Below are 115,343 nucleotides of genomic sequence, written 5' to 3'. Positions count from 1 at the left end.
TCCAGCAGGCCGGCGGTGCCGTCGGCTTCGTGATCTCGAGCCTGCTGCTCGACCTGCTCCGCACGGCGTACGTCGTGGTGCCGGTGCTCGCGCTGCTCGCCCTGTTCGGCGTCCTCATCATCACCGCCACGCCGGTCTACCAGATCCCGACCAAGCTGGCCGCGACCCGCGACCAGCTGCTCGGTCGCACGTCCGCGGTCGAGAAGCCCGCCGAGGACGCGACCACGCCGATGCGCACCCGTCGTCGCAGCATGCTCGACGACGAGGTCGACCCGGAGATGGGCGACCCCGCCTACGACAGCCCGGTGCTCAGCGACCGCGAGCTGAAGAGGCGGCGCAAGAAGAAGGACGTCGACGCGACCGACGACAGCGTCGACCTCGGCATCGACCTCTTCGCCGACGCCCCGACCGAGGTCACCCCGGTCGTCGAGCCGGACGCCCCGGGCGCCCCCGGCACCTCCGCCGAGCTGGTGCCCCCGCCCCACACCCCGCTTCCCCAGCGCGTCGAGCAGCTCGCGCTGTCCGGCGACATCACCTACTCACTGCCGGCCAACGAGGTGCTCAAGCCCGGGTCGGTCCACAAGGCCCGGTCCAAGGCCAGCGACGCCGTCGTCGAGCGGCTGATGCAGGTGATGGACGAGTTCAACATCGACGCCACGGTCACCGGCTACACCCGCGGGCCCACGGTCACCCGCTACGAGGTCGAGCTCGGCCCCGCGGTGAAGGTCGAGAAGGTCACGGCGTTGTCGAAGAACATCGCCTACGCCGTCGCCTCGGCCGACGTGCGGATCCTCAGCCCGATCCCCGGCAAGTCCGCGATCGGCGTCGAGATCCCCAACACGGACAAGGAGATCGTCTCCCTCGGCGACGTGCTCCGCTCCAACACCGCGCGCTCCGACCACCACCCGATGGTGGCCGGTCTCGGGAAGGACGTGGAGGGCGGCTTCGTCGTCGCCAACATGGCGAAGATGCCGCACCTGCTCGTCGCCGGCGCCACGGGCTCGGGCAAGTCGTCGTTCATCAACTCGCTCATCACCTCGATCCTGATGCGCTCCACGCCCGACGAGGTGCGGATGATCATGGTCGACCCGAAGCGGGTGGAGCTGAACGCCTACGAGGGCGTGCCGCACCTGATCACGCCGATCATCACCAACCCGAAGAAGGCTGCCGAGGCCCTCGCCTGGGTCGTGCGCGAGATGGACATGCGCTACGACGACCTGGCCAACTTCGGCTTCCGCCACATCGACGACTTCAACAAGGCGGTGCGCGCCGGCAAGGTCGAGGTGCCCCCGGGCAGCGAACGCACGCTGTCGCCGTACCCCTACCTCCTGGTGATCGTCGACGAGCTCGCCGACCTGATGATGGTCGCCCCGCGCGACGTCGAGGACTCGGTCGTGCGCATCACCCAGCTCGCCCGCGCGGCCGGCATCCACCTGGTCCTCGCGACGCAGCGACCCTCGGTCGACGTGGTCACCGGCCTGATCAAGGCCAACGTGCCCTCGCGGCTCGCCTTCGCGACCAGCTCGCTGGGCGACAGCCGCGTCATCCTCGACCAGCCCGGCGCCGAGAAGCTGGTCGGCCAGGGTGACGGGCTGTTCCTGCCCATGGGAGCCAGCAAGCCCGTGCGTGTGCAGGGGTCGTGGGTGACCGAGGCCGAGATCCACCAGGTCGTCGCGCACTGCAAGACGCAGCTCGAGCCGACGTACGTCGACGACGTCACCGCGCCGCAGGCGGCCAAGCGGGAGATCGACGACGACATCGGCGACGACATGGAGCTGGTGGTGCAGGCGATCGAGCTGGTCGTCTCCACACAGTTCGGGTCGACCTCGATGCTGCAGCGCAAGCTCCGGGTCGGCTTCGCCAAGGCCGGCCGACTGATGGACATCATGGAGAGCCGTGGCGTGGTGGGGCCCAGCGAGGGTTCCAAGGCGCGCGACGTGCTGGTGAAGCCGGACGAGATCGACGCAGTGATCGCCACTCTGGAGGGGGACGCGTGATGGGTGCAGCCGAACAGCTCGACGTCGAGGTCGAGGAGTCGCAGTCGGGGGAGTCTCTCTCGCTCGCCCCGGACGCGATCGAGGTCCGCCGCAACGCCGGCCTGGCCGCCGGCGTCGGCGTGGTCGCCTCGGCGGTCGCCATCGCCTACCTCGCCCGCGCGGTCGGCGACGGGGGCGCACTGGACTGGATGCTGGCGACGGTCATGGGGCTGCTCGGCGGCTACTGGTTGCTCACCTTCCTCGACGCGCGCACCCCGCTGCTCGTCGCCGACGCGCAGGGCGTGCGGATCCGCCTCGGTCGCACCTGGCGGGGGCTGCCGTGGACCGCGGTCGAGCACGTCGAGCACACGCCGCGGCGCGGGGTCCTGCGCGACGGCCGCCTGGTGATCAGCGCGCACAACGAGGAGAAGCTGCTCGCCGAGCTCGACGCCTCCGGTCGGCGCCAGGCCGCGCTCGCGACCAGGTTGTACGGCGCACCCTTCGCCGTACCCCTCGGGCTGGCGACGCACGTGGTCGGCGCCGGCGACGACCTGCCCGCCGCGCTCGAGCGGGTCGCCGGGCTGGCCGGCGACGTCGTCGTGATCGACCCGACCGAGGCCGCCGACGACGAGGCTCCCCTCGACGCCGACGACTCGTCCGTCGAGGACGCCGTCGACGACCCGCACGACGAGGCCGACGACGCGCCCCACGCCCGTCCCTCGCTGCGCGACCCGCGCCCACTGCTCGCCGTCGGGATCGCCAAGCTCGCCGCACTGGCACCCCAGCGCCGGGTCGAGGACGAGGCCGACTCCTCCGACGACCTGGACGAGCTCGACCCGGACGAGGCCGACCCCTACGACGACCTCGACGAGACCGGGGCCATGGACCCGGTCGACCTGCCGCTGCCGCCCGTCACGGCGAGTGCGACCCCGGCGCCACTGCGCGAGTCGAGCGCCGGTCGTCGCAGCGAGGCCCGTATCGACCTCCCGGTCGACGACGCCGAGCTGGAGGGTCGCGAGCTGCGCCGTCCGGGCAGTGTCAGCCTGGTCGAGGACACCCAGCTGTGGGGCGACCGCGTGCGCCCGATCGCACGAGCCGGCGAGGCGGTCGACCCGATCGTCCTCGACGACTTCGAGGTCGAGCCCGCAGCGGACCCGGTCGTCGGGCCGGAGCTCGCGGCTGCGCGCACGCGCCTGGGCCTGAGCGTCGACAAGCTGGCCGACCGCACTCGCATCCGTCCGCACGTGATCGAGTCGATCGAGGTCGACGACTTCGCGCCGTGCGGCGGCGACTTCTACGCCCGCGGCCACCTGCGCACGCTCGCGCGGGTGCTCGGCGTCGACATCGCCCCGCTGCTCGCGTCCTACGACGAGCGCTACGCCCACGCCGACATCAACCCGCGACGCGTCTTCGAGGCGGAGCTCGCGACCGGCGCCAACGGCTCGATCCGCAGCACCCGCGGCGGACCGAACTGGTCGCTGCTGGTCGCCGTGGTGATGGCCGTGGTGCTGTGCTGGTCGATCGCCCGCCTGGTGATGGACGCCCCGCCCGAGCTGCGCGGGTCCACCCCGGTCCTGAACGGGTCGGGCGGTCCCGGCGGCGCCGGCTCCGCGTCGCTCGGCGACCCGGTGCCGGTGGTGCTCACCGCCACCACGGGCGGCGCGCACCTCGTCGTGCGCGACGGCTCCGGCGAGATCGTCTTCAAGGGCAACCTCGCGGTCGGCGACGTCAAGGAGCTCGACGCCGCGCCCCCGGTCCGCGTGCAGACCACCGACGGCGCGGTCACGGTCGCGCTCGACGGCCAGGACGCGAAGCCGATCGGCGAGTCGGGCGTCGCGGGGCAGGGCACGTACGTCGCTCGCTGACCCATCGCCGTACCCACACCCCTGGCGGCCCCGACTCCCACGGAGTCGGGGCCGTCGGCGTGTGTGGTGACGCCCACGCGCGTCGCAAAGGGGCCCCGGTCGTCGTGACGCGGCATACTCGGAGGGCGATGACGACTACTACTGCTGAACCTGCCCCGACGGCACCGATGAGCGTGGCCGTGGTGACCCTCGGCTGCGCCCGCAACGAGGTCGACTCCGAGGAGCTCGCCGGGCGGCTCGAGGCGGGGGGCTTCGTCCTCGTCGCGGAGCCGGAGGACGCCGACACCGTGCTCGTCAACACGTGCGGCTTCGTCGAGGCCGCCAAGAAGGACTCCGTCGACACGCTGCTCGAGGCGGCCGACCTCAAGGAGACCGGCAAGGCGCAGGCGGTCGTGGCCGTGGGCTGCCTGGCCGAGCGCTACGGGAAGGACCTCGCCGAGACGCTGCCCGAGGCGGACGCGGTCCTCGGCTTCGACGACTACCCCGACATCGCGGCCAAGCTCCGCTCGATCGTCGCGGGGGAGGCCCACCACCCGCACACCCCCTCCGACCGCCGTCGCCTGCTGCCGATCTCCCCGGTCGAGCGCGACGCCTCCGCGATCTCGGTGCCCGGTCACGCCGACACCTCCGAGATCGGCCGGGGCGCCCCGGCCACCGGTCCCCGCGTCGTACGCCGCCGGCTCGACGCCGGACCGATGGCCCCGCTCAAGCTCGCGAGCGGCTGTGACCGCCGCTGCTCCTTCTGCGCCATCCCGAGCTTCCGCGGCTCGTTCGTGAGCCGCCGCCCCAGCGACGTGCTGCAGGAGGCGCAGTGGCTCGCGACCCAGGACATCAAGGAGCTCTTCCTCGTCAGCGAGAACTCCACGTCCTACGGCAAGGACCTCGGTGACCTGCGGCTGCTCGAGACGATGCTGCCCGAGCTGGCCGCCATCGACGGGATCGCCCGCGTGCGGGTGTCCTACCTCCAGCCGGCCGAGACCCGACCGGGGCTGATCGAGGCGATCGCCGACACCCCGGGCGTCGTGCCCTACTTCGACCTCTCCTTCCAGCACGCCAGCGCGACCGTGCTGCGCCGGATGCGCCGCTTCGGCGACCCCGAGAGCTTCCTCGACCTGCTGGAGCGCATCCGCGCCCTGAGCCCGCTGGCCGGCGTGCGGTCCAACGTGATCGTCGGGTTCCCGGGCGAGACCGAGGACGACCTGCAGACGCTGTGCGACTTCCTCGAGGCCGCGCGGATGGACGTCACCGGCGTCTTCGGCTACTCCGACGAGGACGGCACCGAGGCGGCGTCGTACGACGGCAAGCTCGACGACGACGAGGTGCGGGCACGCACCGAGCACGTCACCGCCCTGGTGGAGGAGCTCAACGCGCAGCGCGCCGAGGAGCGCATCGGCGAGACCGTCACCGTGCTCGTGGAGTCCGTGGAGAACGGCGTGGTCGAGGGCCGAGCCGAGCACCAGGGGCCGGAGGTCGACGGGACGACGACGCTCGAGGACGTCGAGCCCCGTGTGGGCGACCTCGTCGAGGCCGAGGTCGTCGCCACGGACGGTGTCGACCTCGTCGCCCGCGCGGTCCGGTCGGGAGCCCTCGCATGAGCGCGGAGCAGGCGCAGGTCTCCAACTTCAACATCGCCAACGTCCTGACGACCCTGCGCATCGTGCTCGTGCCCGTGTTCGCGTGGGCGCTCCTGCACGACGACGGCGCGTCGACCATGTGGCGCTGGATCGCCTTCGGGATCTTCGTGGTCGCGATGATCACCGACAAGATCGACGGCGACCTCGCGCGCAAGCACAACCTGGTCACCGACTTCGGCAAGATCGCCGATCCGATCGCCGACAAGGCGATCACCGGGATGGCGTTCATCGGGCTCTCGCTGGTCGGTGACATCTGGTGGTGGGTCACGATCATCGTGCTGCTGCGCGAGTGGAGCGTGACCCTGCTCCGGCTTTCCGTCCTCAAGCAGGTCGTCATCCCCGCGGCCCAGAGCGGCAAGATCAAGACCACCCTGCAGGCGGTCGCGCTGTCGGGCCTGGTCATGCCGCTGCCGCACGGCGACGCGCACGGGGGCGCCTTCGACGGCTGGGGCGTGTTCGGCGAGGTGCTCTTCTACCTCAGCCAGGTCTTCCTCGCCGGGGCCGTGGTGATGACCATGTGGTCGGGCTACGAGTTCTTCCGCGCCGTCTGGCAGCAGCGGCGCACGACGACGGGCTGAGCGCCGGATCGGTCGTCCGGGCACTGGTCTGGACCGGGTTAGGGTGACTCGCATCACCCACCCGTCCGAAAGGCTCTCCGTGTCAGCATCACGTCTCAGCCGTCGCCTCGTCGCCGGCGCCACCGCAGCAGGGCTCATGGTCGCCCCGCTCGCGGTCGTCGCGGTCACCGCCGCTCCTGCCAACGCCGCCGTCGTCCCGGTGCGCATCCTCGACTTCAACGACTTCCACGGGCGCATCGACGCCAACACCACCAAGTGGGCCACCACGATCGAGCAGAACCGCGACGCCAACACGTTGCTCGTCTCGGCGGGTGACAACATCGGCGCCTCGCTGTTCGCCTCGGCGTTCAACGACGACAAGCCCACCATCGACGTGCTCAACGCGCTCGGGGTCAACGCCTCGTCCGTGGGCAACCACGAGTTCGACAAGGGCTTCCCGTGGTTCAAGAGCCACGTCGTCGACGGCGGCGCCACCGCTCCCGACGGCACGGCCTACCCGCAGGCGGCCTTCCCCTACCTCGCGGCCAACGTCGTGGACGCCAACGGCAACCCGGTGCTCCCGGCCTCCACGCAGGTCACCGTCAACGGCGCCAACGTCTGCATCATCGGCGCGGTGACCCAGGAGACCCCGACGCTGGTGAGCCCCGGTGGTGTGGCCGGCCTGACGTTCACCGACCCGGTGGCGGCGGTCAACAAGGAGGTGGCGCGCCTCGAGGGCGCTGCCGTCGACTGCGACGCCACCATCGCGACGTACCACGAAGGGGCGCCCAAGCCAGCCTCTGCTGCTTCGCAGGCGCAGCAGGAGGCGGAGACCCCGGTCTTCAAGCACATCACGCAGGACACCGTCGCCGCGGTGGACGTGATCTACAACGGTCACACCCACCAGAAGTACGCCTACAACAACGGACGTCCGGTCATCCAGGCCGGCAACTACGGCGAGTCCCTCGGTCGTCTCGACATGACCATCGACACCGACGCCAACACGGTCAGCGTCGTCAGTGCCGCGGTCCTCGACCGGGTCGCGACCGCCGACAACACGCTGCCGCGCGTGGCGGCGGTCAAGACGGTCGTGGACGCGGCCATCGCTGCCGCCAACGTGATCGGAGACAAGAAGGTCGGCACGATCTCGGCCGACTTCTCGCGCGCCGACGCCGACCTCGCGACCCCCGGGGTGCAGGAGGACCGTGGCAACGAGTCGACGATCGGCAACCTGGTCGCCGACGCGCTGCGCGAGGTCAAGATCCCGGCCGCCGCGAAGACCCCGGTCATCGGCGTCACCAACCCGGGCGGCCTGCGGGCCGACCTGCTCTACGCCGGCGACCTGTCGACGAGCCCGGAGAACGCCGACGGCGTCGTGACGTTCGAGGAGGCCAACGCGGTCCTGCCGTTCGTCAACAACGTCAGCTACGTCGACGTCACCGGCGCGACCCTGAAGAAGATCCTCGAGCAGCAGTGGCAGCCCGCCTCGGCGTCGCGTCCCTTCCTCGCGCTGGGCGTGTCGAAGAACGTGCAGACGATCCTCGACCCGACGCGACCCGTCGGCGACCGGGTCGTGTCGGTGACCATCGACGGAGCCGCGCTCGACCCGGCCAAGACCTACACCGTGTCGACGTTCAGCTTCCTGGCCCAGGGCGGCGACAACTTCACCGCCTTCCTCGAGGGCAAGGCCGTCGACACCGGCGCCATCGACCGCGACCTGTGGATCGACGGCTTCTTCAAGGACGGCACCACCAAGTCGCCGTCCGCGGTGAAGCGGCAGGTCACCGCCGCCGGCCTCAAGGCGGCCTACAGGTCGGGGGAGAAGGCGACGGTCGTCTTCTCCAATCTCGACATCAACTCGCTCGGCATCGCCCCCAACACCAAGCTCGACCTCGTCAAGACCAACCGGGACAACTCGACGCTGACCTTCGGGTCGGTGCCGGTGGCCAACGGTGGGGCGCGGGCGGTCTTCACGGTCCGCGGCGGCAAGCAGCTCAGCTTCGTCGCTCAGGGCTCCAAGACGACGGTGGCCCGCGCGGTGACGCAGGGCAAGCCGACGCTCAAGACCAAGCTCTTCCCGAAGGCGAAGAAGATCAAGCCCCGGAAGACCCGGGCCCGGATCAAGGTCAAGTTCGGCTCCGACGTGGCGCTGAAGGTCAAGGGCCGAGTCATGGTGCGCGTGGCCGGTCACAAGTACAACGCGAAGGTGAAGGACGGCGTCGCGAAGATCAAGCTGCGTCCGTTCAAGCGTCCCGGCAACTACCGCGTCGTGGTCAAGTACAAGGCCAGCGACAACTTCCAGGGAGTGCGCAGCACGTTCAAGGTGCGGGTCAAGCGCTGACCGAGCGGACCTGACGCACGCGAGGGACCCGGGCCCGGCCCGGGTCCCTCGTGGCATTTGCGGGGCCGGACGGCCCTCGCCGGGGAATCGTCGGAAACGCCCGACGGCAGCGGTATGCCTTCCGGTCATTTGGGGTTACCCTGCGGGACGCACATACGTGATCGGGTTCACGCACGTGCGATTCCAGGGTCCGGGTCCCTGACTTGTCTCGCCACGCCACGCCGTCCTTCCGAAGGGTCCTTGCCTGTGTCCTCCCTGCTCAATTCTCGGCCGGACGGGGGGTCTCGCCGCAGGCGTGGCCTCGTCGCGGCCGCTGCCGCCGCACTCGTGGTGTCGCCGCTCGCGGCCATCACCCCCGCATCCGCCGTCAGCCCCAACGTCGTCATCAGCGAGGTGTACGGCGGCAACGGAGCCACCGCCGCCTACGGCAACGACTTCATCGAGCTGTACAACCCGACCGCGAACGACGTGGTCATGAACAACTGGTCCGTCCAGTACAAGGCGGCCGCCGGCAACGGGGCCTTCCAGGTCACGACGCTCAACGGCACCGTCAAGGCCGGCAAGCACTTCCTGGTCCAGCAGGGCAACGCGACGACCGGGACGGCCCTGCCGACGCCGGACGCCACGGGATCCATCGCGATGGCGGCCGGTGCGGGCGTCGTGGCCCTGGTGTCCAACAACACCACCTACCCGACGTTCGGAACCAGCACCACCAACGTCGACCTCGCGGGGGTGACCGCGAACGGCCTGGTCGACACGGTGGGCTACGGCACGACCGCAACGACGTACGAGACCAGCAACACGGCGTCCAACCTGACCGCCACCACGTCGGCGCAGCGCACCGCGGCGGTCGACTCCGATCGCAACGCCGCCGACTTCAGCTCCGCGACGCCCACCCCCGAGAACTCGGGACCCGTTGCGCCCACCGCGCTCGAGGCGACCTCGCCCGGCAACAAGACCGGCCAGGTCGGCTCGCCCATCACCGGCTTCACCCTCGCGGCGACCGGCGGCACCGCGCCGTACACCTGGAGCGCCACCGGCCTCCCGGGCGGCGTCAGCGTCGCGCCCAACGGCGCCGTGTCCGGCACCCCCGACGCGACCGGCACCTTCACCGTGACCGCGACCGCCACCGACTCGGCGGCGACCCCGGCGAGCGACGACGTGAGCTTCACGTTCACGATCAACGCCGCTGCCTCGCTGATCCCGATCGCCGAGATCCAGGGCACCGGCGCGACCACGCCGCTGAACGGCCAGCAGGTCAAGACCCAAGGCGTCGTCACGGCGGCCTACCCGACCGGTGGTCTCAACGGCTTCTACATCCAGACCCCCGGCGCCGACACCGCCAACGCCTCCGACGCCGTCTTCGTGTATGGCGGCACGAGCGGCTTCGCGACCTACCCGGCGGTCGGCGACTCCGTGCAGGTGGTCGGCGAGGCGGCCGAGTTCTCCGGCGCCACGCAGATCATCGCCTCCAACGCCGGCGTCACGGCGGTCACGCCCTCCCTGGGCGAGGTGACCCCCAAGACCCAGATCCCGGGCGCCGACTGCGCGCTGCCCGGCGCGGCGTGCCTGGACGGCGCGGCGCTCGACGAGGCTCGTGAGGTCGTCGAGGGCGAGCTCTTCAAGCCGACGGCTCCGTGGACCGCGACCGACGTCTACGACGGCGGCCCCTACTACAGCAACGGCAGCAACGGCTCGGCGTTCCGCGGCGAGATCGGCGTCGTCTCCAACAGCACCAAGCCGCTGGTCGCCCCCACCGAGATCATCGACGCGCAGGCCACGGCCGCCGTCGCCGAGCGCAAGAAGTACAACGACGCGCACCGGATCATCCTCGACGACGCATCCAGCTGGACGTACTCCACGACCGAGAACAGCGACAAGCCGTTCCCGTGGTTCACCGCGAACCACAGCGTGCGCGTCGGCTCCGCCATCACGTTCCCCAAGCCGGTGATCTTCACCTTCGGCTTCAACGCGTGGCGGATCCTGCCGCAGGCCCAGGTCGTCGGCGACCCGACCGGCACGATCAACTTCACCCAGACCCGGCCTGCCGCTCCCCAGAACGTGGGCGGCGACCTGAAGCTGGCGACCTTCAACGTGCTCAATTTCTTCCCGACGACCGGCGAGGAGTTCGACGCCGGCCCCGGCTCCTGCACGTTCTACACCGACCGCGCGGGCAACCGGATCTCCAACAACAGCTGCACCCCCAACGGTCCCCGTGGTGCGGCCAACGAGGCCAACCTGGCTCGTCAGCGGGACAAGATCGTCGCGGCCATCAACACCGCCGACGCCGACATCGTGTCGCTGGAGGAGCTCGAGAACTCCGTCCAGTTCGGCAAGGACCGTGACTTCGCGATCAACGCGCTCGTCACCGCCCTCAACGCGGACGCCGGCGCTGGCACCTGGGCCGCCGTCCCCTCGGCGCCGGTGCTCCCGACGCTGGCCGAGCAGGACGTGATCCGCAACGGCTTCATCTACCAGCCGGCCAACGTCGCGCTCGTCGGTGAGTCCGTCGTCCTGAGCGACGAGTCCACCGGGACCGAGGCCTTCGCCGATGCCCGCGAGCCCCTTGCCCAAGCCTTCAAGAAGGTGGGCGACGCCGACGCCGACGCGTTCGCCGTCATCGTCAACCACTTCAAGTCGAAGGGCTCGGGCAACCCCGACCCCAACGGTCAGGGCAACGCCAACGACCGGCGCGTGCTGCAGGCCAACTCGCTGGTCGCCTTCGCCGACTCGTTCAAGTCGCAGCGCGGCATCACGCGGGTGTTCCTGGCCGGCGACTTCAACGCCTACTCCGAGGAGGACCCGATCCAGGTCCTCAAGGCAGCCGGCTACGACAACCTCGAGTCGACCAGCAACGCGGACGAGGAGACCTACAACTTCGACGGTCAGGTCGGCTCGCTCGACCACGTGCTCGCCAATGCGGCGGCCAAGGCCGACGTCAACGCGGTCGACATCTGGGACATCAACGGCTACGAGTCGGTCTACTACGAGTACGCCCGGTTCAACACCAACGTGACGAACCTGTACGCGCCCAACCCGTTCCGCTCCTCCGACCACAGCCCGGAGATCGTCGGGATCAACACCGAGCCCGCCGTGCCCGCGGAGGAGGAGATCCAGATCCTCGGGATCAACGACTTCCACGGTCGCATCCTCAACGAGGACGGCACCAACGGGACGACGGCCGGCATCACCGCCGGTGCGGCTGTGTTGTCTGGTGCGGTCAAGCAGCTGCGCTCGGAGAACCCCAACACGGTGTTCGCGGCCGCGGGTGACCTGATCGGTGCCTCGACGTTCGAGTCCTTCATCCAGAAGGACAAGCCGACGATCGACGCCCTCAACGAAGCGGGCCTCGAGGTCTCGGCCGTGGGCAACCACGAGCTCGACGCCGGCTACAACGACCTGGTCAACCGGGTCATGGCGCCGTACGACGCCGTCACCAACCCGCTGGGTGGCGCGCGCTGGAAGTACATCGCCGCCAACCTCCGCAAGAAGAGCGACGACTCGCACGCCGTCGACGACGCCTGGATCAAGGACTTCGGCGACGTGCAGGTCGGCTTCGTCGGAGCGGTGACCGAGGACCTCCCGGCCCTCGTCTCGCCGGACGGCATCGCCGACATCAAGGTCACCGACATCGTCGACGAGGTCAACGCCAGCGCCGACCAGCTCGAGGCCGACGGTGCCGACGTGATCGTGCTCCTCATCCACGAGGGTGCGGCCAACACCACGCTCGCGGCGGCCACCGACCCGAACTCGGCGTTCGGTCAGGTCGTCAACGGCGTCGACGCCAACATCGACGCCATCGTGTCGGGTCACACCCACCTGGCCTACAACCACGCCGTCCCCGTCCCCGCCTGGGTGGCGCAGGGCCGCGCGGTCACGACCCGTCCGGTCGTCTCGGCAGGCCAGTACGGCACCTACCTCAACCAGCTGAAGCTGACGGTCGACACGGCCACCGGTGACGTGCTCGCACAGACCCAGAACGTGCTCAACCTGAAGCAGCAGACCGCTCCGTTCACGGCCAACTACCCGGCCGACCCGAACGTCACGCCGATCGTCAACGACGCGATTGCGAAGTCCAACGTGCTGGGTGCGGTGGAGCTCGGCAAGATCGCCGCTCCGTTCAACCGGGCCAAGCTCTCGAACGGCACCACCGAGAACCGCGGTGGCGAGTCGACCCTGGGCAACCTGGTCGCCGAGGTCCAGCGCTGGGCGACGCAGACCCCCGAGGCCGGCGGCGCACAGATCGCCTTCATGAACCCCGGCGGTCTCCGCCAGGACATGGTCGGCAACGCGGGCGGCTACCCGACGACGCTGACCTACAAGCAGGCGGCGGTCGTCCAGCCGTTCGCCAACACGCTGGTCAACATGAAGATGACGGGGGCTCAGATCAAGACCGCCCTCGAGCAGCAGTGGCAGCGTGACGGCGCGGGCAACATCCCGACGCGCCCGTTCCTGCGCCTCGGCACGTCGAAGGGCTTCAGGTACACCTACGACCCGTCCCGCACCGAAGGCGACCGCATCACCGCCATGTGGCTCAACGGCACGCCGATCGCGGCTGGCACGTCCTACTCCGTCACCGTCAACTCGTTCCTGGGTTCGGGCGGCGACAACTTCCGGGTGTTCGCACAGGGCACCCAGAAGCGGGACACCGGCAAGATCGACCTGCAGGGCATGGTCGACTACATGGACGAGTTCGCCAACACGGCCGAGGGCGACGCTCCGCTCGCCCCCGACTTCACCCAGCACTCCGTGGGTGTGGCGTTCCCGGCCGGCGCTCCTGCGTCGTACAAGCAGGGTGACGACGTGACGTTCACGCTGTCGTCCCTGGCCTTCTCCACGGCGCCGGACATCAAGGACACGTCGGTCGAGGTCCGCTTCGGCGGTGCTCTCCTCGGTGAGGCGCCGGTGGACAACACCATCGGCACCGCGGTGTTCGACGAGTACGGCACGTCGACCGTGACCGTGAAGGTGCCCAACGGCGCACCCGACGGCCGCGTCGTCCTCAAGGTGACGGGCAACAACACCGGCACCACCGTCGACGTCCCGATCACCATCACCGACAACCGTGCACCCAGCACGGTCACGGTGCCGGACGTCTCGCTCGCCTACGGCCAAGCAGGTCAGCTGGACATCACGGTCGCGCCGGCCGCAACCGGTTCCGTCGAGGTCTTCGAGGGCACCACCAGCCTGGGCACGGCACCGCTCACCAACAGCGCAGCCACCTTCGCGCTGGCGGCCAAGTCGCTCCCGGTCGGCGTCCACACGCTGCGCGTGGCCTACCCGGGCGATAGCAACGTCAAGGCGTCGAGCATCAGCGCGACCGTGACGGTGACCAAGGCGACGTCGAGCACGGCGGCCACCGTCGCGCCGACCGAGCTGAAGGCGGGCGTCGACACCGGCACCATCTCGGTGACCGTCAACGGCGAGTCCCCCACGGGCCTCGTGGGCGCGGTCCTCGACGGACAGGTGATCGGCGGAGCCGAACTGGTCGACGGCAAGGCGAGCATCGCCATCGGTCCGTTCGCCGCAGCCGGCACGAAGGCGATCACGGTGCGCTACTACGGCGACGCCAACAACGCCGCCAGCTCGGCCGACGTGTCCGTGACCGTGGTCGCCAACCCGGTGCCCGAGAAGGCGACGCCGACCATCACGGCGACCGTCGACCCGGTCACGCTCAAGGTGAAGAAGGACTCGGCGACCGTGTCCGTCACCGTCACCCGCCCGGGCGGTACGGCGACGGGCAGTGTCCTGGCCCTGATCGACAACAAGGTGGTCGGTGCCGGTGAGCTCGCGGCCGGCAAGACCAGCATCGTCGTCGGCCCGTTCGACACCGTCGGTGCCAAGGCGATCACCCTGAAGTACCTGGGTGACGACGCCACCAAGGCCGGTGAGGGCAGCACCTCGGTGACGGTCCAGAAGGCCACGCCGAAGCTGACGGTCAAGGCTCCGAAGAAGCTCAAGGAGGACGAGGTGCTCGAGGTGTCGGTCGCCGCGGCCGCCGACGGGTTCGAGGTCACCGGCCAGGTCACCGCGAAGGTCAAGGGCACCTCGAAGACCAAGACGCTCTCGGGCGGCGAGGTCGACTTCAGGCTGGGCAAGCTGACCAAGCCCGGCACCTACGAGGTGACGATCACCTTCCTCGGCAGCAACCTGGCCGAGCCGGTGACCAAGACCGTCGAGGTGAAGGTCAAGAAGGACAAGAAGGGCAAGAACAAGAAGCGCTGACGTCGCACGGCGTCGCCCTGTTCGATGGCCCGGTCACCCCACGCGGGGTGGCCGGGCCATCGGCATGCTCAGGGTCGTGCGCGATCAGGCTCGATCGAGCGCGGCTCGGGCCAGGGACAGCGCGGCCTGCACGAGCGTCAGGTGGCTGAACGCCTGCGGGAAGTTGCCGGCCATCCGGTCGTTGCCCACGTCGTACTCCTCGGACAGCAGACCGACGTCGTTGGCGAGGTCGCACAGCCGCTCGAAGAGGTCGTGGGCGTCGTCGAGGCGCCCGGCGCGGGCGTAGGCCGAGACCAGCCAGAAGGAGCAGGCGAGGAACGGGTGCTCGTCGCCGTCGAGGCCGTCGACCCCGCTCTGGGTGCGGTAGCGGCGCAGGAACCCGTCGCGCATCAGGTCCTCCTCGATCGCCCGGATGGTGCCGAGGACGCGTTCGTCGTCGCCCGGCAGGAACCCGACCAGCGGGATGTTGAGCAGGCTCGCGTCGAGCTCGCGGGTGTCGTAGTGCTGGGTGAAGGTGCCCCGTTCGGCGTCGTACCCCTTCTCCAGGACCTCGGCCCGCACCTGCTCGCGCAGGTCGCGCCAGCGCTCGACGGGGCCGTCGAGCCCGTGCTCCTCGACCGCGCGGATCGCCCGGTCGAAGGCCACCCAGACCATCACCCGGGAGTGGGTGAAGTGCTGTGGGTCGCCGCGGATCTCCCAGAGCCCGTTGTCGGGCTCGTCCCAGTGTCCGGCGAGCTCCTCGACCAGGGAGCGCTGGAGCGCCCAGCTCTGGGTGGTCTCCTCGAGACCGGCGGCGCGGGCGTCCTCCAGCGCGATCATCACCTCGCCGAGCACGTCGGTCTGCCGCTGCCCGACGGCGGCGTTGCCGATGCGCACGGGCCTGGAGCCCTCGTAGCCCGCGAGGTGCTCGAGCTCGCGCTCGGGCAGCTGGCGCCCGCCGTCGACGGTGTACATGATCTGGAGGTCCTCCGGGTCGCCGGCCACGGCCCGCAGCAGCCACCGCCGCCAGTCGCGGGCCTCCTCGGTGTAGCCGGCCGCGAGCAGCGACTCCAGCGTCAGCGCCGCGTCGCGCAGCCAGCAGTAGCGGTAGTCCCAGTTGCGCTCGCCGCCGAAGCACTCCGGCAGGCTGGTCGTCGGCGCCGCCACGATGCCGCCGGTCTCCTCGTGGGTGAGCAGGCGCAGCGTCAGCAGGCTGCGTCGCACCAGGTCGGCGCGGGGGACGTCCTCGCGACAGTGACCCGCCCACCTCTCGTGCTCGGCGCGCGTCGCCTCGATCCGGTCGTCGAAGGGGAGCGGCTCGGGCAGGTCGCGCCAGGACCGCACCCACGTGGTGGAGAAGGTCATCTCGTCGCCGGCGGCAAGGTCGAAGTCGTCGACGTGGTGCCCGTCGTCGGCGTGCGGGAGGCGCGGACCGCGCAGCATCAGCTTGTCCGGACCTGCTGTCGCGACGATCACCTCCTGCCCGGCCACCTGCTGGCGCGTCACCCACGGGCGCACCCGGCCGTAGTCGAAGCGCACCACCCACTCGTGACGGACGGCGACCGTGCCCTCCGTGCACCGGACGGTCCGCACGAGGTCGGCGCGCTCGTCGCTGAGGGGCATCACGTCCCGCAGCACCAGCACCCCCGTCGGGGTGGTGAAGGTGGTCTCCAGGACGGCGCTGTCGCCGACGTAGGTGCGCGTCGCGGTCACGCCGTCGGTCTCCGCCGGTGCCAGCAGCCAGCGCCCGTTGTCGGGATCACCGAGGAGCGCGGCGAAGCACGCGGGGGAGTCGAAGCGGGGCAGGCACAGCCAGTCGATCGAGCCGTCCCGGCCGATGAGGGCGGCGGTGCCGCGGTCGCCGACGATGGCGTAGTCCTCGATGCGCAGAGCCATGTCCTCAACGTAGCTAGGGTCTCCCCATGACGTGGGACGCACGCGACCTCGTGGCGCGGATGAGCTCGCTCGGGATCACGCTCGCCACCGCCGAGTCGTTGACCGGCGGGCAGCTCGCCGCTGCCGTCACCGCGGTCCCAGGCGCCTCGGCGTGCTTCCGCGGCGGAGTGGTCGCCTACGCGACCCCCGTGAAGGTGTCGGTGCTCGGCGTCCCGGCCGAGGTCGTCGAGGCGTACGGCGCGGTGTCGGCCGAGTGCGCCGCCGCGATGGCCACCGGGGCGCGCGAGCTGCTAGGTGCGACGTACGGCCTCGCGACGACCGGCGTGGCCGGACCCGATCCGCAGGAAGGTCACCCGGCCGGGCACGTGTGGATCGCGTGCGCCGGGCCGCGCGCCGTGGAGACGCACCTGCTGGCCCTCGACGGCGATCGCGCGGCGATCCAGGCCGGGAGCTGTCGCGACGCGTTGTCGGTGCTCGGTGCCATGCTCCGGAGGGAAGATTCGGGCCTCGGGTAGCGTTGGCCACCACGAGGTCACACCCATCCTCCGGAAGGACAAGCGCATGGTGCTCTTTCGTCGGCTTCTCGGCGACGTGCTCCGCAGCGAGCGGATGCAGCGCGGCATGACCCTGCGCGAGGTGTCCGCCGAGGCGCGGGTGAGCCTGGGCTACATCTCGGAGATCGAGCGCGGCCAGAAGGAAGCGTCGTCCGAGCTCCTCGCCTCGCTGTGCATGGCCATGGACCTCCCGCTCTCCGACGTGCTCCGCGAGGTCTCCGACGCGGTGGCGCTCGAGGAGCGTGCGCTGGCCCTCCACATCGAGGCGACGCCCATCGCGTCCGCCCGGCCCGCCGCCGACGACGTGGTGGCCTCCGCCGCCTGACCCGGGGAGCTCTCCCGTCCCTGCCGGTTCACGATGGGATGTCGGTGATTCCGCGCCTGCCATGTCAGCCGGGACGTCCGACGAGGTGGCTGCCCGGGCGACCAGGGCGTCGGACGTACCGCTCGACGTCCGACGATGTGGCTGCCCGGGCGACCAGGGCGTCGGACGCTCCGCTCGACGTCCGACGAGGTGGTCGCGTCAGCACTGCGTACGGCGCCGAGCGCCCGCCGGAGCGGGTCAGGCCTCGGCGGCCGGCTGGCAGCTCGGGCACCAGTAGGCCGCGCGCTCGCGGCCGGGCTCGCCGCGCATCGCGACCCGGATCGGGGTGCCGCAGCGACGACAGGGTGACTTGTCGCGCCGGTAGACCCACATCCGCTCGCGCGGTCGCAGGTTGCCGGTGGTGGACTGGACGGCCCGCTCCGAGTTGGTCTCGAGCATGAGCTTCGCGCGGCGGACCAGGCGGGGGAGGTCGTCGACGTCGCGCACCGGACGACTGGGGTGGATCCCGCTGGTGAAGCAGAGCTCGGCGGCGTACATGTTGCCGATGCCGGCGAGGTTGCGCTGGTCGAGCAGGGCCGCGATGAGCTCGCGGTCGGGGTCCTCGCCGAGGCGGCGCAGCGCCTCCGTCTCGTCCCAGTCGGGACCGAGCAGGTCAGGTCCGAGGTGGCCGACGACCGTGTCCTCGTCCACGGTCTCGATCAGCTCGACGATCCCGAGGCTGAACCCGACGGCGGTCACGTCGCCCGCCTCGAGGAGCAGCCGCACCTGGCTGACGGGTCGCTGCCACTTCTCGCCCGGGCGGTAGACCCGCCAGGCTCCCTCCATCTTCAGGTGGGTGTGGACCGTGAAGCCGGTGTCGGTCCGGGTCAGGATGTGCTTGCCGCGGGACAGGCTGCGGGTGACCGTGGCGCCGCTGAGGTCGGCGGTCGCGTGCTGCGGCACCCGGAAGTCGCTGCGGGTCAGGACCCGACCCGAGAGGGAGCGGTCGAGCAGGCGGGCGGCCCGGAAGACGGTGTCGCCCTCAGGCACGCATCCTCAGCCCCTTCGGCGTGGAGACGAAGCCCGCGGCGTTCAGGGCCTGACGCAGCGGGGTCTCGCCGCCGCCGAGCAGCGCGGCGCCGTCGGCCTTCTCCACGGTCAGCTTCCCGAGCGCACCGCGCCGGGTGGCCTCGGCCAGCGAGGCGGCGGCCGGCGTGAGCCGCTCGACGTCCTCCGACCAGGTCAGCAGCGTGCGGCCCCCGCGTTCGACGTAGAGCGTGAGGGCGCCGTCGACCAGCACGACGAGGGCGCCGGCCTTGCGACCGGGCCGGTGTCCGGACTCGCCGGTGCTGGCGGGCCACGGCAGCGCGGCGCCGTAGGGGTTGGCGGGATCGGTCGCGGCCAGGGCGATGGCGACGGGCTTGGCCTCCTCGGGCTCGGAGAAGGTGCGCAACCGGTCGATCGCCCCGGCCGTGCCGAACTGGGCGGCGCCGAGGCCCTCGATGAAGTAGCCGCGGCGGCAGCGGCCGGTGTCCTCGAACGCGGAGAGCACCTTGTAGACGCCGGCGAATCCGCCGACGATGCGCTCCTGCATCACCGCCCCGCGGGTGACCACCCCGTGGCGCTCGAGCAGGTGCTCCGCGGTGGCGTGGGCGCGGCGCGTGGCGTCGGCGTCGCGGGCCGGGAGCACGCTCCAGCGGCCCGCGGTCTCGGGCGGACCCGACCGGACGGGCATCCGGCCGCCTCTCATCTTCACGCGGGGCGGGGGGCGGCGCGTGCGGTGGCTCGAGCTGCCGGACCGGATCAGCGCGCGCATCGGCGTGAGGGTGTCGTTGGTGACCAGCCCCTCCCAGACCAGTCCCCACAGCGCGGTGGACAGCGCGGCGTCGGTCTGCGAGCCGAGGCGGTCGGCGAGCTGGCGGAAGAACCACGCGCCGCCGGGCGCCAGCGCCTCCAGCACGGACTGCTGCAGCTCGTCGAGCTCACCCCACTGCGGGTCGGGGAGGGTGAGGTGGGCCTGGTCGGCGAGGTGCAGGCTGACCCAGCCGTCGCTGCCCGGGAGGGGTGCGTGCCCGGCCCAGATCACCTCGCCGGCGCTGGTCAGCTCGTCGAGGAAGCTCGGCTCGTAGTCGCGGACGCGGCTCGCGAGGACCAGCCCCTCGAGGGCGCTGGCCGGCACCGGGCACCCGGCCAGCTGGTCGATGGCCGCCACCACGCCGTCGACGCCGCGCAGCTTGCCTCCGACGCGCTGCCAGGCCGGCAGGAACCGGGCGAGGGTGTCGGGCGTGACCGGCTCGACCTCCTTGCGCAGCCGGGCCAGCGAGCGTCGGCGCAGCTTGCGCAGCACCTCGGCGTCGCACCACTCCGAGCCGCTGCCCGACGGGCGGAACTCACCCTCGAGCAGCCGCCCGCGCGCCACCAGGCGTTGCAGGGCGTGCCGGGCGACCGCCTCGCCGAGGCCGAGCCGGCCCGCCACGTCGGCGGTCGTGAACGGTCCGTGGGTGCGGGCGTAGCGGGAGATCAGGTCGCCGATCGGGTCCTCGGTCGGCTCGGTGAAGACGTCGGGCGTCCCGACGGGGACCGGCACACCGAGGCCGTCGCGCAGGCGGGCGACGTCCTCGATCGTGGTCCAGCGCTCCTCCCCGGCGATGCGTACGGCGACGACCCGCCGCGCGTCGGCCAGGTCGGTGAGCCACGTCGACACCTCGGACACGGACTCGTCCTTCACGCGCGCGGCGACCTCGTCGATGGTCAGCGGTCCGAGCACGCGCAGCAGGTCGGCGACCGCCTCGGCGCTGCGGGCGCGCCGGTCGGGCGCGAGCCACTGCAGCTCGGCCTCGACCTCGGCGAGGACGTCGGGGTCGAGCAGCTCGCGCAGCTCGGCCCGCCCGAGCAGCTCCGCGAGCAGCCCCTGGTCGAGGCTCAGGGCGGCGGCACGGCGCTCGGCGATCGGCGAGTCACCCTCGTAGACGAACTGGGCGACGTACCCGAAGAGCATGCTCCGGGCGAACGGGCTCGGCGTCTGGGTCGAGACGTCGACCACGGTGACCTCGCGCCGGTCGATGCGCTTCAGCAGGGCGGTCAGGGCGGGCAGGTCGTAGACGTCCTGGAGGCACTCGCGGATCGCCTCGAGGACGATCGGGAAGGCGGGATACTTCGAGGCGACCTCCAGCAGCTGGGCGCTGCGCTGGCGCTGCTGCCACAGGGGGCTGCGCCGGCCGGGATCGCGACGGGGGAGGAGGAGGGCGCGGGCAGCGCACTCACGGAAGCGGCTCGCGAAGAGGGCGGAGCCGCCGACCTCCTGGGTGACGAGCTGCTCGATCTCATCGGGCTCGAAGACGATGAGCTCGCCGAGCGGCGGATCCTGGTCGGTGTCGGGGATCCGGATGACGATGCCGTCGTCGGAGGCCATCGCCTGGCCGTCGATGTCGTAGCGCTCGCGCAGCCGGGCGTTGATCGCCAGCGCCCACGGCGCGTGCAGGGGCGTGCCGTAGGGGGAGTGGACGACGAGTCGCCAGTCGCCGAGCTCGTCGCGGAAGCGCTCCACCACGATCTGCGTGTCGCTGGGCACCACGTTGGTGGCCTCGCGCTGCTCGGTGACGTAGGTGACGAGGTTGGCCGCGGCGTAGTCGTCCAGACCGGCCTCGGACACAGCGGCGCGTGCCTTGGCCTCGCTCTGGCCCAGGAGGCCGCGGGTGAAGACGCCGATGGCCTCGCCGAGCTCGGCCGGGCGACCGAGGCTGTCGCCCTTCCAGAAGGGCAGCCGTCCCGGGATGCCGGGCGCGGGGGTGACCAGCACCCGGTCGTGGGTGATGTCCTCGATCCGCCAGCTGGTCGCGCCCAGGGCGAAGATGTCGCCGACGCGGGACTCGTAGACCATCTCCTCGTCGAGCTCGCCGACGCGGCTCGACTTCTCGCCGACCAGGAAGACCCCGAAGAGGCCGCGGTCGGGGATGGTGCCGCCGCTCGTCACGGCCAGCCGCTGCGCACCGGGACGCCCGGAGATCGTGTCGTTGACGCGGTCCCACACGATCCGCGGACGGAGCTCGGCGAACTCCTCGCTCGGGTAGCGCCCGCTCAGCAGGTCGAGCGTGGCGTCGAAGGCGCTGCGGGGGAGCTGGGAGTAGGACGCGGCGCGGCGGGTCAGGGCGAAGAACTCGTCGACCGACCAGTCCTCCATGGCCGTCGCCGCCACGACCTGTTGGGCCAGCACGTCGAGGGGGTTGCTGGGCATCGACAGCTTCTCGATGGCTCCGGACCGCATGCGCTGCACCGACACCGCGGTCTGGGCCAGGTCGCCGCGGTGCTTGGGGAACAGCACGCCCCGGCTCACCTCGCCCACCTGGTGTCCCGCGCGGCCCACGCGCTGGAGGGCACTGGCGACGCTGGGCGGCGACTCGATCTGGATGACGAGGTCGACCGCGCCCATGTCGATGCCGAGCTCGAGGCTGCTCGTCGCGACGACGGCGGGCAGGCGGCCGCGCTTGAGGTCGTCCTCGATGATCGCCCGCTGCTCCTTCGACACCGAGCCGTGGTGGGCCTTGGCGATGACCGTCTCGGCGCCCGTGCTGGCTCCGGACTGCGCCATCACCTGGGCGGGAGGCCCGCCGTCGGCCGCGGATGCCTCGGCATCGTCCGGCGCGGCACGGTCCGTTGCGATCTCGTTGAGCCGGGCCGTCAACCGCTCGGCGAGACGCCGGGAGTTGGCGAAGACGATCGTCGAGCGGTGCTGCTCGATCAGGTCGACGACGTGTTCCTCGACGTGCGGCCAGATGCTGGTGGAGCGTCCGGGGTCGTGCGACTCCTCGTCGTACTCCTCGGGCATGGTCATGTCCTCGACCGGCACGACGACCTTGAGGTCCCACTCCTTGGTGGAGGGCGGCGCGACGATCTCGACCGGCGCGGAGCCGCCGAGGAAGCGGGCGACCTCCTCGAGCGGGCGGACGGTCGCGGAGAGGCCGATGCGCTGGGCCGGCTGCTCCAGCAGCGCGTCGAGGCGCTCGAGCGTCAGGGCGAGGTGGGCGCCGCGCTTGGTGCCGGCGACGGCGTGCACCTCGTCGAGGATCACGGTGTCGATCCCGCGCAGGGTCTCGCGCGCCTGGCTGGTCAGCATCAGGAACAGTGACTCGGGGGTCGTGATCAGGATGTCGGGTGGTCGGGTGCTCAGCTTGCGCCGGTCGGCGGGGCTGGTGTCCCCGGACCGGAGCCCCACGGTGACCTCGGGCAGCGGGGTCTGCAGCCGGTCGGCGGTGTGGCGGATGCCGGTCAGCGGCGCGCGCAGGTTGCGCTCGACGTCGACGGCCAGCGCCTTGAGCGGGCTGACGTAGAGCACGCGGGTGCGCTTCGTCTTCTCCTCCGGCGGGCCCTCGGTGAGCAGCTTGTCGACGGCGAACAGGAACGCGCTCAACGTCTTGCCGCTGCCGGTCGGCGCGACGACCAGCGCGTGCTTGCGGTGCGCGATCGCGTCCCACGCGCCCTCCTGGGCCGGCGTCGGCGCGGCGAAGGCGGCTTCGAACCAGGCGCGCGTCGGGGCGCTGAAGTGGTCGAGTGCGGACATGGTGCCAAGTCTTGCCTACGCCACCGACAACGGGGCCGGCTCGACCCCCCTAGGGGGTGGTCCGTGCGTCGACGACCGCGTCGAGCTCGACCTCGCACACCCAGCGCGGGTCGAGGAGGCCCGCCACGACCACCATCGTGCTCGCTGGTCGCACGTCTCCGAAGACCTCGCCGTGGACCGCGCCGACTGCGTCGGCGTGCGCGGCGTCGACGACGTACTGCCGCGTCCTCACGACGTCCTCGCGACGCCCCCCGAGCTCCTCCAGCGCGGCCAGCGCGATCTCCCAGCAGCGACGCGCCTGCGCGCTCGGGTCGGCATCGACGGTCCCGTCGCGCCGGACCGGAGCGGTGCCCGACACCGCCACGACGTCGCCGACGCGGACCGCGCGGCTGAAGCCGATGCTCTGCTCGTACGGCGATCCGCTGGCGGCGTGCGTCCTCGTCATGCACAGAGTGTGACCGAGGACTCGGCGAGCGTCGGTGCGGTGTCCTAGGGTCGACGTTCGTGAGCGAATCGATGATCCGGGCTCGAGGACTGCGCAAGTCGTTCGGCGAGTTCGAGGCGGTCAAGGGGATCGACGTCGACGTCCGGCGTGGCGAGGCGTTCGGCTTCCTCGGCCCCAACGGCGCGGGCAAGTCCAGCACGATGCGGATGATCGCCAGCGTCAGCCCGATCAGCGGCGGCAGCCTCGAGATCCTCGGCATGGACCCCGCCACCGACGGCCCCGCGATCCGCGGCCGGCTCGGCGTGTGCCCGCAGGAGGACACCCTCGACAACGAGCTCAACGTCCGCGACAACCTCTACATCTACGGTCGCTACTTCGGCATCCCCAAGGGCGAGGTCAACAGCCGCGTCGACGAGCTGCTCGAGTTCGTCTCGCTGACGGAGAAGTCGAGGTCGAAGGTCGAGGACCTCTCCGGCGGGATGAAGCGGCGGCTGACGATCGCCCGCAGCCTGGTCAACAACCCCGACCTGCTGTTGCTCGACGAGCCGACCACCGGCCTCGACCCGCAGGCGCGCCACGTGCTGTGGGACCAGCTGTTCCGGCTCAAGCAGGCCGGCGTCACGCTGGTGATCACCACGCACTACATGGACGAGGCCGAGCAGCTGTGCGACCGGCTGGTGGTCATGGACAAGGGCCTGATCGCGGCCGAGGGCTCGCCGCGACAGCTGATCGAGGAGCACTCGACGCGCGAGGTCGCCGAGCTGCGCTTCGCCATCACCGACGAGACCAACCCGCACGAGGCGATCGCCGGCAAGATCGAGGACCTCGGGCGCCTCGAGGTGTTGCCCGACCGGATCCTCGTCTACAGCCCGGACGGCGAGGAGGTCATCGCCAAGGTCCACGAGCGCGGCCTCGACCCGATCGCCGTGCTCGTGCGCCGCAGCACCCTCGAGGACGTCTTCCTCAAGCTCACCGGCCGGACGCTGGTCGACTGATGAGCCTCACGCTGGCCGCGGGTGCGCTGCGGCAGACCGACTACTGGTGGACCGTCTTCAAGCGCACGTGGAAGGGCGGGGTGATCAGCTCCTTCGTCTCCCCGCTGTTCTACGTCGTGGCGATGGGCGTCCTCCTCGGTGGCTTCATCGAGGGTGACCCGGCGAAGCTCGAGGGCGCGACGTCCTACCTCGCCTTCATCGTCCCGGGACTCGTCGCCGCGCACGCCATGCAGATCGCGGTGGGGGAGACGACCTACCCCGTCATGGGCGCGCTCAAGTGGCACAAGACCTACTACTCGATGATCGCCACGCCACTCGAGCCGCGCCACCTGGTCGCCGCCAACCTGATGTTCGTGCTCTTCCGCCTCGCGACCGCGTGCGGGGTGTTCATGCTCGTACTCGCGCCGTTCGGGGTCTTCGAGTCGTGGTGGGGGCCGTTCCTCGCCTTCGGCTCGCAGCTGCTGGTCGGGATGGCCTTCGCGACCCTGGTCTACGGGTTCTCCACCCGCCTCTACAGCGAGCAGGGCTTCGGGGTGCTGTTCCGTCTCGGCGTGCTGCCGTTGACGCTGTTCTCGGGCGCGTTCTTCCCGATCACCAACCTCGGCCCGGTGCTCGAGTGGGTCGCCCGCCTCACGCCGCTGTGGCACGGGGTCAACCTGAGCCGGATGTTCTGCCTCGACACCGTCGACTGGTCCACGGCTGCGATCAACGTCGCGGTCCTCGTCGTCGTCATCGTGGTCGGCTGGTTCTGGTCGGTGTCCGGACTCGAGAAGAGGCTGGACGACCGATGAGCGCCGTGACCCATCCGCCGCTCGGACGCGCGGGCGCCGCCTGGCTGCTCGTCACCCGCAGCTTCATCGTCTACAAGAAGAACTGGAAGCTCTTCCTCACCGGCTTCTTCGAGCCCGTCTTCTTCCTGTTCTCGATCGGCATCGGCGTCGGCCAGCTGATCGAGTCCTTCGAGGTCGGCGGCGAGCCCATCCCGTACGCCGAGTTCGTCGCCCCGGGGATGCTGGCCGTCAGCGCGTTCAACGGCGCCCTGATGGACAGCACGTTCAACGTCTTCTTCAAGCTCAAGTACGACAAGCTCTACGACCAGATGCTCGCGACCCCGCTGACGACCGGCGACATCGCCCGCGGCGAGATCATCTGGGGCCAGCTGCGCGGCTCGAGCTACTCCGTGGCGTTCCTGCTGCTGATGTGGGCGCTCGGCATGCTGCACTCGTGGACGGCGATCCTGGCGCTGCCCGCGGTCCTGCTCATCGGCTTCGCGTTCTCGGCCGTGTGCATGGCCGCCACGACCTGGATGACCTCCTGGCAGGACTTCGACAAGATCACCCTGCTCCAGCTCCCGCTCTTCCTCTTCTCCGCCACCTTCTTCCCGATCACGGCGTACGACGGGTGGTTGCGGTGGGTCGTCGAGGTGACCCCGCTCTACCGCGGGGTCGCGCTGTGCCGCGAGCTCACGCTGGGCCAGGTCGGCTGGGAGAGCCTGGTCTCGATCGGCTACCTCGTGGTGATGGGCCTGATCGGCTCGTGGGTCGTGCGCCGCCGCCTCGACAAGCTGCTGCTGACCTGAGCCGCACGTGTGCACCGCTCGGTCGGTGCCGGACCGACGAGCATGGCGCCATCGGGCCGCACCGTGGCAGGAACCCGGTCGCGGGACCGGAGCGACCGCTGGGAGGATGGCGCCGTGCCCGAGCCGATCACCCCCGACACCAAGGACTGGACCTGGGTCCTCGAGCAGCCGTGCGCCGAGTGCGGCTTCGACCCGTCCGCGCAGACGCTGGCCGACCTGCCGACCCTCATGCACGACTCCGCGATGGTGTGGACCGACGTGCTGCGCCGCCCCGACGCTCGCGAGCGGCCCGCGCCCGGCGTCTGGTCTCCGCTGGAGTACGCCTGCCACGTCCGTGACGTGCACCGGCTCTTCGCCGAGCGCGTGCAGCTGATGCTCGACCAGGACGACCCGACCTTCGCCAACTGGGACCAGGACGAGACCGCCGTCGAGGGCGACTACCCCGGGCAGGACCCGGCCGAGGTGGACGTCGAGCTGGTCGAGGCCGCCGGGCACGCCGCCGGGCTCTACGCCACGATCACTCCCGAGACCGCCGACCGTGGCGGCGTCCGCTCCAACGGCAGCGCCTTCACGATCGGCACGCTCGGGCTCTACCACCTGCACGACGTGGTCCACCACGTCCACGACGTCCGCGCATGACCGAGACCAGCGCGACCGTCCGCGCGTACGACGTCGACGCCGCCGCCTATGCCGCCAACGGCGCGGTGATGCCCGACTCGGTCCGACGTGACGTCGAGGCGTTCGCGCGGCTCCTCGGCCCCGGTGCCCGGGTGCTCGAGATCGGCAGCGGCGGCGGCCGTGACGCGCGGCTGCTGGAGGAGCTCGGGCTGCGCGTGCGGCGTACGGACGTCACGCCCGGCTTCGTCGACCTGCTCCGCGCGGACGGGCACGACGCCGACCTGCTCGACCCGCTGACCGACGACCTGGGCTCGCCCGAGGGTGCGTACGACGCCGTGTGGGCCAACGCCTCGCTGCTGCACGTCGCCCGGGAGGACCTGCCCACGGTCCTCGCGCGGCTGGCCGAGGTGTGCCGAGCGGGTGGGCTGCTCCGTGTGTCGGTCAAGGAGGGTGACGGCGACGGCTGGTCGACGCACGGCTCCATCAGCCGCCCGCGACACTTCACCTACTGGCGGGCCGGCCCGCTGGCCGACGTCGTCGCCGGGGCCGGGTGGAGCGACGTCGAGGTCACGCACCAGCCCGGCACGAAGGGCGCCGAGTCGTGGCTCGAGGTCGCGGCGGTGCGGGAGGCAGGCGCATGAGGCACACGGAGTTCTGGGACCGGCTGGACACCGCGATGGGCCGGGCGTCGTCGCGGACCTGGGCCGAGCTGTTCGTGATCGGCGAGCTGGGCAGCCGCACGGCCGTCGAGGCGCTGGACGCCGGCGTGCCGCCGAAGCAGGTCTGGGCGGCCGTCCGTCGTGCGCTCGAGCTGCCCGAGTCCGAGCGGTGAGCCTGCGGCCGCCGGTGCAGCCTCCGGTCGAGGTGGACGTCGCGACTGTCCAGGCCCACACGGTCCGCACGCTCGTCGTCTCCCAGGCCGTCGGCGCTGTCGGCGTCACCATCGGGGTCGCGACCGCGTCCCTCCTCGCCCGCGACATCTCGGGCAGCGAGAGCATGGCCGGCCTCGCGCAGACGTTCCAGGTGCTCGGCACGGCCGTCGCCGCCTTCCTCCTCGCCCGCCTGATGCGTGCGCGTGGGCGCCGGGTCGGACTGGTCACGGGCTACCTGCTCGGTGCTGCGGGCGCGGTGCTGGCCGTCGTGGCGGGCGTGGTCGACTCGATGCTGGTGCTGCTGGTCGGGGCCGCCCTGCTCGGAGCCACCACGGCCGCCAACAGCGGCTCGCGCTACGCCGCCACCGACCTCGCGCCCGAGGAGTCGCGGGCGCGTGCGCTGTCGGTCGTGGTCTGGGCGACCACCGTCGGGGCGGTCGCGGGACCCAACCTGACCGGCGTCGGCGCGTCGTTCGCCCGGGCCGCCGGGATCCCCGAGCTCACCGGCGGGTTCGCCATCGGTGCGGTCGCGCTGGTCGTGGCGGCCGGCTGGATCGCCGTACGCCTGCGACCCGACCCGCTCCTGCTGGCGCAGGCGGCCGCCCCGGTCGCACCCGGCGACGCACCCAGCCGCTCGTGGTCACGCTTCACCGCGACCGTGCGCGAGGTGCCCGCCGTGGGTGCCGCGGTCGTCGCGATGGCCTGCGCCCACGCCGCCATGGTGACCGTGATGATCATGACCCCGCTGCACATGGAGCACGGGGGAGCGCACCTCGAGGTCATCGGCCTGGTCATCTCGCTGCACGTGCTCGGCATGTTCGCGTTCTCGCCGCTGGTCGGCGTCGCGGCGGACCGGTGGGGTCGATCGCCGGTGCTGGTGGCCGGCGGCGTCACCCTGCTGGTGTCGCTGGGGCTGTGCGGGTCGGCGCCGGAGGGGAGCTCGTGGCAGATCTTCGCCGGGCTGTTCCTGCTCGGCCTCGGCTGGTCGCTCGCCACGGTCGCCGCCTCGACGGTGATCGCGGACCGTACGCCGCTGGCCGCCCGCACGGACGTCCAGGGCACCTCCGACATGGCGATGTCGCTGACGGCGGCCGGCGGGGGAGCCCTCGCCGGGCTGATCGTCCAGGGCTTCGGCTACCCCGTGCTGGCGGCCTTCGCGGCCCTGCTGGGCCTGGCCGTGGTGGTGGCTGGTGCTGCCACCGGGCGCCAGGTCCGCGAGTGACTACTCGACGAAGAGGCGACGGCTGGGGATCGACCACGGGCCGGCACCGGCCCGGCTGACCGCGCGCACCCGGAAGGTGTAGGAGCCGGGCCCGAGGCCCGTCACCGCGACCTCGGTCGTCCGGGCCGGCACGACGAGACGGCCCGAGCGCCACTTCACCACGTACTTCCTGATCGGCTGGCTGCCGCTGCGGACGGGAGCGGTCCACCAGACCTCGAGGGCGCCCGCGGCGTTGCCGAGGATGTCCACCGACGACGGCCGGCCCGGTGGCCGCGGCTCGCCGGCGTGTGCGGGCGCCACCACCACCAGTGCAGCGGTGACGGCAGAGGCCAGGGCGGTGCTGATGGTGCGCATGTGGTGTCCCCCAATGGTCGCGTGCGAGCGGTGATCGTCGCACAGCCTGCCGACACGCCGCGCGCAGCACGCGCATCGAACAGATGTTCGGGCTAGATTGTGTCCACAGGTACGACGCGGGGCCGAGGTCCTCCACAGCTCGACCGCCCTGATCAGGGGATGTCGGTGGCTCGCTCTAGCGTCGCAGACGTACCTGACATCCGACACAGAGATAGGACACGCACATGGCTGGTGGAGATCGCGAGAAGGCGCTGGATGCAGCGCTCGCCAACATCGAGAAGTCGTTCGGCAAGGGCTCGGTCATGCGCCTCGGCGACGAGACGCGCGCCCCGCTGGAGGTGATCCCGACCGGCGCCATCGCGCTCGACGTCGCGCTCGGCCTCGGCGGCCTGCCCCGCGGCCGTGTCGTGGAGATCTACGGTCCGGAGTCCTCCGGCAAGACGACGGTCGCGCTGCACGCGGTGGCCAACGCCCAGGCCGCCGGTGGCATCGTGGCGTTCATCGACGCCGAGCACGCCCTCGACCCCGACTACGCCAAGGCCCTCGGCGTCGACACCGACGCGCTGCTGGTCTCCCAGCCCGACTCCGGTGAGCAGGCGCTCGAGATCGCCGACATGCTGATCCGCTCCGGTGCGCTGTCCCTGATCGTCATCGACTCCGTGGCCGCGCTCGTGCCCCGCGCCGAGATCGAGGGCGAGATGGGCGACAGCCACGTCGGCCTCCAGGCCCGGCTGATGAGCCAGGCGCTGCGCAAGATGACCGGTGCCCTCAACAACTCCGGCACCACGATGATCTTCATCAACCAGCTGCGCGAGAAGATCGGCGTCATGTTCGGCTCGCCCGAGACCACCACGGGTGGCAAGGCGCTGAAGTTCTACTCCTCGGTGCGCCTCGACGTGCGTCGCATCGAGACGCTCAAGGACGGCACCGACATGGTCGGCAACCGCACCCGCGTCAAGGTCGTCAAGAACAAGGTCGCACCGCCGTTCAAGCAGGCCGAGTTCGACATCATGTACGGCAAGGGCATCAGCCGCGAGGGCGGGCTGATCGACGTCGGCGTCGAGGCGGGCCTCGTCCGCAAGGCCGGCGCCTGGTACACCTACGAGGGCGACCAGCTCGGCCAGGGCAAGGAGAATGCCCGCAAGTTCCTCAAGGACAACCCCGACCTCGCCAACGAGCTCGAGAAGCGGATCCTCGAGAAGCTCGGGGTCGGTCCCACGGTCGACGCGCCGGCCGACGACCTGTCCGACGAGCCCATCGGCGTGAATGACTTCTGACCGCGGCGCGGGCAGGTCGGACCGGCGGTCGGTGACCGCCGAGGACCGGCCTGCCCCTGCGTGGCTGGGTGACGTCCACGCCGGCGTGGACGCCTGGACGAGGTCGTCGCGGCTCTCCAAGACCGGTACGGACGAGACCGAGGTCGACGACGAGCCGTTCGAGCGGGTGCCGACCGGCCGGTCCCGCCGCTCGGCCCGGTCGGGTCGCTCGGGTCGCTCGGGTCGCTCGCGCGAGCGCGGCGGAGCATCCGGCGAGCGCCGTACGACGCGGTCCACCCGGACACCGCCGCCGCCCGACACCGCCGCCCAGGGACCGGACGCCGACCCCGAGTCGGTGGCCCGCAAGATCCTGCTCGACGCGCTGACCGGGCAGGCCCGTTCGCGCAAGGAGCTGGCCGACAGGCTGGCGAAGAAGGAGGTCCCGCAGGAGATCGCGGACCGCCTGCTCGACCGCTTCGAGGAGGTCGGGCTGATCGACGACGAGGCGTTCGCCAAGGCGTGGATCGAGTCACGCCAACCAGGGAAGGGCCTGGCCCGCCGCGCGCTGGCGCAGGAGCTGCGACGCAAGGGCATCGACGACGAGGTCGCGCGCGAGGCGCTGGACGAGATCGACCCGGCAGACGAGGCCGCGAGTGCGCGTGCCCTGGTGCGCAAGAAGCTGCGGTCCGTGCGTGGGCTCGACCAGCAGAAGGCCACCCGGAGGCTGGTCTCGATGCTGGCCCGCAAGGGCTACGGCGCCGGAATGGCGTTCGCGATCGTCAAGGAGGAGCTGTCCCTCGACGACGAGGCCGACCTGGGTGCGGGGCTCGAGGACGACCTCTAGGCTCGCACCCATGTTCCACCTGCAGCCGGTCCGTGACGACCTCGGTCGTCGTCCACGCGAACCGCGCCGGGCCCACGCCGCGCCGGGACCGTCGCTGCGATGACGACCCGGCTGACGATCGCCGATCGCGGCCACGAGCTCAGCGGGGTCGTGCGCGAGGGCGAGTCGTGGCGCGCCGCCGCCGAGCGGACGGCAGCCAGCATGACCGGCACCCCGGTCCCGGTCGACCTGTCCGGTGAGGTCAAGCGCTTCGCGATCGACCACGACCGGGTGGTGGCGCTGCGGGCCATGACGCGCGGCGACCTCGACCTCGTCACCGACTGGCGAGCAGGGGAGGCGGTGCGCGAGTGGTGGGGAGTCGGGCAGGAGCAGACGCCCGAGCAGATCTACGAGATGTACGCCGAGCGCGTGGACGGCCTGACCCCGACCCGGATGTGGATGGTCGAGGTCAACGGCCGCTCGGTCGGTTTCGTCCAGGACTACCGGATCCGCGACTACCCCGACTACGCCGTGCTCGCCCCCGACCCCGACGCGATCGGCGTCGACTACGCGATCGGCGCCGACCAGTGGCGAGGCCGCGGCCTCGGTCCGGCGATCCTGTGGGCCTGGATGAAGCGCACCCACAGCCGGGTCGCCGACGCCACGACGTTCTTCGCGGCGCCCGACCACCGCAACGCCGCCTCCCTCCGGGTGCTGGCGAAGGCCGGCTTCGAGCAGGGCGTGTGGTTCGACCAGCCGCAGGCGGACGGCTCCGTCCACACCGTCGTGGGCTGCTCCCTCGACGTGCAGCGCGTCCTGGCCTGACGATGCTCGCGTCCGGAGTGGGCCATGATGTGCCCATGACCGACACGATCGCCGACAGCGTCCGCCTCGATCGGGGTCCGGTCGACCTCACGGCCATCGAGACCGACGCGGCCCCGGGGTTCGCCGGCAAGAAGGCCGACGGTCAGTCCGCACTCGCCGACATGGCCACCGAGCTCGCCGACCTCCAGGAGCGGCTCTGGGCGGAGCGCACGGCGGGCTCCGAGCGCCGGGTGCTGCTGGTGCTGCAGGGGATGGACACCTCCGGCAAGGGCGGGGTGCTGCGCCACGCGGTCGGCCTGATCGACCCGCAGGGCGTGCGGATCACCAGCTTCAAGGCACCGACCGAGGAGGAGAAGGCGCACGACTTCCTGTGGCGCATCGAGAAGGGTCTTCCGTCCGCCGGCTACGTCGGCGTCTTCGACCGCTCCCACTACGAGGACGTCCTCATCGCCCGCGTCCGCGGCTTCGCCGAGCCGGACGAGATCGAGCGGAGGTACGGCGCCATCAACGACTTCGAGGCCCGGCTGGTCGCCGAGGGCACCACGGTCATCAAGTGCATGCTGCACATCAGCGCCGACGAGCAGAAGGCGCGCCTCCAGGAACGACTCGACAACCCGGAGAAGTTCTACAAGTTCAATCCCGGGGACCTCGACGAGCGCGCCCTGTGGCCCGCCTACCGCGAGGCCTACGAGATCGCCCTGGAGCGCACCAACACCGAGGCCGCGCCGTGGCACGTGATCCCCGCGGACAAGAAGTGGTTCCGCAACCTCGCCGTCGCCCAGCTGCTGCTCGACGCCCTGCGCGGCCTCGACCTCCAGTGGCCGGCGGCCGACTTCGACGTCGAGGCCGAGAAGAGGCGCCTGGCCGAGGAGACGCCCGTCCGGTGAGCGACTCCCTTCCCCTCGTCCACGTCACGAGGTACGTCACACCGCTGCGCGAGGGCGGCAGCCTGCCCGGCATCGTGGAGGCCGACGACCTCGGGACCTACGTGTGCAAGTTCCGCGGCGCCGGTCAGGGCGCCAAGGTCCTCGTCGCGGAGGTGATCGTCAGCCAGCTGGCGACCCGACTGGGCCTGCGCACCCCGCGGCTGGTGGTGCTCGACCTCGATCCCGAGCTGGCCCGCTACGAGGCGGACGAGGAGGTCCAGGACCTGCTCAACGCCAGCGTCGGACCCAACCTCGGCATCGACTTCCTCCCCGGCTCGTTCGGCGTCGACGGCCAGGTCACCGCCGAGGACGACGAGGGCGCGCGGGTGCTGTGGCTCGACGCGTTCACCGCCAACGTCGACCGGTCGTGGCGCAACCCCAACCTGCTCCTGTGGCACGGCGACCTCTGGGTCATCGACCACGGCGCGTCGCTGTACTTCCATCACGGCTGGCGCTCGGGCGTCACGGACGCGGCGAGGTTCGCGGCGCAGCCGTGGGACGTCAGCGGTCACGTCTTCGAGACCTGCGCCGGGCGCGCGCGTGAGCTCGACGACGAGATCTCGTCGCAGCTCGGCCGAGAGGTGTTCACCGACGTCCTCGCCGCCGTGCCCGACGTCTGGCTCGAGCCGGTGCCCGGCGCGGAGACGCCGGAGGCGCTGCGAGCGGCGTACGTCGAGTTCCTGACCGCGCGCCTCGAGACGCGCCAGTGGCTGCCGCAGGTGTCGTCGTGAGCCGGGTCGCCTACCAGTACGTCGTGCTGCGGTGCGTCCCGCGCCCCGAGCGTGAGGAGTTCCTCAACGTCGGGGTCGTCCTGCACTGCCAGTCGGCCGACTTCCTCGACGTCGCCTGGAACGTCGACGCGGACCGGCTGCACGCCCTCGCGCCGGGCGTCGACGTCGACCAGGTGTGCGACGCCCTGACCTTCGTCGACTGGGTCTGCCGCGGCGACGAGCGCGGCGGCGAGGCGGCGCGCCAGTCGCTGGGCCAGCGGTTCGGGTTCCTCAAGGCACCGCGCAGCACGGTCCTGCAGCCGGGGCCGGTGCACGGTGGCATGACGACCGACCCCGCCCGCCAGCTCGAGCACCTCTTGGGGCGACTGGTCAGCTGACGGACCTCGTCGGCGCCGTCAGCGCCCAGCTCGCGGCTGCCGGCGACCCCCGCGCGCGCCGCGCATCAGCCGGCCTACATGAAGTCGGCCATGCCCTACCACGGCGTCGCGGCGCCCCAGGTGCGTGCACTCCTGCGGCCGCTGCTGCGTGACCACCCCATGTGCGACCGGGCCGAGTGGCAGGCGACCGCCCTCCGGCTGTGGGACGAGGCCGAGCACCGCGAGGAGAGGTACGCCGCCCTCGCGCTGCTGCGCCACGCGGCGTACGCCCCCTGGCTCGACCCCGACCTGCTGCCGCTGTGCGGGCGTTGGCCACCGACGACCACCTCTGGATCCGGCGCACGGCGATGCTCAGCCAGCTCCGGCACCGCGAGCGCACCGACACCGACCTGCTCGACCACGCCCTCGTCGCCAACCTGGACGACACCGTGCTCGGCAGGGACTTCTTCGCACCGCTTGGCGCTCGGCTGGGCGTCGCGCGAGCACGCCCGGACCGACGCCGCGTGGGTCCTCGACCTCGTCGGGACCCACGCGGACCGGCTGAGCGGGCTATCGCGCCGTGAGGCGCTCAAGCACCTGTGAGGACTGCTGCGTCTCAGACGGGCACGAGCTCCACGGCGCCGACGGCGTAGCGCGCCAGGATCACCCGCGCGACCTCGGGGTGGGCGCCGAGCGGCTCGGACACCGCCACCGCGCCGGCCTCGACGGCGAGCTCGGCGGCCCGGTCGGGGAGCGTGCCGGGAGCCAGGAAGAACGACGCGACCGCGATGTGTCGACGCCCCTCGGCCCGGAACGCGCGCACGGCCTCGCCGGCGGCCGGGGGAGCGGCGGAGGCGAAGGCGGCCGTGACGGGCAGCTTGTGGCGGGTGCCCCAGGTGCGGGCCAGCCGGGCGACGGCCTGGTTGGCGAGCGGGTCGGACGAGCCGGCGGCGGCGAGCACGAGGGCGTCGAGCTCACGCACCCGCGCCTCCTTGAGCGCCTCGCGCAGCCGCACGTCGAGGACCTCGAGGAAGGCGGCCTCCATGCCGAGCACGCGGGTGGCCCGGATCTTGAGGCCCTCGTGCCGCTCGGTGGCGGCCGCGACGGCGCTGGGGACGTCGACCTTGGCGTGGAACGCCTCGGTCAGGAGCAGCGGGACGACGACGATCTCGTCGAAGCCGGCCTTCACGAGCCGGTCGACGACCGTGTCGAACGACGGCTTGGCGAGGTCGAGGAACGCCGTCTCGATGCGCAGGTCGGGGCGCATCGTCTTGACCTCGGCCACGAGGGCCTTGATCGTCGCGGCGGAGCGGGGGTCGCGGCTCCCGTGAGCCAGGGCAACCAGTGCAGGAGCGGCCATCAGCTGGGCCTCCCATCTCGGGTGGTGGTGTGCGAATCGACGCCGTTGTCGTTGGAGGTGAAGTTCATGAGTGGATGCCGCACTCGGTCTTGTTGGTGCCGGCCCAACGACCGCTGCGCGGGTCGTCGCCGGGGACGACGCGTCGCGTGCACGGCCAGCAGCCGATGCTCGGGTAGTTGTCGTAGACCAGCGGGTTGACGAGCACGCCGTTGTCGTTGATGTAGGCCTCGACCTGCTCGTCGCTCCAGCGCGCGAGCGGCGAGACCTTCACCTTCCCCTTGCGGGCGTCCCAGCCGACGACCGGCGCGATCACCCGGTTGTGGGTCTCCGCGCGCCGCAGCCCGGTGGCCCACGCGTCGTAGTTCGCGAGCGAGTCGGCCAGCGGCTGCACCTTGCGCAGCTTGCAGCACAGGTCGGGATCGGTCTTGTAGAGGTCCTTGCCGTACGTCGCGTCCTGCTCGGCGACGCTCAGCTCGGGCTGGATCGTGACCAGGTTGACCGGCAGCGTGGCCTCGACCGCGTCGCGGGTGCCGATGGTCTCGACGAAGTGGTAGCCGGTGTCGAGGAACACCACGTCGAGGCCGGGGGCGACCTTGGAGGCGAGGTGCGCGAGCACCGCGTCGCCCATCGACGAGGTCACGCAGAAGCGCTCGCCGAAGGTCGCGACGGCCCACTCGATGATGTTCTCGGCGGGGGCCAGCTCGAGCTCGGCGCCGACGTGGGAGACGAGCTCGCGGAGCTCCTCCGGCGTCCGACCGGCGGTGTGGGTGCCCTTGAAGTCGCGGGCAGCCTGGGTGGAGAGACTCATCGTGCACCTCCTCCTCGGGGGATCATGCCGAGATACGTGACGGCAAAGGCACGCAGGCAGGAGCGGCACTCCCACCCGTCCTCGCGCGGCCACAACGTCGTCTCCCCGCAGTAGGGGCAGTGCTGGGGGGCCGCTCGCTCACTCATGTCAGACGGCTTCCAGTGAGGACTCGCCGCGCAGGTGCGCCTCGTCGGCGCGGGTGACCCACTCGGCGAACAGCTCGCCGGGGGTGCGGTCGGCGAGGAAGGCCTGCACGACGCTGGTGACGTAGTCGTCGAGGCCGGCGCTGGTGACCTTGTGGGCCCGAAGCTTGCGACCGAGCGTGGGGGTCAGGCCGAGCGCGCCGCCCAGGTGGACCTGGAAGCCCTCGACCTGGTTGCCGTCACCGTCCATCACCAGCTGGCCCTTGAGGCCGATGTCGGCGACCTGGGTGCGCGCGCAGGCGTTGGGGCAGCCGTTGACGTTCACCGAGATCGGCGTGTCCAGCTCGGGGAAGCGCTTCTCGAGCTCGGTGACTAGGGCGCGGGCGCGCTCCTTGGTGTCGACGATGGCCAGCTTGCAGAACTCGATGCCGGTGCACGCCATGGTGCGACGGCGCCAGTTGCTGGGCCGGGCGGTCAGGCCGATCTTCTCCAGCCCGTCCGCGAACGCCTCGGTGTCCGCGCCGTCCACGCCGATCACCACGAGCTTCTGGTACGCCGTGAGGCGCACGCCGCGAGCGCCGTACTGCTCGACGAGGTCACCGAGCGCGGTGAGCGTGGTGCCGTCGATGCGGCCGACGACGGGGGTGGCGCCGATGAAGAACTTGCCGTCCTTCTGCTCGTGGATCCCGACGTGGTCGCCCTGGTGCACGGGCGCCGACGGCGAGGGGCAGTCGACGAGCTCGCGGTGGAGGTACTCCTTCTCGAGCACCTCGCGGAACTTCTCCTTGCCCCAGTCGGCGAGCAGGAACTTGAGCCGTGCCTTCGAGCGGAGCCGGCGGTAGCCGTAGTCGCGGAAGATCCCCGCGACGCCCTCCCAGGCGTCGGCGACCTCGTCCAGCGGGATCCACACGCCGAGCTTGTGGGCGAGCATCGGGTTGGTCGACAGGCCGCCGCCGACCCACAGGTCGAAGCCGGGGCCGTGCTCGGGGTGGACGGTGCCGACGAAGGAGACGTCGTTGACCTCGGGGGCCACGTCGTGGCTGGGGTGGCCGGTCAGCGCGGTCTTGAACTTGCGCGGCAGGTTGGAGAACTCGGGGTTGCCGAGCGCGCGACGCTTGATCTCGGCGAGCGCCTCCGAGCCGTCGATGATCTCGTCCTTGGCGATGCCGGCGACCGGCGAGCCGAGGAAGGGGCGCGGGCTGTCGCCGCACGCCTCGACGGTGGTCAGGCCGGCGCCCTCGAGCCGCTCCCAGATCGCGGGCACCGACTCGACCTCGACCCAGTGGAACTGGATGTTGTTGCGGTCGGTGAGGTCCGCGGTGTTGCGGGCGTACGTCGTCGAGGACTCGCCCAGGGCACGCAGCGCGGTCGCGTCGAGGACCTGGCCGTCGGTGCGCACGCGCATCATGAAGAAGCGGTCGTCGAGCTCCTCCTCCTCGAGCTGTGCGGTCTTGCCGCCGTCGAAGCCGGGCGCGCGCTGCGTGTAGAGGCCCATCCAGCGGAAGCGGCCGCGGAGGTCGGCCGGGTCGATCGAGTCGAAGCCGCGCTTGGAGTAGGTGTAGAGGATCCGGTCGCGGACGTTGAGCGGGTCGTCGTCCTTCTTGGACTGCTCGTTCTTGTTCAACGGCTCCGTGTAGCCGAGCGCCCACTGGCCCTCCGCCCGCTTGGGGCGCGGGATCTCAGTGTGCTGGGCGGGCTCGGGCTGGAAGCGCAGATCAGGCATGGGGGAATGGTCCTGTTCGCTGAGGGCCGCGCGCGACGATGAGCGCGGTGACGTGCGGTGACTGGGCGGCGAGTCAGCGATGCCAACACATCATGCTGCGCGTGCGTCCGAAGTCCACGTGGCGGCGGACCACCAGGAACGTCGACGTCGCAGCAAGAGTCATGTCAAGGAGTCTCAACGCTCGGACACCTTGACCACAAGGCGAAATCTCATGATGAGAGACGTGCCGCCACATGTTGAGACGCGCGGCGCGGGTCCACGCGGGTTCGGCCGCGATCGTGCGGCCTACGTCACACCGGGCTCAGCGCCCGAACGTCACCCGCACCCGGTCCCGACCGCCGTCCGAGGACGCTCGCAACGGCAGTGCGGCACGGCCGTCGAAGAACGTCGGCAGCCGGATGCGCATGCGGATGCGCAGGCTCTGGCCCGGGTCGAGCGCGGGAGTCCGCCAGCCGCGGGAGAGCGCCCGGGTCCGGTCGGCTCCCCGGGAGCGGTAGGACATCACGATGCCGCCGCCGTCGGCCCGCGCCGGTCCTCGGAGCACGAACCGCCCGCAAGCGGTCCCGGCGTTCGTCAGCCGGATCCGGACGGAGGGGGTGGAGCCGTGCTTCGCGAGGTCCACGACTGCGGTCTGGCGGGTGGGGGCGAGCTCGCCCGCGCCCACCCACGAGCCGCGACCGGTGCTGACGGCGAGGTCGGGTCGCGCGCGGCGGACCGGGGGAGCGACGGGACCGGGCGGCGGCGGTGCCGCTGTGGGTGTCGCTGTGGGTGTCGTGGTGGGCGTCGGTGACGGCGTGGGAGTCGCCGGTGTGGGAGTCGCCGCGGCCGACACCGTGAAGCTGCGGGTGGCGGTGGTCGACCGGCCCGACCCGTCGCGCGCCGTCACCTGCCAGGTGTGAGCGCCGGCGGTCGTGGTGTCGAGCACCCGCCCCGCTGGTCCGTCGCAGGTCTGGAGCGTCGATCCGCCTCGGTCCTGGCAGGAGAACTCGACGGGCACGACCGCATCCTCCTGCACCACGGCACCGTCGGGCGGGCCGTCGAGCGTGACCTCCGGGTCGAAGCCGTCGCGCTCGGGGACCAGGGCGGCGCGATAGCTGACGTAGGCCGACGGCTCGGGCCCGCCGGCGCGCCAGCGGGTGTCCGCGAGGCTCCACAGGGTGGCGCCGGTGGCGTCCGTCTCGGTGGAGATCGCATGGGTGTCGGCCGACCAGCCGATCAGCACGTGACCTCCGGGCAGTCTCGCCGCCGAGCCCATGAACCACGAGAAACGGTCCGCCTCGCCGTACGTCCTGGCCACCGTCGCGCGGTCGCCGTCGAGGGCGAGCTCGACGACCCGTGTGGAGAGTCGCTGGGTGGCGGGGCCCTGCTGATCCGCGGGGTCCACGCACAGGTTGCCGAAGAACGGCGTGGACCCGTTGTCGAAGAGCAGCACGTGGCCGTTGCCGAGCAGCGACGCGGAGTGCTGCGCGCACGGACCGACGTCGCCGGACGGGAACGTGAAGCTGCTGTCACGGCCGCCGAGCTTCCAGATCACGTCGCCCGGCTGGTGGCCGTCGTGGGCGCGGCTGGCGATCAGGAACACCGAGCTCAGGTGGCGGAAGGACGCCAGCACGTCGCCGTTGGGCTGCACGTCGATCGAGTTGAGGTGGGCGTAGTCGGCGTTGCCCGCGGCAGTCGTCTCGTCGGCGTACGGCGCGCTGGACCACTGGAAGTCGACGGTGCCGTCGGCGAGGACGTGCTGGATCACCGAGTCGACGAGGCCGGTGGACGTGTTCGGCTCGTACGCCATCAGCCAGCGCGAGCCGTCCGCCTCCAGCACCGAGTCGTGGCCGTCGGTGTTGACGAGGCCCGTCGTGTCGAACCGACGGACCTCGCGGAAACGGTCGTCGAGGACGACGAGCGCCTCGCCGGTGCGACCACCCGTGGTCGTGGGCCGTTGGACCGTGAGCTGGCCGCTCCGGGCGAGCTTCAGGTCGAGCACCCGCTCGCCGTGCTCGCGTGCGTGGACCGGGACACCGTGGCGGTCGAGCACCGCCTCGTAGCGCGGTGACACACCGTCGAAGCGGTCGATGGTGACGGCGATGTTGCCCGGCTGCAGCGGGGTGCCGTCGTGGGTGGCGGCAAGGCGGGGGAACGAGTCCGGCAGGACGTGGAGCGCGTAGGCGCGGCGCAGGTTGCCGTCGTCGACGAACACCGAGATCTCGTCTCCCGGCTGCGCGTCGGCGAAGTCTGCGTTGCCGTCGTCGTCGGGCACGCCGTCGAACGACACCGCGCCGTCACCGGTCACCTGGACCCTGACCGTGCCGTCGCTCGAGCGGTGGACGGCGTACCTCGAGACCGCCGGGTCGAAGGCGGGATACATCCACGCCGGTGCGGCGACGGAGATGGCGGGCGGCGCGGCCGCACGAGCCGGCACGGGCTCACCCCCGACGGTCGGCAGCACGGCCGCGACGAGTCCGACGACCGAAGCTGCTGTCCATGCCCGAGCTCGCACCCAAGGACGCTAACCCGGCGTGGACGCACTGTCCGCCGGATGCCCCGAAACCTCTAGGCTGGCGCCATGACGGATGCCTCCCTGTCCCAGCTCACCTCCGGCGCCTACGAGCAGGCCCTCAAGGTCATCGAGTCGGTCGAGCCGCGCATCGCGGCGGCCACCCGCCAGGAGCTGGCGGACCAGCGAGGTTCGTTGAAGCTGATCGCGTCGGAGAACTACGCCTCACCGGCCGTCCTGCTCACGATGGGCACGTGGTTCAGCGACAAGTACGCCGAGGGCACGGTCGGCCACCGCTTCTACGCCGCCTGCCAGAACGTCGACACCGTCGAGGCGCTGGCGGCCGAGCACGCGCGTGAGCTGTTCGGTGCGCCGTACGCCTATGTCCAGCCGCACTCCGGGATCGACGCCAACCTCGTCGCCTTCTGGTCCATCCTGGCCAACCGGATCGAGACGCCCGCGCTGAAGAAGCTCGGGGCGAAGAACGTCAACGAGCTGACCGAGGCCGACTGGGAGTCGCTGCGCCACGAGTTCGGCAACCAGCGACTGCTCGGGATGTCGCTCGACGCGGGCGGGCACCTGACCCACGGCTTCCGGCCCAACATCAGCGGCAAGATGTTCCACCAGCAGCAGTACGGCACCGACCCGGAGACCGGCCTGCTCGACTACGACCAGGTCGCCGCGAAGGCGCGGGAGTTCAAGCCGCTGGTGCTGGTGGCCGGCTACTCGGCCTACCCCCGCCGCGTGAACTTCGCCAAGATGCGCGAGATCGCCGACGAGGTCGGGGCCGTGCTGATGGTCGACATGGCGCACTTCGCGGGACTGGTGGCCGGCAAGGTGTTCTCGGGCGACGAGGACCCGGTGCCCCACGCGCACATCACCACCACGACGACCCACAAGTCGCTGCGCGGCCCGCGTGGCGGCATGGTGCTGGCTCAGGAGGAGTTCGCGGCCGACGTCGACCGCGGCTGCCCGATGGTCCTCGGCGGTCCGCTGTCGCACATGATGGCCGCGAAGGCGGTGGCGTTCGCCGAGGCGCGCCGGCCGGAGTTCCAGACCTACGCCCAGGCGATCGCCGACAACGCGCAGTCGCTCGCGGAGGGCTTCCTCAAGCGCGACGCCCGCCTGGTCACCGGCGGCACCGACAACCACATCGTGCTGCTCGACGTCTCCGGCTTCGGCCTCACCGGGCGGCAGGCCGAGTCGGCCCTGCTCGACGCCGGCGTCGTCACCAACCGCAACTCGATCCCCAGCGACCCCAACGGCGCGTGGTACACCTCCGGCGTCCGCCTCGGCACCCCGGCGCTGACCACCCGCGGGTTCGGCCACGAGGAGTTCGACCGGGTGGCGGAGCTGATGATCGAGGTGCTCTCCAACACCCAGCCCGGCACCACCAAGGCGGGCGAGCCGAGCAAGGCGTCGTACGTCCTCGCCGACGGTGTCGCCGAGCGGGTGCAGGCCGGCGCCGACGAGCTGCTGGACAAGAACCCGCTCTACCCGGGTCTCGAGCTCAGCTGACGTCCGCCGGCGGGGTCGGGAACCGGATCCACTGCGGGTCGGTGTTGGTCTCGTAGGTGCGCTTGCCCTGCAGAATCCACAGGCCGAAGTGCAGCACCCCGGCGACGACGCCCAGACCGGCGGCGGGCCACGGCCCCAGCGGCCACCCGACGAACGCGACGAGCCCACCGGCCACGATCGTGTTGACCACGATCACGAACATCGCCGCGCTGGCCAGCACGTGGTTGACGTCGCGCACCGGGCCCATCGTGTAGGTCTGCTGCACGGCGTGCGGGTCGTCGTGCATCCCGGTGACGAAGTAGGGCGCGAGGGTCGGGTCGATGTCGACGTACGCCGCTCGCAGACGGTTCATCCCGAGGACGAAGAAGTAGTCCTCCTGGCTCGCGTTGGCGACCCGGAAGCTGGTCAGCGTGCCCGTCAGCAGGACCACCACGCCGAGGGAGATCGCCAGGATCCGAAACGTCTCGGAGTAGCCGAGCCCCTGCACCGCGAGGGCGAGGAAGACCAGCGACGCGGACGCGAACGTGAGCTGGGCCGAGATCCGGCCCATCACCTCGTTCCACGTCTGGCTGCGGACGGCCAGCAGTCCCCAGTGCTCGGTCGCCAGGATCTGGGCGCGTACGGCGAGGGGTGCGGGCTCACGGCTCGGCTGGCTCATGGCGCCTCCCGGAACAGGTCCGCGCCCGGTCGCGCGGTGATCCACGGTAGATCCTCCGAGGCTGGTCGCGACAGGCGTCAGGCGTCGTCGGGGGTGGCCCAGACGTAGCCGACCTCGGGGCGCCCGGTGCCGCCGTAACGCGGCGATCTGGTCACCCGGGCCTCGTCCGCGAGGTGCTCGAGGTAGCGCCGGGCCGTGACCCGGGAGACGCCGACCTGGGTGGCGACCTCGCTGGCGGAGAGGCCGTCGGGTCGGCGACGCAGTGCCTCGACCACCGCGCGCAGCGAGTCGGGGCTCATCCCCTTGGGCAGTGCCTCGCCGGTGGGCCGGGCGCGGAGGGCTCCGAAGAGCTGGTCGACGTCGTCCTGCACCACGTCGGTCGGCGAGCTCTCGAGACGGGTCCGGAACTCGGCGTACTGCTCGAGCTTGCCCCGGAACGCGGCGAAGGTGAACGGCTTGAGGAGGTAGAGCACGACGCCCTGGGAGACCGCGCGGCGCACGACCTCGGTGTCGCGCGCCGAGGTGACGGCGATGACGTCGACGGTGTGGCCCTCGGCGCGGATCCGTTGCAGCAGGCCGAGCCCGTGCCCGTCCGGGAGGTGCATGTCGAGGAGGATCAGGTCGACGGCGTCGTCGCCACGCAGCAGGCGCAGGGCGTCGCCGGCCGATCGGGCGACGCCGGCCAGCTCGAAGCCGGGCACGCGGCCGACGTACGTCGCGTGCGCCTCGGCCGCGACCTCCTCGTCCTCGACGACGAGCACCCGCACGCTCACGGAGCCACCTCCACGTCGAGCACGAACCGGGCACCGCCGAGGGGGGAGTCGGCCACCTCGAGGGTGCCGGCGTGGCGCGAGACGACCTGGGTGACGATGGCGAGCCCCAGCCCGCGTCCTTCCGACGCCTTGCTCGACCAGCCGCGGTCGAGGACGTGCGCCCGGTCCTCGGGCGCGATGCCCGGACCGGAGTCGTCGACCTCGATGTGGAGGCGTTCGGGCCCGCCGTCGAGGGACACCCGCACCTGCTGGGGTCGGGTCGAGCGCGTCTCGGCGACCGCGTCGAAGGCGTTGTCGACCAGGTTGCCGACCACGGTGACGAGGTCGCGCGAGTCGACAGGCAGGTCGGAGGGCAGGTCGCCCTCGATGGCGAGCGTGATCCCGCGCTCGGCGGCCTGCGCCGTCTTGCCCAGCAGGAGCGCGGCGAGCACCGGCTCGTCGACGGCTGCGACGAGCTCGTCGGCGAGGCCCTGGGCGACGTGGAGCTCGGCGATGGCGAACTCGACGGCCTGCTCGGGGCGCCCCATCTCGACCAGCGACACCATCGTGTGCAGGCGGTTGGCGGCCTCGTGGCTCTGGGCGCGCAGCGACTCGGTGAGGCCGCGGACCAGGTCCAGCTCGCCGGTGACCGCCTGGAGCTCGGTGCGATCACGCACGGTCACGACGGCGCCCACCTCGGCCTGGCGCCAGTAGGCGGGGGAGGTGCTGAGGACGAGCACCTGCTGGCCCAGCACGTAGGTCTGGTCGGCCACCGCCGCCCGCTGCTCGACCGCAGCCACGAGGCCCGGCGGGAGGCCGAGATCGGTCAGCGACCGGCCCTCGGCGTCGTCGGGCAGGGCGAGGAGGCGGGTCGCCTCGTCGTTGACGAGCTGCACCCGCAGGTCGGAGTCGACGAGCAGCAGGCCCTCGCGGACCGCCCCGAGCACGGCCCGGTAGTACTCGTACATCCGGGTCATCTCGCGCTCGCCCATGCCGTGGGTCTGCCGGCGCAGCCGCCGCGCGATCAGCCAGGCGCCCAGGCAGCCGGTCAGCAGCGTCGCGAGGGCGGCCAGCCCGATGCCGGGCAGGTCGTCGAGCAGCCGCTGGTCGAGGCGCTGGATCTTGATGCCGACGGCGACCAGGGCCACCACCTCGCCTCCGTCGGTCACGGGGACGACGGCTCGCACCGACGGCCCGAGCGTGCCGCGGTACTCCTGCGTGAAGGGCCGGCCCTCGAGGGCGTCGCCGGTGCCGCCGACGAACTCCCGCCCGATTTGGCTGACGTCGGGGTGCGTCCAGCGGATCCGGTCGCGGTCCATGATCACGACGAAGTCGGTGCCGGTGTCGATCCGCACCTCCTCGGCGAACGGCTGGAGCAGCGCGGTCGGGTCGGGTGTGCGGACCTGCTCGCGCACGAAGGGGGAGTCGGCCACCGAGCGGGCCACCGCGGTGGCCTGCTCGCGCGCGCTGGTGCGCGAGTCGCGGCGGGCGTCCCAGGCGGCGAGGGCGACCGCGGTGACGACGAGCACGACGACCACGCCGACCTGCAGCAGCAGGATCTGGCGGGCGACCGGGCTCTCCCGTCGTCGCACCGCGGCTGGAGCCATGGCCGCATTGTGCCGTACCCGTCCGGGTGTGCCGGGTCGGTGCACGTCGGCGTGAACTCAACGAACACAAGGGTGACGGCCGTCACAGGAGCCCACAGGATGTGGCGCAGGGCACAGCCCACCCACCCCCACGCAGGACCGGAGCCGGAGGAACCATGAGCGCAACGACAGACGAGGTGACGGTCAAGCGCGACCGCACCCACTACCTCTACATCGCGGTGATCGTCGCCGTGGTGCTCGGGGCCATCACCGGCCTCGTCGTGCCCGACTTCGCGGTGGGCCTGAAGTGGATCGGCACGACGTTCGTCGCCCTGATCAAGATGATGATCCAGCCGGTCATCTTCTGCACGCTGGTCATCGGCGTCGGCTCCGTCCGCAGCGCGGCGAGCGTCGGGAAGGTCGGTGGGCTCGCGCTCGTCTACTTCCTGACGATGTCCACCGTCGCGCTCGCCGTCGGCATGCTGGTCGGCAACCTGCTCGACCCGGGTGAGGGCCTCAACCTCTCCGACGACGTCGCGGGGGTCGGCAAGGAGCAGGCCGCCGAGGCGCACGGCTCCACCACCGAGTTCATCACCGGCATCGTCCCCGACTCGCTGCTGTCGTCGCTGACGTCGGGCGAGGTGCTCCAGACCCTGCTGGTCGCGCTCCTCGTCGGTTTCGCCCTCCAGGCCATGGGCCGCTCCGGCCAGCCGATCCTGGCGGGCATCGGCCACATCCAGCGGCTCGTGTTCCGGGTGCTGGCGATGATCATGTGGGCCGCCCCGATCGGTGCCTTCGCCGCCATCGCCGCCGTGGTCGGCGAGACCGGTGTCGACGCGATCAAGAGCCTGCTGACGATCATGGTGGCCTTCTACATCACCTGCTTCCTGTTCGTCTTCGTCGTCCTCGGCGCGATCCTCAAGCTGGCCACCGGGGTGAACATCTTCAGCCTCTTCAAGTACCTCGGGCGCGAGTTCCTGCTGATCGTGTCGACCTCGTCGTCCGAGTCGGCACTGCCCCGCCTGATCGCCAAGATGAACCACGCCGGCGTCGAGAAGACCACGGTCGGCGTCGTCGTACCGACGGGCTACTCCTTCAACCTCGACGGCACCGCGATCTACCTGACGATGGCCTCGATCTTCATCGCCGACGCCCTCGACAAGCCGCTGAGCATCGGCGAGCAGATCTCCCTGCTGCTGTTCATGATCATCGCCTCCAAGGGCGCTGCCGGGGTCACCGGCGCCGGCCTGGCCACGCTGGCCGGTGGACTGTCCTCGCACCGTCCCGAGCTGCTCGACGGCGTCGGCCTGATCGTCGGCATCGACCGCTTCATGTCCGAGGCGCGGGCCGTGACCAACTTCGCCGGCAACTCGGTGGCCACCATCCTGGTCGGCCAGTGGACCAACACCCTGGACCACGCCCAGCTCGACCGGGTGCTGTCGGGGGAGGACCGCTTCGACGAGGCGACGATGGTCGACGACCACGACACCTCGCCCCCGCCCGCCTCGCCCGCCGAGGAGTTGGCCCCCTCCGGCCGCTGACTCAACCCGCGAACGCCCCGGACCGCTTCGGTCCGGGGCGTTCCGGCGTACGGGGAGACGCGCAGGCCTTGGTCGCCCGATCGAGCTGGATCAGGCGGCGGCGAGCCCGCGAGGGGGCACCAATGCCTGCGCGTCTGCGACCACCCGCACCAACACCTCACGCACCCACTCCTGCCGGAACATGACGTCCTCCCACGTGAACCGCAGGACGAGCCACCCGTCGGCCGCGAGCAGTGTGTAGCGCCGGACGTCCTTGCGGAACCCTTCGCGGCTGCCGTGCCACTCGTAGGAGTCGCACTCGATCACGATCCGGCGGTCGCGGTCGACGAGATCCGGTCGTGCCCAGCAGTGCGGGGACGAGATGACGACCTGCGGGCGCACGCTGAGCCCCGGGACTGTGTTGCAGATGGCTCGCGTCACCGACTCGAAGGCATTCGCCGCGTCCCCGTTCGCCGTGGCGCCGACGCGTCGCGCCCCGGCCTGGCCGCGGCCACGCACGAGCGACGTCGCTCGGACCAGGGTGGCGTGCTCACCGGCACGCAGGGCGGAGTCGGCGATCACCAGCGCCTCGTCGTACGGCAGCATCCGCAGGCACTGGACCAGCGTGAGCTCACGAGAGGTCGCCTGGTCGGTGACGTCGTCCGGGGCGAGGTCGGCACTGTGGACGACGACGCGCTCCCGGTAACGCTGAGGGACGTTGCGGTTGCGGGGGACCAGGACGTGCGGCTTCGGCGGCACGGCCTTGACCTCCCACCCGTGGCGCAGCGCGGCGCTGGTGAGGCAGAGGACCCCGTTCATCGCATGCGCCAGCGCTGCCGCCGCGTCGACGCCCGGCACGGTGTATCGACCCTGCCCGACACGGACGATCGCCCCCACTGACAGGGCGCGGTCGACCTCGGCTCGCGACGACGCCCGGATCAGCGCAGCGCGGGAGGCCATGCCTCCCATCCGCTCGATCGCGAGGTCGACGTCCATGTGACGAGCATGGCCGGACGGGCTCGTCTCGCGCTTGCGTCGTCCACAGGCGCCGGCGACGCGCAGGCATTGCTCTCGCCCGCGCCGGCTCGCCCCGCTCCCGAGGACTGATGGCGCAGACCAATGCCTGCGCGTCTACGTGGTCAGCGAGCGGTAGAGGTCCACGGTCCGGGCGGCGATCGCGTCCCAGCTGAACGCCTCGATGGCGCGCTGGCGACCAGCCACGCCGAAGGCGCGGGCGCGGTCGGGGTCGGAGACCGCGTCGTCGAGCGCGGCGGCGAGGTCGGCGACGTACTGCTCGGGGTCGAGGGGGGTGCCGGTGCCGTCGGTGGCCTGGTCGATCGGGACCAGCCAGCCGGTGGACCCGTGCTGCACGACCTCGGGGATGCCGCCGGTGGCGGTGGCGACGACGGCGGTCTCGCAGGCCATCGCCTCGAGGTTGACGATGCCGAGCGGCTCGTAGATCGAGGGACAGGCGAAGACGGTGGCGGCGGTGAGCAGGGCGACGACGTCGGGGCGGGGGAGCATCTCCTCGATCCACACCACCCCGTCGCGCGTGGCGGCGAGCCCGTCGACCAGCCCGCGCACCTCGGCGGCGATCTCGGGGGTGTCGGGAGCTCCGGCGCACAGGATCAGCTGGACGTCGGGCGGCAGCTGCGCGACCGCCCGCAGGAACAGCGGCAGTCCCTTCTGCCGGGTGATCCGGCCGACGAAGATCACGCTGCGGCGGTCGGGGTCGAGCCCCAGCGCGCGCACGCGGTCTGGGTCGGCCACGGGCGACCAGTCGGACGTGTCGATGCCGTTGTGGATGACCGTCACCTTGGCGGGGTCCACGGACGGGTAGCTGTGCAGGACGTCGTCGCGCATCGCCGAGCTGACGGCGACGATGCCGGCGGCCCCCTCGTAGGCCGTCCTCTCCACCCAGCTCGACAGGGCGTAGCCGCCGCCGAGCTGCTCGGCCTTCCACGGCCGCATCGGCTCCAGGGAGTGGGCCGAGACGACGTGCGGGATGCCGTGCATGAGCCCGGCGAGGTGGCCGGCCATGTTGGCGTACCACGTGTGCGAGTGGACCAGGTCGGCCCCCGCGCAGTCGTCGACCATCGCGAGGTCGACGCCCAGGGTCCTGATCGCCGGGTTGGTGGCGGCCAGCGAGTCGGGCTCGGCGTACGCCGTCGTGCCCTCCTCGGACCGAGCCGCACCGAAGCACCGGACGAGAGCCTCGACGTCGGGCAGCGATCGCAGGGCCCGGACGAGCTCGGCGACGTGCACGCCGGCGCCCCCGTAGACCTCGGGCGGGTACTCCTTGCTGAGGACGTCGACTCGCATGAGGGCGAATCTACTCACGACTTGGGGTGGTCGCCGCTCGCGAGCGCCACTAGTTTCGAGGCATGAGCGTCGCACCCGCCCGCAAGAAGATCCTCGCCATCGTCCTGGCCGGCGGTGAGGGCAAGCGCCTGATGCCGCTCACCGCGGACCGCGCCAAGCCCGCCGTGCCGTTCGGGGGGATCTACCGCCTCATCGACTTCGCGCTCTCCAACGTCGTCAACTCGGGCTACCTCAAGGTGGTCGTGCTGACGCAGTACAAGTCGCACAGCCTCGACCGGCACGTCACCACCACGTGGCGGATGTCCAACCTGCTCGGCAACTACGTGACGCCGGTCCCGGCCCAGCAGCGGGTCGGGAAGCGGTGGTACCTCGGCAGCGCCGACGCGATCTACCAGTCCCTCAACCTGCTGACCGACGAGCAGCCCGACATCGTCGTCGTGGTGGGCGCGGACCACGTCTACCGGATGGACTTCTCCCAGATGGTCGCCGCACACGTCGAGTCCGGCGCGGGCTGCACGGTCGCGGCGATCCGCCAGCCGATCTCGCTGGCCGACCAGTTCGGCGTCATCGACGTCGACCCGGGCGACCCGTCGAAGATCCGCGCCTTCCTCGAGAAGCCGACCGATCCGGTCGGGCTGCCGGACTCGCCCGACGAGGTGCTGGCGAGCATGGGCAACTACGTGTTCACCGCCGACGCCCTGCGCGACGCGGTCACCCGCGACGCCGAGCGCGAGCAGTCGAAGCACGACATGGGCGGCGACATCGTCCCGTGGTTCGTCGACAAGAGCGAGTCCTCGGTCTACGACTACAAGGACAACGAGGTCCCGGGCTCCACCGACCGCGACCGCGGCTACTGGCGTGACGTCGGGACGATGCGGTCCTACTACGACGCCCACCTCGACCTGGTCTCGCCGCTGCCCGTCTTCAACCTCTACAACAACGCGTGGCCTATCTACACCAGCTACGGTCCGCACCCGCCGGCCAAGCTCGTCGAGGGTGCCAGCGGCGCCGGGGTCGCCACGTTCAACTCGATCCTGTCGCCCGGTGTGGTGATCTCCGGAGGCACGGTCAACCAGTCCGTGCTGTCGCCGGCGGTCTGGGTCAAGGACGGCGCCGAGGTCTCCGACTCCGTGCTGATGGACGGCGTCCACGTCGGTGAGGGCGCGATCGTGCGCAACGCGATCCTCGACAAGGGCGTCGTCGTGCCCCCCGGCACCCAGATCGGCGTCGACGCCGAGGCCGACCGGGCCCGCGGCTTCGTCGTCGAGGACGGGCTGACCGTGCTGGCCAAGCAGCAGGACGTGCAGGCCTGATCAGAGCTCGGCGCGGCGCGACTCCAGGTGCGCGCGCTCGACGTCGTTGAGGCACGCGGCGATCGCCTGGTCGAAGGCCGCCCGCGCGGCGTCGGTGTCGCCCGACCGGGCCAGCAGCTCGGCGCGTACGGCGGCGACACGGTGCGTCGAGGGGATCTCGATGCCCTCCAGCGCGGCGAGCCCGGCGGCCGGGCCCCGGGCCTCGGCCACCGCGACCGACCGGGCCAGGCGCGCGCTCGGCGTCGGGGCGACGGCCAGCAGGGCGTCGTACAGGACGATCATCCGCTCCCAGTCGGTCTGGTCCGGTGACGTGGCGATCGCGTGCTCGGCAGCGATCCGCGCCTGCAGGGCGTACGCCGCTGACTGCACGGTGACCGGCCCGCGCAACGCCTCCGAAGCCAGGAGGCGGCGCGCCTCGTCGATCTCGTCGGCGTGCCACCGGGCGCGGTCCTGGTCGGGCAGCAGCACGAGTCGCCCGTCGGCGACCCGGGCGTCGCGACGCGAGTGCTGGAGCAGCATCAGCGCGAGGAGGGCCACCAGCACCGGCTCGGCCGGGCGCAGGCCGAGCACGACGCGGACCAGGCCGATGGCCCGGGCCGACAGCTCGGCGCGCAGCAGGTCGGGACCGGTGCCGGGGGAGTAGCCCGCGGTGAAGGCGAGGTAGGCGGTCTGGGCGACGGTGTCGAGCCGGTCCGGCAGGACGGACGCGTCCGGCACGCCGAAGGGGATGCCCGCGCCGGTGATCCGCTTCTTGGCGCGGGTGATGCGCGCGGCCATCGTCGCCTCGGGGACCAGGAAGAGGCGCGCGATGTCGGCCGTCGGGACACCCAGGACCAAACGCAGGGTCAGCGCGCTGGCGGCCTCCGGCGCGAGCGCCGGGTGCGTGCACATCAGCACCAGCCGCAGCAGGTCGTCCTCGACCAGGGCGCCGGGATCGGCCATCACGCGGGCTCCTTCGCGGCGGCTGCTCTCGACGACGAGCAGGGGGGCGGCCTTCTGCGCGACGGCCTCGGTGCGCAGGCGGTCGATGATCCGGCGGCTGGCCGCCGTCTGCAGCCACGCCGCCGGAACGTCCGGGACGCCGTCGGCCGGCCAGGTGCGCGCGGCCGCCTCGACCGCGTCGCCGAGCGCGTCCTCCACGAGGTCGAGGCGTCGGAAGCGTGAGAGCAGCACGGCCACCAACCGGCCCCACTCCTCGCGCACGACGCGCTCGAGCGCGTCCGGTCCCTGTGCGTTCAGGTCATCACGTCGATCGTCGGGTGGATCTGGATGTCGTAGCGCGGCAGCACCGTCAGTAGGTCGACGAGCACGTCGAGGTCGGGCGCCTCGATCAGGTAGAAGCCCCCCATGCCCTCGATGACCTCGGCGTAGGGGCCGTCGGTGAGCTGCACGCCGCCGTCGGGCGAGCGCATGACGGTCGCGTCACGCGGGTCGCTCAGCGCCTCGCCGGCGAGCAGCTCGACGCTCTCGCGCGCCTCGCAGGCCGAGGCGAACTCGCCGAACTTCGCCATCGTCGCCTGCTTCTCCGCGTCGGTCTGGTCGGGCCAGAGCTTCTCAGCGCCGTCGCCGATCAGGAGCACGAGGTACTTCATGCCGACTCCACCTCCTCCTGGTCGACGCACTCCCGCCCCTCGACGGCGTCGCCCGTCGCGGCCAGGATCGTGCAGCACTCCAGCAGGTCGTCGAGGTCGGAGCTCTCGATCACGTAGTAGCCCCCGACCTGCTCGGCGCTCTCGGCCCATGGCCCGTCGGTGGCGGACGTGGCGTGGGGAGCGATCGTCCGCGCGCGACCGGCGCGGTGCAGCTCGGCCCCACCCGTGATCGTGTGCCCGCGCTCGGCGAGCTGGTCGGTGAAGGTGCCGTGCGCCGCCATCGCGGCCGCTTTCTCCTCCTCGTTGGCGCCGGTCCACCAGTGCTCGGTGTCCCCGATCAGCAGCACGACGTACTCGGCCATCAGGGTCGCTCCTCTGGGGAGACGGTGGGCACGACCTGCACCGCGTCGCCCAGCCCGGCGATGATCTTGCAGCACTCCAGGAGCCCGTCGAGGTCGTCGGTCTCCACCTGGTAGAAGCCGCCGACTTGCTCCGCGCTCTCGGCGTAGGGCCCGTCGGTGATCTCCAGGGTGTCGGGACGCACGGTCCTCGCGGTGGTGCTCGGCTTCAGCTCGGCCCCGCCGGTGACCTTGTGCCCACCCTCGGCGAGCGCCTGCCCGAAGCGCTCGTACTCGGCGTAGCCGTCGGCACGTTCCTGCATGCTCATGGTCGTCCACCAACGATCGGCGTCGCCCACGATCAACACGATGTACTCGGTCATCTGCGTCTCCCTTCACTCCGCCATCTTGCGGAACTCGATGTGCTCGCCACGCCCCGCGAACCGCTCGCACGCCGCCCGCAGGTCGGCCTCGTCCTGGCTCTCGATGAGGTAGAAGCCGACCATCTGCTCGGCCGTCTCGGAGAACGGCCCGTCGGTCACCACCGCCACCCCGTCGTCGCCCGGACGCATCGACGTCGCCTCGGACGACGGCTCGAGCGGACCGCCGGTGAGCACGGTGTGGCCGCCCGCCTTCAGGTCCTCGTGGAACTGACCGTGCGACCGCATCCCCTTCTCGTGCTCGGACGCGGGCAGCTGGGCCCACTCCGCCTCGGGTGCGGGCAGCAGGATCAGGTAGCGGCTCATCGGGTGGACTCCCTCGTGGCTGTTGTCGGGTCGCGGTTGCGACTCAACACCCTGACGGACGAGATCGGTGCGAATCGACAGGGGCGCCGAGATTTTCTCGACGCCCGTGCTCCGCGACGACAAGATGGCTGCATGGCTCCGGAATCCCGCGCAGGAACACTCGCCCAGCCCTCCGACCTCGTCGACGTCGCCCACCTCGTGACGGCCTACTACACCGGCGAGCCCGACCCCGACGACCTCGACCAGCAGGTCGCCTTCGGCACCAGCGGCCACCGCGGCTCGAGCCTCAAGACGTCCTTCAACGACACCCACATCGCCGCGACCACGCAGGCGATCTGCGACTACCGGCGCGAGCAGGGCTTCGACGGTCCGCTCTTCATCGGCCGCGACACCCACGCCCTGTCCGAGCCTGCCTGGGCGACGGCGCTCGAGGTGCTGGCCGCCAACGAGGTGACCGTCCTCGTCGACGACCGCGACGGCTACACCCCGACGCCGGCGGTCTCGCACGCCATCATCCGCGCCAACGCAGGCAGGACGTCCGGCCTCGCCGACGGCATCGTGGTGACGCCGTCGCACAACCCGCCGGCGGACGGCGGCTTCAAGTACAACCCGCCCCACGGCGGCCCGGCCGACACCGACGCCACCAGCGTGATCGCGGCGCGCGCCAACGAGCTGATCAAGGCCGGCCTCGGCGACGTACACCGCATCCCGTTCGCCCGCGCCCGTGCGGCCGCCGGCGGCTACGACTTCATGGGGGCGTACGTCGACGACCTGCCGTCCGTCGTCGACCTGGCGCTCGTCAAGGAGGCGGGTGTGCGGATCGGCGCCGACCCGCTGGGGGGCGCGAGCGTGCACTACTGGGGCGAGATCGCCGAGCGGCACGGCCTCGACCTGACGGTCGTCAACCCGCTCGTCGACCCGACGTGGCGCTTCATGACGCTCGACTGGGACGAGAAGATCCGGATGGACTGCTCGTCGCCGAACGCCATGGCCTCGCTGATCCAGCGCAAGGACGACTACGACATCGCGACCGGCAACGACGCCGACGCCGACCGGCACGGCATCGTCACCCCCGATGGCGGGCTGATGAACCCCAACCACTTCCTGGCCGTCGCCATCGGCTACCTCTTCGGCGGCAGCCGCCCGGGCTGGCCGGAGACGGCGCGCATCGGCAAGACGCTGGTGTCGAGCTCGATGATCGACCGCGTCGCGGCGTCGCTCGGCAAGCCGATGGTGGAGGTGCCGGTCGGGTTCAAGTGGTTCGTGCCCGGGCTGATCGACGGTTCGTTCGGCTTCGGTGGCGAGGAGTCGGCCGGGGCGTCGTTCCTGCGGATGGACGGCTCGACGTGGACGACCGACAAGGACGGGCTGATCCTGTGCCTGCTGGCCAGCGAGATCCTGGCGCGCACCGGGTCGACGCCGAGCGAGCACTACGCCCGGCTCGTGGCCGAGCACGGCGACCCCGCCTACGCCCGCGTCGACGCACCTGCGAACCGCGAGCAGAAGGCCAAGCTCGGGGCGCTCTCGCCCGACGACGTCAGCGCGACGTCGCTGGCCGGGGAGGAGATCACCGGCAAGCTGACCGAGGCGCCCGGCAACGGCGCGAAGATCGGCGGGCTCAAAGTGACGACGGAGTCGGCGTGGTTCGCGGCGCGGCCGAGCGGCACCGAGGACGTCTACAAGATCTACGCCGAGTCGTTCAAGGGTCCCGAGCACCTCGCCCAGGTGCAGGACGAGGCACGCGAGGTGGTGTCGGCGGCGCTGGGGTGAGCCGGTGCGTCAGCGCCGGACGGCGTCGATCTCGAGACGCACGTAGTCGATGACGGGCTCGGCCATCGCGAGCCGCACGCGGCGTACGAACGGCGCGTGCTCGGCCACGGGGAGCGCGACGAGATAGGCGCTGAGGTTGACCGTCGCGAGGTAGCGCTCCATCAGGTCGGGGTCCTCGATGACCAGCGGGTCGCGGCGCAGCCGGACGTCCTCCACCTCGAAGCCGGCGCGCTCGAGCGAGGCGCGTGTCTCGTCGATCCCCTTGAACGCGGTGCCGATCTTGTCGTCGCCGGTGACCTCGAGCAGGGCGGCGCCCATCACCGCGAGCTGGCCCTCGCCACCGCAGTCGGAGGTCAGCCGGGCGCCCGGGCGCATCGCCGTCGCGAGGTTGGCGAAGAGCACGTCGTGGTCGGTGATCCAGTGGAAGGCGGCCACGCTCATCACCGCGTCGACGGGCTCGTCGAGGGGGAGCGGCTGCGTCAGGTCGGCGACGTGCAGCTCGGCGCGCTCGCCCAGCCGCGACCGCGCCTGCTCGATCATCTGCACCGACCCGTCGACGCCGACGAGCTCCACCCCGGGCCACCGCTCGAGCAGCGCCGCCCCGTCGCGGCCCGTCCCGCACCCGGCGTCGAGCACGCGCTCGTCGCCGACCAGCCGCATGCGGTCGAGGACGCGGCGGCCCCACTCGACGTGGGGGAGCGGCAGGGCGTCGTACGACGCGGCGTCCCACTCGTGCACCATCAGGGCACCGGGGTGGTGCGCTCGACGATCGCGGCGAGGTCGCCGCCGGAGAGCATGCCGAAGGTCCCGCCGAACGACGTGCCGAGCCGGGACGCGCAGAAGGCGTCGGCGACCTCGGGTGGCGCGCACCGCACCAGCAGCGAGCCCTGGAGACACGCCGCCATCTGGCCCGCGAGCCGACGCGCCCCGACCTCGAGACCCGCCGAGTCGCCCAGCAGGGCGAGCGTGTCGTCGACCGCCCGGTCGAGGCGTTCGTCGGCACCGCGCGCCAGGCCGACCTCGGTGATCCAGGCCTCGAGCACCTCGGGCTCGCGGCTCAGGGCGCGCAGCACGTCGAGCGCGTTGACGTTGCCCGAGCCCTCCCAGATCGAGTTGAGCGGGGATTCCCGGAAGAGCAGCGGGAGCCCCGACTCCTCGACGTAGCCGTTGCCGCCGAGGCACTCGAGCGCCTCCGCGACCATGAAGGGGGTGCGCTTGCAGACCCAGAACTTGGCGAGCGGCAGCGCGATCCGGCGCAGCGCCGCCTCGTGGGCGTCGCCGGGGCGGTCGACCGCGGCGGCGAGGCGCAGCGCGAGCGCCGTCGCCGCCTCCGACTCGACGGCGAGGTCGGCGACCACGTTCTGCATGAGCGGCTTGTCGGCGAGGCGGGAGCCGAAGGCCGAGCGGTGCGCCACGTGCCACGACGCCTCGGCCAGCGCCCGGCGCATCAGCGACGCGGAGCCCAGCACGCAGTCGAGCCGGGTCGCTGCGACCATCTCGATGATGGTGCGCACTCCGCGTCCCTCGTCGCCGAGCCGCTGCGCGACGGTGCCGTCGAGCTCGAGCTCGCTGGAGGCGTTGGACCGGTTGCCGAGCTTGTCCTTGAGACGGACGATGTCGAGCTGGTTGCGCGTCCCGTCGGGCAGCACCCGCGCGACGACGAAGCAGGTCACGCCCGCCTCCGCCTGGGCGAGGACGAGGAACACGTCGTTCATCGGTGCGCTGGTGAACCACTTGTGCCCGTGCAGGGTGTAGGTGCCGTCCTGCGAGGTGGGTCGCGCCTGCGTCACGTTGGCGCGGACGTCGGAGCCGCCCTGCTTCTCCGTCATCCCCATCCCGGCCAGCGCGCCGACCTTGTCGGTGCGCGCACGGACCCCGGGGTCGTAGCGGCGCGAGGCCAGCAGGGGCGTCCACTCCTTGGCGATCGCGTCGTCGGCCCGCAGCGCCGGCACGGCGGCGTACGTCATGGAGATCGGGCAGCCGTGCCCCGGCTCGGTCTGCGACCACGCGAAGAACCCGGCCGCGCGACGCACGTGCGGGTGGGGAGCATCCGACTCCCAGGGGGTGGCCGCGAGCCCGTGGCCGATGCCGCGCTCCATCAGCCAGTGCCACGACGGGTGGAAGACGACCTCGTCCACGCGGTTGCCGTAGCGGTCGTAGGGCGTCAGCTCGGGGTGGTGGCGGTTGGCGAGCATGCCGTGCTCACGGGCCTCGGCCGTGCCGGCCTCGAGGCCGAGCAGCGTCAGGTCCTCGACCACGTCGGCGGAGCCGTGCCGGGTGACCGCCTCGACGAGTGCCAGGTCGGAGGTCACGACATTGTGACCAACCAGGGGCGGAGCCTGGTTGGCAGATGCCCGGTTCGCAGCGTCCATGTGACTACCGTAGGTCCATGGCCGAGGCGAGTTCGCAGCATCCCGTGCTGCGCTCGGTGCAGGTCCGGTGGGCGGTGTTCCGCGACCACCTCTGGCGCCTCGTCGTCGCCACCGTCGGCTCGTGCATGCGCTACCGCGTGACCGGCCTCGCCGCCGAGGCCGCCTTCTTCGCGGTGCTCTCGGTGCCGCCGCTCATCTTCGCCCTCGCCGGAGCGGTGGGCTACGTCTCGGAGCAGTTCTCGCCGGCCGACATCGCGGAGGTCCGGGGCGCGATCATCGACCTCGCGTCTCGCGGGCTCACCGACGAGGCGGTCGACCGCATCATCACCCCGACCCTCAACGACGTGCTCCGCGGCGGGCGCTTCGACGTCATCTCCGTCGGCTTCGTGCTCGCCCTGTGGTCAGGCTCGCGCGCGCTCAACGTCTTCGTCGACACCATCACGATCATGCACGGCCTCGGCGGGCACCGCGGGATCGTGAAGACCCGGGCGCTGTCCTTCGTGCTCTACATCCTGGCGATGCTCACCGGCATGATCACCCTGCCGCTCGTGGTCGCCGGGCCGTCGCTGATCCGCGACTGGCTGCCGCAGCGCGTCGAGTTCCTGATGTCGTTCTACTGGCCGCTGGTCATCGTGATCTGCATCTGCTTCCTGGCCACGCTCTACCACGTGTCCGTCCCGGTGCGCACCAACTGGGCGTTCAACCTCCCCGGCGCGACCTTCTCGCTGGTGGTGTGGATCGCGGGCTCCTACGTCCTGCGCTGGGTGCTCACCGTGACCGCCGCGGAGTCGAAGTCGATCTACGGCCCGCTGGCCGCCCCCATCGCCGTGCTCCTGTGGCTCTACCTCCTCTCCATCGCCGTGCTGATCGGGGCGGCGGTGAACGCCGCCTTCGACACCGTCTTCCCGCAGGGCACCACGACCCGGGCCCGGCTCGAGCTCGTGCAGCGGCTGCGCCAGGTGATCACGCCCAGGGACGCGGCGTGAAAGACTCCGCCCGTGCATGACCACCCGGGGTCGTCGGCGGCCTCCAACAGCGCTCGCGTCGCGCTGCCCGACCCGGTCCGCTCACCGTGGTGGGAGCTCGGCCGGCGCCTCCTCGCCGCGATGGCGATCCTCTTCGGCACCGTGCTGCTGGTCTACCTCGACCGCGGGGGCTACGTCGACGGCAACGACCCCGACAACTCCGTCAGCTTCATCGACTCGATCTACTACACGACCGTCACGCTCAGCACGACCGGCTACGGCGACATCGCGCCCTACACCGACCGGGCTCGCCTGATCAACGCGTTCGTCATCACCCCGGCCCGCATCGCCTTCCTGGTGCTGCTGATCGGGACCACCCTCGAGGTCCTCGCCTCGCAGGGCCGCGAGATGTTCCGGGTCGCCCGGTGGAGGAAGAACATGGGAGCACACGTCGTCGTCGTCGGCTACGGCACGAAGGGGCGCAGCGCCGTCGAGACGCTGGTCAACAACGGCCACGACCGCGAGGCCATCGTCATCGTCGACCCGAGCCAGCTGGCCCTCGAGGAGGCCCACAGCGACGGACTCGCCGTCGTGACCGGAGACGCCACGCGGCGCGAGGTGCTGCGGCGAGCCGGCGTGCAGACCGCGACCCAGGTCATCATCACCACCGACCGCGACGACACGAACGTCCTCTCCACGCTGACGGTGCGCCAGCTCAACCCCGACGCCTGGATCGTGGCCGCGGTCCGGGAGCAGGAGAACGTGCCGCTGATGCGGCAGTCGGGCGCCAACTCGGTCATCACGTCCTCCGACGCGGTCGGCCGGCTGCTGGGCCTGTCGTCCATGTCGCCGATGCTCGGCTCGGTGATGGAGGACCTGCTGACGTACGGCGAGGGGCTGGAGGTCGCCGAGCGCGACCTGCTCGTCAGCGAGGTCGGCAAGCCGCCGCAGTCGTTGCCCGACCAGGTCATCGCGGTCGTGCGCGACGAGAAGGTCTACCGCTACTTCGACCCGGTCGTCACGTTGCTGGCGCGCGGCGACCGGCTCATCGTCGTCCGCCCGGCGAAGGAGCTGCCGTGGGCGCCGCGACCCGGCACGCACGGCGAGGACCGCGCGGACGACGACCTGGACTGAGACGGTCCGGACCGGGCGGTGTCGTCAGTCGTCGCGCGAGCGGCTCGGCGGGAGCTCGGCCCCCGGGGCGCCGTGATCGAGACGACGCCACTCGCCGGGGGCACGGTCGTCCGGGCCGTCGAGGTTGGGCGGCTGGCGCTCGATCTCGTCGGCGCGGCTGGCGTCCATGCGCCAGATCACCGCGCAACCCACGATCCCCACGAGGATCGCCACGCTGCTGATCAGGATCATCGTGCCCATCGGACCTCCAGTAGTTCCACAAGTTTCTCCACAACCGTGTATAACTCCTTCCGGGGCAGAGTCCAGAGCAGCCATCCCCCGAGGTCAGGAGCGGTCGGTGAGCGACGAGTTCAGCATCGGGACGCTGGCGGAGCGGACGGGCCTGACGCCGACGGTGCTCCGCGCCTGGGAGCAGCGCTTCGACTTCCCCCGGGGGCGTCGGCTCGACTCGGGGCACCGACGCTTCACGCAGGCCGAGGTCGAGATGGTCACCGAGGTGCTGGCGGCCCGGGAGTCGGGGCTCACCCTCCCGCAGGCGATCGCCCGCGTCCGCGACCGGCACGCGCCGCAGCCCGAGGGCGGGTCCGTCCACGCCGCGTTGCAGCGTGACTTCCCCGACCTGCGTCCGGTGCGCCTGGGCCGGCGCGTGCTCGTGGCCGCGTCGAAGGCGATCGAGGAGGAGGCCCTGGCCCGCGCCGACCGTCCGCTCGTCCTCGGCTCCTTCCAGGTCGGGCACCACGTCGCCGGCTCGCAGCACCGCTGGGCGGAGCTGGCCCGCACCGCGTCGTGGTGCGCGGTGCTCGCCGACTTCGACGGCGAGGTCGGCGCCGACCCCACGGCGAGCCCGGCCCGGTGCCAGCTCCCGGCCGACGCGGACCTGCGGCGCGAGTGGACCGTGGTGACCCTCAGCGCCTCTCACGCGGCCGTGCTCTCCGCCTGGGAGGTGCCGGCGCCGGCCGGCGGCCCGCGGGTCTTCGAGTCCACCGTGACGACGCGCCGATCTGCGGCGATCGCGGCAGGTCGGGTGCTGACGGGCATCGCACGGTCGGCCGGGGCGACACCGCCCCCCGCGGTCGCGGACCTGCTCGACGAGCCGACGACGCGGCACGACTCGCCGTCGGCCGCTGCCGACCGGCTGTGGCTGCGGACGCTGGCCCAGCTCGACCGCTGACGCGTCAGCGGGTCAGCGACGGTCCGGGCGCGATCCGCACCGGACCCTTCGCGGTGCGTACGTCGACGGGCCGGCCCTTCTGCTGGACGACCACGACCTCCGCGCCGACCAGGTCGTGCGCCACCTCCCGCGCCACGGGCACCACGTCACGCCAGCCGTCGCCGCCGACGACCCGGGCCGCGTCGCTGGGACAGATCGTGGTGCCGTCGCGGTGGCGCAGCAGGCTCCTGATCGTGGCCGCCAGCCGGTCCCGCCGACCGGACTCGCTCGGCTCCTCCCACCAGGGCTCGCCGCGCTCGCCCAGGGCGACCTTCGCGTCGTCCACCAGCGGCCGTGCGGCGTCGCCCTGGCTGCCGACGAGGCGCCGGGCACGCATCAGCTCCTTCACCAGCTCGGCCCGCAGCTTCTCGGGGATCGCCGGATCGGTGGCCCGCCACTTCCGCCCGTCCACCACGATGTGGTGGCCGTCGGCCGTCCGCTCGACCTCGTCGCCGTCTCGTGCCATGGCGTCAGGGTAGGTCGGCGGCGAAGCCGCTACCCGCGACCGGGCGGGTGGGGTTGGATGGCGCCATGACGACCTCCCCGCGCTCCCACGAGCCGATCGTCTCGGGACTCAGCCCCGACCGCCGCGCCGTCTTCGCGGCGAGGCTCGAGCGCTGGTGGCCGACCCTGGTGGAAGGCCTGGCGTCTGCCTACGAGGAGCCGGAGGTGGTCGCGGAGCGCGTCGTCGTGCTCGCCGCACGCGCGTTCGCCGAGCGCTCCGACGACCTGCACGATCTCGACCTGCGCCGCAGCCTCGCGCCCGACTGGTTCCAGCGGCCGGAGGCCGTGGGCTACGCCGCCTACGCCGACCGGTTCGCGGGCACCCTGCGGGGCGTGGCCGAGCGGGCGCCGTACCTCCGTCGGCTGGGCATCAGCTACCTGCACCTGCTGCCGCTGCTCAAGCCACGCCCGGGCGACAACGACGGCGGCTACGCGGTGATGGACTACCGCGCCGTCCGCGAGGACCTCGGGACCATGGACGACCTGACCGACCTCACCCGGACGCTGCGCGAGGACGGCATCTCGCTGTGCCTGGACCTCGTGCTCAACCACGTCGCAGCCGAGCACGAGTGGGCCGAGAAGGCGCGGGCGGGGGACCCGCACTACCGCGACTACTTCATCGTCCACCCCGACCGGGAGGTGCCCGACGCGTTCGAGGCGACCCTGCCCGAGGTCTTCCCCGACTTCGCCCCCGGCAGCTTCACCTGGGACGACGACCTCGACGGCTGGGTCTGGACGACCTTCAACTCCTGGCAGTGGGACGTCAACTGGGCCAACCCAGACGTCTTCTGCGAGTACGCCGACATCGTGCTCGCCCTGGCCAACCGGGGCGTCGAGGCGCTGCGCCTCGACGCGATCGCCTTCATCTGGAAGCGGATGGGCACCTCCTGCCAGAACCAGCCCGAGGTGCACGCGCTCACGCAGGCGCTGCACACCGTGACGAAGCTGGCCTGCCCCGCGACCATCTTCAAGGCGGAGGCGATCGTCGGGCCCCGCGACCTCGTCGGCTACCTCGGCGTCGGCGCCCACCACGGCAAGGTCAGCGACCTCGCCTACCACAACGGGCTGATGGTCCAGGTCTGGTCGATGCTGGCGACCGGCGACGTGCGGCTGGCCAGCGAGGCGCTGCGGCGGATCGACCCGATCCCCACCTCCACTGCGTGGATCACCTACGCACGCTGCCACGACGACATCGGCTGGGCCATCGACGACGGCGACGCGGCGGCGGTCGGCGTGGACGGATTCCGCCACCGCTCCTTCCTCGCCGACTTCTACGCCGGCTCGTTCCCGGGCTCGTGGGCGCGCGGTCTCGTCTTCCAGCACAACCCGGAGACGGGGGACCGGCGCATCTCGGGCACGCTGGCGAGCCTGGCCGGGCTCGAGGCGGGCGACCCGTGGGCGGTCGACCGGATCCTGCTGGCGCACGCGCTGATCCTCGGCTGGGGCGGCCTGCCGGTGCTGTGGATGGGCGACGAGATCGGCCTCCTCAACGACATCGGCTGGGCCGACGACCCGCAGCACGGCGACGACAACCGCTGGGCCCACCGGCCGCGGATGCCGTGGTCGGTCGAGGAGGACCAGGACCTCTTCCAGCGCGTACGACGCTTGGTGGCCGCCCGCGCCGGCACCCCGCACCTCCACGCGGCGACCGGCACGACCGTGCTCGACCCGCACGACTCCGGCGTCCTGCTGACCCTGCGCCTCCATCCGCTCGGACCGATGGTCGGCGCGTACAACGTCACCGACACCGACCGGTGGGTGTGGGGCAGCCACCTGCGGGACCTCGGGCTCGAGCCGCACGGCAGCCACGACCACGTCAGCGGGGGAGCGCCCCACCTCGACGGCCCCGGTGACGTCCGCCTGCGGCCTTACCAGGCGGTGTGGCTGACCGCCACGCTCAGCTGAGGGCCGAGGTGATGGCTGCGATGAACGCGGGCAGGTCGTCGGGGTCGCGGCTGGTGATCAGGTTGTCGTCGACCACCACCTCGCTGTCCTCCCACGACGCGCCGGCGTTGGTGAGGTCGTCCTTGAGGCTGGCGTAGCTGGTCAGCCGTCGACCCTGGGCCACCCCGGCCGACACGAGGACCCACGGCCCGTGGCAGATCACCGCGAGCGGCTTGCCGGACGAGGCCGCGCGCCGCACGAGCTCGACGGCGTCCTCGTCGACCCGCATCCGGTCGGCGTTCACCGTGCCGCCGGGGACGATCAACGCGTCGACGGAGTCCAGGTCGAGGTCGCCGAGCGATCCGTCCACCTCCACCTGCTGCGTGGGGCTGGTGTCACCCTCGACGGCCTGGATCGCGTCGCCGGAGGGGGAGTGCACGACGACCGTGGCGCCGTCCTCCCGCAGCTCGTCGCGGGGACGCACCAGCTCGGCCTCCTCGAAGAAGTCGGTGGCGATGATGGCGACGGTCTTGCCGGTCAGGTCGGGCATGAGGATCCTCTCGGCGTGGCTCAGGACGGTTGGGCGGACGCTGCGACGTACCCGAAGCGGGCCCGACGATTCCCTCAGTCGTCCTGCTGCTCCTCGGGCCGCCCGTCCTCGGCCCACCGGGTGTGGAAGGTGCCGTCACGGTCGACGCGGGCGTAGGTGTGCGCGCCGAAGTTGTCGCGCAGCGCCTGGATCAGCGCCGCGGGCAGGTGCTCGCGGCGCAGCCCGTCGAAGTAGGCCAGGGACGAGGAGAAGGTCGGCGTCGGCACCCCGGCGCGCACGGCGGTCGCGACCACCTCGCGCCACGCGTCGACACCGTCGGTGATCGCGTCGGCGAAGTAGGCGGTGGTCAGCAGCGTGGTGAGGTCGGGCTCGTCGGCGTAGGCCTCGCGGATGCGGTCGAGGAACTGCGCCCGGATGATGCAGCCGCCCCGCCAGATGGTGGCGACCTCGCCGAGGTCGATGTCCCAGTCGTGGGCCTCGGCTCCGGCGGCGATGTGGTCGAAGCCCTGGGCGTAGGCGACGACCTTGGAGGCGTAGAGCGCCGCCCGGACCTGGTCGACGAAGGTGTCGCGGTCGACGTCGAGGGTGACCGGCTCCGTGGCGAAGACGGCGCGCGCGGCCTCGCGCTGCTCGGTGTGGCCCGACAGCGAGCGGGCGAAGGTCGCCTCGGCGATGCCGGTGATCGGCACGCCGAGCTCGAGCGCGTCCTGCACCGTCCAGCGCCCGGTGCCCTTCTGCTCGGCGGCGTCGACGACGACGTCCACGAAGGGTCGCCCGCTCTCGTGGTCGACGTGGCGCAGCACGTCGGCGGTCATCTCGATCAGGAACGACTCGAGGTCGCCGCCGTTCCACTCCTCGAAGACGTCGGCCACCTCGGCGGGCGCGAGGCCGAGGACCGAGCGGAGCAGGTCGTAGGACTCGGCGATCAGCTGCATGTCGGCGTACTCGATGCCGTTGTGGACCATCTTCACGAAGTGACCGGCGCCGTCCGGCCCCACGTGCGCGCAGCACGGGGTGCCGTCGACGAGCGCGGCGATCGACTCGACCACGGGCTGCAGTCGCTCGTAGGCGTGGTCGGAGCCGCCGACCATGATCGAGGGGCCGTCGAGCGCACCCTCCTCGCCGCCCGAGACGCCCATCCCGACGAAGTGCAGACCGTGCGCGGCCAGCGCCTCCTGGCGTCGGAGGGTGTCGGCGAAGTGGGCGTTCCCGGCGTCCACGACGATGTCGTCCGCGTCGAGCAGCGGGACGAGCTCGTCGACGACGGCGTCCGTGGCCTCGCCGGCCTTGACCATGACGACGATGGCGCGCGGGCGCTCGATGGCGGCCACCAGCTCCTCGAGGGACTCGCAGCCGACGAAGTCGCCCTCGTCGCCGTACTCCTCGAGCAGCGCGGTCGTGCGGGCCGTGGTCCGGTTGTGGACGGCGATGGTGTGGCCGTTGCGGGCGATGTTGCGGGCCAGGTTGCGGCCCATGGTGGCGAGCCCGGTCAGGCCGATGGTGGCTCGTGCTTCGGTGGTCGACATGCCTCGAACCTACGGGCACACCCCCCGGGGTGAGGTCGGCGCGACCCTCGTGGGCCTACGGTCGCGAGATGGCCCGACTCATCTCGCTCCTCCTCGTCGTGTGGCTCGTCATCGGCGCCTTCGCGGCCTACCAGCGCGACTACTTCTCCGACGCGGAGACCAACTGCGCGGAGGCGGGCAACATCGCCCTGACCATCGTCGCGGGACCGTTGAACTACTTCGGGGTCAACCCGGAGGTGGACTGCAAGGACATCGACGTCGACGTCCCGGAGCCGTCCGAATAGTCGCTCAGTGGTTGCGTAGCGCGTCGATCAGCTCGCTCTTGCTCATCGACGACCGGCCGTCGATCTCCAGCTCGGCGGCGCGCCGGCGCAGCTCCTCGACGGTGCGATCCTCGTAGTCGGACGCCTCTCCACCGCGCTCGCCGACCGCGGAGCGGCCCTCGGCCGCGGCGGCGTTGGCGATCCGGGCCGACTTCTCCTTGCTGTTGCCCTCGTCGCGGAGCTTCTCGTAGAGCTCGTCGTCCTTCACGGACGGGCCGGGTGACTTCTTCTCGGGCACGGTTCCTCCTGGGGTACGCCGCTGCGTGGCTGTCGCACCCGTCGTACCCCGTCGCCGCCCGAACGATTCGGGCGGCGACGGGTCCGGGCTCGCGGCTACTTGATCTCGGCGCGCATCACGCGCGTCCAGCCCGCCACGAACGGCAGCACGATCCAGATCAGCGACGCGACCCCGAGGTGGGCCAGCTGCTCGCCGTCGACGGAGAAGTTGCCGTCGAAGAGCGGCTGCTGCGCGGTCTGGAGGTCGAGCCACGGACCGAGGTCCTCCAGCGCGGGGACGGTGCCGAAGAGGATCGACGAGGCGACTGGGAGCACGAAGAAGGCGACGATCGCGGCCGGGGTGTTGAGCAGGAGCAGGCCGTAGGCCACGCCCTGGAGGATCGTCAGGAGCTGCAGTCCGAGGAAGAGCACGAAGGTCAGGACGGTCACGTCGCCGAAGCCGTCGTCGGTGCCGCCGGCAACGGTGGCGAGCGCCGCGACTCCGACCGCGCCCGCGAAGGCGACGAAGGCGAGCAGCAGCGCGGCGACCACCTTGGCCCCGATCACCTGTGTGCGGGAGGGGGCCAGGGCGAACGTCACGATCGCGGTGCGCTGGCTCCACTCGCTGGTCACGAGCAGGATGCCGAGGACCGGGAGCAGGAAGCCCTGCGGCGTCGCGGCGAAGCCGATGAAGCTCTCGAAGACGCGGTCGGCGTCGTCGGAGATGGCGAAGAACAGCACCATCGCCGCCGCGGTGAGGGCCAGGATCGCGGCCACCAGCCAGCGACCGGCGCGGGTGTCGACGGTCTTGCGGAGCTCGACCGAGACGAGCGTCCCGAAGCCGAGGTGCGGCGTGCCGGAGACGTCGAAGGTGGTCTGGGGGGCGGCGGTGGCGGGCGTGGTCGGGGTGCTCATCGGTGCGATCCCTTCGCGGAGGAGATGGAGGCCAGCGACTCGGGCGCGGCAGCACCCTCGCGCTGGGCCGTGGAGGTGAGCTCGAGGAACATGTCCTCGAGCCCGGCGGCGCCGCTGCGCAGGTCGGTGAGCACGATGCGGTGCTCGATCGCCGCGCGGGACACGTCGGCGGGGGCGGCCGCGACGCGGAACCCGTCGCCCTCGGGTGCGAGGCTCCAGCCCGACGCCTCGATCCCGCGGACGAGCGCCTCGCTGTCGAGGGCGGTGACGAGCGTGCTCTCGGTGGTGTCGAGCGAGGCGAGGCTCAACTTGTCGCCCTGGGCGACGATCCGGCCGCGGCCGATGAGGACCATCTCGTCGGCCACGAGCTCGACCTCGTTGAGGAGGTGGCTCGAGAGCAGCACGGTGCCGCCGCGGCCGGCGTAGCCCCGCAGCAGGTCCCGCATCCAGCGGATGCCGGCGGGGTCGAGCCCGTTGGCCGGTTCGTCGAGGATCAGCACCTCCGGGTCCCCGAGCAGGGCGTGCGCGATGCCGAGCCGCTGCTTCATGCCGAGCGAGTAGTTGCGCAGCTTGCGGCGCGATTCGGTCTCGGTCAGCGACACCATCTCGAGCATCTCGTCGACCCTGGAGGCCGGCAGTCGCATCGTCCTGGCGCCGATGGTCAGGATCTCGCGTCCGGTGCGCCCGGAGTGCTGTGCGCCGGCGTCGAGGAGGACGCCGACGTGGTGCCCGGGGTTGGGGATGTCGTGGTAGTCGTAGCCGCCGATGGTGACCTCGCCGCTGCTGGCCGAGCTGAGGCCGACCATGATCCGCATGGTCGTGGTCTTGCCGGCACCGTTGGGTCCGAGGAACCCGGTGACACGGCCCGGCTTGCAGCTGAAGGTGACGTCGTCGACGGCGGTGTGGTCGCCGTAGGTCCGAGTGAGGTTCTTGACTTCGATCATGCGTCCCATCGTGTGTTCCGGGGCCGCTGCCGCACACCGGGCATCGGCACGGACCCGGGGCGCACCTTGGTGGTCTCCCGGCGGGGTCCTTTGGTCGGGGGTGGCCCGGACCAAGGGACGATGTGGCGCGGCCTCGCGCGACCTAGGGTGGAGGAGTGCCTGACGAGGGGCGGCCGCGGCCGGAGGAGTACCAGCCGCCGCTGCGCTGGTTCCACCAGGCCTGGCGCCTCGTCGTCGTCCTGCTGCTCAGCGGCGTCGGCTGGGTCCAGCTCATCGGTGAGACCTCGACGCTGCGCCTCGTGCTCGACCTGCTGGTCGGGGTCGGTGCGCTCGTCCTGGTGGCCTTCCGTCGTCGATGGCCGGTGCCCGTGGCGGTCGTCACCGCCCTGCTCTCGTCCGTCTCCAGCGCGGCGGCCGGTCCCTCCAGCCTGGCGCTGGTCTCGCTGGCGACGCGGCGTCGGTGGCGCGAGGTCGCGGCGGTGGGTGTGCTCAACTTCGTGGCCGCGGAGGTCTACGCCCGCATCAGCCCGGTCTCGCAGGTGGATCCCGCCTGGTTGACCCCCGTCCTCAACCTCGTGGTGATGGCTGCCCTGATCGCGTGGGGGCTCTACATCGGGTCGCGCCGCGAGCTGATGTGGACGCTACGACGACGGGCGGTGGTGGCGGAGGCCGAACGCGACATGCGCGCTCACCGCTCGCGGCTCGAGGAGCGCAGCCGGATCGCCCGCGAGATGCACGACGTCCTCGCGCACCGGATCTCCGCGATCTCCATGCACGCCGGCGCCCTGAGCTACCGCACCACCCTGAGCGGCGACGAGGTCCGCGAGATCGGCGGCGTGATCCGCGAGACCGCCACGCTGGCGCTCACCGACCTGAGGGGCATCCTCGGGGTGCTCCGGGAGGACGCCGACGGCGTGCAGCGCAGCCCGCAACCGACGTACGGCGATCTCGCCGACCTGGTCGAGGAGGCGCGGGAGGCCGGGATGCGGGTGCGGTTCCGAGACGGGATCCACACGGGCACGGAGGTCCCCGACGCCGCCGGCCGCACGCTGTACCGGATCGTGCAGGAAGGCCTCACCAACGCCCGCAAGCACGCCCCGGGCGCGGACCTCGCCATCGACGTCGACGGCACCCCCGAGGACGGCATCACGATCGAGCTCCGCAACCCGCTCGGCTTCGGGCGCTCCACCACGCCCGGGGCCGGGCTCGGGCTGATCGGGTTGGCCGAGCGGGCAGAGCTCGGCGGCGGACGGCTCGACGCCGACCGGGTCGCCCGCGACTTCGTCCTGAGAGGGTGGATCCCGTGGTCCCCGTGACAGAGACTCCGACCGTGCGCGTCGCCATCGTCGACGACGACGCGCTCGTGCGCGCCGGACTGCGGCTGATGCTGGCCGAGCACGACGACATCGAGGTGGTCGGCGAGGCCTCCGACGGTCGGGAGGGCGTCGCCCTGGTGCGGGCGGAGCGCCCGCACGTCGTGCTGATGGACATCCGGATGCCTCGTCTCGACGGGCTGCAGGCGACCCGCGAGCTGATGAGCCAGCCAGGCCCTCCGCGGGTGATCGTGCTGACGACCTTCGACGCCGACGAGCACGTCGTCGACGCCCTCGGCGCCGGAGCCGACGGCTTCCTCCTCAAGGACACCCCGCCCGCCGAGATCGTCGAGGCCGTCCGCCGGGTCGCCGACGTGAACCGATGCTGTCGCCCTCGGTCGCGCGCACGCTGATCGACCGGCTGCGCCAGCAGGGCGGGCACGACCGCGGTCGCGAGGCGGGTCGGCTCGTCGCCGCCCTCACCGAGCGCGAGCACGACGTCGCCCTCGCCGTCGGGCGCGGCCTGTCCAACGCCGAGATCGCCGCCGAGCTGCACCTGTCGGTGACGACGGTGAAGGGCTACGTCACGACGCTCTTCGAGAAGCTCCAGGTCACCAACCGCACCCAGATCGCGATCCGCGTGCACGACGCCTCGCTGGGCTGACGCCTCGTCGGGATGACCGGAGTCGTGGTCGATCCCGGTCATCGGACGACTGGGATCGACCGAGACCCGGGGGACACCAGACCCCGGACGACGAACGAGCCCCTGACCGGTGGTCAGGGGCTCTGTCTCGATGGTGGGCGATACTGGGTTTGAACCAGTGACCTCTTCCGTGTCAGGGAAGCGCGCTACCGCTGCGCCAATCGCCCGTGTGATGCTCCGGGTGGTGCTTGTTGAGTTGTGGAGCGTGGAGGTGGGTACGGGATTTGAACCCGTGTACACGGATTTGCAGTCCGTTGCCTCGCCTCTCGGCCAACCCACCGCGGAGGCCTTCCCAATTACAGAAGGCACGGGGAGAGACCTCTCCGAGCGGACAACGAGACTCGAACTCGCGACCTCAACCTTGGCAAGGTTGCGCTCTACCAACTGAGCTATGTCCGCCTGCATTTCGACCCCGGCGAACCGGCGTCAAGTGCGAGCAGAACAGTAGCCGATGGGTTGACGGGTGCCAAAATCGGGTCGGCGAACGCGTGTCCTGGCGCCGGTTTCGGCCCGTCCGCACGCCTAGAGTGACGCCATGCGCGCCTGGTTCGACGGACAGCTCCTCGACGATCCCACCGCCGCGGTGCTGAGCGTCACCGACCACGGGTTCACGGTCGGTGACGGGGTCTTCGAGTCGGTCAAGACGCTCGACGGCGAGCCGTTCGCGCTCACGCGGCACCTGACCCGTCTCGGCCACTCGGCGAAGGGCCTGGGCCTGGAGGCTCCCGACGAGGCGGAGGTACGCCACGGGGTGGATGCGGTGCTCGCGGGCAGCGCCGACCCGATCGGCCGGCTGCGGATCACCCTCACCGCCGGGCCGGCCCCGATGGGCTCGGGCCGGGGTGACGGTCCGGCGACCCTGGTCGTGGCCTACTCGGCGATCGAGCCTGCGGCGGCGTCGACCGCCGTACGCACCGTGCCGTGGCCGCGCAACGAGCGCGGCGCGACCGCCGGCCTCAAGACGACGTCGTACGCCGAGAACGTCATCGCCCTCGCACACGCCCGCGAGCACGGGGCGAGCGAGGCGATGTTCGCCAACACAGTGGGTGACCTGTGCGAGGGGACCGGGTCCAACGTCTTCTACGTCGTCGACGGCGAGCTCCGGACCCCGACGCTGGCGAGCGGCTGCCTGGCCGGCGTGACCCGGGCGCTGGTGCTCGAGTGGTGCGGGGGAGTCGAGGTCGACGAGCCGATGGCCGAGGTGGCCGCACGGATGAGCGAGGCGTTCCTCGTCTCCACCACGCGCGACGTGCAGGCGATCAGCCGCTGGGACGACCGCGACCTGCCTGCCCCCGGCCCCGTCACCGCGGAGTGCGCCCGCACGTGGGCGCAGCGCGAGGCCGATCACCTCGACCCCTGATACTGGGGGCGTGACCGACCTCGACCCCGCCATCGCCGCACGCCTCAAGCGGACCCCCGACGGACTGGTCCCCGCGATCGCGCAGCAGTACGACACCGGCGAGGTGCTGATGCTCGGCTGGATGGACGACGAGGCGCTGGCGCGCACGCTGACGTCCGGCCGCGCGACGTACTGGAGCCGCTCGCGCCAGGAGTACTGGGCCAAGGGCGACACCAGCGGACACGTCCAGCACGTCCGCGAGGTGCGGCTCGACTGCGACGGCGACACCCTGCTCCTCAAGGTCGACCAGGTCGGCGCGGCCTGCCACACGGGCGACCGCACCTGCTTCGACGCGGACCAGCTCGATGCCTGAGGACGGCACCCGGCGGAGCACCTTCGGTCCGGTCGTCCTCCTCGGTCTCGCCTCCAGCGCGCTGGCGGCCGTCGCGGGCACCAAGGCCTGGGTCGCGATGAGCGCCGGGCAGGCCACCGCCAGCGGCGGAGCCATGGCCTCGACCCTCGAGGTCTCCGCCCCCGGCGAGATGCCGCTGGCCGCCGCGCTCAGCCTCGTCGTCCTGGCCTGCTGGGGCGTCGTCCTCGTGACACGCGCCCGCGTCCGACGCGGCGTGGCGGTGCTGGGCGCCGTCAGCGCGCTGGGCCTGCTCGTCACCACCGTGTCCGCCTGGTTCACGCTGCCGGACTCGTTCCGCGACGCCCTGCGGAGCACGGTCGGCGACGTCGAGGTCGACTCGACCTTCACGTGGTGGTACGCCGCTGCGCTGGTCGCCGCCGTCGCGAGCGTGTTCACCACGGCGGCCGCCGTCCGCTTCACGCCGGCCTGGCCCGAGATGGGTGCGCGCTACGACGCCCCGACCGGTGAGGGGACGGCGCCGACGGAGCCCGAGGGCAACATCGACCTCTGGAAGGCCCTCGACGAGGGTCGTGACCCGACCGAGGGCGAGCGCCCCCTAGACTGACCTCGCACGGACGGACACGATCAGGGAGCTCTTCACATGGCGGACAACCACGGCAACACTCCTGCAGCCTGGACTGCCGTCGGCGTCGCCATGCTCGGCTTCCTCGTCGGCGGGATCGCGCTGATGCTGACCCCCGTGAACATGGTGCTGTTCTGGATCGGGATCGCCCTCGGTGTCGTGTCCTTCCCGCTCTTCCTGGTCATGGCGCGGCTCGGTTTCCACACCGAGCACCACTGAGCGCATGAGCGAGCGGGCCGGTCGGCTCGCCTCCCCGCTGGCGATCGGCGGACTCGTCGCCGTCGCGAGCCTCGCCCTGCGGCTGCGTGACCCGCACGTCAGCGGCGCCTGGGGCTACTGCCCGACGAAGCTGCTGACCGACCTCGACTGCCCGCTGTGCGGTGGCCTCCGGGCGGTCAACGACCTCACCCACCTCGACCTCGCCGCGGCCCTGTCGAGCAACGTGCTGGTCGTGCTGGCCATCCCGGTCGTCCTCCTCCTCTGGGCGCGGCGCCTGGTCGCCTGCTGGCGGGGCGGGGAGGCGATGCGACCGCTGGTGGTCCCCACCTCGGTGTGGGTCGTCGGTCTCGTGGTGCTCGCCGTGTTCACCGTCGTGCGCAACCTGCCCGGATCCTGGCTCGCTGCCTGAACCACCCGACCCGGCACTGGTGTCCGGGTGAGAAGGTAGGGACATGTCCGTGCTCGATGAGATCATCGCCGGCGTCCGCGAGGATCTCGCCGCTCGCGAGGCCGCCACACCGCTCGCCGACGTGCGTGCGGCCCTCGCCGACGTCGATCCCACACGCGACCCGATGCCGCACTTCCGCGCGCAGGGGTCGAGCGTGATCGCCGAGGTGAAGCGGGCCAGCCCGAGCAAGGGTGCGCTGGCGGACATCCCCGATCCCGCCGAGCTCGCTGCGGCGTACTCCCGCGGCGGCGCAGCCGCGATCTCGGTCCTCACCGAGCAGCGTCGCTTCCACGGCTCGCTCGACGACCTGCGTGCCGTGCGTGCCGCGGTCGAGACGCCGATCCTGCGCAAGGACTTCATCGTCTCGAGCTACCAGCTCGTCGAGGGCCGTGCCGCCGGCGCCGACCTGGCGCTGCTCATCGTCGCGGCGCTCGACGACGACGAGCTGCGCCGGTTGTACGACGAGGCGCGCGAGCTCGGGCTGACGGTGCTCGTCGAGGTCCACGACGAGTCCGAGACCGAGCGCGCGGTCGCGCTCGGTGCCGAGCTGGTCGGCGTCAACGCGCGCAACCTCAAGACGTTGGCTGTCGACCCCGACACCTTCGGGCGGCTCGCGCCGCTGGTGCCGGACGACCGGGTGCTGGTGGCCGAGTCGGGGATCAACGGACCCGACGACGTGAAGCGCTTCGTCACCGAGGGCGCCCGTGCGGTGCTCGTGGGCGAGGCGTTGGTGAAGGACGGCGACCCGCAGGCTGCGGTGCGCGCGATGACGGGAGTGGCATGACGACGACGACGAAGTACGACGCGGACGAGCTCGGCTACTTCGGCGACACGTGGGGTGGCCGGTTCATGCCGGAGGCCCTCGTCGCCGCGCTCGACGAGCTGACCGTCGCCTGGCAGGAGGCGATGGCGGACCCGGAGTTCGTCGACTCCTTCGAGGCGATCTGCCGCGAGTACGCCGGCACCCCCAGCCTGCTCTACCACGCGGAGCGGCTCTCGGCGCAGGTCGGCGCCCGCGTGCTGCTCAAGCGCGAGGACCTCAACCACACCGGCGCCCACAAGATCCGCAACGTGCTCGGCCAGGCCCTGTTGACCAAGCGGATGGGCAAGACCCGCGTCATCGCGGAGACCGGCGCCGGCCAGCACGGCGTGGCCAGCGCCACCGCTGCGGCCTACTTCGACCTCGACTGCACCGTCTACATGGGCGCCGTCGACACCCGTCGCCAGGCCCTCAACGTCGCGCGCATGCAGCTGCTGGGCGCCAAGGTCGTCCCGGTCGAGTCGGGCAGTGCGACCCTCAAGGACGCGATCAACGAGGCGCTGCGCGACTGGGTGGCCAGCGTCGACCACACCGCCTACCTCTTCGGCACCGCCGCCGGGCCGCACCCGTTCCCGAGCATGGTGCGTGACTTCACCCGCGGGATCGGCGACGAGGCACGGGCCCAGTGCCTCGAGCAGTACGGCGCGCTGCCGGACGCCATCGCCGCCTGCGTCGGCGGCGGGTCCAACGCCATCGGGCTGTTCACCGCGTTCCTCGACGACGAGTCGGTGGAGATCCACGGCTTCGAGCCGGGCGGCGACGGGGTCGAGACCGGTCGCCACGCGGCGACCATCCACGCCGGCGACGCGGGCGTGCTGCACGGCGCCCGCACCTACGTCCTCCAGGACGAGGACGGCCAGACCATCGAGTCCCACTCGATCTCGGCCGGCCTGGACTACCCCGGGGTGGGGCCGCAGCACGCCCACCTCGCGGCGACCGGGCGGGCGACGTACACCCCTGTCACCGACGCCGAGGCGATGGAGGCGCTGGCCCTGCTGAGCCGCACCGAAGGCATCATCCCGGCCATCGAGTCGGCGCACGCGCTGCACGGCGGCCTCGAGGTCGCGCGGCGGCTCGGGCAGGAGAAGGGTCCGGACGCGACGGTGGTCATCAACCTGTCGGGACGCGGCGACAAGGACATGGGCACCGCCATCGAGTGGTTCGGCCTCGGCGACGCCGAGGAGGGCCCGGAGGCGGACCTCCCGATCGAGGGGGGAGAGCAGTGAGCGGACGCACCGGCGTCTCGACCGCGTTCGAGAAGGCGAGGGCCGAGGGCCGCGCCGCGCTGGTGGGCTACCTCCCCGCCGGCTACCCGACCGTCGACGGCTCGATCGAGGCCCTCAAGGTCATGGTGGAGGCCGGCTGCGACGTGATCGAGATCGGCCTGCCCTACAGCGACCCGGTGATGGACGGACCGACCATCCAGGCGGCCGCCCAGCAGGCCCTCGAGGGCGGGATCCGCACGAAGGACGTGCTGCGCGTCGTCGAGGCCGTCGCCGCGACCGGCGCTCCGACGCTGGTGATGACCTACTGGAACCCGATCGAGCACTACGGAGGCGCCAGCCGACGCATCGACGGGCACAGTGGCGTGGAGCGGTTCGCGAGAGACCTCGCCAGCGCCGGCGGTGCCGGTCTGATCACCCCCGACCTGACGCCCGACTCGGCCGGGGAGTGGATCGCAGCCGCTGACGAGCACGACCTCGACAAGGTGTTCCTCGTCGCGCCCAGCTCGACGCCCGAGCGGATCGCGCTGACCACGGCCGCCAGCCGTGGCTTCGTCTACGCGACGGCCGTCATGGGCGTGACCGGTGCGCGCACCACGACCAGCGACCTCGCGGGTCCGCTCGTCGAGCGCACCCGCGCCACGACCGAGCTCCCGATCGGGGTCGGCCTGGGGGTGAGCAACGGCGACCAGGCGGCCGAGATCGCGGCGTACGCCGACGGCGTGATCGTCGGCTCCGCGTTCGTGCGCACCCTGCTCGACCACGAGGGCGACCTGGACGCCGGGCTGGCCGCGCTGCGCGCCCTCACCGAGGACCTCGCCGGGGGAGTACGGCGTGCGTGACCTCCGCCGATGGCTGGGTGTCGGGCTAACCGCGGCCCTGCTCTCGGGATGCGGCGCCCAGGCCGAGGTGGATGCCGGCCACGCGATGACGGGCACGCTGCTCGACCCGCCGTTCACGGTCGACGGTGCAACGTTGACCACCGCAGATCTCGTTGAGGTGGATGACGGTTCGACGGACTGGGTGTCGTCGCCGTACAGCCTGGTCGACGACACGGACAAGAAGCTGACGCTGGTCTTCTTCGGCTACACCCACTGCCCCGACATCTGCGGCATCGTCATGTCGACGATGGCCTCGGCCGTGTCCCGCCTGGACGCCGACGAGCGCTCCGACGTCGACGTCGTCTTCATCACCACCGACCCGCAGCGCGACACCCCTGAGCTGACCGACCAGTACGCCACCAACTTCGACGCCGACTTCATCGGCGTCAGCGGTGACCTCCGCACGATCATCGACGTGGCCAAGCCGCTGGCCATCTCGGTCGAGCAGGGCGACAAGCTGCCCAGCGGCGGCTACGACGTCACCCACGGCACCCAGATCGTGGCGATCGACGCCGACGACGAGGGCATCGCCTACTGGAGCGAGGACGTGTCCTCCGCCCAGCTGGCCGCCGACCTCCAGCACCTCCTGAGCGAATGAGCGCCCGATGACCTCCCTGATCACCCTCCTCAGCATCCCGAGCCCGAGCCAGGGGACGTGGGACATCGGACCGTTCCCGCTGCGCGGCTACGCCCTGTGCATCATCGCCGGCATCATGGTCGCCATCTGGATCGGCGAGCGCCGCTGGGTGGCGCGGGGAGGCACGGCCGGCGAGATCGCCGACCTCGCCGTGTGGGCCGTCCCGTTCGGCCTGGTGGGCGGCCGGCTCTACCACGTGATGACGGACTGGCAGCTCTACTTCGGCGAGGACAAGAACCCGATCACCGCGCTGTACGTGTGGCGCGGCGGGCTGGGCGTCTGGGGCGCGATCGCGATGGGCGCGCTCGGCGTCGTCATCGGCGCCCGCCTGCGCGGCATCAAGCTGCTGCCGGTCCTCGACGCCATGGCTCCGGGCGTGCTGATCGCCCAGGCGCTGGGCCGCTGGGGCAACTGGTTCAACCAGGAGCTCTTCGGCCGCCCGACCGACCTGCCGTGGGCGCTGGAGATCGACGAGGCGCACCGCCCCGACGGTTACCTCGACAACGCGACCTTCCACCCGACGTTCCTCTACGAGTTCCTGTGGTGCGTGGCGGCCTTCGCGCTGGTGGTCTGGCTGGACCGGCGCCTGCGGCTCGGGCACGGACGGGTCGTTGCCCTCTACGTCATGACCTACACGCTCGGGAGGTTCTGGATCGAGAGCCTGCGCATCGACGACGTGCAGCTCAAGGACGTGCTCGGCCTGCGGTTCAACGAGTGGACCTCGATCGTGCTCTTCGTGCTCGCCACCGCCTACTTCGTCTGGGCCGGGCGACGGCACCCCGGGCGCGAGGAGCAGGTCTACTCCCGGCAGCCCGAGGAAGAGTCCGTGCACGAGACCGCGGTCGAGTCTGCGGACTGAGATCGCTGTCTCACCGTGCGGCTGGTGCGGTGATAGATTTTCCCGTGCGCGGGCCAATGCCGTCCCCTGCCGATCGCCATCACCTCCGCTCACGTCCGTCCCCGACGGTGCCGTGAGCGCACGACGACGGGAGAACGCCCGAGATGGACGCCTTCTCACCGCCCGCAAGCCGAGTGACCTCGGGACAACTTGTCGGCCCCCAGGCCCAGGGGCTCTATGACCCCCGGCACGAGCACGACGCCTGTGGCGTGGCCTTCGTCGCCACGCTGACCGGAGTCGCCAGCCACGACATCGTGGCCCAGGCCCTGACCGCCCTGCGCAACCTCGACCACCGTGGTGCCGCCGGCGCCGAGACCAACTCCGGCGACGGCGCGGGCATCCTGCTGCAGGTGCCCGACGCCTTCCTGCGCGACGTGGTCGACTTCGACCTCCCGGGCGCCGGAAGCTACGCGGTCGGCACCGCGTTCGTCGCCGACCCCGACTCGCTGGCCAAGACCCAGGCGCAGATCGAGCAGATCGCGACGGAGGAGGGCCTCAGCGTGCTCGGCTGGCGCGAGGTCCCGACCAACCCCGACGTGCTGGGCGCGACCGCGAAGAGCGTGATGCCGAGCTTCGTCCAGGTGTTCGTCGCCGGTGCCGGGTCCCGCGTGGCCGGCATGGCGCTCGAGCGCCTCGCCTTCTGCCTGCGCAAGCGCGCCGAGCGTGAGGCCGACGTGTACTTCCCGTCGCTCTCGGGCCGCACGCTGGCCTACAAGGGCATGCTGACGACCGACCAGCTCGACAACTTCTTCCCGGACCTGGTCGACGAGCGGGTCGCCTCGGCGCTGGCCGTCGTGCACTCGCGGTTCTCGACCAACACCTTTCCGAGCTGGCCGCTCGCGCACCCGTTCCGCTTCATCGCCCACAACGGCGAGATCAACACCGTCATGGGCAACCGCAACTGGATGCGCGCCCGCGAGGCGCTGCTCGACAGCGCCGTCATCCCCGGCGACCTCGAGCGCCTCTACCCGATCTGCACGCCCGGCCACTCCGACTCCGCGTCGTTCGACGAGGTGCTCGAGCTGCTGCACATGGGCGGGCGCTCGCTGCCCCACTCGGTGCTGATGATGATCCCGGAGGCGTGGGAGAACCACGCCGAGATGGACGAGAAGCGCCGTGCCTTCTACGAGTTCCACTCCTCGCTGATGGAGCCGTGGGACGGGCCGGCGTGCGTCGTCTTCACCGACGGCAGCCAGATCGGCGCCGTGCTCGACCGCAACGGCCTGCGTCCCAGCCGCTACTGGGTCACCGAGGACGGCCTCGTCGTGCTCGCCTCCGAGGTCGGCGTGCTCGACCTCGACCCGGCGACGATCGTGCGCAAGGGCCGGCTCCAGCCGGGCCGGATGTTCCTGGTCGACACCGACGAGCACCGCATCGTCGAGGACGAGGAGATCAAGACCGAGCTCGCGAGCGAGCACCCCTACGACGAGTGGCTGCACGCCGGGCTGATCCACCTCGACGACATCACCGAGCGCGAGCACATCGTGCACACGCACGCCTCGGTCACCAGGCGCCAGCAGATCTTCGGCTACACCGAGGAGGAGCTGCGCGTCCTGCTGACCCCGATGGCCAACACCGGTGGCGAGGCGCTCGGCTCCATGGGCACCGACACCCCCATCGCGGCGCTCAGCGACAAGCCGCGACTGCTCTTCGACTACTTCGCCCAGCTGTTCGCCCAGGTCACCAACCCGCCGCTCGACGCGATCCGCGAGGAGCTCGTCACCTCCCTCAGCGGCACCATCGGGCCCGAGGCCAACCTGCTCGAGCCGGCGCCCGCGTCGTGCCGCCAGGTCGTGCTGCCGTTCCCGGTCATCTCCAACGACGACCTCGCCAAGATCCGCCACATCAACCGTGACGGCGACATGCCCGGCTTCATCACCCACGTGTCCCGCGGCCTCTACGAGGTCGAGGGCGGCGGCGAGGCGATGGCGCGTCGCATCGACGAGATCTGCGTCGAGGTGTCGGAGGCGATCGCCGACGGCGCGCGGGTCATCGTGCTCTCCGACCGGCACTCCACCGCCGAGCTCGCACCGATCCCGTCGCTGCTGCTCACGGGTGCGGTCCACCACCACCTCGTCCGTGAGAAGACCCGCACCCAGGTCGGCCTGCTCGTCGAGGCCGGCGACGTCCGTGAGGTCCACCACGTGGCCCTCCTCGTCGGGTACGGCGCAGCGGCGGTCAACCCCTACCTCGCGATGGAGTCCGTGGAGGACCTCGCGCGCGAGGGCTACTACGTCAAGGTCGAGCCGGAGAAGGCCGTCGCCAACCTGATCAAGGGACTCGGCAAGGGCGTCCTCAAGGTGATGTCCAAGATGGGCGTCTCCACCGTGGCGTCCTACACCGGAGCCCAGATCTTCGAGGCGGTCGGTCTCTCGCAGGCCGTGGTCGACAAGTACTTCACCGGCACCACCTCCAAGCTCGGCGGGATCGAGCTCGACACGATCGCCGAGGAGGTCGCGCGGCGTCACGCCTCGGCGTACCCCCGCGGCGGCATCGCCCCGGCCCACCGCGAGCTGCAGATCGGCGGCGAGTACCAGTGGCGCCGCGAGGGCGAGCCGCACCTGTTCGACCCGGAGACGGTCTTCCGCCTCCAGCACTCGACCCGGTCGGGCAGCTACGAGGTCTTCAAGCAGTACACCTCGCGCGTGGACGAGCAGTCCGAGCGGCTGATGACCCTGCGCGGGCTGTTCCGCTTCAAGGACGGCGAGTCGACCGGTCGCGCCCCGATCGGCATCGACGAGGTCGAGCCGGTCAGCGAGATCGTCAAGCGCTTCTCCACCGGTGCGATGTCCTACGGGTCCATCAGCCAGGAGGCGCACGAGACCCTGGCCATCGCGATGAACCGCCTGGGCGGCAAGTCCAACACCGGTGAGGGCGGCGAGGACGCCGACCGGCTCCACGACCCCGAGCGCCGCAGCTCGATCAAGCAGGTCGCGTCGGGCCGGTTCGGGGTGACGAGCGAGTACCTCACGAACTCCGACGACATCCAGATCAAGATGGCGCAGGGCGCCAAGCCCGGCGAGGGCGGCCAGCTGCCGGGCCACAAGGTCTACCCGTGGGTGGCGAAGACGCGGCACTCGACCCCCGGCGTGGGCCTCATCAGCCCGCCGCCGCACCACGACATCTACTCCATCGAGGACCTGGCGCAGCTGATCCACGACCTCAAGAACGCCAACCCGTCGGCCCGCGTCCACGTGAAGCTGGTCTCCGAGGTCGGCGTTGGCACGGTCGCTGCGGGCGTCTCCAAGGCGCACGCCGACGTGGTGCTCATCTCCGGCCACGACGGCGGCACCGGCGCCTCGCCGCTCACCTCGCTCAAGCACGCCGGCGGTCCGTGGGAGCTCGGCCTGGCGGAGACCCAGCAGACCCTGCTCCTCAACGGGCTGCGCGACCGGATCGTCGTGCAGGCCGACGGCCAGCTCAAGACCGGTCGCGACGTCGTCATCGCCGCGCTCCTCGGGGCCGAGGAGTTCGGCTTCGCGACCGCCCCGCTGGTGGTCTCGGGCTGCATCATGATGCGCGTCTGCCACCTCGACACCTGCCCCGTCGGGGTCGCGACGCAGAACCCCGTCCTGCGCGAGCGCTACAGCGGTCAGGCGGAGTACGTCGTCAACTTCTTCACCTACATCGCCGAGGAGGTGCGCGAGCTCCTCGCCGAGCTCGGCTTCCGCAGCATCGACGAGGCCGTGGGGCAGGTCGGGTCGCTCGACATCGAGCGGGCCGTCGGCCACTGGAAGGCGGAGGGCCTCGACCTGACGCCGATCCTGCACCAGGCCTCGGCCCACGGTGAGTTCGGCCAGTTCGCCGACCAGGACCTGCGCAACACGAAGGGGCAGGACCACGCCCTCGACAAGGCGCTGGACAACGAGCTGATCGCGCTCGCCGCCCCGGCGCTCGAGCACGGCGAGCCCGTGCGGGCCCAGGTCGCCGTACGCAACGTCAACCGCACGGTCGGCACGATGCTCGGCCACGAGGTGACCAAGCGCTACCGCGGCGAGGGACTGCCCGACGGCACGATCGACATCACCCTGACCGGCTCGGCCGGCCAGTCGTTCGGCGCCTTCGTGCCCCGCGGCATCACGCTGCGGCTCGAGGGCGACGCCAACGACTACGTCGGCAAGGGCCTCTCGGGCGGGCGGATCGTCGTGCGCCCCGACCGCAGTGCGACCTTCGACGCGAGCGACCAGGTCATCGCGGGCAACACGATCGCGTACGGCGCCACGTCGGGCCAGGTCTTCCTGCGCGGCAAGGCCGGCGAGCGCTTCTGCGTGCGCAACTCCGGCGCGAGCGCCGTGGTGGAGGGCGTTGGTGACCACGGCTGCGAGTACATGACCGGGGGAGTGGTGGTGGTGCTCGGCCCGACCGGGCGCAACTTCGCGGCCGGCATGTCGGGCGGCTACGCCTTCGTGCTCGACCTCGACGAGGGTCGGGTCAACCCCGAGCTCGTCGACCTCGGACCCGTCACCGGCGACGCGGTCGAGGAGCTGAAGGCACTCATCACCCAGCACGGCGAGGAGACCGGCTCGAGCATCGCCGCCGAGCTGCTGGCCGACTGGGACACCGCACTGGGCCGCTTCACCGAGGTGATGCCCCGCGACTACAAGCGCGTCCTCGACGCCCGGGCGGAGGCCCTCGACGAGGGCCTCACCGAGGACGAGGCCAACGCCAGGATCATGGAGGTACTCCATGGCTGAGCTTGCGAACTCCATGGACATCGAGCAGAGGATGGCCGCCTGTGGCGCGCCGACGAAGGAGGCGCGACATGGCTGACCCGAAGGGCTTTCTGAAGGAGGGCCGCCAGGTCGCGACGCGTCGCGTCGTCGAGGAGCGGGTCTCGGACTGGAACGAGGTCTACCCCGACGGCATCGGCCGCGCGCTGCTGCCGATCATCACCCCGCAGGCCGGACGCTGCATGGACTGCGGCATCCCGTTCTGCCACCAGGGCTGCCCGCTGGGCAACATCATCCCGGAGTGGAACGACCTGGTCTGGCGCGACGACTGGGAGGGTGCGATCGAGCGGTTGCACGCGACCAACAACTTCCCGGAGTTCACCGGGCGGCTGTGCCCCGCGCCGTGCGAGACCGCCTGCGTGCTGGGCATCAACCAGGACCCGGTGACGATCAAGAACGTCGAGGTCTCGATCATCGACAAGGCGTGGGAGCAGGGCAACGTCCGGCCCCAGCCGCCGGAGTGGCTCTCGGGCAAGACCGTGGCCGTCGTGGGCTCCGGCCCGGCCGGCCTGGCCGCCGCCCAGCAGCTCACCCGCGCCGGCCACACGGTCGCGGTCTACGAGCGCGCCGACAAGATCGGCGGCCTGCTGCGCTACGGCATCCCCGAGTTCAAGATGGAGAAGAAGCACCTCGACCGTCGCCTCGACCAGATGAGGCGCGAGGGCACCGTCTTCCGCGCTGGCGTCAACGTGGGCGAGGAGCTCACCGGGCGGCAGCTCAGTGACCGATACGACGCCGTGGTGCTCGCGATGGGCGCGACCGAGGCCCGCGACCTGCAGGTCCCGGGTCGCGAGCTCGGGGGCATCCACCAGGCGATGGAGTTCCTGCCGCAGTCCAACCGCGCGTCGCTCGGTGAGGAGGTGGAGGGCCAGATCCTGGCCACCGACAAGGACGTCGTCATCATCGGCGGCGGCGACACCGGCGCCGACTGCCTCGGCACCTCCATCCGGCAGGGCGCGCGCTCGATCACCCAGCTCGAGATCATGGCGCAGCCGCCGGAGACCCGCCCGGGCGGCCAGCCCTGGCCGACGTACCCGATGACGTTCCGCGTCTCGTCGGCGCACGAGGAGGGCGGGGAGCGGGTCTATGCCGTCTCCACGCAGAAGTTCCTCGGTGATGACGACGGCCACGTCTCCGGCCTGCGGCTGGTCGAGGTGGACGCGAAGTTCCAGCCGGTCGAGGGCACCGAGCGCGAGATCCCGGCCCAGCTGGTGCTCTTCGCGATGGGATTCGCCGGCCCGGAGAAGCCCGGGCTCATCGAGCAGCTGGGCGTGGAGCTCGACCAGCGCGGCAACGTGGTGCGCGACGCGGCGTACGCCTCGAGCGTGGACGGCGTGTTCGTGGCCGGCGACGTGGGTCGCGGGCAGTCGCTGATCGTGTGGGCGATCGCCGAGGGTCGCGCCGCTGCGGCGGCCGTCGACACCTACCTCACGGGCTCCTCGACGCTGCCGGTGCCGATCAAGCCGACGGATCGCCCGCTGGCGGTGTGACGTTCACCGGATGAGTCCTTTGGATCGATCAAAGATCCGCTAGGGTCGAGGCGTGCGTAGAGCGAAGATTGTCTGCACCCTCGGCCCGGCGGTCTCGACCGCCGAGGCCATCCGCGAGCTGGTCGACGCCGGCATGGACGTCGCCCGGCTCAACATGAGCCACGGCGAGTACGCCGAGCACGAGCGGCTCTACCACCTGGTCCGCAAGGCCAGCGACGAGTCGGGGCACGGCGTCGGCATCTTCGCCGACCTCCAGGGACCCAAGATCCGGCTCGGGCTCTTCGCCGACGGCCCGGTCAAGCTCAAGCGCGGCGCGACCTTCACGATCACCACCCGCGACGTCCTCGGCGACGGCGAGCAGTGCGGGACGACGTACAAGGGACTGCCCGGCGACGTGAAGCCCGGCGACCCGCTGCTCATCGACGACGGCAAGGTGCGCCTGCGGGTGACCTCGGTCGACGGCACCGACGTCGTCACCGAGGTGGTCGTGCCGGGCAAGGTCTCCAACAACAAGGGGATCAACCTGCCCGGCGTCGCGGTCTCGGTGCCGGCCCTGTCGGAGAAGGACACCGAGGACCTGCGCTGGGCGCTCAACCTCGGCGTCGACTTCATCGCCCTCAGCTTCGTGCGCAGCGCGGCCGACGCCGAGGACGTCCGCGCGATCATGCGTGAGGAGGGCGTCTTCGTCCCGATCATCGCCAAGATCGAGAAGCCCCAGGCGATCGAGAACATCGACGAGATCGTGGACGCCTTCGACGCCATCATGGTCGCCCGCGGCGACCTCGGGGTCGAGTGCCCGCTCGAGGACGTGCCGATCCACCAGAAGCTGATCATCGACAAGGCGCGGCGCAACGCCAAGCCCGTCATCGTCGCCACGCAGATGCTGGAGTCGATGATCGGCGCTCCCGCTCCGACGCGCGCGGAGGCCAGCGACGTCGCCAACGCGGTGCTGGACGGCGCCGACGCAGTCATGCTGTCGGGCGAGACCAGCGTGGGTGAGTATCCGATCATCGCTGTCCAGACCATGGCGCGGATCGTGGCCTCGACCGAGGACCACGGCCTGAGCCACATGGCCGCCGTGACCTGGCAGCCGCACACCCGAGGCGGCATCATCGCCAAGGCCGCCGCCGAGGTGGCGCTGTCGGTCGGTGCGGTGTTCCTGGTGGCCTTCACCGTGAGCGGCGACTCCGCCAAGCGCCTCTCGCGCTACCGCGGCCCGGTCCCCGTCCTCGCCTTCACCCCCGAGGCCCGCACCCGTTCCCAGCTCGCGCTGACCTGGGGTGTGGAGACCTTCCAGGGCGCCGAGGTCGAGCACACCGACGAGATGGTGCGCCAGGTCGACGAGGCGCTGATCCACATCGGGCGGGTCAAGGAGGGCGACCTCGTCGTCATCATCGCCGGCAGCCCGCCCGGGATCCCGGGCTCGACCAACGCGCTGCGCATCCACCGGATGGGCGACGCGATCAACGGCGCCGCGCCGGCCTACCGCCGCACGACCTGAGTCAGCTCTTCGGGCCGATCAGGGCGTCGAGGTCCGCGACCGCCTCTCTCCTCGACACCGAGACGGTCCAAGGTCCTGATCGACGCCAGGCCACCCCGACCAGGTCGAGGGCCCAGCCGCACAGGGCGAGGATGTCGTCGGAGCGGTTGCTGAACTGCCAGCGCGGGTAGTCGTAGCGCCGGCGTTCACCGGCCACGACGCGAGTGGCCCAGTTGGCGACCCGAGCGCCGTCGGAATGGAACAGCCCGCGCAGGAAGTGCGACGGGAACGCACGCACGATCTCGGCCTGCCAGTCCTCCAGGACGATGGGCCGCTCGTGCTTGCGGCCTGCGCCGTGCTGAGGGAACAGGCAGGGCCAGTGCTTCCAGCCCACGGTCGACACGACGCACCCGGGCACGTGACGAACGTGTGGGCGCGAACCGGGCTTGACTGCGCTCATCAGCTCGAGGACGTGCTGGTTGAGTCGGGCGTACTGCTGGTCGTTGTATACGTGCAGGTTGTAGACCTGCCGCCTGCCCTGCGAAACATAACCGTCGCCGAGGTACCAGCCGAGGAGCTCGGCATAGGCGACGCGATCCAACGGGCCGTCCTCGCAGCGCGGGCACGGTGGCGCGAGGTGCTGTTGTCCTCGCTCCTGCCCGCGTCGTTGGTAGAGGCGACGCCACCTGCGGATGGTCTTGACCGCGACCCCGTGGCGTCGGGCGTTGTCTGAATCGTTCATGCCCGCGTCTGAGCACGCCAGGGCGCTGTCGACGACTGACTGGGGACGAACATGGGGCACCCGCTCATGAAAGGGGGCGCCACCGACAATCAGGGTGCCGGGTGTGGGATTCGAACCCACACGCCCTTTCGGACAATGGTGTTTGAGACCATCGCGTCTGCCATTCCGCCAACCCGGCTGGGAAGCGTGGAAACCGTACCCGACTAGCCTTGCCCCCGTGACCGAGCCTGCCGCCGAGAGCACCGACCACCCCGAGGCACGTCGACGCGTCGTCATCGCCGAGGACGAGGCGCTGATCCGGATGGATCTCGCCGAGATGCTGGGGGAGGAGGGCTACGACGTCGTGGGGCAGGCCGGCGACGGGCGTACGGCGATCGAGCTCGCGCAGCAGCTGACCCCCGACCTCGTGATCCTGGACGTGAAGATGCCGGTGCTCGACGGCATCGCGGCCGCGGAGCAGATCGCCGGAGCGCGCATCGCGCCGGTCGTGATCCTGACCGCGTTCTCCCAGCGCGACCTCGTGGAGCGGGCCCGCGACGCGGGGGCGATGGCCTACCTCGTCAAGCCGTTCACCCGCACCGACCTGGTGCCGGCGATCGAGATGGCGGTCAGCCGGTTCGAGGAGGTGGCCACCCTCGAGCGCGAGGTCGCCGACCTCCACGAGTCGCTCGCCACCCGCAAGGCGGTCGACCGCGCGAAGAGCGTCCTGCAGCAGCAGCTCGGCCTGAGCGAGCCGGAAGCCTTCCGGTGGATCCAGAAGACGGCGATGGATCTTCGCCGGTCCATGCGCGAGGTCGCCGAAGGAGTTGTCGAGCACGGCGCCGACGGCGCGTGAGCACGACCGAGTCGGAAAATCGTTACGTCACGAATTGGCAACGGTCGGGGAAGGAACTCCCACGTTGATCCACGGGGCGAATCCGGGGTGCTAGTTTCCCTCCACCGTGTGATCCGGCCCACCCCCGGATCGCGACCACCCCGATAGCGGAGGACTGATGATCCGTTCGAAGAAGACCATGCGCGGATTCGCTGCGCTGGCAGGCATGGCCGTCCTGAGCCTGACCGCTGCGTGCGGCGGCGGCGACGACACCGGCAGCGACGACAGCGGCGACAGCGGCAGCGCTGCCAGCGAGCTGTGCGGCAAGAACCTCGCCTTCCTGGGCGCGCTGACGGGCGACGCGGGTGCGCTCGGTCAGAACATGGTCGGCGGCATCAAGCTGGCCCTGCAGGAGCACAACGACGAGAACGCCGACTGCCAGATCGAGCTCAAGGAGTTCGACTCGCAGGGCAGCCCCGACAAGGCGCCGGCCCTCGCGACCCAGATCATCAACGACGACACCATCTTCGGTCTCATCGGCCCCGGCTTCTCGGGTGAGTCGCTCGCCACCGGCAAGACGTTCTTCGAGGCCGGCCTCCCGTCGATCTCCCCGTCGGCCACCAACGTGACCATCACCCAGCAGGGCTGGACCACGTGGCACCGCGTCATCGGCAACGACGACGCGCAGGGCACCGCCGACGCGAAGTACCTCACCGACACCGCCGGCGCGACCAAGGTCTTCGTCGTCGACGACGGCCAGGACTACAGCAAGGGCCTGGCCGGCACGGTCAAGGAGGCCCTCGGGTCCGCCATGATCGACGAGGACCAGATCTCCGTCGGTGACACGAACATGTCGGCCGTCGTCCAGGCCGTGAAGTCCTCGGGCGCCGACGCCGTCTTCTACGGTGGCTACTACACCGAGGCTGGCCTGCTCGCCAAGCAGCTGCGCCAGGGTGGCTTCACCGGCACGTTCATGTCGGGTGACGGCTCGCAGGACCCCAACTTCGTCAAGGTCGCCGGCGCCCAGGCCGCCAACGACGCCGTCCTCTCGGCGCCCGCCGGCCCGGCCCCGGCCGACTTCGCGGCCTCGGGTCTCTACGCCACCCAGGCCTACGACGCGACCAACATCTTCTTGGCCGCGATCGAGGACGGCGCCTCCGACGGCGAGTCGATCAACGAGTTCATCGGCAGCTACAGCGGCGACGGTGTCAGCGGCCCGATCTCGTTCGACGAGAACGGCGACATCGAGGAGTCGAAGATCTACGCCTACTTCGTCAAGGACGGCACGATGGACGTCGACAACCCCGAGGTCATCGAGTAACACTTCGTCGTTCGTCTGAAGCACTCACCAACAGTTGCGGCCGGGGGATCGCCTCCGGCCGCAACTGACCTGCACGGGCTGAGGGGATTTCCTTGGATTTCGGCGCGCTTTTCGGAAGTCTCGACAACTTCCTCAGCTTCACCATGGGTGGGCTGGTGTTCGGCGCGGTGTACGCGCTCATCGCGCTCGGGTACACGATGGTGTACGGCGTCTTGCAACTCATCAACTTCGCTCACTCCGAAGTCTTCATGTACGGCACCTTCGCCGTGGCATGGATGTTCATCTTCCTCCACGGCACCGAGTCGGTGACCTGGAGCCTGGGCAAGGCGGCACCGATCCTGGTGGCGGCGTTGGTCGGGGCGATGCTGCTGTCGGCAGCCATCGCCCTGCTCCTCGAACGGTTCGCCTACCGACCGCTGATCAGGAAGGGCGCACCCAAGCTCATCGCACTGATCTCGGCCATCGGCGCGTCGTTCGCGCTGGCCGAGGCGATGGGCCTGCGTGACCGCTTCGCCGACAAGCTCGGCCTGAGCGACAACCTCGAGAACTACGTCGCCCCGGGCAAGGCCCGCGACGTGTTCTCCAACCCGGTCACCATCCAGCCGAAGGGCCTCTTCGAGGTCGGCGGCTACACCGTCTCCGACGTCGACCTGGTCATCCTCGCGGCGTGCTTCATCATGATGATCGCGCTCGACACCTTCGTCCGCCGCACCCGTTTCGGCCGCGGCATCCGCGCCGTCGCCCAGGACCCGGAGACGGCGGCCCTGATGGGCGTCAACTCCGGTCGCGTCGTCCAGGTCACCTTCCTGATCGGCGGCCTCATGGCCGGCGCGGCCGCGACTCTCTACATGATGAAGATCGGCTCCACCCGTCAGAACGCCGGCTTCATCCTCGGCGTCAAGGCGTTCACCGCGGCCGTCATGGGCGGCATCGGCAACCTGCGCGGTGCCCTCGTCGGCGGCCTCCTGCTCGGTGTCATGGAGAACTGGGGCTCGGCCGTGTTCGGGTCGGAGTGGAAGGACGTGGTGGCGTTCGTGCTGCTGGTCCTGATCCTGCTGGTGAGGCCCTCCGGCATCCTGGGAGAGTCCCTCGGAAAGGCGCGCGCCTGATGTCCGCTATGAGCACCACCCTCTCCGGGATCGGCCGGCGCTGGGACGGCGTCGTCGATCGCTACAACGCGCTGCCCAAGCCGGCCAGGCTGGGCCTGGTCATCTTGTTCGCGGCGTTCGTCTACCTCCTGCCGCTGCTGCGCCCGCCGATCCTGACGACCAACAACATCGACTTCGGTGGCGTCATGTTCAGCGTCGCGGCGTTCGCCCTCGTCGCGGTCGGGCTCAACATCGTGATCGGCTACGCCGGTCTGCTCGACCTCGGCTACGTCGGCTTCTACGCCGTCGGCGCCTACACGACCGGCGTCCTGACCACCTACCACTGGCACTGGCCGTTCTTCCTGGCCCTGCCGCTGGCCATCGCCGTCACGATGGTGACCGGCGTGATCCTCGGTGCTCCCACCCTGCGCGTGCGCGGCGACTACCTCGCCATCGTGACGCTCGGCTTCGGTGAGATCATCCGGATCACCGTCAAGAACGTCGAGTGGGTCGGCGCCTCGGCGGGCATCAAGGACATCTCGCACCCCAACACGATCGGCGCCGCGCCCAACCCGCCGTTCGACCGCGGCGGCATGTTCGACGTCCCGCGCCTGCAGTGGGACGGCATCATCCCCTCGCTCGACCGCGACCACCCGACGGCCGTGCTGGCCTTCGGTGCCGTGGACGCCATCCCCTACTACTGGGTGATCCTGACGGCCCTGATCCTGGTGCTCGTGGGCGACCGGCTGGTGAAGTCCAGCCGTGTCGGCCGGGCGTGGGAGGCCACCCGTGAGGACGAGGACGCCGCCGAGCTGATGGGCGTGCCGACCTTCAAGTACAAGCTGATGGCCTTCGCCCTCGGTGCCGCGATCGGAGGCCTGTCCGGGGCGTTCTACGCCAGCGGCCAGGGTGGCTACATCAGCCCCGACAGCTTCCCGTTGCTGCTCTCCATGCTCTTCGTCGCCGCCGTCATCGTCGGCGGGTCGGGCAACCGCTGGGGCGCCATCGTCGGTGGTGCGCTGGTGGCCTACCTGCCGGAGCGCTTCCGCGAGTTCGCCGACTACCGGCTGCTCTTCTTCGGCCTCGCGCTGTCCGTGCTCGCCATCTGGCGACCGGAAGGTCTCCTGCCGCCGAGACGGAGCAGGCGCGCCAAGGCGGTCGAGGCCGAGATCGAAGCCCTCGAAGAGGGCGCGCTCGAAGGGAGCACCCATGCCTGACACGACGCCTGCGAAGAAGGCACTCCTCGAGGTCGACGACGTCACCATCAAGTTCGGCGGCCTGACCGCCATGGACTCGGTCTCGTTCCAGATCCGCGAGGGCGAGATCCTCGGCCTGATCGGCCCCAACGGTGCCGGCAAGACGACGTGCTTCAACGTCATGACCGGCGTCTACCAGGCCACCTCCGGTGAGGTCCGCCTCGACGGCGTCTCGCTCGCGGGTCGCCGGCGGCACAAGATCACCCAGCTCGGCCTGGCCCGCACGTTCCAGAACATCCGTCTCTTCAAGTCGATGACGGTGCTGGAGAACGTGATGGTGGGCGCCGACGCCCACAGCAAGGTCGGCTTCTTCGACGCGCTGTTCCGCCTGCCGCGCCACCGGCGCACCGAGGAGGAGGCCCTGGCGAAGGCCAAGGGGCTGCTCGACCTGGTCGGGATCAAGGCGCGCCACGACGAGCTGGCCGCCAACCTGTCGTACGGCGAGCAGCGACGACTCGAGATCGCGCGCGCGATGGCCACCGGGCCCAAGCTGCTGTGCCTGGACGAGCCGGCGGCCGGGTTCAACCCGGCCGAGAAGGTCCAGCTCATGCAGCTGATCAAGAAGGTCCGCGACCAGGGCTACACGGTCCTGCTGATCGAGCACGACATGAAGCTCGTCATGGGCGTGACCGACCGGATCGTGGTGCTGGAGTTCGGCAAGAAGATCGCGGAGGGGACGCCGGCCGAGATCCGTGACAACCCGGCCGTCATCGCCGCCTATCTGGGAGTGGATGAAGAAGATGCTTCTTGAGGTCGAGGGCCTGTGCGTCAACTACGGGCACATCGAGGCCATCCGTGACATCACGTTCGGCGTCGAGGAAGGCAGCATCACGACGCTGATCGGCGCCAACGGCGCCGGCAAGACCACCACCCTGAAGACGATCTCGGGGCTGCGCAAGGTGCGGGCGGGCCGAGTCCTGTTCGACGGCAAGGACATCACCAACCTTCCGCCGTACGACCGGGTCAAGCTCGGTCTCTCGCAGTCGCCCGAGGGTCGTGGGTGCTTCCCCGGCATGACGGTGCGCGAGAACCTGGACATGGGCGCCTACGTGCGCTCCGACCGGCGGACCCCGGCCTACCAGGCCGACCTGGACCGGGTGTTCGAGCTGTTCCCGCGGCTGCTGGAGCGCGTCAACCAGGCGGCCGGCACGATGTCGGGCGGCGAGCAGCAGATGCTCGCGATCGGGCGGGCCTTGATGGCCAAGCCGCGGCTGGTGCTGCTGGACGAGCCCTCGATGGGGCTCGCACCGAAGTTCATCCAGCAGATTTTCTCGATCATCAGCGAGATCAACGCCCAGGGCACCACCGTGCTGCTCGTCGAGCAGAACGCCGCCCAGGCGCTCAAGCGCGCCGACTCCGCCCACATCCTCGAGACCGGCGAGATCGTCCGGTCCGGCACGGGCGCCGAGCTCGCTGGTGACGACTCGGTGCGCGCCGCCTACCTCGGTGGGGACGTCTGAGCGGACCCACCCAGGACGGCGAAACGGCCCGGCCTCCCGTGTGGGAGGAGCCGGGCCGTTCGTCGTTGCGGGAGCTACAGGACCTTGGAGAGGAAGGCCTGGGTGCGCTGGTGCTGCGGGTTGCCGAGCACCTCGCGCGGGTCACCCTCCTCCACGATCACGCCGCCGTCCATGAAGACCAGCTTGTCGCCGACCTCGCGGGCGAAGCCCATCTCGTGGGTCACGACCATCATGGTCATGCCCTCGGAGGCGAGGGTCTTCATGACGTCGAGCACGTCACCGACCAGCTCCGGGTCGAGCGCGGACGTCGGCTCGTCGAAGAGCATCATGTCGGGGTCCATCGACAGTGCACGGGCGATCGCCACGCGCTGCTGCTGACCGCCCGACAGGTGGCCGGGGTAGACGTTCTCGCGCCCGCTGAGCCCGACCTTGTCGAGGTTGGCGCGGGCGATCTCGACCGACTCCTTCTTCGAGCGGCCCCGCACCTTCTCCTGGGCGACCGTGAGGTTGCGCAGGACCGACATGTGCGGGAAGAGGTTGAACTGCTGGAAGACCATGCCGATGCGCGAACGCACGGCGTCGAGGTCGGTCTCGGGGTCGAAGATGTCGACGCCCTCCACCAGCACCTGGCCGGAGTTGGCCTCCTCGAGCCGGTTGATGCAGCGCAGCAGCGTCGACTTGCCCGAGCCCGACGGCCCGATGACGCAGACGACCTCGCCGTTGTCGACGTGGAAGTCGATGCCCTTGAGCACCTCGTTGTCGCCGAAGGACTTGTGCAGGTCCTTGACCTGGATCGCGGGCGTGCTCATCGGGTCCTCCGTTGGCGTCGCTCCAGCCACGCCACCAGCTGGGTCAGTGGGATCGTGATGACGAGGTAGAGCGCCGCCGCCTGCACCAGGCTGGTGGCGGTGCCGGCCGTCGGTCCGCTGCTGAAGAAGTCGCGGGCGACGGTGGTGACCTCGCGCTCGCCGACCTGCATGCCGATCACCGACAGCAGGGCGGTGTCCTTGATCAGGAGCACGAACTCGTTGGTCAGCGGCGGGATGACGATGCGGAACGCCTGGGGGAGCACCACCGTGACGGTCGTGCGCCCCGAGCTCATGCCCAGCGAGCGAGCCGCCTCGGTCTGTCCCTTCGGCACGGCCTGGATGCCCGCGCGCAGGGTCTCGGCCATGTAGGCGGCGCCGACCATGACCAGCGCCAGCAGGCCGGCACCGACCGTGCCGCCCGGAGGTGTCCACTGGAAGGCGATCGGGATGCCGAAGGCCATGAAGATGATCACCAGCAGGGCGGGCAGGCCGCGGAAGAACTCGACGTAGATCGTCGCCAGCCACCGGTAGGGGCCGAGCGGCGACAGCTTCATCAGGGCGAGCACCAGGGCCAGCAGGAGGCCGAAGGCGAACGCGATGACCGTGTAGATGATCGTGTTCTTGGCGCCGACCGTGATCAGCGGACCCCAGGAGTCCCACGAGGTCCACCCGGCGGAGGCGAAGAACTGGGTCTTGATGTCCGCCCAGTCGGCCGCGAGCACCAGCGCCAACAGCAGCGCCGCCAGGACGGCGTAGAGGACGCCTTGGACCAGGCGGCGCCGCGTCGAACGCTTCATGTCACTCCGAGGTGGCGAAGTAGGTGTCGTAGATCTTGTCGTACGAGCCGTCGTCACGCATGGTGGTGAGCTGCTCGTTGACGGCGTCGACCAGGGCGGTGTTGCCCTTCTTCATCGCGAGGCCGTAGGACTCGTCGGTGGAGTAGGTCTCGACGACGGTGAAGCCGCCCGCCTTCTCGTGGTCGATGTTGACCGGGAGGTCCTGGAGCAGCGCGTCGACCTGACCGGCCTTGATCGCCTGGAACATCTCGGCGTCGGACGGGAAGGTGACGATCTGGGCGTCGGGGGCGTTCTCCTCGGTGTAGGACTTGCCGGTGGTGCCCTGCTGGACGCCGACCTTCACGCCGTCGAGGTCGTCGATGCCCGCGATGTCGGAGCCCTCGGGGACGAGGAGCGACTGCTCGGAGTCGTAGTAGCCGTCGGAGAAGTCGAGCGCGGCCTTGCGCTCGTCGGTGATCGTCATGGCGCTGGCCGCGAGGTCGCACTGGCCGGCGTTGAGGGCCTGGCCGCTCTGGAGGGCGTCGAATGAGGAGTCCTTGACCTCGAGGTCGAGGTCGAGGCCGTCCGCGACGCCCTGCACGATGTCGATGTCGAAGCCCTTGAAGCCCGACTCGGAGGACTCGTCGAAGTCCTCGAACGGCGGGTAGGGGACATCGGAGCAGACGGTGAGCTTGCCCGAGGAGACCGTGGACAGGCCGCTGTCGCTGCCGGAGTCGGCGGCGGTGTCGTCGGAGTCGCCGCCGCAGGCGCTGAGGGCGATCGCGAGGGAGAGTCCAAGGGCCGGAAGGGTCAGGGCACGAGTGAGAGAGCGTGTACGCATGCGCGGGAGCCTAGTGCACCGGATCACACCTCCCGCGCGATTGACGGCATCACTGTCACAACGCTTTGGTGACGTCGCAGATCCGGCACCTCCCCTGACAACCGGGGCGGGGTGAGCGTAGGGTCTGCGCCACTGCCGGATGCGTGTCCGGCACGGGGGAAGCAACGGGCGGGGGCCTGATCCTTGGGAGTCGTCACATGAGCAGGACATCGGTGCACGTGCGAAGCGCTGACGCGGCTGACGCTCCGATCCTGCGCGAGCTCTGGTCCGACATCCTGCGTCGCGGCACGGCCGCCGAGCAGGAGGCCGACCTGGTCGGCATCATCGACGACTGCAACGCCAGCGGTGACCGCTGCCTCGCCGTCGCCGAGGTCGACGGCCGGGTCGCCGGTGCGGTCCTCCTCGAGGCGACCACCCTGACCCCGCTCAACCTCGAGCCGACCCTGATCGCCGTCTCCCCGCACGTGCTGCCCGAGTTCCGTCGCCGCGGCGTCGGGACCGCACTGATGGACGCCGCCACCCGGTTCGCCGAGGCGCAGGGCATCGCCACGGTCGCGACGGCGGCCACGGCCAGCTCGCGCGACGCCAACCGCTTCATGGCCCGGCTCTCGCTCACCCCGCAGGCGACGTTCCGTGCGGCCAGCACCACCGCCGTACGCGCGAAGCTGTCGGCCCGGCGTGCGGTCTCGCGCGGTCGCGGCTCCCGCCAGATCGACAAGGTCCTGGCCGCTCGACGGCTGGGCCGCGAGCACGTCGCCAGCTGAGGCGGCTCGACCCACGGTTTCCCCGACGTCAGCCCTTCGGGGCGTCGAGCAGCGCACAGGTGATGCGCGAGGTGCAGACCCGCCGGCCGGCCTCGTCGACGATCACGACCTCGAACGCCGCCATGCTGCGCCCGAGGTGGATCGGGGTGGCGGTGCCCGTCACGGTGCCGGACGTCGCCGCGCGGTGGTGCGTGGCGTTGATGTCGACGCCGACCGCGATCTTGTCAGGGGCGGCGTGGATCGCGGACCCGATGGATCCCAGCGTCTCCGCGAGGACCACGGACGCTCCTCCGTGCAGCAGACCGTAGGGCTGGGTGTTTCCCTCGACCGGCATCGTCGCGACGAGACGCTCGGGCGTGATCTCGGTGATGACCACGCCCATCTTGTCGTTCAGCGGTCCGTTGCCGTGCGGCATCTGCGCGATGAACTCGTCGATGCTCATGTCGATCGAGGGCAGTCTGAGATCGGTCATGCCAGCCATTCTGGCCGACCCCGTCTGCCGCGAACCGTCGGGTCCCCGCTGTCGGTGGCGGCCGATAGAGTCGCGGCGTGTCCGAGACGATCGCCACCACCGACCAGCCCACAGCAGGACCCACCGCCCGCCTGCTGCTCCTCGACGGGCACTCCCTGGCCTACCGGGCGTTCTTCGCCCTCCCCGTGGAGAACTTCTCGACCGCGACCGGGCAGAACACCAACGCCGTCTACGGCTTCACCTCGATGCTGGTCAACGTGCTCCGCGACGAGGTGCCGACACACGTGTGCGTCGCCTTCGACAAGTCGCGCCAGACCTTCCGGCTGGAGGAATACCCGGACTACAAGGCCAAGCGCAACAAGACGCCCGGTGAGTTCGGCAGCCAGCTCCCGCTGATCCGCCGGATGCTCGACACCCTCCACATCACGCACCTCGAGATGGAGGGCTACGAGGCCGACGACATCATCGCGACCCTCACCACCCAGGCCGTCGCCGAGGGCATGGAGGTGCTGATCCTCACCGGCGACCGCGACTCCATCCAGCTCGTCACCGACACCTCGACCGTGCTCTACCCCATGCGTGGAGTGAGCGACCTCGCGCGCCTCACCCCGGCCTACGTGGAGGAGAAGTACGGCGTCCCGCCCCACCGTTATCCCGAGCTGGCGGCGATCGTGGGGGAGACCTCCGACAACCTGCCGGGCGTGCCGGGCGTGGGCCAGGGGTACGCCGCGAAGTGGATCAACCAGTTCGACGGGCTCGACAACGTGATCGCCCGCGCCGACGAGATCACCGGCAAGAAGGGCGAGGCGCTGCGCGAGCACCTCGGTGACGTGATCCGCAACCGTCGCCTCAACGCGCTGGTCCGCGACCTCACCCTGCCCGTGCGGCCCGGGGAGACGGCGCGCCAGCCGTGGGACCGCACCGCCGGCCTCGAGCTCCTCGACGAGCTCGAGTTCCGCGGCGAGCTCCGCACCCGGCTGATGGACACCATCGACCCGGCCGCGGACGAGGAGGTGTCGGGCGAGGGGTTCGACCTCGACGGGCAGCGCCTCGGCGAGGGTGCCGTCGCGGGCTGGCTCGCGGAGCACGCCGGCGGCGACGAGCGGGTGGGCGTCGCCGTCCAGGGATCGTGGCGAGCGGGCACGGGCGAGGTCGTCTCCGTGGCGCTGGCCTCGGGGTCCGGCGCGGCCGCGTGGATCGACGTCACCGAGATCTCGCCCGAGGACGACGCGGCCCTGGCGACCTGGCTGGCCGACGAGACGCACCCGAAGGTGCTCCACGACGCGAAGGGACCGACCCTCGCGCTCGCCGCGCGCGGGTGGGAGCTGCGGGGGCTCGCGGTCGACACCGCGCTGGCCGCCTACCTCGTCCAGCCCGACCAGCGGTCCTACGACCTCGCCGACCTGACGCTGCGCTACCTCAAGCGCGAGCTGAGGCAGGACACCGGCGACGCCGACCAGCTCAGCTTCGACACCCTCGACGACACCGGCACCAGCGACGTCGCGATGCTCACGGCGCGGGCGGTGCTGGACCTGGCCGACGCGCTCGACGCCACGGTCGAGGAGCACGGCGGCACCGAGCTGCTCGCCCGGGTCGAGCTGCCGCTGATCGGCACCCTGGTGCGGATGGAGCAGACCGGCATCGCCGTCGACACCGACTACCTCGAGGGCCTGGAGTCGGAGTTCGGCGACCACGTGAAGGCGGCGGCGGAGGACGCCTACGACGTCATCGGCAAGGAGATCAACCTCGGCTCGCCCAAGCAGCTCCAGGTCGTGCTCTTCGAGGAGCTCGACATGCCGAAGACCAAGCGCACCAAGACCGGCTACACCACCGACGCGGACGCCCTGCAGTCGCTCTACGAGAAGACCGAGCACCCGTTCCTCCAGCACCTCCTGCGCCACCGCGACGTCATCCGGCTGCGCCAGACCGTGGAGGGCCTGCTCAAGACGGTGGCCTCCGACGGGCGGATCCACACGACGTACAACCAGATCATCGCGGCGACCGGACGGCTCTCCAGCACCGATCCCAACCTCCAGAACATCCCGATCCGCACCGAGGCCGGGCGACGGATCCGCGAGGGCTTCGTCGTCGGCGAGGGCTACGAGTCGCTGATGACGGCCGACTACAGCCAGGTCGAGATGCGGATCATGGCCCACCTGTCCGAGGACGCGCTGCTGATCGAGGCGTTCCGCTCCGGGCAGGACTTCCACTCGATGACGGCCGCCCGGGTCTTCGACACCGCCGCCGAGGACGTGAGCGTCGAGCAGCGCGCCAAGATCAAGGCGATGAACTACGGGCTGGCCTACGGCCTGTCGGCGTTCGGGCTCTCCCAGCAGCTGCGGATCACGCCCGGTGAGGCCCAGGGCCTGATGGACGAGTACTTCGAGACGTTCGGCGGCATCCGCGACTACCTCGGCAGCCTGCGTGACGAGGCCCGCGGGTCCGGCTTCACCGAGACGATCATGGGGCGCCGGCGCTACCTGCCCGATCTCAACAGTGACAACCGGATGCGTCGGGAGGCCGCCGAGCGGATGGCCCTCAACGCGCCGATCCAGGGCTCGGCCGCCGACCTGATCAAGGTCGCGATGCTGGGCGTCGAGTCGGCGATCGCGGAGCAGGGGCTGGCCTCACGGATGCTGCTGCAGGTCCACGACGAGCTCGTCCTCGAGGTGGCACCGGGGGAGAGCGACGCGCTTGCCGAGCTGGTCCGCGACCAGATGGGCCGGGCCGCCGACCTCACGGTCCCGCTCGACGTGTCGGTCGGCACCGGTCGCAGCTGGCACGACGCCGCCCACTGACCGGACGCTCCGCGACCGGGGGTCGGCCGTCAGGTGGTGCTGATCGGCGCGGGCTCGTCGACCGTGGTCGTCGAGTCGCGCAGGAACCACGCGCTGATGCCCAGCAGCACCACGAGCAGCACCAGGTCCACCACGACGACGACCGTGACGAGGCCGAGCACCGTGTCGGCCATCAGACCGGCGCCGACCATCACGGCGAGCGCCACCCACACGACGTACACCGACCGGCTGCTCTGGCGGGCGAGCACCGAGTAGACGAGCAGCTGGATCATCGAGAGCAGGGTGCCGAGGATCGCGAAGACCCACAGCCACGGCTCCACCTCGCTGAACTTCTCGCCGCCGACGAAGTTGATCGCGATGCCCGACAGCAGCCAGGCCGCGAGGGTGCCGACGGCGCCCAGTGCTCCGACCAGCGACAGGCTGACGACCAGGGCCCTGCGGCGCTCGCTGCCCGTCGACATCGACGGGAAGGCCACGATCACCACGAACTGCGGCAGGAACAGCATCGCCTTGGTGAGGATCAGGCCGCCGGCGTAGAGACCAGAGTCGTGCTCCGAGAGCACGTTGCGGGCCACGATCAGGTCGATGCTGCTGAGGGCGAAGAAGGCGAACAGTGCCTGGCCGTTGGCGATGCTCTCCTTGAGCAGCGCCATGCCGGTGTGCTCGGCGCTGTCGGCGTGCGGCCGACGCTCGTGGCGCAACGCCCACCAGCCGACCAGCACGGGGGCCCAGAAGCTGATCCCGACGCCGACGAGGGCCCAGAACTCGGTGGCCCGCCACGCGATGATCGCCCCGCCGATGACCAGGCGCGGGACCCCGCTGGCGATGTAGAGGACGCCCAGCGCGGCCCACCGGCGCTCGCCCTGGAGGATCCCGGCGAGGCCGCCCATCAGCGTCATCGGCACCGCCGAGACCGCGATGATGACCGCGGTCTCGAGGTGGTCGAGCTTGAGCAGCGCCTGGATGAGCGGCGAGAGCAGCAGCATGATCAGGCCGAGCGCGGCAGCGGCGCGGTAGGTCACGCGCATGATCGAGTCCTCGATCTGCGCGACGTGCTGCGGCTCGGCCGAGATGCGGCGAGCGGCGGTCGCCTGCAGGCCCAATGCGCCGACACTGATGACCAGCATCAGGTTGAGGGAGGAGCCGAGGGCGCCGTACCCGGCCGTGCCGAGCAGCTTGGGTGCGACGAGGACGAAGCCGTACGTCGCGAAGTTCATGATCGCCATCGACACCGCGATGCCCGAGCTGCTGTCGGCCAGTCGCCACACCGTGTCTCTCATCCGCACGCAGGCGAGCCTAGTTGCCCGGGGCGCCACTACAGTCGGCACCCGCACCGTCCGCGCGGCGAGCGGTCGGCGGAGGAGGTTCGAGGCGGTGACAGACGCCGGGGCACGGTCGACGGCACGGTCGACGGCGAGGTCGACGGCTCGGGGCCTCGCGCCCATCCTGTGGTCCGCGGCCCTGGCCGTCCTCCTGCTGGGTGGCGCGCTCGGCCCCGGCTACGTCCTGACCTACGACATGGTGTGGGTCCCGGACCTGGCCGTGACGCCCGACGTCTGGGGCGTGGGTACGGCGCTGCCGCGGGCCGTGCCGTCGGACGCGGTCGTGGCCCTCCTCGACTCGGTCGTCCCGGGCATGCTGCTCCAGAAGCTCGTGCTGCTGGCCCTGCTGGTCGGAGCGGGAGCCGGAGCCTCGGCACTGGTCGGGGGTCGATCGCTCGGGGTGCGGGTCTTCGCCTCGACGCTGATGGTCTGGAACCCGTTCGTGGTCGAGCGGCTGGTCATCGGGCACTGGCCGGTCCTGGTCGGCTACGCCGTCCTCCCGTGGCTGCTCCTGGTGTGTCGCCGGTGGGAGGCCGGGTCGCGCGTGCCCGCCGCCGTCCCGGTGCTGCTGGTCCTGGGGTCGCTGAGCGCGAGCACCGGGGTCGCGACCGCCGTCGCGCTCCTCGCGGGAGGATGGCGGCGCGGAGCGCGCCGGCGAGCGGCAGGACTGGTGTCGATGGCCGTCGTCGCCAACCTGCCGTGGCTGGTCGCCGGTCTGCTGCACTCGGCCGACGCGACCTCGGCCGGCTCGGGCGCGCGGGTGTTCGCGGCCAGCAGCGAGGGCCCGCTGCCCGGGCCGCTCGCGGCCCTCTCCCTCGGCGGGATCTGGAACGCGGAGGTCGTCCCGACGACCCGGCTCGGCTTCCTCTCGGTGGTCTGGCTCGTGGTCGTGGGTGCTCTCGCGATCCTCGGGTGGCTGGCGCAGCGGCGCACGGCCGTCCAGGGGTGGTCGGCGCTCGTCGTCTGCTGGACCGTCGGGGTGGGCCTGGCCATGCTCAGCTGGGCGGCGCCGGGTGCCGTCGGCGCGCTGGCGTCCCACATCCCGGGCGGCGGGTTGCTGCGCGACGGCTCCCGGCTGCTCGCCCTCGCCGCGCCCTTGACGGTCGTCGTCGCTGCTCGCGGGGTCGAGTCGCTGCTCGGGTGGACTCCTGACCGGGCCACCCGTGTGCTCGTCGCGGGCCTCCTTGCGGTCGTCCCGGTCGCGCTGTTGCCCGACGCGGCGCTCGGCGCGTCCGGTCGCCTCGACGCCGTCGACTACCCGGCGGCGTTCTCCGACGCCCGCGCAGCGGTGCAGGCGGCGCCCGACGGCGACGTGGTGCTGCTGCCGTTCACGAGCTATCGCGCCCCCGACTGGAACGACGGCCGCAAGGTGCTCGACCCGTTGCCCCGGTTCCTGGGGAGGCCGGCGGTGGTCAACGACGAGCTGTACGTCGACGGGCGGCCGATCCCGGGGGAGGACCCGCGCGCCCGGGAGGTGGGGGAGGCCCTGCGGCTCGCCACCCCCGCTGACCGGGCGACGGCGCTGGCCGACATCGGCGTCTCCGTCGTGGTCTCCGAGCAGATCGCCGGGCAGGACGCGCCGGAGGTGGCCGGCGAGACGACGTACGCCGGCGACGGCCTCACGGTGACCGAGGTGGCCGGCGACGTGAGCGTGCGGGACGCCCCCGTGCCGTGGGTCGTCGCGATGGTGGTCGCCTGGCTCGCGTGGGCCGCGCTCCTCGTCGGAGGAGCCGTCGTGGCGGCCCGGAACAGGTTCCGAACTCGCCAGTAGGAAGTCTGTCCGACAATGCCGATTTTCGTGGGCAGTGCTGTTACGCTTCGGCGCGAACCTTAGGGAGGGTCCTCACTCATGAACGCTGGTCTCATCGGTCCGATCGTCAGCCTCGTCGCCGGCGGCCTGCTGGCCTCGGTCTCCGTCTTCGGCCTGATCTCGTCGCAGACGGCGGCGCCGTCGAAGTCCCCGGCCAACGCCGAGGCGCCCGCCTTCGACTACGGCACCACCACCGAGTGATCCTCACCGACTGACTCCGGCGGGGAGACCCGCCACCACGACACGCGGCGCCGGCCACTGGCCGAAGCGCCGCGTTCGTCATTTCCGGACGAGGCCGGGCGGCGGGGTCCGCGCCAGTGAGCCGGGCTCCACCTCGACGCGCGCCCACCCGCTGGAGCGGTGAGCCAGCCACGTTCCCTGCGCGCGGAACGTGGCTCACGCACCGGCGCCGTACGTCGACACGCGCCCACCCGCTGGAGCGGTGAGCCAGCCACCTTCCCGGCCCGCGGAACGTCGCTCACGCACCGCCGCTACTCCTCGTCGGGGTCCTGGCTGTCGATGCGCTCGCCGCGCAGCGCGCTTGCCAGCACGTGGGCGAACGACTCCTGCGCGTGCTGCCAGGTGAACTCGTGGCTCATCTCCAGTGCGCCGACGCCCAGGCGCTCGCGCTCGACCCGGTCGGCGAGCAGCCGACCCAGCGTGCGGGTGAAGTCGGCCGGGTGGTCGACGAGGACGCCCGACCGGTCGTGCGCGATGGACTCCCGGGTGCCGCCGGCGGAGCGGTAGGCCACGGCCGGCGTGCGGTGCATGCCGGCCTCGCCGATGACCAGCCCCCAGCCCTCCTTGAGCGAGGGGAGGCCGAGCAGCCACGACTGCTCGTACACCTCGTGCTTGCGCCGCTCGTCGACCTGCCCCTCGAACACGACCGTCTCGCCGGCGCCCCGCGCGGCGGCGTACGCGTGCAGCTCGGCCTCCCACCAGCCCGAGCCGACGACGTGCAGGCGCAGGTCGGGGTGCCGGCCGCGCAGCGCGAGCGCGGCGTCGATGGCGTGCTCGACCTGCTTGTGCGGCACGAGGCGTCCCACCACGGCGATCATCGGGTGCGCGGACTTGCCGGTGCCGACCGGGACGACCGGGTCGGTGCCGTTGTGGACGACGGCGATGCGGTCGGCGCCCACGCCGAGCTGCTGGAGCTCGCCGCGGGTGGCGCGCGACACCGCGACGTACTGGCAACGGCGGTAGAGCCGGGGCGCGAGGGAGTGCTCGATCCACCAGCCGACCCGCCCGGTGACACCCGGGTAGACGACCGGCCACTGCTCACGGTGCACGTGGTGCACGAGCACCACGACGGGCTTGCGGGTCGCGGCGCGGGTGAAGAACGGCAGCCCGTTCTGGACGTCGACGACGACGTCGACCTCGCCGAGCGTGCGCCGCGCGAGGGCGGTGACGCCCTCGCGGTAGACGCTCAATTTGGTGCCGCGACGGACGTAGCGGACGCCGTTGTGGACCTCCTCGGGCGGTGCGGCCGCGTGGGCCGCGCACAGGATCGTGACCTCGGCGCCCCGCTCGACCAGGCCTTCGGCCATCTTCTCGAGGTAGCGCTCCGCGCCTCCGCCCTCGGGGTTGCGGGTGTCGCGCCAGCTGAAGAACGCGACGTGCCGGCCGGAGATCTCGCTGTGGTCAGACATTGCCGGCACACGTTACTACCAGAGGGTAAGGTCTGCGCGTGCCGCGCCTGACTCGAACCGATCCGGCCCGCCGGACCCTGAGGGGGAGGCGGGCCGACGTGCGTCCGACCGGTCCCGGTGGGGGCTGGGCGCCGACCCTGCGACGCTCGGTGCGGCTGCTGCGCGAGTTCCGTCACGAGCCGGTCGACCCGGCGCGGTTCTACACCGCGCTCGCGGACGACTCCGTGCAGATGCTTGACCACTACGCCCCCCTCGAGGACACCGCGCTGCTCGACGTCGGCGGCGGCCCGGGCTACTTCCGCAACGCCTTCGAGCAGGCGGGCGTGCGCTACTACTCCGTGGACGTCGAGGACAGCGACCTGCCCGGGGCGTCCGGCAACCGCGTCATCGGCAGCGGCATGCAGCTGCCCTTCCGCACCGGCTCGTTCGACATCGCCTACTCCTCCAACGTGCTCGAGCACGTCGTCGACCCGTGGCAGATGGCCGAGGAGATGCTGCGGGTGGTCCGGCCGGGCGGTCTGGTCTTCATCAGCTACACGGTCTGGTACGGCCCCTGGGGTGGCCACGAGACCGCGCCCTGGCACTACTTCGGCGGCATGCGAGCGCGCCGGCGCTACGTCCGCAAGCTCGGGCGCGAGCCGAAGAACCGGTTCGGCGAGTCGCTGTTCGGGGTCACCGTGGTCGACGGCATCCACTGGGCCCGGCGCCAGCGCGGCGGGCAGGTCCTCGACATCACCGCCCGCTACAACCCGGGTTGGTCTCACGTCTTGCTGCGCATCCCGTTCCTGCGGGAGGTGACGACGTGGAACCTCGTGATCGTGCTGCAGCGTCACTGAGGTTCCGCCTGCGTGTGGTCGCCGGATGCGCCGTGCTCGTCGCCGTCGCGTTCGCCCAGGCGCCGGGCTTCCTCACCTTCGACACCAAGTTCGACCTGGTCGTCGACCCGTGGCACTACCTCAACCGGGCCGTGCACATGTGGGACTCCAATGGAGCCATCGGCCAGCTCCAGAACCAGGCCTACGGCTATCTCTGGCCGCTCGGACCGTTCTTCGGTGTCGGCCTGCTCGCCGGCATTCCCGCCTGGGCCGTCCAGCGACTGTTCATGGCGCTGCTGCTGTGCGTCGCGTTCGCGGGTGCCGCCAAGGTCGCCCGCGCCCTCGGGGTGCGGTCCGACCTGGCCTGCCTCGTCGCCGGCTTCGCCTACGCCCTCTCGCCCCGCCTGCTGACCACGGTCGGGACGATCTCCATCGAGTCGTGGCCCTCGGCCCTTGCGCCGTGGGTGCTGCTGCCGCTGATCCTCGGCGCCACGCAGGGCTCGCCGCGCAAGGCGGCTGCGCTCTCCGCCCTCGCCGTCGGGATGGTCGGTGGCGTCAACGCCACCGCCAGCTTCGGGGTCATCCCGGTCGCCGCGATCTGGCTGCTCACCCGCGAGCCCGGTCCGCGCCGCCGCGCGATGATGACCTGGTGGCCGCTGCTGACGGCCATGGCCACCCTGTGGTGGCTGATCCCGCTGTTCTTCCTCGGCATCTACAGCCCACCCTTCCTCGACTTCATCGAGGCGGCAACGCTGACGACCACGCCGACCGGGCTGTTCGACTCGCTGCGCGGAGTCTCGCACTGGGTCCCCTACATCGACGCTCGGTGGCAGGCCGGGCGTGACCTGATCACGGTCCCGAGCCTGGTGCTCAACAGCGGCGCCGTGCTCATGGTCGGGCTCGTCGGCCTCATGCACCGACGCAACCCGCACCGCACCTTCTTGATCCTCTCGCTCCTGCTCGGCCTGTTCCTGGTCGGGATGGGCCACACTGGTTCGCTCCAGGGGTGGTTCGCCGAACCCCTGCGTACGGCTCTCGACGGACCGCTCGCCGCGGCGCGCAACGTGCACAAGTTCGACCCGATCATCCGGCTGCCGATGGTGCTCGGCATCGCGCTGCTGCTCGACGGCCTCCGGGCGAAGGACTACTGGGTGATGACCCGGCGCGGCGTGCTTCGCCCGTTGTCGTACATCAGCATCTCGGCGCTGACGATCATCGCCGTGGTCGGCGCCGCTCTGCCGGCGGTACAGGGTCGGATGGCACCCCAAGGCGTGATCTCCGAGGTGCCCGGCTACTGGGAGGAGGCCGGCGCCTGGCTCGACGCGCAGGGCCACGAGGGCGTCGCGCTGATGTCGCCCGGCGTCGGCGTCGCCCAGTTCGTGTGGGGCAACACCAACGACGAGCCGCTCGAGTTCCTGGTGAAGAAGGGACGTTTCGGGGTGCGCTCCAACATCCCGTTCGTGCCACCGGGCAACATCCGCTTTCTCGACGCGGTCGAGACCCGGCTGACGCAGGGCTACGCCTCGCGCGGCCTGGCTCCCTACCTCGCCCGCGCCGGGGTGCAGTTCCTGGTGGTGCGCAACGACGTCATCAAGGCGCCTGACATCCCCGACACCGTGCTGCTCCACCAGGCGCTCGACCACTCGCCCGGGATCAAGCGCCTGACCGGTTTCGGGCCCGACCTCGGCTCGGCCCCGTTCATCGGCGTCGGCGAGGACCGCAACGTCATCAACGGCGGCTGGCAGACCAACTACCAGGCGATCGAGATCTACGAGGTGGAGGCCGGCGGGCCCGGCGCGGTCGCCGCCGACCAGCTGCCGATCGTCGCCGGCGGGCCCGAGTCGCTGCTCTCGCTGTCCGACGCCGGCCTGCTCGACGAGCAGCCGACCGTCCTGGCGACCGACGCCGACACCGACGCCGAGCCGACCGGACCGGTCATCCTCACCGACGGCTACCGCGACCGCGAGCGGTTCTACGGCCAGCTCCACGACGGCTACTCCGGCTCGACGCTGCCCGAGGACGAGCGCCGCTCGTCCAACGCGGTCAAGGACCTCTACCTCAACAAGGGCGACGAGCGGTGGCGCACGACGGCTCGCACCATCGGCGCCGAGTCCGTGACCAGCTCCTCGTCGATGGCCGACGCCGACGCCTCCGGCGGCGTACGACCGGCCGAGTCGGCCTTCGCCGCCATCGACGGTGACCTCGGCACGAGCTGGGTCTCGTCGGCCGGCGCGTCCGAGCGACCGAGCTGGCAGCTCGACCTCGAGGAGCCCCGGAGCATCGGCTCCATCGAGCTCGAGGGCGGCAACCGCGCGCCCCGGTTGCAGACCCTGCGCGTGGTGACCGAGAACGGCGTCACCGAGGAGTTCGGCCTCGGGGCGGGGGAGACGCGCACGATCGCCCTCCCGGCCGGCGAGACCTCGTGGGTGCGGGTCGAGACCGCCGGCCAGTCGGCAGCCGTCCAGGCCGCCATCGCGGAGATCAGGGTGCCGGGCATCGAGCCGCGCAAGTCCCTGGTCCTCCCGACGCTGCCGGAGACCTGGGGCGACCCGGAGGCGATCCTCCTCGAGGCCGCGCTCGATGCTCGCACCGGCTGCGTCGACGTCGAGCTGTCGGTGCGCTGCCAGGAGGGTCGCGACGTGGCCGGCGAGGAGGACCACGGGTTCGACCGGCAGCTGACGCTCGGCGAGGACCACGCCTACGACCCCAGGATCTGGGTGCGCGCGGGGAGTGGCACAGCCGTGGAGGACGCCCTGCTGAGCGACTTCCCCGTCGCGGTGACGTCGTCGAGCCAGGGAGTCCCCGACGCGCAGGCCTCCGGCCTGGCCGCGGTCGACGGCAACAACGGCACGACGTGGATCGCCAGCCGTGGCGACGCCCGCCCGACCCTGTCCGTGCGGTGGGTGGGGCGCACCGACGTGCGCGGGATCCGCGTCAGCGTCAGCAACGATGCCCCTGCCCGCGCCCCACGCAAGGTGCTGCTCACCTACCGTGGCGGCTCGCAGGAGGTCAGCCTCGACGAGGACGGCCGCGCGAGGATCAAGCCGGTCCGCACCGACTTCCTCGACGTGGAGATCCTGCAGACCGACCTGACCGCCAGCATCGGCTTCGACCAGAGCATCACCGGCCTCGGCACCGGCATCAGCGACCTGCGCATCGCCGGGGCGCCGTTCACCTCGCTGGTCCTGAGCCAGCAGGAGAAGACGCTGCCGTGTGGCTCCGGCCCCGACGTGACCGTCAACGGGCTGCTCCGACAGACCCGGGTCACCGTCTCGCCCGCCCAGATCTACAGCGGCGAGGAGGTGAGCGCCACGCTCTGCGACTCGCCGACGGTGGACCTCGTCGCGGGCGACAACCAGGTGCGTGTGCAGAACAACGACGTGTTCACCACGACCCGGATGACCCTCACAGACCCCGGGTTCGACGCCGGCATCTCGACCCCCGTCCGCTGGAAGTCCTGGGACGCCGACTCGCGCACGGCCCAGCCGCCGAGCGGGGCCTCCGTCCTGGCCTTCCGCGAGAACGGCAACTCCGGCTGGCAGGGCGAGCAGGACGGTCGGGACCTGACCCCTGTGCGGATCGACGGCTGGGAGCAGGGCTGGCTCCTCGACGACGCGGGCGCGGGCGCGGTGGTCACCGAGACCTATGCTCCCGAGACGATCTATCGCGGCGGCCTCGTCGTCGGTGCCGCGTCCCTGCTCGGGCTCGTGCTGCTGGTCCTCTTCTGGTGGCGCCGCCCGCCGTCGGGCTCGGCGCCGGCGCTGGGCACCCGCGAGCTGCCGGTCTGGTTCTGGAGCGGCGTGACGACCGTGGCGCTCGGCCTGGTCGCCGGCTGGGCCGGGGTGGCGGCGGCCGTCCTCGGCTCCGCGGTGGCGTGGTCGTGGCCCTGGCTCGAGGACGCGCTCGACTGGATGGCCGGCTTCCTGGTCCTGGGCGCGGGCGCCTACTACGCCTTCCACGGCTGGGGCAGCAGCGGCGGCTGGGGCGGCAACCGCCTCCTGCCTCAGCTCCTCGTGCTGCTCGCGCTCGGCCTGGCGGTCGGCTCGGCCCGACGACCCACGTTCCGCAGGCGCATCGCCGGGAGCTCGACGAGCCGGTAGAGCAGCTCGGCGAGCGGGAGCGTGATGAGCAGCGTCAGGCCCAGGATCTGCGGTCCGTTGGTGCCGATGAACAGCTCGTACGGCGTGATCCACATGACGAAGTGGAGCACCACGAGGTGCAGGCAGAACACGCCGTAGGAGATGTGGCCGAGGTGGCGCAGCAGCGGTCGCGACATGATCCGGGTGTACGTCGAGTTGCGGTCGTTGAAGACACCGGTGACGACCAACAGTGCACCGATCAGCGCGTAGAGCACCTGTTTGGTCAGCGCCTGGCCCACGGTGGGTGCGGCAAGCATGGTCGGCCCGCCGAGCGGAGTGGCGGCCACGACGAGCAGTCCGGCTGCCATCGCCCAACAGACGCCGGGGGAGCGGCCCAGCGCGGCCAGGCCCTCGATCCACCCGGAGGTGCGACCGGCCTCGCGCAGGATGTGGGCCCACGCGAGGGCGATGCCGGCGGCGAACCACATCAGGTAGCTCGGCAGCCAGTTGCCCGGCAGTCCGAAGGAGCTCGCGTCGTTGATGCGGTCGAGCAGGTCCAGGGTCCACAGCACGTTGAAGGCCACCATCGCCGCCACCAGGCCGAGCACCCGGGTGCTGGTGGGCCGGTGCCGGCCGAAGCCCGTGACGAGGGCGATGAGCAGGGGGAGCAGGACATAGAACGCCACCTCGGTGGCGAGGCTCCACATCTGGGTCTGGCCCGACCGGTAGGTGTCGTTGACGTAGATGTCGCCCATCAGCAGGACCGTGAACCAGGACTTGATCCCGGCTCCCGCGTTGTCCTCGACGTACATCATCGCCAGCACCACGCCGATGAGGTAGGCGGGATAGATCCGCAGGAAGCGTTTCCAGAAGTAGCGTCCGGTGGTCTCGCGGGGAGCGCCGTGGAACGCGCGGGCGAGGAAGTGGTGCGACAGCAGGAAGCCGGACAGCACGAAGAAGATGGCCACGCCGACGTCGAGGCGAGCGAGCACCGACCCGAACACACCGTGTCGGAGGTAGTCGCCCGACCAGAAGGTCGCATGGGTCGTGACGACGGCGAGGGCGCCCACGGCCCGCAACGGGTCGAGCACCGCGAACACCGGCGTGTGGGTGCGGGGCCGCTCCGCCGGGTCGGCACTGCGGCCGCTCACTGCTGCGTCGGTTGCCACTCCTGGACCTTCCCCACTCGGATCTGCTCGACGCACAAGGCTACGTCGGACGCCTCGACGCGGAGCGTCGCGGACCGGACGGGTCCCGTGCCCTGCACGAGGAAGCGGTGCAGGCCACTGAGTGCCTGCACGTCGCGGTCCACGTCCCCGACCCGCAGCCCGAGGACGGTGTCGCTGCCGCCGATGTAGTCGATCGCCACCCACCACGAGTCGCCCACGTCGCCAGCCCGGGCCGACGTCCGCAGCTCGATCGTGGTCGGCTCGGCGTCGACCGGGTAGCCGCAGCCGGCTTTCGGACCGCGGCGCGAGACGAGGCCGGGCTCGACGTCGGCGGGGTGCACCAGGCCCACCTCGTCGATCATCGACAGGTCGTTGCCCTCGGACAGCACCCGCACGTTGGGGAACTGGCGGAACACCCGGGCGATTGCGTTGTCGGGGAACCGGAGCGGGCTGACGACGTCCTCGGGCACGAACCCCGCGGCCACCCGGATGTCGTGGAGCTGGGCACTGGCGGCGACGTTGCGCGTGTAGGTCTTCCCGTCGTAGTCCGCGTGCCACAGGGCGACGTACCTCACCGTGCTGACGCCGGCGCCCGCGAGCAGCATCGCGGTCATCAGCACGGGGACGAGGACGCCGGGGCTCCGGACACGGTCGAGGGAGAGCGTCGCGGGGCTGTCGTGCGGGGTGCGTACGTCGAGGAGCAGCAGCCCGAGGGTGAGGACGACGACCGGGGTGGCGTCGGCGAGGTAGCGCAGCTCGAGCGCCGAGACCGACCCGACGATGACCGCACGCCCGAGGCCCAGCAGCAGGAAGATCGCGACCAGGTAGCCGGCCAGGACAACCAACGCGCGCCAGCGCACCCCGCCACGCTGCTGGAGCCTGTACGCCGCCAGCGCGACCGCGATCCAGGTGGCCGTGACCGCCCATGTGGGCGGGTCCACCAGGCCGGTCGGTGGGATCGGGTTCCACCAGCGCCAGGGACCGCCGACCAGGCCGGGGCCGAGGCTGACGCGGAAGAAGTTGTCGGCGAGCGACCCCCACGCCAGGTCGTAGCCCGAGAGCGGGTTGCCGGTGGTGGTGGAGTACAGCGCGACGTACGCGCCACCGAGGACGACCATGGTCGCCCACATCGGCCCGAACGCCCGCAGCGTGCCCCGCGCGGAGCGGACGAGTCGCGACAGGGAGCCGCGCCAGCCCGGCGTCGAGTCCGAGCTCGTCGGGGAGAAGAACAGGAAGGCGATCGCAGCGACGACCGGCAGGAACAGCGCGGCCTTGACGTAGAAGGCCATGCCGAGCACGACGGCCGCGACGGTGAGGACCAGCCAGAGCGTCCGGCGGGTCCGGAAGTAGAGCACCGCGGCGGTCGCCGTGAGGAAGAAGGAAGCCTGGAGCGGGACCTGGTTGATCGCCGCCGCCCACCACATGTAGGCGGTGAGGGTGAGCGGCGAGAACAGGTAGACGAGCAGCAGCGGCAGGATCGCCCAGCGTCGGCCGAAGACCGTGACCAGCATGAGCAGGCAGCACAGCGACGCGACCGACTGGCTGACGACGAGGATGGTGGCGCCGACGGTCCAGTCCTGCGGTCCGGCGTTGGACATGACCCAGGCCAGGAAGATGCCGCCGGGCATGAGCTGGCTGTCGTGGGGCGTGAACAGCTCCCCCAGCGTCAGCGGGGCCGCGTACAACCGGCTCATCAGGTTGTAGTCGTCGCCGTAGAACCAGCTGCCGAAGCTCGCCCACGCGCGCACCCCGACCTGGGCCGCCACGAGCAGGAGCCCGATCAGGACGACGGGGTGCAAGGGTCCCGGGACAGGCCCGCGGGGGGCCTGCACGTCGTCGTCCGTCGGTGTCACGCCGGAACCCTAACTGCCGCCCGGCAGGGGCCACCCAAGAAACATTCGGTTGTGTAGTGGATGAGGTCACACCCGTGCCCTACCTGCTGGTAGCCTGCGGCGACTTATTGATTCCTGGGAGGGACCTCGTAGTGCGCAAGATCATTGGTTGGGTGCTCCTCGGCTTGGGTGCGTTCTTGTTGGTGACCGGTCTTCTGACCACCGTGTGGGCACCCGGACAGGTCGAGCGGACGCCGCTGGACACCGACAGCGTCACGCGCCTGAGTGGCAACGCGGACAAGCTCAACCCCGCGACGGGTGACCTCGAGGCCATCGACGTCAAGGCCACCAGCATCACCAAGGCCGACTCGAAGCGTTCCGACGACGACGTCATCGTCTTCGTCAACACGCTCTGCCTGGTGATCGACGAGGGCGACGTCCCCGACTGCGTCGACGGCGACGACGACCGCCTCGTCACCGCGAGCGAGGACGTGTTCTCCACCGACCGCTACACCGCCGAGGCCGTCAACGGCAAGTACCTCCCGGCCGGTGCCGAGGAGAAGGAGGGCCTCGTCAACAAGTGGCCCTTCAACGCGGAGAAGAAGGACTACGACTACTGGGACGGCCTGCTCGGCGCCCCGGTCACCGCGGCCTACGACGGCACCGAGACCCTCGACGGACTCGAGACGTACAAGTACCACGTCGTGCTGGACACCACCCCGGCCGAGGTCATCGACGGCGTGCAGGGCACCTACAGCCAGGACAAGACGATCTGGATCGAGCCCCGCACCGGCGCCATCGTCAACCAGTCGCAGCACGAGGTGCGCGCCCTGGACACCGGTGACACCATCCTCGACCTCAACCTCGCGTTCACGGAGGAGCAGGTGGCCGACAACATCGAGTCGTCCAAGGACAACAAGTCCCAGCTCGACCTGGTGACCGGCACCCTGCCGCTGGTCGGCTTCATCGGCGGCGCCATCGCGCTGCTCGCCGGAGCCTTCCTCGTCTTCGTCGGACGCAAGGACGAGAAGACCGCCTGACCGCACAGCATCCACGACGATGGGCCGGCTCCGTGGGAGCCGGCCCATCGTCGTCTGGTGGGCTCACGGGTTCGGCGCCACGGTGCCGACCGACAGTGCGGACACGCACACGTTGCCCGCGGCGTCGGCGGGAAGACGGATCGTCACCGCCGGGGCGACCGCTCCCTCGACCTGCACGGCTCGCTCCTGAAGCCCGGACGGCAGGGCCACGTCGACCTCGTCGTCGCCGAGGTCGATCACCAGGGCGGTGCCGGTGGAAGTGAAGCCGGCGACCTGCAGGCCCCAGCCCCAGTAGTAGAGCTCGCCGGTCATCTCGACCTGGACGCTGTCGCCCGGCTCGAGGTAGTAGCCGCAGTCATCCACCGGTCCGGGCTCGGACGTGATGATCGGGTCGACGCCGGCCGGCACGAGGTGGCCGCTGGGCTCGGCGACGTAGAGCTGGTCGGTGGCGACGCCGGTCGTGATGCTCGCCCCGAAGGGCTGGAGCATCGCCGAGAGTCGCGCCTCCTCCGGCCAGTAGCCCGGCTGGAGCACGACGTCGGGCGCGAAGCCGTCCCACACCACCGCCGGTGACCCGCTCGAGTGGCTCTCGGCCAGGTGTGTGGCGTCAGAGCGGAACGCCCCCACCCAGGCCCGCCCGGGGTGCACACCCATCCGGTCCGCCGCCACCACGTTGGCGGACACCAGCGACGCGCCCAGGGCGAGCGCCGCCGCCGGCAGCAGCCAGCGCGGGGCCGACGCGGAGCGGGTCCTGCGGCGCTGCGACTCACGGATCATCAGCGCCGCCGCCAGCGCGGCGACCATGATCGAGTCGACGTAGTAGCGCGTCAGCGTCATCACGTCCCAGACGTCGTCGGCCCGGGTGCTGAACAGCACGATGCCCAGCGCCACGACCGTGTAGCCGAGGGGGAGAAGCAGCAACCAGAGCGCGGCCCGGTGACGGAGGACCAGCCAGCCCAGGGCGACCGCGCACACGGCCAGGACGGACCACGTCGTCGCCGCGGACGGAGTGCTGAGGGGGTCCGGGTCCACTTGCATCGAGCCCCACGGACCGCCGAGGACCGCGGGCAGGAACATGTCGCTGAACCCCTCGGCGTACTGCCGGAGCGAGCCCGCGACCGTGTGCCCGGCGAAGCTCGGCTCGAGGTCGTACGCCGTCTGGGTGCGCTGCGTCAGGTAGCGGAACAGTGCGAGGTAGGGGACCGAGATGGCCAGCAGCAGAGCCGTCGGCCGGATCGCCGTCCGGACGCGCTCCCGGAACGGGCCGGGCGAGAGCGCCACGACGGTGACGACGGCCGGCAGCACGAGCAGCAACGCCTTGTGCCAGAACAGCAGGCCCAGGGTGTACGCGATCGCGAATCGCACGAGGTCGGCCCGTCTCCGGTGCTCCACCCAGTCAGCGGCGGCGATCACCATCCAGCCCAGGCTGAGCTGCAACGGCAGGGCGTTGACCGCGCACGCCCACCACATCATCGGTTCGAGCAGGACGGGCGACAGGGCGAGCACCGACAGCGGCAGCAGCGCGACGAGGTTCCCCTGGGTCAGGCGCTCGAAGGCACGGCCCCACACGAGCACCGTGGCGGCTCCGGCGAGTGCCACCAGCACGACCACTGCACTGAAGTCGAGCGGTGCCAGGAGCGTGGCGAGCTTGGTGACCAGCAGGCCGCCGGGCATCACGTGGCCGTTGTGGTCCTGGAACAGGTAGTCCAGGAGGGGCGCGGACGCGCTCTGCTCGACGAAGCCCCAGTCGTCCTTGTGCCAGGTCCAGCGCGACACCGTCCACGCCCGCCAGCAGAGGGTGACGATTGCGAGCACGAGGACGCCGCGACGGTAGGGGGTGGCGACGAGCGCGCGGGCATCAGGCACGGCGGCGATGCTAGTGCGGGTCACGCAGGACCAACGACACGCGGCGTGCGCCGGTCACGTCAGGTCGGCCACGAAGATCGCGGTGCCCGGCGTCAGCAGGCCCCGGGTGCGTGACCACCCGCCCCACACCCGGTCGTGGTCGGCCGGCCACTCGGGCTCGACGAGGTCAGTCAGCGTGAACCCGCGAGCGGCCAGGAGGCGCACCCAGTCCCCGAGGGTGCGGTGGTGCTCGACGTACGACACGACGCCGGACGCGTCGTCGATCTCGACGTAGGGCGTGCGGTCCCAGTAGGACTGCGAGGCCGTCAGCCCGCCGACGCCCGGGTCGTCCGGGAACATCCAGCGCGTCGGGTGGGTGATCGAGAAGGCGAAGCGGCCGCCCGGTCGCAGGACGCGTGCGGTCTCGTCCAGCGCCTGCTCGATGTCCGCGACGAACTGCAGGGCGCCGAAGGAGCAGAACACGATGTCGAAGGACCCGTCGGCGAACGGCAGGTGTGTGGCGGTGGCCCGCACGGATGGCACCGCCACGCCGGTGTCGTCGTCGAGGCGACGGCTGTGCTGGAGCTGGCGGTGCGAGAGGTCGAGCCCGATCGCCCGCCCGCCTCGGGTGCGCACCCAACGCGAGCACTGGCCTGCGCCGGAGCCGACCTCGAGGACGTCCTTGCCCTCGACCGCGCCGAGGACGGCGAGGTCGGCCTCGGTCTGGCCCTCCGGGCCCCACACGAACCCGGCGTCGCCGAGGAAGTCGCCGTGCGTGGCCTGGTACTCGTCGGCGTACCGGTCCCAGTCGGGTCCGTTGGCCCGCCGCGACTCGTCCTCGTCGACAGCCCGGCGCTCGACCCGCACCGACTGCGGCAGATGGTCCACGCGGTGAGGCTATCCCGGGACGGGCATCCGGTCGTACGGCGCCGTGCGCGCGCCAGGAGATGGACACCCGGAGACGCGCACCGGGCGCCGGACCGAGGTCCGACGCCCGGTGTCCCGGGGGGGAAGGGGTCAGCCGATCGTGTAGCTGCGTCCCTCACGGCGAGCCGCCATCCGGCTCTCCAGGTCGTTCGGGCCCGACTTGATCTGCGAGGGGTCCGAACCGGCCTTCACCTCCTTGCCGTCACTGACGCCACCGCGGTCGGTGTCGCACTTCGACGGGTCGGTCTTGTGCTTGCCGAACTTCTTGTTCGCCTTGCCGGTCTTCTCGACCTTGTCCTTCAGTCCGTCCTTGTCGGTGTCGGCCTTGGTCGGGTTGGTGCGGGTCTTGCCGATGACGATCGACTTGCCGGAGCGAGTGATGAACACACGCTGCTTGATCGTGAAGCCCTTCACCTCGACGCCGTCGGTCAGGCCGTCCTTGTCGGTGTCCTTGACCAGCGGGTTGGTCCGCACCGTGATCTTCTTCTTGGCCTTGCGGCCGCAGACCTCGAAGCGCTCCTTGATGACCATCCCGTTGACCTCCTGGCCGTCCGTCAGCCTGTCGCCGTCGGTGTCGGGGTTGGTCGGGTCGGTCTTCGTGGAGTTGACCTCCTTGCCGTCGCTGAGGCCGTCACCGTCGGTGTCCGCCTTGGTCGGGTCGGTCTTGGTGGTGTTGACCTCCGTGCTGTCCGTGAGCCCGTCACCGTCGGTGTCGGGGTCGTTCAGCGGCGCCGGGTCGGTGGGGGTGACCACGGCGACGGTGAAGGCCGTCGTCGCCGCCGGCGAGGTGTTGCCAGCGGCGTCGGTCGCTGTGGCACTCACCGTGTGCTGGCCGGCCGGGAGCGGCGTGGTCGGCGTGCAGCTCCAGTTGCCGAGGGGGCCGGTCTGCGCGGTGCAGATGGTGGTGCCGCCCTCGGTGACGGTCACGGTCGAGCCGGGCTCGGCGGTGCCGCTGATGACCGGCGTGGTGTTGGTGGTGGTGCTGCCGTTGGCGGGCGTCGTGATCACCGGAGCGTCCGGGGGAGTGGTGTCCCCCGGCGGGACGGTGATGACGGTGAAGGTGACGGTGTCGGCCGCCGAGACGTTGCCGGCCTCGTCCGCCGCCTTCGCGGTGAAGGTGTGCTGACCAGCCGGGAGCGGCGTGGTCGGCGTACAGCTCCAGTTGCCCAGGGGACCGGTCTGCGCGGTGCAGATGGTGGTGCCGCCCTCGGTGACGGTCACGGTCGAGCCGGGCTCGGCGGTGCCGGTCACGGTCGGGGTCGTGTCGGCCGTGCTGCTGCCCTCCAGCGGGAGCACGATCACCGGCGCTGCCGGGGGCGTCGTGTCCGGGGCCTGCGTCACCGTGAAGGTGACGGTGTCGGCCGCCGAGACGTTGCCGGCCTCGTCCGCCGCCTTCGCGGTGAAGGTGTGCTGACCGGCCGGGAGCGGCGTGGTCGGCGTACAGCTCCAGTTGCCCAGGGGACCG

Annotated in this window: 100 protein-coding genes and 4 tRNA genes (1 of these 104 running past the window's edge); 60 read left to right on the top strand and 44 right to left on the bottom strand. The window is 71.2% G+C overall.

The annotated features are described in order from the left end of the window. The 6 genes from C7S10_RS20815 to C7S10_RS20790 form a co-directional block, all read left to right on the top strand. Window positions 1-1,997: the 3' portion of an FtsK/SpoIIIE family DNA translocase gene (locus tag C7S10_RS20815; protein ID WP_108346655.1), read on the top strand. It extends 655 nt beyond the left edge of the window; the window shows 1,997 of its 2,652 coding nt (coding positions 656-2,652); its start codon lies off the left edge, out of view; its stop codon occupies window positions 1,995-1,997. Beyond that, window positions 1,997-3,841 (top strand): helix-turn-helix domain-containing protein, encoded by a 1,845-nt coding sequence (locus C7S10_RS20810; protein WP_108346653.1) that lies wholly within the window; start codon window positions 1,997-1,999, stop codon window positions 3,839-3,841. Before C7S10_RS20815 ends, C7S10_RS20810 begins: the two co-directional genes overlap by 1 nt. Window positions 3,842-4,008: 167 nt before the next feature. After that, window positions 4,009-5,436 (top strand): 30S ribosomal protein S12 methylthiotransferase RimO, encoded by a 1,428-nt coding sequence (rimO, locus tag C7S10_RS20805; RefSeq protein WP_207769503.1) that lies wholly within the window; start codon window positions 4,009-4,011, stop codon window positions 5,434-5,436. Further along, window positions 5,433-6,053, top strand: coding sequence for a CDP-diacylglycerol--glycerol-3-phosphate 3-phosphatidyltransferase (pgsA, locus tag C7S10_RS20800; protein WP_108346649.1), 621 nt, complete (start codon window positions 5,433-5,435; stop codon window positions 6,051-6,053). The genes rimO and pgsA overlap by 4 nt, the downstream gene beginning before the upstream one ends. 79 nt (window positions 6,054-6,132) lie before the next feature. Beyond that, window positions 6,133-8,373, top strand: coding sequence for a bifunctional metallophosphatase/5'-nucleotidase (locus tag C7S10_RS20795; RefSeq protein WP_133176578.1), 2,241 nt, complete (start codon window positions 6,133-6,135; stop codon window positions 8,371-8,373). Window positions 8,374-8,619: 246 nt separating this feature from the next. Then, window positions 8,620-14,598 carry an ExeM/NucH family extracellular endonuclease gene (locus C7S10_RS20790; RefSeq protein WP_165807260.1) on the top strand — a complete coding sequence of 1,993 codons (5,979 nt, stop codon included), beginning with the start codon at window positions 8,620-8,622 and terminating at the stop codon, window positions 14,596-14,598. Window positions 14,599-14,682: 84 nt separating this feature from the next. Here the strand turns inward: C7S10_RS20790 and C7S10_RS20785 are convergent, their stop codons facing one another. Next, a complete protein-coding gene (locus tag C7S10_RS20785; RefSeq protein ID WP_108346643.1) occupies window positions 14,683-16,473 on the bottom strand; it encodes a glycoside hydrolase family 15 protein in 1,791 nt (596 codons plus the stop codon). Between the two features lie 26 nt (window positions 16,474-16,499). On the opposite strand from C7S10_RS20785, the gene C7S10_RS20780 reads away from it, so the two are divergent. Together C7S10_RS20780 and C7S10_RS20775 are read left to right on the top strand one after the other, a co-directional pair. Then, window positions 16,500-16,988, top strand: a complete 489-nt coding sequence (locus C7S10_RS20780; RefSeq protein ID WP_108346641.1) for a CinA family protein — start codon at window positions 16,500-16,502, stop codon at window positions 16,986-16,988. Between the two features lie 46 nt (window positions 16,989-17,034). Further along, window positions 17,035-17,352: a helix-turn-helix domain-containing protein gene (locus C7S10_RS20775; protein WP_108346639.1), complete on the top strand. Its 318-nt coding sequence runs from the start codon at window positions 17,035-17,037 to the stop codon at window positions 17,350-17,352. A 237-nt stretch (window positions 17,353-17,589) separates the two neighbouring features. Here the strand turns inward: C7S10_RS20775 and C7S10_RS20770 are convergent, their stop codons facing one another. From C7S10_RS20770 to C7S10_RS20760, 3 genes are read right to left on the bottom strand one after another with little or no spacing between them, the layout of a single operon-like run. Then, a complete protein-coding gene (locus C7S10_RS20770) occupies window positions 17,590-18,381 on the bottom strand; it encodes a DNA-formamidopyrimidine glycosylase family protein (protein ID WP_108346637.1) in 792 nt (263 codons plus the stop codon). After that, entirely contained in the window at window positions 18,374-22,888 is a 4,515-nt protein-coding gene (locus C7S10_RS20765; protein WP_108346635.1) for an ATP-dependent helicase, read from the bottom strand. Before C7S10_RS20765 ends, C7S10_RS20770 begins: the two co-directional genes overlap by 8 nt. A 49-nt stretch (window positions 22,889-22,937) precedes the next feature. Then, window positions 22,938-23,333: a RidA family protein gene (locus C7S10_RS20760; protein WP_108346633.1), complete on the bottom strand. Its 396-nt coding sequence runs from the start codon at window positions 23,331-23,333 to the stop codon at window positions 22,938-22,940. A 59-nt stretch (window positions 23,334-23,392) separates the two neighbouring features. On the opposite strand from C7S10_RS20760, the gene C7S10_RS20755 reads away from it, so the two are divergent. From C7S10_RS20755 to C7S10_RS20725, 7 genes are all read left to right on the top strand, one after another. Beyond that, window positions 23,393-24,328 (top strand): ABC transporter ATP-binding protein, encoded by a 936-nt coding sequence (locus C7S10_RS20755; RefSeq protein ID WP_243395516.1) that lies wholly within the window; start codon window positions 23,393-23,395, stop codon window positions 24,326-24,328. Then, window positions 24,328-25,119, top strand: a complete 792-nt coding sequence (locus C7S10_RS20750; RefSeq protein ID WP_108346629.1) for an ABC transporter permease — start codon at window positions 24,328-24,330, stop codon at window positions 25,117-25,119. Before C7S10_RS20755 ends, C7S10_RS20750 begins: the two co-directional genes overlap by 1 nt. Further along, on the top strand, window positions 25,116-25,907 hold the full coding sequence (locus C7S10_RS20745; protein ID WP_108346627.1) for an ABC transporter permease: 792 nt from the start codon (window positions 25,116-25,118) through the stop codon (window positions 25,905-25,907). Before C7S10_RS20750 ends, C7S10_RS20745 begins: the two co-directional genes overlap by 4 nt. A 114-nt stretch (window positions 25,908-26,021) precedes the next feature. Next, window positions 26,022-26,546 (top strand): DinB family protein, encoded by a 525-nt coding sequence (locus tag C7S10_RS20740; RefSeq protein WP_243395515.1) that lies wholly within the window; start codon window positions 26,022-26,024, stop codon window positions 26,544-26,546. Next, window positions 26,543-27,166 (top strand): class I SAM-dependent methyltransferase, encoded by a 624-nt coding sequence (locus C7S10_RS20735; RefSeq protein WP_108346625.1) that lies wholly within the window; start codon window positions 26,543-26,545, stop codon window positions 27,164-27,166. The genes C7S10_RS20740 and C7S10_RS20735 overlap by 4 nt, the downstream gene beginning before the upstream one ends. Further along, complete coding sequence (locus C7S10_RS20730; RefSeq protein ID WP_108346623.1) at window positions 27,163-27,357, top strand: DUF3046 domain-containing protein; 195 nt, start codon at window positions 27,163-27,165, stop codon at window positions 27,355-27,357. Before C7S10_RS20735 ends, C7S10_RS20730 begins: the two co-directional genes overlap by 4 nt. 32 nt (window positions 27,358-27,389) lie before the next feature. After that, complete coding sequence (locus C7S10_RS20725; protein ID WP_243395514.1) at window positions 27,390-28,619, top strand: MFS transporter; 1,230 nt, start codon at window positions 27,390-27,392, stop codon at window positions 28,617-28,619. Here C7S10_RS20725 and C7S10_RS20720 read toward each other — a convergent pair whose 3' ends face one another. Then, complete coding sequence (locus C7S10_RS20720) at window positions 28,620-28,973, bottom strand: fibronectin type III domain-containing protein (protein ID WP_108346621.1); 354 nt, start codon at window positions 28,971-28,973, stop codon at window positions 28,620-28,622. It abuts the gene before it with no gap. A 224-nt stretch (window positions 28,974-29,197) separates the two neighbouring features. Between C7S10_RS20720 and recA the strand changes: the two genes are divergently transcribed. From recA to C7S10_RS23200, 7 genes are all read left to right on the top strand, one after another. Further along, window positions 29,198-30,250 carry a recombinase RecA gene (gene recA, locus C7S10_RS20715; RefSeq protein ID WP_108346619.1) on the top strand — a complete coding sequence of 351 codons (1,053 nt, stop codon included), beginning with the start codon at window positions 29,198-29,200 and terminating at the stop codon, window positions 30,248-30,250. Then, window positions 30,240-31,073, top strand: coding sequence for a regulatory protein RecX (locus C7S10_RS20710; protein WP_108346617.1), 834 nt, complete (start codon window positions 30,240-30,242; stop codon window positions 31,071-31,073). The genes recA and C7S10_RS20710 overlap by 11 nt, the downstream gene beginning before the upstream one ends. Before the next feature lie 99 nt (window positions 31,074-31,172). Continuing rightward, window positions 31,173-31,877: a GNAT family N-acetyltransferase gene (locus tag C7S10_RS20705; protein WP_108346615.1), complete on the top strand. Its 705-nt coding sequence runs from the start codon at window positions 31,173-31,175 to the stop codon at window positions 31,875-31,877. A 35-nt stretch (window positions 31,878-31,912) separates the two neighbouring features. Continuing rightward, window positions 31,913-32,764, top strand: coding sequence for a PPK2 family polyphosphate kinase (locus C7S10_RS20700; protein ID WP_108346613.1), 852 nt, complete (start codon window positions 31,913-31,915; stop codon window positions 32,762-32,764). Then, a complete protein-coding gene (locus tag C7S10_RS20695; RefSeq protein ID WP_108346611.1) occupies window positions 32,761-33,534 on the top strand; it encodes a HipA family kinase in 774 nt (257 codons plus the stop codon). Before C7S10_RS20700 ends, C7S10_RS20695 begins: the two co-directional genes overlap by 4 nt. Next, on the top strand, window positions 33,531-33,911 hold the full coding sequence (locus tag C7S10_RS20690; protein ID WP_108346609.1) for a DUF3037 domain-containing protein: 381 nt from the start codon (window positions 33,531-33,533) through the stop codon (window positions 33,909-33,911). The genes C7S10_RS20695 and C7S10_RS20690 overlap by 4 nt, the downstream gene beginning before the upstream one ends. Window positions 33,912-33,947: 36 nt before the next feature. Further along, entirely contained in the window at window positions 33,948-34,493 is a 546-nt protein-coding gene (locus C7S10_RS23200; RefSeq protein ID WP_423802730.1) for a DNA alkylation repair protein, read from the top strand. Between the two features lie 13 nt (window positions 34,494-34,506). On the opposite strand, the gene C7S10_RS20680 is transcribed toward C7S10_RS23200, so the two are convergent. From C7S10_RS20680 to C7S10_RS20665, 4 genes are all read right to left on the bottom strand, one after another. Next, window positions 34,507-35,250: a sirohydrochlorin chelatase gene (locus C7S10_RS20680; RefSeq protein WP_108346607.1), complete on the bottom strand. Its 744-nt coding sequence runs from the start codon at window positions 35,248-35,250 to the stop codon at window positions 34,507-34,509. A gap of 64 nt (window positions 35,251-35,314) precedes the next feature. Beyond that, window positions 35,315-36,058, bottom strand: a complete 744-nt coding sequence (locus tag C7S10_RS20675) for a phosphoadenylyl-sulfate reductase (protein WP_108346605.1) — start codon at window positions 36,056-36,058, stop codon at window positions 35,315-35,317. Window positions 36,059-36,205: 147 nt separating this feature from the next. Further along, a complete protein-coding gene (locus C7S10_RS20670; RefSeq protein WP_108346603.1) occupies window positions 36,206-37,924 on the bottom strand; it encodes a nitrite/sulfite reductase in 1,719 nt (572 codons plus the stop codon). 301 nt (window positions 37,925-38,225) lie between these two features. Further along, on the bottom strand, window positions 38,226-40,418 hold the full coding sequence (locus C7S10_RS20665; RefSeq protein ID WP_133176577.1) for an arylsulfotransferase family protein: 2,193 nt from the start codon (window positions 40,416-40,418) through the stop codon (window positions 38,226-38,228). A 66-nt stretch (window positions 40,419-40,484) separates the two neighbouring features. Between C7S10_RS20665 and C7S10_RS20660 the strand changes: the two genes are divergently transcribed. Beyond that, on the top strand, window positions 40,485-41,933 hold the full coding sequence (locus tag C7S10_RS20660; RefSeq protein WP_108346599.1) for a glycine hydroxymethyltransferase: 1,449 nt from the start codon (window positions 40,485-40,487) through the stop codon (window positions 41,931-41,933). On the opposite strand, the gene C7S10_RS20655 is transcribed toward C7S10_RS20660, so the two are convergent. The 3 genes from C7S10_RS20655 to C7S10_RS20645 all read right to left on the bottom strand — a co-directional run bounded on the left by C7S10_RS20655 (window position 41,926) and on the right by C7S10_RS20645 (window position 44,950). Continuing rightward, window positions 41,926-42,591, bottom strand: a complete 666-nt coding sequence (locus C7S10_RS20655) for a hypothetical protein (protein WP_108346597.1) — start codon at window positions 42,589-42,591, stop codon at window positions 41,926-41,928. The two genes, C7S10_RS20660 and C7S10_RS20655, sit on opposite strands and share 8 nt — an antisense overlap. Window positions 42,592-42,668: 77 nt before the next feature. After that, complete coding sequence (locus C7S10_RS20650) at window positions 42,669-43,364, bottom strand: response regulator (protein WP_108346595.1); 696 nt, start codon at window positions 43,362-43,364, stop codon at window positions 42,669-42,671. Then, window positions 43,361-44,950: a sensor histidine kinase gene (locus C7S10_RS20645; protein WP_108346593.1), complete on the bottom strand. Its 1,590-nt coding sequence runs from the start codon at window positions 44,948-44,950 to the stop codon at window positions 43,361-43,363. The genes C7S10_RS20650 and C7S10_RS20645 overlap by 4 nt, the downstream gene beginning before the upstream one ends. Window positions 44,951-45,105: 155 nt before the next feature. Between C7S10_RS20645 and C7S10_RS20640 the strand changes: the two genes are divergently transcribed. Next, complete coding sequence (locus tag C7S10_RS20640) at window positions 45,106-46,470, top strand: cation:dicarboxylate symporter family transporter (RefSeq protein ID WP_108346591.1); 1,365 nt, start codon at window positions 45,106-45,108, stop codon at window positions 46,468-46,470. A gap of 90 nt (window positions 46,471-46,560) precedes the next feature. Here the strand turns inward: C7S10_RS20640 and C7S10_RS20635 are convergent, their stop codons facing one another. Together C7S10_RS20635 and glgA are read right to left on the bottom strand one after the other, a co-directional pair. Beyond that, window positions 46,561-47,445 carry a DUF559 domain-containing protein gene (locus C7S10_RS20635; RefSeq protein ID WP_108346589.1) on the bottom strand — a complete coding sequence of 295 codons (885 nt, stop codon included), beginning with the start codon at window positions 47,443-47,445 and terminating at the stop codon, window positions 46,561-46,563. 135 nt (window positions 47,446-47,580) lie between these two features. Beyond that, on the bottom strand, window positions 47,581-48,771 hold the full coding sequence (gene glgA, locus C7S10_RS20630; RefSeq protein WP_108346587.1) for a glycogen synthase: 1,191 nt from the start codon (window positions 48,769-48,771) through the stop codon (window positions 47,581-47,583). 62 nt (window positions 48,772-48,833) lie between these two features. Here glgA and glgC point away from each other — a divergent pair, with 62 nt between their 5' ends. After that, window positions 48,834-50,084, top strand: coding sequence for a glucose-1-phosphate adenylyltransferase (gene glgC, locus C7S10_RS20625; RefSeq protein ID WP_108346585.1), 1,251 nt, complete (start codon window positions 48,834-48,836; stop codon window positions 50,082-50,084). Here glgC and C7S10_RS20620 read toward each other — a convergent pair whose 3' ends face one another. The 5 genes from C7S10_RS20620 to C7S10_RS20600 are packed head-to-tail and all read right to left on the bottom strand — an operon-like array spanning window position 50,085 to window position 52,760. Beyond that, window positions 50,085-51,287, bottom strand: coding sequence for an RNA polymerase sigma factor (locus C7S10_RS20620; RefSeq protein WP_243395512.1), 1,203 nt, complete (start codon window positions 51,285-51,287; stop codon window positions 50,085-50,087). It abuts the gene before it with no gap. 32 nt (window positions 51,288-51,319) lie between these two features. Continuing rightward, on the bottom strand, window positions 51,320-51,676 hold the full coding sequence (locus C7S10_RS20615; protein ID WP_108346581.1) for a YciI family protein: 357 nt from the start codon (window positions 51,674-51,676) through the stop codon (window positions 51,320-51,322). Further along, a complete protein-coding gene (locus C7S10_RS20610; protein WP_108346579.1) occupies window positions 51,673-52,038 on the bottom strand; it encodes a YciI family protein in 366 nt (121 codons plus the stop codon). Before C7S10_RS20610 ends, C7S10_RS20615 begins: the two co-directional genes overlap by 4 nt. After that, window positions 52,038-52,397: a YciI family protein gene (locus tag C7S10_RS20605; protein ID WP_108346577.1), complete on the bottom strand. Its 360-nt coding sequence runs from the start codon at window positions 52,395-52,397 to the stop codon at window positions 52,038-52,040. The genes C7S10_RS20610 and C7S10_RS20605 overlap by 1 nt, the downstream gene beginning before the upstream one ends. 12 nt (window positions 52,398-52,409) lie before the next feature. Beyond that, window positions 52,410-52,760 carry a YciI family protein gene (locus tag C7S10_RS20600; RefSeq protein ID WP_108346575.1) on the bottom strand — a complete coding sequence of 117 codons (351 nt, stop codon included), beginning with the start codon at window positions 52,758-52,760 and terminating at the stop codon, window positions 52,410-52,412. A gap of 132 nt (window positions 52,761-52,892) precedes the next feature. Here C7S10_RS20600 and pgm point away from each other — a divergent pair, with 132 nt between their 5' ends. Next, window positions 52,893-54,530: a phosphoglucomutase (alpha-D-glucose-1,6-bisphosphate-dependent) gene (gene pgm / locus C7S10_RS20595; protein ID WP_108346573.1), complete on the top strand. Its 1,638-nt coding sequence runs from the start codon at window positions 52,893-52,895 to the stop codon at window positions 54,528-54,530. Window positions 54,531-54,539: 9 nt separating this feature from the next. Here pgm and C7S10_RS20590 read toward each other — a convergent pair whose 3' ends face one another. Then, window positions 54,540-55,271: a class I SAM-dependent methyltransferase gene (locus tag C7S10_RS20590; protein WP_108346571.1), complete on the bottom strand. Its 732-nt coding sequence runs from the start codon at window positions 55,269-55,271 to the stop codon at window positions 54,540-54,542. Next, a complete protein-coding gene (locus C7S10_RS20585; protein ID WP_108346569.1) occupies window positions 55,271-56,902 on the bottom strand; it encodes an acyl-CoA dehydrogenase family protein in 1,632 nt (543 codons plus the stop codon). Before C7S10_RS20585 ends, C7S10_RS20590 begins: the two co-directional genes overlap by 1 nt. A 17-nt stretch (window positions 56,903-56,919) precedes the next feature. Between C7S10_RS20585 and C7S10_RS20580 the strand changes: the two genes are divergently transcribed. Continuing rightward, complete coding sequence (locus C7S10_RS20580) at window positions 56,920-57,888, top strand: YihY/virulence factor BrkB family protein (protein ID WP_108346567.1); 969 nt, start codon at window positions 56,920-56,922, stop codon at window positions 57,886-57,888. Window positions 57,889-57,900: 12 nt separating this feature from the next. Next, window positions 57,901-59,001 (top strand): potassium channel family protein, encoded by a 1,101-nt coding sequence (locus tag C7S10_RS20575; protein WP_108346565.1) that lies wholly within the window; start codon window positions 57,901-57,903, stop codon window positions 58,999-59,001. Between the two features lie 24 nt (window positions 59,002-59,025). Here C7S10_RS20575 and C7S10_RS22410 read toward each other — a convergent pair whose 3' ends face one another. After that, window positions 59,026-59,241 (bottom strand): hypothetical protein, encoded by a 216-nt coding sequence (locus tag C7S10_RS22410; RefSeq protein WP_165807259.1) that lies wholly within the window; start codon window positions 59,239-59,241, stop codon window positions 59,026-59,028. Window positions 59,242-59,338: 97 nt separating this feature from the next. Between C7S10_RS22410 and C7S10_RS20570 the strand changes: the two genes are divergently transcribed. After that, entirely contained in the window at window positions 59,339-60,172 is an 834-nt protein-coding gene (locus C7S10_RS20570; protein WP_165807258.1) for a DICT sensory domain-containing protein, read from the top strand. A 4-nt stretch (window positions 60,173-60,176) separates the two neighbouring features. Here the strand turns inward: C7S10_RS20570 and C7S10_RS20565 are convergent, their stop codons facing one another. Next, complete coding sequence (locus C7S10_RS20565) at window positions 60,177-60,677, bottom strand: DUF3253 domain-containing protein (RefSeq protein WP_108346561.1); 501 nt, start codon at window positions 60,675-60,677, stop codon at window positions 60,177-60,179. Window positions 60,678-60,742: 65 nt separating this feature from the next. On the opposite strand from C7S10_RS20565, the gene C7S10_RS20560 reads away from it, so the two are divergent. Continuing rightward, window positions 60,743-62,620 carry an alpha-amylase family protein gene (locus C7S10_RS20560; protein ID WP_108346559.1) on the top strand — a complete coding sequence of 626 codons (1,878 nt, stop codon included), beginning with the start codon at window positions 60,743-60,745 and terminating at the stop codon, window positions 62,618-62,620. On the opposite strand, the gene C7S10_RS20555 is transcribed toward C7S10_RS20560, so the two are convergent. Together C7S10_RS20555 and gndA are read right to left on the bottom strand one after the other, a co-directional pair. Continuing rightward, window positions 62,613-63,149, bottom strand: coding sequence for a type 1 glutamine amidotransferase domain-containing protein (locus tag C7S10_RS20555; RefSeq protein ID WP_108346557.1), 537 nt, complete (start codon window positions 63,147-63,149; stop codon window positions 62,613-62,615). The genes C7S10_RS20560 and C7S10_RS20555 overlap by 8 nt on opposite strands. A 74-nt stretch (window positions 63,150-63,223) precedes the next feature. Next, window positions 63,224-64,675, bottom strand: a complete 1,452-nt coding sequence (gene gndA, locus C7S10_RS20550; RefSeq protein WP_108346555.1) for an NADP-dependent phosphogluconate dehydrogenase — start codon at window positions 64,673-64,675, stop codon at window positions 63,224-63,226. A gap of 68 nt (window positions 64,676-64,743) precedes the next feature. On the opposite strand from gndA, the gene C7S10_RS20545 reads away from it, so the two are divergent. Beyond that, on the top strand, window positions 64,744-64,959 hold the full coding sequence (locus C7S10_RS20545; protein WP_108346717.1) for a hypothetical protein: 216 nt from the start codon (window positions 64,744-64,746) through the stop codon (window positions 64,957-64,959). A gap of 4 nt (window positions 64,960-64,963) precedes the next feature. On the opposite strand, the gene C7S10_RS20540 is transcribed toward C7S10_RS20545, so the two are convergent. The 3 genes from C7S10_RS20540 to C7S10_RS20530 all read right to left on the bottom strand — a co-directional run bounded on the left by C7S10_RS20540 (window position 64,964) and on the right by C7S10_RS20530 (window position 67,073). After that, window positions 64,964-65,236 carry a DUF7218 family protein gene (locus tag C7S10_RS20540; protein WP_108346553.1) on the bottom strand — a complete coding sequence of 91 codons (273 nt, stop codon included), beginning with the start codon at window positions 65,234-65,236 and terminating at the stop codon, window positions 64,964-64,966. A 95-nt stretch (window positions 65,237-65,331) separates the two neighbouring features. Further along, window positions 65,332-66,129 carry an ABC transporter permease gene (locus C7S10_RS20535; protein ID WP_108346551.1) on the bottom strand — a complete coding sequence of 266 codons (798 nt, stop codon included), beginning with the start codon at window positions 66,127-66,129 and terminating at the stop codon, window positions 65,332-65,334. After that, window positions 66,126-67,073, bottom strand: coding sequence for an ATP-binding cassette domain-containing protein (locus C7S10_RS20530; RefSeq protein WP_207769502.1), 948 nt, complete (start codon window positions 67,071-67,073; stop codon window positions 66,126-66,128). Before C7S10_RS20530 ends, C7S10_RS20535 begins: the two co-directional genes overlap by 4 nt. A 155-nt stretch (window positions 67,074-67,228) precedes the next feature. On the opposite strand from C7S10_RS20530, the gene C7S10_RS22630 reads away from it, so the two are divergent. From C7S10_RS22630 to C7S10_RS23095, 3 genes are read left to right on the top strand one after another with little or no spacing between them, the layout of a single operon-like run. Further along, window positions 67,229-68,389, top strand: coding sequence for a sensor histidine kinase (locus tag C7S10_RS22630; protein WP_207769501.1), 1,161 nt, complete (start codon window positions 67,229-67,231; stop codon window positions 68,387-68,389). Between the two features lie 14 nt (window positions 68,390-68,403). Beyond that, window positions 68,404-68,799: a response regulator gene (locus tag C7S10_RS23100; protein ID WP_341476762.1), complete on the top strand. Its 396-nt coding sequence runs from the start codon at window positions 68,404-68,406 to the stop codon at window positions 68,797-68,799. Then, window positions 68,769-69,050, top strand: a complete 282-nt coding sequence (locus tag C7S10_RS23095) for a response regulator transcription factor (RefSeq protein ID WP_341476761.1) — start codon at window positions 68,769-68,771, stop codon at window positions 69,048-69,050. The genes C7S10_RS23100 and C7S10_RS23095 overlap by 31 nt, the downstream gene beginning before the upstream one ends. 131 nt (window positions 69,051-69,181) lie before the next feature. On the opposite strand, the gene C7S10_RS20520 is transcribed toward C7S10_RS23095, so the two are convergent. The 3 genes from C7S10_RS20520 to C7S10_RS20510 form a co-directional block, all read right to left on the bottom strand. Then, window positions 69,182-69,256: transfer RNA gene (locus C7S10_RS20520), tRNA-Val, on the bottom strand. Window positions 69,257-69,295: 39 nt separating this feature from the next. After that, window positions 69,296-69,369: transfer RNA gene (locus C7S10_RS20515), tRNA-Cys, on the bottom strand. 46 nt (window positions 69,370-69,415) lie between these two features. Next, window positions 69,416-69,488 (bottom strand) — tRNA-Gly (locus C7S10_RS20510). A gap of 136 nt (window positions 69,489-69,624) precedes the next feature. On the opposite strand from C7S10_RS20510, the gene C7S10_RS20505 reads away from it, so the two are divergent. The 13 genes from C7S10_RS20505 (at window position 69,625) to pyk (ending at window position 84,270) form a co-directional block, all read left to right on the top strand. Then, on the top strand, window positions 69,625-70,449 hold the full coding sequence (locus C7S10_RS20505) for an aminotransferase class IV (protein WP_108346547.1): 825 nt from the start codon (window positions 69,625-69,627) through the stop codon (window positions 70,447-70,449). A 10-nt stretch (window positions 70,450-70,459) separates the two neighbouring features. Further along, window positions 70,460-70,801: a phosphoribosyl-AMP cyclohydrolase gene (gene hisI / locus C7S10_RS20500; RefSeq protein WP_207769500.1), complete on the top strand. Its 342-nt coding sequence runs from the start codon at window positions 70,460-70,462 to the stop codon at window positions 70,799-70,801. Beyond that, window positions 70,794-71,405 carry a Trp biosynthesis-associated membrane protein gene (locus C7S10_RS20495; RefSeq protein ID WP_108346543.1) on the top strand — a complete coding sequence of 204 codons (612 nt, stop codon included), beginning with the start codon at window positions 70,794-70,796 and terminating at the stop codon, window positions 71,403-71,405. Before hisI ends, C7S10_RS20495 begins: the two co-directional genes overlap by 8 nt. A 36-nt stretch (window positions 71,406-71,441) precedes the next feature. Continuing rightward, complete coding sequence (locus tag C7S10_RS20490) at window positions 71,442-71,642, top strand: HGxxPAAW family protein (RefSeq protein WP_108346541.1); 201 nt, start codon at window positions 71,442-71,444, stop codon at window positions 71,640-71,642. A 4-nt stretch (window positions 71,643-71,646) separates the two neighbouring features. After that, complete coding sequence (locus C7S10_RS20485; protein ID WP_108346539.1) at window positions 71,647-72,051, top strand: DUF2752 domain-containing protein; 405 nt, start codon at window positions 71,647-71,649, stop codon at window positions 72,049-72,051. A 43-nt stretch (window positions 72,052-72,094) separates the two neighbouring features. After that, window positions 72,095-72,874 (top strand): indole-3-glycerol phosphate synthase TrpC, encoded by a 780-nt coding sequence (gene trpC, locus C7S10_RS20480; protein ID WP_108346537.1) that lies wholly within the window; start codon window positions 72,095-72,097, stop codon window positions 72,872-72,874. Next, the gene (trpB, locus tag C7S10_RS20475; protein WP_108346535.1) at window positions 72,871-74,136 is read left to right on the top strand and encodes a tryptophan synthase subunit beta; all 1,266 of its coding nucleotides are present in this window, start codon (window positions 72,871-72,873) and stop codon (window positions 74,134-74,136) included. The genes trpC and trpB overlap by 4 nt, the downstream gene beginning before the upstream one ends. Then, the gene (gene trpA / locus C7S10_RS20470) at window positions 74,133-74,975 is read left to right on the top strand and encodes a tryptophan synthase subunit alpha (protein WP_108346533.1); all 843 of its coding nucleotides are present in this window, start codon (window positions 74,133-74,135) and stop codon (window positions 74,973-74,975) included. Before trpB ends, trpA begins: the two co-directional genes overlap by 4 nt. Next, window positions 74,968-75,612, top strand: a complete 645-nt coding sequence (locus tag C7S10_RS20465; RefSeq protein ID WP_108346531.1) for an SCO family protein — start codon at window positions 74,968-74,970, stop codon at window positions 75,610-75,612. Before trpA ends, C7S10_RS20465 begins: the two co-directional genes overlap by 8 nt. A 7-nt stretch (window positions 75,613-75,619) precedes the next feature. Beyond that, window positions 75,620-76,510 (top strand): prolipoprotein diacylglyceryl transferase, encoded by an 891-nt coding sequence (gene lgt / locus C7S10_RS20460; protein ID WP_207769499.1) that lies wholly within the window; start codon window positions 75,620-75,622, stop codon window positions 76,508-76,510. Window positions 76,511-76,653: 143 nt separating this feature from the next. After that, window positions 76,654-81,243, top strand: a complete 4,590-nt coding sequence (gltB, locus tag C7S10_RS20455; RefSeq protein WP_108346529.1) for a glutamate synthase large subunit — start codon at window positions 76,654-76,656, stop codon at window positions 81,241-81,243. A gap of 68 nt (window positions 81,244-81,311) precedes the next feature. Further along, the gene (locus C7S10_RS20450; RefSeq protein WP_108346527.1) at window positions 81,312-82,769 is read left to right on the top strand and encodes a glutamate synthase subunit beta; all 1,458 of its coding nucleotides are present in this window, start codon (window positions 81,312-81,314) and stop codon (window positions 82,767-82,769) included. A gap of 52 nt (window positions 82,770-82,821) precedes the next feature. Continuing rightward, complete coding sequence (gene pyk / locus C7S10_RS20445) at window positions 82,822-84,270, top strand: pyruvate kinase (protein WP_108346525.1); 1,449 nt, start codon at window positions 82,822-82,824, stop codon at window positions 84,268-84,270. Window position 84,271: 1 nt separating this feature from the next. Here the strand turns inward: pyk and C7S10_RS20440 are convergent, their stop codons facing one another. Next, window positions 84,272-84,991 carry a transcriptional regulator gene (locus C7S10_RS20440; RefSeq protein ID WP_243395511.1) on the bottom strand — a complete coding sequence of 240 codons (720 nt, stop codon included), beginning with the start codon at window positions 84,989-84,991 and terminating at the stop codon, window positions 84,272-84,274. Between the two features lie 95 nt (window positions 84,992-85,086). Next, window positions 85,087-85,169: transfer RNA gene (locus C7S10_RS20435), tRNA-Leu, on the bottom strand. A 39-nt stretch (window positions 85,170-85,208) separates the two neighbouring features. Between C7S10_RS20435 and C7S10_RS20430 the strand changes: the two genes are divergently transcribed. The 6 genes from C7S10_RS20430 (at window position 85,209) to C7S10_RS20405 (ending at window position 90,930) form a co-directional block, all read left to right on the top strand. Further along, a complete protein-coding gene (locus tag C7S10_RS20430; RefSeq protein ID WP_108346521.1) occupies window positions 85,209-85,826 on the top strand; it encodes an ANTAR domain-containing response regulator in 618 nt (205 codons plus the stop codon). A 157-nt stretch (window positions 85,827-85,983) separates the two neighbouring features. Next, window positions 85,984-87,126: a branched-chain amino acid ABC transporter substrate-binding protein gene (locus C7S10_RS20425; RefSeq protein ID WP_108346519.1), complete on the top strand. Its 1,143-nt coding sequence runs from the start codon at window positions 85,984-85,986 to the stop codon at window positions 87,124-87,126. A 92-nt stretch (window positions 87,127-87,218) separates the two neighbouring features. Beyond that, complete coding sequence (locus C7S10_RS20420) at window positions 87,219-88,235, top strand: branched-chain amino acid ABC transporter permease (protein WP_243395510.1); 1,017 nt, start codon at window positions 87,219-87,221, stop codon at window positions 88,233-88,235. An 8-nt stretch (window positions 88,236-88,243) separates the two neighbouring features. Further along, window positions 88,244-89,431, top strand: coding sequence for a branched-chain amino acid ABC transporter permease (locus C7S10_RS20415; protein ID WP_207769498.1), 1,188 nt, complete (start codon window positions 88,244-88,246; stop codon window positions 89,429-89,431). Then, complete coding sequence (locus C7S10_RS20410) at window positions 89,424-90,221, top strand: ABC transporter ATP-binding protein (protein ID WP_108346513.1); 798 nt, start codon at window positions 89,424-89,426, stop codon at window positions 90,219-90,221. The genes C7S10_RS20415 and C7S10_RS20410 overlap by 8 nt, the downstream gene beginning before the upstream one ends. Beyond that, on the top strand, window positions 90,211-90,930 hold the full coding sequence (locus tag C7S10_RS20405) for an ABC transporter ATP-binding protein (RefSeq protein WP_108346511.1): 720 nt from the start codon (window positions 90,211-90,213) through the stop codon (window positions 90,928-90,930). The genes C7S10_RS20410 and C7S10_RS20405 overlap by 11 nt, the downstream gene beginning before the upstream one ends. 74 nt (window positions 90,931-91,004) lie before the next feature. On the opposite strand, the gene C7S10_RS20400 is transcribed toward C7S10_RS20405, so the two are convergent. Genes C7S10_RS20400 through C7S10_RS20390 form a run of 3 tightly spaced genes read right to left on the bottom strand, consistent with a single transcriptional unit; the run spans window position 91,005 to window position 93,356 of the window. Next, window positions 91,005-91,739 (bottom strand): amino acid ABC transporter ATP-binding protein, encoded by a 735-nt coding sequence (locus tag C7S10_RS20400; RefSeq protein ID WP_108346509.1) that lies wholly within the window; start codon window positions 91,737-91,739, stop codon window positions 91,005-91,007. Beyond that, a complete protein-coding gene (locus C7S10_RS20395) occupies window positions 91,736-92,536 on the bottom strand; it encodes an amino acid ABC transporter permease (protein ID WP_108346507.1) in 801 nt (266 codons plus the stop codon). The genes C7S10_RS20400 and C7S10_RS20395 overlap by 4 nt, the downstream gene beginning before the upstream one ends. 1 nt (window position 92,537) lies before the next feature. Then, window positions 92,538-93,356: an ABC transporter substrate-binding protein gene (locus C7S10_RS20390; RefSeq protein ID WP_108346505.1), complete on the bottom strand. Its 819-nt coding sequence runs from the start codon at window positions 93,354-93,356 to the stop codon at window positions 92,538-92,540. Window positions 93,357-93,553: 197 nt separating this feature from the next. Here C7S10_RS20390 and C7S10_RS20385 point away from each other — a divergent pair, with 197 nt between their 5' ends. Next, window positions 93,554-94,120, top strand: coding sequence for a GNAT family N-acetyltransferase (locus tag C7S10_RS20385; RefSeq protein ID WP_108346503.1), 567 nt, complete (start codon window positions 93,554-93,556; stop codon window positions 94,118-94,120). Between the two features lie 28 nt (window positions 94,121-94,148). Here C7S10_RS20385 and C7S10_RS20380 read toward each other — a convergent pair whose 3' ends face one another. Further along, on the bottom strand, window positions 94,149-94,592 hold the full coding sequence (locus tag C7S10_RS20380) for a hotdog fold thioesterase (RefSeq protein WP_243395509.1): 444 nt from the start codon (window positions 94,590-94,592) through the stop codon (window positions 94,149-94,151). A 77-nt stretch (window positions 94,593-94,669) separates the two neighbouring features. On the opposite strand from C7S10_RS20380, the gene polA reads away from it, so the two are divergent. Continuing rightward, the gene (gene polA, locus C7S10_RS20375) at window positions 94,670-97,390 is read left to right on the top strand and encodes a DNA polymerase I (protein WP_243395508.1); all 2,721 of its coding nucleotides are present in this window, start codon (window positions 94,670-94,672) and stop codon (window positions 97,388-97,390) included. 29 nt (window positions 97,391-97,419) lie between these two features. Here the strand turns inward: polA and C7S10_RS20370 are convergent, their stop codons facing one another. Continuing rightward, entirely contained in the window at window positions 97,420-98,670 is a 1,251-nt protein-coding gene (locus C7S10_RS20370) for a lipopolysaccharide biosynthesis protein (protein ID WP_108346501.1), read from the bottom strand. Window positions 98,671-98,764: 94 nt separating this feature from the next. Here C7S10_RS20370 and C7S10_RS20365 point away from each other — a divergent pair, with 94 nt between their 5' ends. Next, entirely contained in the window at window positions 98,765-100,483 is a 1,719-nt protein-coding gene (locus tag C7S10_RS20365) for an MmpA family trehalose lipid delivery protein (RefSeq protein WP_108346499.1), read from the top strand. Window positions 100,484-100,561: 78 nt separating this feature from the next. Beyond that, window positions 100,562-100,723 carry a hypothetical protein gene (locus tag C7S10_RS22405; RefSeq protein ID WP_165807257.1) on the top strand — a complete coding sequence of 54 codons (162 nt, stop codon included), beginning with the start codon at window positions 100,562-100,564 and terminating at the stop codon, window positions 100,721-100,723. A 290-nt stretch (window positions 100,724-101,013) separates the two neighbouring features. Here the strand turns inward: C7S10_RS22405 and C7S10_RS20360 are convergent, their stop codons facing one another. Then, window positions 101,014-102,171 (bottom strand): glycosyltransferase family 4 protein, encoded by a 1,158-nt coding sequence (locus tag C7S10_RS20360; protein WP_108346497.1) that lies wholly within the window; start codon window positions 102,169-102,171, stop codon window positions 101,014-101,016. A gap of 98 nt (window positions 102,172-102,269) precedes the next feature. On the opposite strand from C7S10_RS20360, the gene C7S10_RS20355 reads away from it, so the two are divergent. Beyond that, complete coding sequence (locus tag C7S10_RS20355; RefSeq protein WP_108346495.1) at window positions 102,270-103,007, top strand: class I SAM-dependent methyltransferase; 738 nt, start codon at window positions 102,270-102,272, stop codon at window positions 103,005-103,007. A gap of 32 nt (window positions 103,008-103,039) precedes the next feature. Then, a complete protein-coding gene (locus C7S10_RS20350; protein ID WP_165807256.1) occupies window positions 103,040-107,086 on the top strand; it encodes an alpha-(1->3)-arabinofuranosyltransferase in 4,047 nt (1,348 codons plus the stop codon). On the opposite strand, the gene C7S10_RS22400 is transcribed toward C7S10_RS20350, so the two are convergent. Then, window positions 106,990-108,234 carry an acyltransferase family protein gene (locus C7S10_RS22400; RefSeq protein ID WP_165807255.1) on the bottom strand — a complete coding sequence of 415 codons (1,245 nt, stop codon included), beginning with the start codon at window positions 108,232-108,234 and terminating at the stop codon, window positions 106,990-106,992. The two genes, C7S10_RS20350 and C7S10_RS22400, sit on opposite strands and share 97 nt — an antisense overlap. Beyond that, a complete protein-coding gene (locus C7S10_RS22395) occupies window positions 108,213-110,087 on the bottom strand; it encodes a hypothetical protein (RefSeq protein WP_165807254.1) in 1,875 nt (624 codons plus the stop codon). The genes C7S10_RS22400 and C7S10_RS22395 overlap by 22 nt, the downstream gene beginning before the upstream one ends. Between C7S10_RS22395 and pgfA the strand changes: the two genes are divergently transcribed. Next, window positions 110,081-111,106, top strand: a complete 1,026-nt coding sequence (pgfA, locus tag C7S10_RS20340; protein WP_108346491.1) for a cell envelope lipid trafficking protein PgfA — start codon at window positions 110,081-110,083, stop codon at window positions 111,104-111,106. The genes C7S10_RS22395 and pgfA overlap by 7 nt on opposite strands. A 63-nt stretch (window positions 111,107-111,169) precedes the next feature. Here pgfA and C7S10_RS20335 read toward each other — a convergent pair whose 3' ends face one another. The 3 genes from C7S10_RS20335 to C7S10_RS20325 form a co-directional block, all read right to left on the bottom strand. Then, window positions 111,170-112,972 carry a hypothetical protein gene (locus tag C7S10_RS20335; RefSeq protein WP_108346489.1) on the bottom strand — a complete coding sequence of 601 codons (1,803 nt, stop codon included), beginning with the start codon at window positions 112,970-112,972 and terminating at the stop codon, window positions 111,170-111,172. A gap of 54 nt (window positions 112,973-113,026) precedes the next feature. After that, window positions 113,027-113,839: a class I SAM-dependent methyltransferase gene (locus C7S10_RS20330; RefSeq protein WP_243395507.1), complete on the bottom strand. Its 813-nt coding sequence runs from the start codon at window positions 113,837-113,839 to the stop codon at window positions 113,027-113,029. 129 nt (window positions 113,840-113,968) lie between these two features. After that, the coding region (locus tag C7S10_RS20325) for an Ig-like domain-containing protein (protein ID WP_243395506.1) at window positions 113,969-115,343 on the bottom strand (1,375 nt) is incomplete at its 5' end.

Origin of the sequence: Nocardioides currus (assembly GCF_003057875.1) — a bacterium.
Classification (GTDB): Bacteria; Actinomycetota; Actinomycetes; order Propionibacteriales; family Nocardioidaceae; genus Nocardioides; species Nocardioides currus.
The sequence above is the reverse complement of the archived record's forward strand: the minus strand, read 5'-3'. Positions and strand labels throughout refer to the sequence as shown.

Coding starts and splice junctions, on each gene's coding strand:
- C7S10_RS20810 (WP_108346653.1), top strand. CDS start 1,997: ATGGGTGCAGCCGAACAGCTCGACGTCGAGGTCGAGGAGTCGCAGTCG.
- rimO (WP_207769503.1), top strand. CDS start 4,009: ATGAGCGTGGCCGTGGTGACCCTCGGCTGCGCCCGCAACGAGGTCGAC.
- pgsA (WP_108346649.1), top strand. CDS start 5,433: ATGAGCGCGGAGCAGGCGCAGGTCTCCAACTTCAACATCGCCAACGTC.
- C7S10_RS20785 (WP_108346643.1), bottom strand. CDS start 16,473: ATGGCTCTGCGCATCGAGGACTACGCCATCGTCGGCGACCGCGGCACC.
- C7S10_RS20780 (WP_108346641.1), top strand. CDS start 16,500: ATGACGTGGGACGCACGCGACCTCGTGGCGCGGATGAGCTCGCTCGGG.
- C7S10_RS20775 (WP_108346639.1), top strand. CDS start 17,035: ATGGTGCTCTTTCGTCGGCTTCTCGGCGACGTGCTCCGCAGCGAGCGG.
- C7S10_RS20765 (WP_108346635.1), bottom strand. CDS start 22,888: ATGTCCGCACTCGACCACTTCAGCGCCCCGACGCGCGCCTGGTTCGAA.
- C7S10_RS20760 (WP_108346633.1), bottom strand. CDS start 23,333: ATGACGAGGACGCACGCCGCCAGCGGATCGCCGTACGAGCAGAGCATC.
- C7S10_RS20750 (WP_108346629.1), top strand. CDS start 24,328: ATGAGCCTCACGCTGGCCGCGGGTGCGCTGCGGCAGACCGACTACTGG.
- C7S10_RS20745 (WP_108346627.1), top strand. CDS start 25,116: ATGAGCGCCGTGACCCATCCGCCGCTCGGACGCGCGGGCGCCGCCTGG.
- C7S10_RS20735 (WP_108346625.1), top strand. CDS start 26,543: ATGACCGAGACCAGCGCGACCGTCCGCGCGTACGACGTCGACGCCGCC.
- C7S10_RS20730 (WP_108346623.1), top strand. CDS start 27,163: ATGAGGCACACGGAGTTCTGGGACCGGCTGGACACCGCGATGGGCCGG.
- C7S10_RS20720 (WP_108346621.1), bottom strand. CDS start 28,973: ATGCGCACCATCAGCACCGCCCTGGCCTCTGCCGTCACCGCTGCACTG.
- recA (WP_108346619.1), top strand. CDS start 29,198: ATGGCTGGTGGAGATCGCGAGAAGGCGCTGGATGCAGCGCTCGCCAAC.
- C7S10_RS20710 (WP_108346617.1), top strand. CDS start 30,240: ATGACTTCTGACCGCGGCGCGGGCAGGTCGGACCGGCGGTCGGTGACC.
- C7S10_RS20705 (WP_108346615.1), top strand. CDS start 31,173: ATGACGACCCGGCTGACGATCGCCGATCGCGGCCACGAGCTCAGCGGG.
- C7S10_RS20700 (WP_108346613.1), top strand. CDS start 31,913: ATGACCGACACGATCGCCGACAGCGTCCGCCTCGATCGGGGTCCGGTC.
- C7S10_RS20680 (WP_108346607.1), bottom strand. CDS start 35,250: ATGGCCGCTCCTGCACTGGTTGCCCTGGCTCACGGGAGCCGCGACCCC.
- C7S10_RS20675 (WP_108346605.1), bottom strand. CDS start 36,058: ATGAGTCTCTCCACCCAGGCTGCCCGCGACTTCAAGGGCACCCACACC.
- C7S10_RS20670 (WP_108346603.1), bottom strand. CDS start 37,924: ATGCCTGATCTGCGCTTCCAGCCCGAGCCCGCCCAGCACACTGAGATC.
- C7S10_RS20660 (WP_108346599.1), top strand. CDS start 40,485: ATGACGGATGCCTCCCTGTCCCAGCTCACCTCCGGCGCCTACGAGCAG.
- C7S10_RS20655 (WP_108346597.1), bottom strand. CDS start 42,591: ATGAGCCAGCCGAGCCGTGAGCCCGCACCCCTCGCCGTACGCGCCCAG.
- C7S10_RS20645 (WP_108346593.1), bottom strand. CDS start 44,950: ATGGCTCCAGCCGCGGTGCGACGACGGGAGAGCCCGGTCGCCCGCCAG.
- C7S10_RS20640 (WP_108346591.1), top strand. CDS start 45,106: ATGAGCGCAACGACAGACGAGGTGACGGTCAAGCGCGACCGCACCCAC.
- C7S10_RS20635 (WP_108346589.1), bottom strand. CDS start 47,445: ATGGACGTCGACCTCGCGATCGAGCGGATGGGAGGCATGGCCTCCCGC.
- glgA (WP_108346587.1), bottom strand. CDS start 48,771: ATGCGAGTCGACGTCCTCAGCAAGGAGTACCCGCCCGAGGTCTACGGG.
- glgC (WP_108346585.1), top strand. CDS start 48,834: ATGAGCGTCGCACCCGCCCGCAAGAAGATCCTCGCCATCGTCCTGGCC.
- C7S10_RS20615 (WP_108346581.1), bottom strand. CDS start 51,676: ATGAAGTACCTCGTGCTCCTGATCGGCGACGGCGCTGAGAAGCTCTGG.
- C7S10_RS20610 (WP_108346579.1), bottom strand. CDS start 52,038: ATGGCCGAGTACGTCGTGCTGCTGATCGGGGACACCGAGCACTGGTGG.
- C7S10_RS20605 (WP_108346577.1), bottom strand. CDS start 52,397: ATGACCGAGTACATCGTGTTGATCGTGGGCGACGCCGATCGTTGGTGG.
- C7S10_RS20600 (WP_108346575.1), bottom strand. CDS start 52,760: ATGAGCCGCTACCTGATCCTGCTGCCCGCACCCGAGGCGGAGTGGGCC.
- pgm (WP_108346573.1), top strand. CDS start 52,893: ATGGCTCCGGAATCCCGCGCAGGAACACTCGCCCAGCCCTCCGACCTC.
- C7S10_RS20590 (WP_108346571.1), bottom strand. CDS start 55,271: ATGGTGCACGAGTGGGACGCCGCGTCGTACGACGCCCTGCCGCTCCCC.
- C7S10_RS20585 (WP_108346569.1), bottom strand. CDS start 56,902: ATGGACGCTGCGAACCGGGCATCTGCCAACCAGGCTCCGCCCCTGGTT.
- C7S10_RS20580 (WP_108346567.1), top strand. CDS start 56,920: ATGGCCGAGGCGAGTTCGCAGCATCCCGTGCTGCGCTCGGTGCAGGTC.
- C7S10_RS22410 (WP_165807259.1), bottom strand. CDS start 59,241: ATGGGCACGATGATCCTGATCAGCAGCGTGGCGATCCTCGTGGGGATC.
- C7S10_RS20565 (WP_108346561.1), bottom strand. CDS start 60,677: ATGGCACGAGACGGCGACGAGGTCGAGCGGACGGCCGACGGCCACCAC.
- C7S10_RS20560 (WP_108346559.1), top strand. CDS start 60,743: ATGACGACCTCCCCGCGCTCCCACGAGCCGATCGTCTCGGGACTCAGC.
- C7S10_RS20555 (WP_108346557.1), bottom strand. CDS start 63,149: ATGCCCGACCTGACCGGCAAGACCGTCGCCATCATCGCCACCGACTTC.
- gndA (WP_108346555.1), bottom strand. CDS start 64,675: ATGTCGACCACCGAAGCACGAGCCACCATCGGCCTGACCGGGCTCGCC.
- C7S10_RS20545 (WP_108346717.1), top strand. CDS start 64,744: ATGGCCCGACTCATCTCGCTCCTCCTCGTCGTGTGGCTCGTCATCGGC.
- C7S10_RS20535 (WP_108346551.1), bottom strand. CDS start 66,129: ATGAGCACCCCGACCACGCCCGCCACCGCCGCCCCCCAGACCACCTTC.
- C7S10_RS20530 (WP_207769502.1), bottom strand. CDS start 67,073: ATGATCGAAGTCAAGAACCTCACTCGGACCTACGGCGACCACACCGCC.
- C7S10_RS23095 (WP_341476761.1), top strand. CDS start 68,769: ATGCTGTCGCCCTCGGTCGCGCGCACGCTGATCGACCGGCTGCGCCAG.
- C7S10_RS20505 (WP_108346547.1), top strand. CDS start 69,625: ATGCGCGCCTGGTTCGACGGACAGCTCCTCGACGATCCCACCGCCGCG.
- C7S10_RS20495 (WP_108346543.1), top strand. CDS start 70,794: ATGCCTGAGGACGGCACCCGGCGGAGCACCTTCGGTCCGGTCGTCCTC.
- C7S10_RS20490 (WP_108346541.1), top strand. CDS start 71,442: ATGGCGGACAACCACGGCAACACTCCTGCAGCCTGGACTGCCGTCGGC.
- C7S10_RS20485 (WP_108346539.1), top strand. CDS start 71,647: ATGAGCGAGCGGGCCGGTCGGCTCGCCTCCCCGCTGGCGATCGGCGGA.
- trpC (WP_108346537.1), top strand. CDS start 72,095: ATGTCCGTGCTCGATGAGATCATCGCCGGCGTCCGCGAGGATCTCGCC.
- trpB (WP_108346535.1), top strand. CDS start 72,871: ATGACGACGACGACGAAGTACGACGCGGACGAGCTCGGCTACTTCGGC.
- lgt (WP_207769499.1), top strand. CDS start 75,620: ATGACCTCCCTGATCACCCTCCTCAGCATCCCGAGCCCGAGCCAGGGG.
- gltB (WP_108346529.1), top strand. CDS start 76,654: ATGGACGCCTTCTCACCGCCCGCAAGCCGAGTGACCTCGGGACAACTT.
- C7S10_RS20450 (WP_108346527.1), top strand. CDS start 81,312: ATGGCTGACCCGAAGGGCTTTCTGAAGGAGGGCCGCCAGGTCGCGACG.
- C7S10_RS20440 (WP_243395511.1), bottom strand. CDS start 84,991: ATGAACGATTCAGACAACGCCCGACGCCACGGGGTCGCGGTCAAGACC.
- C7S10_RS20425 (WP_108346519.1), top strand. CDS start 85,984: ATGATCCGTTCGAAGAAGACCATGCGCGGATTCGCTGCGCTGGCAGGC.
- C7S10_RS20415 (WP_207769498.1), top strand. CDS start 88,244: ATGAGCACCACCCTCTCCGGGATCGGCCGGCGCTGGGACGGCGTCGTC.
- C7S10_RS20410 (WP_108346513.1), top strand. CDS start 89,424: ATGCCTGACACGACGCCTGCGAAGAAGGCACTCCTCGAGGTCGACGAC.
- C7S10_RS20405 (WP_108346511.1), top strand. CDS start 90,211: ATGCTTCTTGAGGTCGAGGGCCTGTGCGTCAACTACGGGCACATCGAG.
- C7S10_RS20400 (WP_108346509.1), bottom strand. CDS start 91,739: ATGAGCACGCCCGCGATCCAGGTCAAGGACCTGCACAAGTCCTTCGGC.
- C7S10_RS20395 (WP_108346507.1), bottom strand. CDS start 92,536: ATGAAGCGTTCGACGCGGCGCCGCCTGGTCCAAGGCGTCCTCTACGCC.
- C7S10_RS20390 (WP_108346505.1), bottom strand. CDS start 93,356: ATGCGTACACGCTCTCTCACTCGTGCCCTGACCCTTCCGGCCCTTGGA.
- C7S10_RS20385 (WP_108346503.1), top strand. CDS start 93,554: ATGAGCAGGACATCGGTGCACGTGCGAAGCGCTGACGCGGCTGACGCT.
- C7S10_RS20380 (WP_243395509.1), bottom strand. CDS start 94,592: ATGACCGATCTCAGACTGCCCTCGATCGACATGAGCATCGACGAGTTC.
- C7S10_RS20370 (WP_108346501.1), bottom strand. CDS start 98,670: ATGAGAGACACGGTGTGGCGACTGGCCGACAGCAGCTCGGGCATCGCG.
- C7S10_RS22405 (WP_165807257.1), top strand. CDS start 100,562: ATGAACGCTGGTCTCATCGGTCCGATCGTCAGCCTCGTCGCCGGCGGC.
- C7S10_RS20360 (WP_108346497.1), bottom strand. CDS start 102,171: ATGTCTGACCACAGCGAGATCTCCGGCCGGCACGTCGCGTTCTTCAGC.